Here is a 107,349-nt window from a genome sequence, read left to right on the forward strand (position 1 = left end):
GGGCCGACCTCGCTGCCTTCGCGCAGCAGCGCCTTGGGCACGATGATCGGTTCGGCGAGGAAGTCGTCGCGCCCGTCCTCGAGCGCGAGCATTTTCGTGAGATCGGCGGCCAGCGCGGCGTCGTCGCCAGCGATCTGGGTCAGCCGTGCATCGCGATCAGTCGGATCGAGCTCGAGCAGCTCGTCGAGATGTGGCGACAGGCGCAGCCAGCGTGCGGGGTCCATGGTTCAGCGACCGCGCACGCGAGGCTCAGGCCGCCTGCTCGTCGCCTTCCAGGCTCGCGAGCAGGAACAGGCGCGCCTTCTGCCAGTCGCGACGGATCGAACGCTCCGAACGATCCTGCAGCGCGGCGATCTCGAGCTCGGACAGGCCGCCGAAGTAGCGCAGCTCGACCACCTGCGCCAGGCGCGGATCGACCGCGGCGAGCTTGTCGAGCGCGCCGTCGAGCGCGAGCAGGTCTTCGTCGAGGCGGATCGCGCCTTCGCCGTCTTCGGGAATCGAGGTGACGCGCTCCATGTCGCCGCCGCGCTTCTGCGCGAGGCGCTGGCGCACGTGGTCGACCACGACGCTGCGCATCGCGGTGGCGGCGTAGGCGAAGAAATGCGCACGGTCGCCGAACTGCGCGCCGTGGCTGCCGATGAGCTTGAGGTAGGCCTCGTGGACCAGCGCGGTCGCGTCGAGCGTCTGCTCCTGCTGGCCGGCGAGCTGGCGGCGCGCCATGGCGTGCAGCTCGTCATAGAGGGTGCCGAGCACGCGGTCGAGCGCCTCGCGGTTGCCATCGCGCGCGGCGTCCAGCCAGTTCGTGATGTCCGCTGCGTCGGTCATCGGCGCGTCCTCCAAGCGGGACTATACGCCGGCCGACGGGTCCGGCTCTGGGCCGGAAGGCATGGGAGGCGCGTTACGGTGGATCGGCGGTCAGCGTTGGCAGGCCGGACACCAGACGCTTGCACGTTGTCCGATCGAGGCCTGCTTCAGGGCGCGACCGCAGGTCGGGCAGGCCTCGCCGCCGCGGCCGTACACCGCCAGCTCCTGCTCGAAGTAGCCCGGCGCGCCGTCCGGGCTGATGAAGTCGCGCAGCGTCGTGCCGCCCCGATCGATGGCGTACGTCAGGATCGCCTTCACCGCGTCGGCCAGCCGCGCGTAGCGCTCACGCGAGACCTTGCCGGCCTCGCGCATGGGCGAGATGCCGGCGCGGAACAGCGCCTCCGCGGCGTAGATGTTGCCGACGCCGACCACCACCGCCTGGTCCATCAGGAACGTCTTGACCGGCGCGCTGCGCCCGCGCGAACGCCGGAACAGGTAGTCCCCATCGAACAGGTCGGACAACGGCTCGGGGCCGAGGCTGGCGAGCAGCTCGTGCGTCTCGCCGACCGGTTGCCACAGCAGGCAACCGAAGCGACGCGGATCGTTGAAGCGCAGCACGCGACCGGAGTCGAGCGCCAGGTCGACGTGGTCATGCGTGCGCAGGGGCGTGTCGGCCGGCAGCACGCGCAGTGAGCCCGACATGCCGAGGTGCAACAGCGCACTGCCGACCGCGGTGTCGAGCAGCAGGTATTTGGCCCGCCGCCGCACGGCGTCTACGCGCTGACCGGGCAGCAGATTCGACACCTCGGGTGGAATCGGCCAGCGCAGGTCAGGCCGACGCAACGTCACGCCGGTAACGCGGCGACCTTCGACATGCGGCGCGAGCCCGCGACGCGTGGTCTCGACTTCGGGCAGTTCGGGCATGCAGGCGCGACCGTCGGTGAATGCCTTGCAACGTGGCGGCATCGCCCGCATTCCGCAAGGCCGCGGCCGCTTTCACGTGCGCGGACGTCGGCGTATGCGTGAACCGCCGACATCGACCCACTTTCATGTCGGCCGGCGCGCGCAGGGCGGTGGCATCATGCAGTGGTCGCCCGCGCGACACGGCCTTTGCGGCCGCTTCCCCCTGGAGTGTTCGATGTCCTCTTTCCTCAGCGATTTCCTGGTCGGCGGCGTGATGCAGTTCGGCTGGGGATCGATGCTGGTGTACCTGCTGGTCGCCACGCAGCTCACCATCCTTACGGTCACGCTCTACCTGCATCGTTCGCAGGCGCATCGCGCGGTGGATTTCCATCCGGTGCTCGCGCATATGTTCCGGTTCTGGTGCTGGCTCACCACGTCGATGATCACCAAGGAGTGGGCGGCGATCCATCGCAAGCACCACGCCAAGTGCGAGACCGAAGAGGATCCGCACAGCCCGCAGATCAAGGGCATCAAGACCGTGTTCTGGCGCGGCGTCGAGCTCTATCGCGACGCGCGGGCGAATCGCGAGGACATCGAGAAGTACGGCAAGGGCTGCCCGGACGACTGGATCGAGCGCAAGCTCTACACGCCGTTCGCGACGATGGGCCCGACGGTGCTTCTGTTCCTCAGCTTCTTCCTGTTCGGCTTCAAGGGCATCGCCGTGTGGGCGATCCAGATGGCGTGGATCCCGTTCTGGGCCGCGGGTGTCGTCAACGGCCTTGGCCACTGGTGGGGCTACCGCAACTTCGAGACCACCGACACCGCGACCAACCTCACCCCTTGGGGCGTGTGGATCGGCGGCGAGGAGCTGCACAACAACCACCACGCCTTCCCGTCGAGCGCGAAGTTCGCACTGCGCAAGTGGGAGTTCGATATCGGCTGGTTCACGCTGCGCGGCCTGCAGGCGGTCGGCCTGGCGAAGGTGTTGCGCGTCGCGCCGTCGCTCGATGTGCGGCCGAACGTCGCCATGCCCGACGGCGAGACGCTGAAGGCGCTGCTGGCGATCCGCTTCCAGGCGATGACCGACTACTACCGCGGCGTCACCCTTCCCGCGCTGCGCGAGGAGGCCGCTGCGGCGGGCGCGAAGATGCGCCGCGTGCTGCCGCGCAAGTTGCGCAAGGGCCTCGCCGACGGCGGCCGCTGGCTCGACGACGACAAGAAGGCGCGCCTCGCCGCGTTCATTGCCGACCGCCCGAAGCTGGCAACCGTCGCCGAATACCGCGCGCGCCTCGCCGCGGTGCTCGACGACCGCTCGCATGACGCCAAGGCCACGCTCGCGCGCCTGCAGGCCTGGTGCCAGGAAGCGGAGGCCAGCGGCATCGCGTCGCTGCAGCAGTTCTCGGCGCGCATGAAGGGTTATGCGCTCGCGTCCGCGCACTGACATGCGACATGGCATTCGCCACCTCGGGGCCGCGCTGATCTGCGCGGCCTCGTCGTTTGCAGGCATCGCGATCGCGGGCGGGCCGGTGTCGTCGAGCGGTGACTACCTCTCGCGCATGGACGCCGACGGCGATCGCCGCGTATCGCTCGCCGAATTCCAGTCGTGGATGGGCTATGCGTTCGAACGCATGGACGCCGACCACGACGGCATCGTGTCGCCGGCCGAATTGCCCGGCGGGCACGGCAAGGCGATCTCGCTGGTCGAACACCGCGCGGCGCTGGCAGCGACGTTCGCCAAGCAGGATCGCAATCACGACGGTGCGCTCGACGCGCGCGAACTCGCGGCGCCGCCGCAGCGCTGAATGAAGCCGAGCGTCCCGCCGCCGATCGACGGGGTCGGCGCGAGCCGCGTGCAGTTGCGGCCGCGCGATGGCGCGACGGTGCTCGATGCGCTCGTCACGCGTTTTCCCTCAGTCGATCGCGCAACCTGGGTGTCGCGGTTTGCGCGCGGGCGCGTGCTGGACACGCGTGGTTGCGTGCTCGATGCATCGACGCGGTTGTCGATCGGTGGCGACGTCTACTACTACCGCGAGGTGCTCGACGAGCAGATCTGTACCGGCGTCGAGGCGCTGGTGCATGTGGACGACGACATCGCGGTGGTCGACAAGCCGCACGGGCTGGCGGTAATGCCGGCGGGGCGGTTCGCCACCGATACGCTGCTCGCGCGGCTGGTTCGGCGGCTGGGTATTGCGGATGCCGTGCCGCTGCATCGCATCGATCGCGAGACGGCGGGTCTGGTGATGTTCTCGTTGCGACCTGAAACGCGCGATGCGTATGCGGCGTTGTTCCGGGAGCGCCGGATCCACAAGCGGTACGAGGCGATCGCGCCAGCGTTGCCGGCAATGATGTTTCCGGTGGAGCGGTCGAGTCGCATCGAACGGGGCGAGCCGTTCTACGCGATGCGCGAGGTCGAGGGTGCAGCGAACAGTCGCAGCCGGATCGATGTCATCGAGCGCATTGGCGAGAGCTGGCGGTATGCGCTGGAGCCGGTGACGGGGCGGAAGCATCAGTTGCGGCTGCATATGGCGGCGCTTGGGGCGCCGATCGCGGGGGATCGGATTTATGGTCCGTCGTCGGAGCGGGCCGGCGAAGACGTCGGCGCGCCACTGAAGCTGCTGGCCCGTGCCCTTGCGTTCGACGACCCGATGACCGGTCACAGGCATTCGTTCGAGAGCGCGTTTCGCTTGCAGATCGAGTGACGTCCTTTACCCGGCGCGAATGCTGATGGGCCACGAGCAAAGGCGTCTCACGCGCTGAAGCGCACGAAACGTTTTGCTACTGCCAAAGACCCACGTTCTGCTCGAGGACGTGGACGCCGATGTCGCCCCGCCGACCTCGCGGTCTACTTCCCCGGCGTCCCGAACAAAACCTTCCGCTCCTCATCCGTCATCGGCTTCGCATACGACGCAGCCGCATCGGCGTAAACCCGCTTCGTCGCCTCGCGCTCGCCCACACGCGCGAACCAGCGCTTCAGGTTCGGCGTGTCATCGAGGTTCTGCCTGTGCGCCTCGTGCGGAACGATCCACGGGTAGATCGCCATGTCGGCAATCGTGTACGCATCGCCCGCCACGAATTCACGATCGGCCAGCCGCTTGTCCAGCACGCCATACAGCCGCGCCGTTTCGCGCGTGTAGCGGTCGATCGCGTACGGCACCTTCTCCGGCGCGTAGACATTGAAGTGGCCGTTCTGCCCGGCCATCGGGCCCAGGCCGCCCATCTGCCAGAACAGCCATTGCAGTGTTTCGGTGCGGCCGCGCAGATCGGCGGGGATGAAGCGGCCGGTCTTCTCGGCGAGGTATAGGAGGATCGCGCCGGACTCGAACAGCGAAAGCGGGCCACCGCCGTCGGCCGGCGCGTGGTCGACGATCGCGGGGATGCGGTTGTTCGGTGCGATCGCCAGGAACTCGGGCTTGAACTGCTCGCCGGCGCGGATGTCGACCGGGATGATGCGGTGTTCGAGGCCTGTTTCCTCGAGGAAAAGGCGGACCTTGTAGCCGTTGGGCGTGCCCCAGTAATGCAGGTCGATCATGTCCGGCTCCGTGCGGGGGAAGCGGCGATGCTAGGCCCCGTGCGCGACGCAGGCGTCGCGGCCGCGCGCACGCAGCGTTGCACCGGTCGATTGACCCGGTGCGAACGGGCCGCGCGCTAGCGTCGGTACGTCCCACCGGAGCGACGGCGATGCATCGACAGACCGACCGCACCACGCTGGCACGCGCGCCACGGCCGCCGCGCACGCGCAGTCGCACGCCTGAAGCCGGCCTGCCGACGCGCCTGCGGGATGCGATCGAACCCTTGCCCGACATCGACGACCCCGCATTCGCCGAAGCCTTCGATCGCTATGCGGACTGTCGCGTCGTGCTGCTCGGCGAGGCCAGCCACGGCACGTCGGAGTTCTATCGCGCGCGCGCGGCGATCACGCGTCGGCTGGTCGAGCGACACGGCTTCCGCATCGTCGCCGTCGAAGCCGATTGGCCCGATGCCGCGGTCATCGATCGCCACGTGCGGCACCGCGCACCGAATGCCGATGCCGCGCCACCGTTCACGCGCTTCCCGACCTGGATGTGGCGCAACGCGGAAGTCGCCGCGCTGTTCCGCTGGATGCGCCACTTCAACGAGCCGCGCGCCGCGCGTGACCGCGCCGGTTTCTACGGCCTCGACCTCTACAGCCTCAACGCGTCGATGCGCGCGGTGATCGACTACCTCGACGAAGTCGACCCGGACACCGCGGCCGTCGCACGCGAGCGTTACGCCTGCCTCGCGCCGTGGGCGAAGGATCCGGCGCATTACGGCCTCGCCGCGCTGACCCAGGCGCACGCGAAGTGCGAGGACGCGGTGCTCGCCATGCTGCGGGACATGCTCGAGAAACGCCTGCAATTCGCCCGCCAGGACGGCGCCGACGCCTTCGAGGCCGAACAGAACGCGCGCCTGGTCGCGAATGCCGAGAACTACTACCGCGCGATGTACCGCGGCGCCGCCGAATCCTGGAACGTGCGTGATGCGCACATGGCGGAAACGCTGATGCAGGTGCTGCGTGCGCGGGGCGAAACGTCGCGCGCCGTCGTGTGGGCGCACAACTCGCACATCGGCGACGCACGCTTCACCGAGATGGGCCGCGAACGTGGCGAACTCAACCTTGGCCAGTTGTGTCGCGAACAGTTCGGCCACGACGCCGCGCTGATCGGTTTCGGAACGCACACCGGCACCGTCGCCGCGGCGAGCGACTGGGACGCGCCGATGCGCGTCGTGCAGGTCAGGCCGTCGCTGGACGGCAGCGTCGAAAAGCAGTTCGTCGACGCCGGCGAACCCTGCGGCGTGCTGCACCTGCGTGATGTCGACGACGCGTTGCGCCACGAACTCGACAGCGAACGGCTGGAGCGCTTCATCGGCGTGATCTACCGCCCCGATACCGAACGCTGGAGCCACTACGCCGAGGTATCGCTCGCGCGCCAGTTCGACGCCTACGTATGGTTCGAGCAGACGCAGGCGGTCGACGCACGCGACGGCCCGCACGCGGGCGGCGTGCCCGACACCTGGCCGTTCGGCGTATGACGTCGCGCGCTTTGGGCCGCGGCGCCGCATGACTGGCGATCCCACCGTCATCGGGCTCGTGCCCGCGTCGTGGTTGTGGACGCTGCTCGGCGCCGTCGTCTATCCGTTGTGGCTGCTGGCAGGCGTCGCCGACGTGCTCGTGCACTGGCGCGACCGCATCGAGCGCCACACCGGCACGCACGAAACGATGATGCATGTGGCGATGTGCGTGCAGATGGGCATTCCGGTGTTGCTGGTGCTGTTCCTCGACGTCACCGCGCCGGTTTTCCTCATTGCGACGGTGGCGGTCGTGGTGCACGGCTGGACCTCGTGGCGCGATGCGCGCTTCGCCGATCGCGTGCGCCACATCGGCCCGCTGGAGCAGAAAGTCCACGTCGTGCTCGATGCGGTGCCGTGGCTGGCGCTCGCTGTTCTCGCGCTGCTGCACGCGCCGGCGCTCGCGGGCCTGGTCGGTGTCGGCGAGGCCGATTGGCGCTGGCGATGGCGCGAGCCGGCGTTCGCGCCGTGGGTGCTCGGCAGCGTGGTCACGAGCGCGATCGTGTTCGGCCTGCTGCCATCGTTGCTGGAATTGCGTCGCGCCTGGCGCACCGTGCACACGCTGTAATGCGACACGTCGCTGCGGCACACTCTGCCGGTCTTCCGAGGAACCGCCCATGTCGTCCGAGACGCTCCCCGTACCGCCGGAATTCGCCGCGCGTGCCCGTATCGACGCCGACGCCGCGCAACGCATGCGCGACGAAGCCGGGCGCGATCCGGACGCCTACTGGGCGCATATGGCGCAGCGTCTCGACTGGATGCGCGCGCCCACCCGCGTCCGCGACGTCAGCTTCAACCACGACGACTTCCGCATCCGCTGGTACGACGATGGCGAGCTCAACGCGAGCGTCAATTGCCTCGACCGCCACCTCGCCACGCGCGGCGATCGCACGGCGCTGATCTTCGAGCCGGACGATCCGTCGCGATCGGCGCAGCACGTCAGCTACCGCGACCTGCACGCGCGCGTCTGTCGCCTAGGCAACGCGCTACGCAACCTCGGCGTGCGCAAGGGCGACGTCGTCACCATCTACATGCCGATGACGGTCGACGCCGTGGTCGCGATGCTGGCCTGCGCGCGCGTCGGCGCGATCCACTCGGTGGTGTTCGGTGGTTTCGCACCGCATTCGATCGCCAACCGCATCGCCGACTGCGCGAGCAAGCTGGTGATCACCGCCGACGAAGGTCTGCGTGGCGGTAAGCGCATTCCGCTGAAGGCGAACGTCGATGCGGCATTGAAGATGCCGGGCACGAATTCGGTGGAGACGGTGCTGGTGGTGCGTCACACCGGCGCCGGCATCGACATGCAGATGCCGCGCGACCGCTGGATGCACGCGGTGGTCGAAGGCCAGCCCGATGCGTGCGAGCCGGAGCGCATGAACGCCGAGGACCCGTTGTTCATCCTCTACACGTCGGGTTCGACGGGAAAACCCAAGGGTGTGCTGCACACCACGGGCGGTTATCTGGTGTGGGCGAGCTGGACGCACGAAGCGGTGTTCGACCTGCGCGACGACGACATCTACTGGTGCACCGCCGATGTCGGCTGGATCACGGGCCACAGCTACATCGTCTACGGCCCGCTCGCGAACGGCGCGACGTCGCTGGTGTTCGAAGGCGTGCCGAATTACCCGGACACCTCGCGTTTCTGGGACGTGATCGACCGCCACAAGGTCAACATCTTCTACACCGCGCCGACCGCGATCCGCGCGTTGATGCGCGAGGGCGATGCGCCGGTGAAGCGCACGTCGCGCGCATCGCTGCGCCTGCTTGGCAGCGTCGGGGAGCCGATCAATCCAGAAGCGTGGCGCTGGTATCACGACGTGGTCGGCGATGCGCGCTGCCCGGTGGTCGACACGTGGTGGCAGACCGAAACCGGCGGCATCCTGATCTCGCCACTGCCGGGCGCCACTGCGTTGAAACCCGGTTCGGCGACGCAGCCACTGCCCGGCATCAAGCCCGCGCTGGTCGACGCGAACGGTGTGCGGCTCGACGGCGAAGCCGAAGGCAATCTCGTGCTGCTCGATTCCTGGCCCGGCCAGATGCGCACGGTGTACGGCGACCACGCACGTTTCATCGAGACCTACTTCAAGGCCTATCCCGGCATGTACTTCACCGGCGACGGCTGTCGTCGTGACGCCGACGGCTACTACTGGATCACCGGCCGCGTCGACGACGTCATCAATGTCAGCGGCCATCGCATCGGCACCGCGGAAGTCGAGAGCGCGCTGGTTGCGCATCACGCGGTGGCCGAAGCCGCGGTCGTCGGTTATCCGCACGACCTCAAGGGCCAGGGCATCCATGCCTACGTGACGCTGAAGTCGGGCATCCAATCGACCGACGCACTGCGCGCTGAACTCGTACAGAGCGTGCGTTCCGACATCGGCCCGATCGCCACGCCCGACCGCATCCAGTGGGCGCCGGGCCTGCCGAAAACGCGCTCGGGCAAGATCATGCGGCGCATCCTCCGCAAGATCGCGGAAGGCGCGCCGGACCAGCTCGGTGATACGTCGACGCTGGCCGACCCGACCGTCGTGCAGCAACTTGTCGACGGCGCGAAACAGTTCGGCTGACGCAAGTCCGGCGTTGCGTTTGAACGCGCGACTTCAGGTTGCGAGGCATTCCGCGAAATAGGCGATCGCCGCGGTGACTTTCGGCGGCGGCGTGCGTGCGAACGGGTGCAGCGCATGCACGTCGATGCTCGAACGCACTTCGTCCGCCAGCACGCGAACGAGCGCACCGCTCTCCAGATGCGGCGCGGCGAGATAGTCGGCCAGCAGCGCGAGCCCGCCGCCCGCGAGTGCGACCTGCAATTGCCCCAGCGTGCTGTCGACCGCGATGCCGCGCCCGATCGGCAACTCCAATCCCGGCACCGACCACGTGCGCGCGTGTTCGTCGTAGCGCAGGCAGTCGTGGTCGACGAGGTCGGCGGGTGTTTGCGGTAGGCCGCGTCGCGCGAGGTAGTCGGGCGACGCGACCACCGAACCGCGGATCGCGCCGAGCCGCCGCGCGACCAGGCCCGAGTCCGGCAGCCGACCGATGCGGATCGCGACGTCGTAGCGATCGCCGACGAGGTCCGCGACGGTGTCGTCCAACCGGAGTGCGACCTGCAGCTCCGGATGCCGTTCGACAAGGCCCGCCAGCACCGGTGCGACTCGGGCGACGCCGAAGCTGATCGTCGCGGTGATGCGCAGCAGCCCGCGTGGCACGTCGCTGAGCCGGCCGAGGTGCTGCTCGGCGGCATCGGCCTGTTGCACCACGCTGCGGCAGTAGGCGAGCAGTGCGTCGCCGGCTTCCGTGGCTGCGACCCGTCGCGTCGTGCGGTTGAGCAGGCGCGTGCCGAGGTGGCGCTCCAGCCGGCCGACCGCCTTGCTCACCGCGCCCTTGGTCAGACCGAGCCGGCCGCCGGCCGCGGTGAAGCCGCCGGCGTCCAGCACCGCGGCGAACACCGCCATGTCGGCCAGGCGTTCGGTCAGCCGGAGGTCGTTATTGGCATGCATGTGGAAACAAAGAAGCCACGGTCAGGCGGATTATCAACCGGACGTGCCCGCGCGAGACTGGCCGCCCATCCGAGGAGGTGCCGCCATGAAGCGTTCCGTATTCCTCAAGACCCTCGCCGCCCTGCTCGCCGGCACGCATGCCGCGGGCCCGGTCTCGGGCGCGGGCTGGCCCGACGCCGAACGTCGCCGCGTCGTCCGCAAGGCCGCCGCCCGCGATCGCGACGCGCGCCCGGCGCTGCGCCCGGCCGCCTGCCCGTGAGCGTCCGCGTCCTGCGCGGCGCCGACGTCACCGCGTCCCGACCCTGGGGCGCGGTGCCCGCGGCCGACTTCGGCGACCTCGCCGCCCGCATCCACTGGACCGACGCCGCCTACCCCTGGCACGTCAACGACGGCGCCGAGCTGTTCGTCGTCCTCGACGGCGAAGTGCTGATGCAGTGGCGCGACCGCGATGGCGCCCCGGTCGAGGAAGTCCTGCTCGCCACCGGCGACGTCTGGTCGGGCCGCGACGGCGTGGTGCACCGCGCGGTTCCGCGAGGGGAAGCGCGGGTGCTGGTGGTGGAGCGGTGGGAGGGCGAAGTGCTGGTGGATTCGGCATGACGTGCGCGCTTTAGAAGCGCGACGGCAGGTCGCTGTTGCACTTGGCGGAGCATGCGACGCAATTCCCGCGCTTCATTCACGATAGAGTCGATCCAACGCGGGGACGACTAGCGACGATGGGAATACCGGGCTGTGACGCCTCTACAACGCCGGCGGTGTCGTCCATTCTCGTGACGCCGCTGTTGTGCATCCGCCCCTTATGCGAGCAGGACCTCGATGTATATCGAGATCTCTATTGCTCGGCCGAGGCGATGGAGCAGATCGGGCCGCCACTGGTGCCCGAGGTGGCGACGGCGGCCTTCGAGGCGGCGTGTCGCCACAACCTACGTGGCGTTCCCGGGCACCGATTTTGGGCAGTTCTGTCGCGCGCTAAGCAAGAGCCCGTGGGTGTTGCCGCGTTACGTCGCAGCGGGGAGTTGTGTGAATTCGGATTGATGCTTGTGCCGCAGGCTCGCGATCGCCGCCATGCGCCCGAAGCTGTTGCGGCGATCGTGGATCACGCGTTTTCTTCGCTCGGCGTTCGCCGCTTCCGTGTGGAGTGCCTGGACAACAGCATGGTCCGGTTGGTGCGTCGCTTGGTAGCACCTCACGGGTTCCATCGCGCCGAAGCGAGTGACGGCCTCGTAGCCTGGGAGCTTCACCGTGATCAATGGCAGGGCGTCGGTGTCGATGGATAGATCGGTGAATGCGACGATGGCGGCCAAGCCCGGGCGCCTAACCTGCGTGGGTGTCGGGATGATGCTTGGAGCGCATCTCACGCCACGCGCGCGACACGAGATCGAGTGTTCGGACGTGGTTTTCGCGGCGGTGTCGGATGCAGTGGTGGAACTTTGGCTTCAAGGACTCAGGCCCGACCTGAGAAGTCTTCAGCCGCTGTACGCCGCAGACAAATCGCGACTGCAAACCTATCGCGACATGGTTCAAGTAATGATGGGCGAGGTGCGTGTCGGCAAGTCGGTCTGCGGTGTCTTCTACGGGCATCCCGGCGTATTCGCGCATGCGCCGCACGATGCGATTCTGCGTGCGCGGAACGAAGGCTTCGAGGCTTCGATGGAGGCAGCCATCAGTGCGGAAGACTGCATGTATGCCGACATGGGAATCGATCCGGGTCGCGTTGGCTGCCAGCACTACGAGGCGACGCAGATCCTGCTGTACCGGCGCCGCCTCGATCCGTCCGCATACCTGGTGCTGTGGCAGGTGGGTGTAGTCGGCGATCGAAGCTACCGACGCTCCTCGACGACCGAAGGGCATCGAAAGCTGCTGGTCGAGCGTCTTCTCGAGGATTACCCCGCCACTCATCCGGTCACCGTCTATGAGGCAGCAACGCTTCCGATTGCCGCACCGCGGATCGAGACGATAGAGCTCAGCGCATTGGTGGACACCGAGCTGCGTGCGCATTCCACCCTGGTCATTCCGCCGGCTACGGAGCTCGTGGCGGACGAGGGGATGCGTCAGCGCCTCTCGGCCTTGGACAAGGACACAGGTATGGGCTTGCGCGGGTAACGTCGCCGTGCGAAACCGTGCATCATCGCGATGCCGGCGCCGGTGCGCCGGGTCGGGATCGGCCCAGCCGGTCGCGGACACGCTCACGACATGAGGGGGAGGTTGCATGCAAGAGGTGATCCGGTTCCTTGAAGAGCTTGCCGTGTCGGGATGGACGGATGACCTCGACGCGAAATTGTTGGGCTTCCACCCCGAGGCACGGGCCGCGATTCGCGCATGTGACATCCAAGGGCTTGGCGCTCATCTCGGAGGTCGTGCGGTGATGGCGTGCATGGTGTTCACGCCCGACCGCGAGGAAGAACCGGCGCCCGGCGAAGATCAGCCGGACAGCCCGCCGGAGCAGCCGGACGGCGAGTCCATCGCCGCCTGATCGTTATATCCTCGGGATCCGTCGCCCTTGGGCGACGGATCCCGGAGGCGGCCATGATGGGTGCAATGGTGCAGCGACTCGTGCTGGCAGCAGCGCTGCTGGCCCTGCCTGCGCTCGCGTGTGCATCGTCGTACGGCGCGCGGCTCAAGGAAGCCGAGACCGTCCGGACGTCAGATCCCCGTGCGTTCCTGCATCTCCTCGATGGGCTAGAAGCCGACAAGGCACAAGCAACTCCGTCGGAGCTGCGGCAGCTACGACTGCTGCACGACTATCAGAAGATCATTTTCGGTGAGTACCAAGCCGCCATCGGTGATGCTGCTGCGCTCTTCGATCAGGCGCCGGAAGTCGATGTAAAGTTTAGGGCCGGGCTGCTGGTTACCACGGCGTCCGCTCTCAATCGCGACTTCTCGTTGGGATTGCGTTATCTGGATCGCGCGCTGTCGCTGCAGTCGCGCGTAACGGACCCCGAGCTTCGCGCCACCGGCCACGGTGTCGCAGCGGTACTTTTCAACCAGTTGGGGCAGTACGACCTCGGTCTACGTCAGGCGAGCGCGCTTTTGGCGTCGAAGCCGACAGGACGCGCCGCATGCTATGGCAGGCAGATCTGGCTGGAGTCTGCCCAAGGCCTCGGTCGTCAGCTTGACGAGGCGACGGAGATCCAGCCGGCAATCAGCGAGTGTGCTGCCGCCAAGCAACCGATTGGCACTAATGGCGTACGCACCATTCTCGCCAAGCGCTGGGCATCCTCGGGACACCGTTCGCAGGCGATCGCGCTTCTTGAGGCCAGTCTTCCGGAAGCGGAAGGCACGGGCTATTCCAGGCTGATCGGTGAAATCAAGAGTCTGCTGGCGCAATACCGACTTGAGCAGGGCAATCTCGCGCAGGCAGAAACGTTTGCCTCAGCTGTGCAGGCGATGAAAGGGCAGGATCCGATGTGGCTGCCCGGCGTCACGGCACACCACGTGCTCTATGAGGTAGCGATCAAACGTGGTGACCTCGCGGCGGCACTAGAGCAATACCGTGCGTATGCGGAGGCCGACAAGGCACGACTCGATGAGATCAAGGCCCGCGAATACGCCTTCCAGTTGAGCCGCCACGAGCTCAACCAGAAGAACCAGTCCATCGCGCTGTTGAAGAGCCAGAACCAGCTTCTGCTCCTCCAGCAGAAGGCGACGCGCGCGTCGGCCTGGAACACGCGTCTGGCCATTGCCCTGCTTCTCGTGCTCGTCGCGTCCGTCGGCTACTGGGGCTGGCGCGCGCGTCGCACCCACGGATCGCTGCGCACGCTCGCGGAAACGGACGGACTCACCGGCCTCGCCAATCGCCGCCACTTCCGTCAACGTTCCGAAGCCGCGCTCGCACTCTGCGCGCAGCGCAAGCGTCCCGCCTGCGTGTTGTTGTTCGATCTCGACCACTTCAAGCAGATCAACGACCAGTGCGGTCACTCGTCGGGCGACTGGGTGTTGCGCGAGGTGGCGCGGGTCGGGCGGCTGCATTGCCGCGAGCAGGACCTGTTCGGGCGCATCGGGGGCGAGGAGTTCGCGATGACGCTGGTCGACTGCGACGGCGAGGCGGCGATGCGCACGGCGGAGGCCTGCCGACGTGCGATCGACGCAATCGATGCATCGATTGGCGGCTGCGGCCAGCCGGTCGCGGCCAGCATCGGGGTGGTCAGCACGGCGGTCTCGGGCTACGAGTACGAAACGCTGATCGCTCACGCGGACGCGGCCATGTACCGGTCTAAGGTCGCCGGCCGCAATCGCGTGACGCTGTACGAGCGGCCGCCGGTGCCGCAGCCGGGCGTCGCGCCCGCGATTGACCGCCGCAACGCCGAGGCGATGCTCAAGCAGTACTGAGGCGCGCGGTTCCGTACGGTTTTCGCGCGGCGTCGACACGGTCGCGACATCGCGGGCGTAGCGTGAGCCGTCCGCCGACCCGCGAACGCCCGCCATGGACGAGAACCGCCGAATTGCGGACTACCTGCGTTCGACCGCCGACCTGACCGAGTACTTCCGCACCTGCAAGCAGACCGGCGACATGACGCTTGTCGAAAGCGCGCTGCGCGACATGCCGGAGTGGGCGACCTTCCACGAGGTCAAGAGCGCACTCGGCGCAGCTGGCCTGCGGTTGAGCGTCGCGCCGATGCGACCGGCGGAAAAGGTGCTGCCGGAGTACGCCGAGCGGCGGAAGGGGCCGCGTAAGCACTAGGCAGATCCAAGCGAGGCCGACGACCCACATTGGTCCGGCGCGTCACGATGACCCGCGCACGACGCACGACGCACGACGCATAACGCACGACTTACGACTTACGACTTACGACTTACGACGCGTCGCGCCCAACAAAAAACCCGCCTTTCGGCGGGTTTTTCGTGAAGCCTCGATCCTGGAGCGGGTCGCCGTAGCGACCGTCGCATCACTTGATCTTGCCTTCCTTGTACGGCACGTGCTTGCGCACCACCGGGTCGAACTTCTTGATTTCCATCTTGCCGGGCGTGTTCTTCTTGTTCTTGTCGGTCGTGTAGAAGTGACCGGTGCCGGCGGAGGAGATCAGGCGGATCTTGTCGCGCTTGGAAGCCATCGTCGTCTACTCCTCAGATCTTTTCGCCGCGGGCGCGAAGATCGGCGAGCACGGCGTCGATGCCGTTCTTGTCGATGGTGCGCAGGGCATTAGCGGAAATACGCAGCTTGATCCAGCGATTCTCCGAAGCGACCCAGAAGCGGCGCTCGTGGAGGTTCGGCATGAAGCGGCGTTTGGTCTTGTTGTTGGCGTGGGAGACGTTGTTTCCCGACACCGTACGCTTGCCGGTTACCTGGCAGACTTTGGACATTGCGCACCTCGAAAGGCTGTTGTGCTTCCCTTGGCCAGGGAGGCGGCGGCCCCGACGCGCCGGAGATCCGGGCATCACGCGATTCGGGCAGGACCCGCTGGGCGGGCGGTCGCAGGTGCCGGAAAACGCGCTTTCCGGTGGACGTCCGGGTTCCGGCCAAGGCCGGCGGACGCAGCGAGCCGCGCATTATGGCGGCCAAGGCCTTTGCGGGCAAGCACTTACAGGCGGATCCGGAGGCCGTGGCGACGCCGGGACGGCGCGGTCGTGATGGCCTTCCCGAACTCCCCGGTCGACAGACCCGCCGACCCGCCACGCGGCCGGAGCCTCGACCAGGCGCTCCGCCCACCCGGTCGCCGCCCGGGCTAGGCTGGCCGTCAGCCCTCGAGAACCTCCCATGGACGCCGAAATCACCCGCCGCGCCAGCTGCAGCTGCGGCCAGCTCGTGCTCACGTGCCGCGGCGAGCCGCTGTCGCGCGTGTCGATCTGCCACTGCCACGCCTGCCAGCGCCGCACCGGTGCGCCGTTCGGCTGGCAGGTCAGGTTTCCGCACGACGCGATCACCGCAAGCGGCGAGGCCACGCGCTACAGGCACTTCGGCGACAGCGGTCGCTCGGCCGACTTCCGCTTCTGCCCGCGCTGCGGCAGCACCGTGTGGTGGACGATGGAGCGCGATCCCGACCTCGTCGTGGTGGCGGCTGGCGCGTTCGCCGATCCGACGCTGCCGCCGCCGATCGTCGAGGTCTACACCGAGCGCCAGCACGCGTGGACGGTGATGCCGGCGCTGGCGGACATCGAACATCACCGGTGATGCGGTAAGAATCCGCAACCGGAGGTCAATCGCGCCCCGTTCCACGAAAATCGGGTGCGCGCCCCTACGCGGCGACGCGACACAACGCCCGACGCCTAGTGCGTCGCGCGATCCCGATGCCAGCCGCGATGGCGGATGTCGAGCATCAGGCTGTAGACCGCGGTGAACGCCGGGAACAGGTTCTGGATGACGCCGACCGAGTCCTGCTTCTGCGAGAACAGGAAGTAGCTCAGCGTCATCAGGCTGCCGACCACGCTCATGTACCAGAACGCGCGCGGGATGACCGGCTTGCCGGCGCGCTTGCTGGCGACGAACTGCACCAGCCAGCGTCCGCCGAACATCGCCGCGCCCACCAGGCCGATCACCTTCCACGGCGAGGCGTGCAGGCCCGTCCACGCCAGCCACGGGATCGGGCTGTTCATCACGTCGCCGACCACGCTCAGACCTCCTCGACGCCGGTCACGCGCGAGCGCTTGATCAGCCACGACACGCCGCGCAGGTCGCTGATGCCGACCAGTGCGCGATTGAGGTTGTTGTACTTGGACACGCCGCTGGCGCGGTGGCGATGGTTCACCGGCACGCTCACCGTCTTCCAGCCGGCGCGCTGCATCAGCGCGGGCAGGTAGCGATGCATGTGGTCGAAGTAGGGCAGGTCGAGGAAGGCCTCGCGCTCGAACAGCTTGATGCCGCAGCCGGTGTCGGGCGTGTCATCGCGCAGCATCCGCGAGCGGATCGCGTTCGCCCATTTCGACGCCCAGCGCTTGCTGCCCGTGTCCTGGCGGTTGACGCGCCAGCCGGCGAACAGCTTCACGTTCGACGGCGAGGCGTCGCGCTTGGCGAGCAGCTTGGGGATGTCCGCCGGATCGTTCTGGCCGTCGCCATCCAGCGTGGCGATCCACGCACCGCGCGCGGCGCGGACGCCGTTGCGCGTCGCTGTGCTCTGCCCGCTGTTCTTGATGTGCCGCACCACGCGCAGCTCCGGCGCTTCCGCCTTGAGTGCCTGCAACGCGGCGACCGTGCCGTCCTTCGAACAGTCGTCGACATAGACGATCTCGAAGTCGGTGACGCCGCGCAGTGCGGCGGTGATCTCGCGCACCAGCGAGGCGACGTTGCCTTCCTCGTTGAAGACCGGCACGACGACGGACAGCGGCAGGGAAGCGGTCATGGAACTCTCGATGGAAGCGGGGCGGCCACGTCCGTGCGGCGGGGCCAGCCGGTTGGAGCGCAATTGTCGCCGATCGTTCCATGCGCGCCGGAAGCGCGGCGTCGCGGCGACGCACCGTGTAGCCGAACTCAGTCGTCGCGGCGGGCGCGCAGCCGTTCCAGCACACCCTCGAGCGATTCGAGGTCGCTGTAGTGGATGACCAGCCGCCCCTTGTTGCCGCGACCGTTGAGCACCGACACCTTGGTGCCCAGCGTCTCGGCGAGCTCGCGTTCGAGCGACACGATATCGGCAGCCGGCTTGGCCTTGGCCGCGCGCGGCTTGGCGTTGCCGCCGGCCGGCACCTGCCCGGCCATCAGCTGCTGCACGCGATGCTCGACCTCGCGCACCGACCAGCCCGCTTCGGCCGCCTGGCGTGCGAGCGCGACCGCGGCCTGCGGCGCGAGCGGAAGCAGCGCGCGCGCATGGCCCATCTCGATCGCGCGCGTTTCGACCAGCACGCGGATTTCCGGCGGCAACTCGAGCAGACGCAGCAGGTTCGACACCGCGGCGCGCGAACGGCCGACCGCTTCAGCAGCCTGCGCATGCGTGAGGTCGAATTCGTCGATCAGGCGCTGCAGCGCCTGCGCTTCTTCGAGCGGGTTGAGGTCTTCGCGCTGGATGTTCTCGATCAGCGCCATCGCGACGACGGTGCGGTCGTCGACCTCGCGCACGACCACCGGAATGTCGGCGAGGCCGGCGATCTTCGACGCGCGCCAGCGGCGTTCGCCGGCGATGATCTCGAACGTCTTGCCGCCGTGGTCGCGGATCTCGCGCACCACGATCGGCTGGATCACGCCCTGCGCGCGGATCGACTCGGCGAGTTCGTTGAGCTTCGCCTCGTCCCAGTGCCGGCGCGGCTGGTACTTGCCGGCGACCAGTGCGTCGACCGGCAACTGCCGTAGCGTGTCGCCGGGCTGTGCCTCGACGATCTGCGGCGCCTCGGCGGCGGCCTTGGGACCGAGCAGCGCTTCCAGTCCGCGACCGAGGCCGCGCTTCTTCGCCGAACTCATGCCGCGGCCTCCTTCAACGCCTTCTTCGCCGCAAGGTCGCGCTCGCGCGCACGGCGCACGACCTCACCCGCCAAGCCGAGATACGCCACGCCGCCGCGGCTCGCGCGGTCGTAGCCGACGATCGACTGGCCGTGGCTGGGCGCCTCGGCCAGGCGCACGTTGCGCGGCACGATGGTGCGGAACACCTTGTCGCCGAAATGGGTGATGAGCTCGGCCGACACCGCGTTCGCCAGGTTGTTGCGCACGTCGAACATGGTGCGCAGCACGCCTTCGATCTCGAGGTTCGGATTGAGCCGCTGGCGGATTGCATCGATCGTATCGACCAGCGCGCTGATGCCTTCGAGCGCGTAGTACTCGCACTGCATCGGCACGATCACCGAGTCGGCCGCGGTCAGTGCGTTGAGCGTGAGCAGGCTCAGCGCGGGCGGGCAGTCGACCAGGATGAAGTCGTAGTCGGCGCGCAGCGGTTCCAGCACGCGCTTGAGCTGCAGCTCGCGCTCGCTGCGATCCATCAGCTGGATTTCCGCCGCGGTCAGGTCGATGTTGCCCGGCAGCAGGTCGAAGTCTTCGGCGGTGCGCACGATCGCGCCCTTCGCATCGGATTCGCCCAGCAGCACTTCGGTGATCGACGCCTCGATCTCGCGCTTGTTGACGCCCGATCCCATCGTCGCGTTGCCCTGCGGGTCGAGGTCGACGAGCAGTACCTTTTGCGGTGCACGGGCGAGGCCGGCGGCCAGGTTGACGGCCGTCGTCGTCTTGCCGACGCCGCCCTTCTGGTTGGCGATCGCGATGATGCGGGCCATTCGGCTCGTTCCCCTGCTGGGCTGGAAAGACACGGAGTCGGCGGATCGACGCTGCTCGCGCAGTGTCGGTCGGGGTCCGGTCCGGACCGCATAGTATGCCCGTGAAGACGCATCATCACGGGGCCGGGGTCGCCGTCCTGCGCCGCCCGTCATACTGTTGCCATGCCACCCGATCTGCCCCCCGACCTTCGTCCAATGCTCGAGTCCGGGCTGGCCGAGCTGGGCCTCGACCCGGCCCATGCGCCGCGCCTGCTGGCCTATCTCGCCCTGTTGGTGCGCTGGAATGCCACCTACAACCTCACCGCCATCCGCGACCCGCGCGAGATGGTGACCAAGCACCTGCTCGACTCGCTGGCGATGCATCCGTTCGTCGATCCACTGGTCGCATCGAACGGCGCGCTGGCCGACCTCGGCACCGGCGCCGGCCTGCCGGGCATCCCGCTGGCCATCGTGAAGCCGGGGCTGCGGGTGACGCTGGTCGAGAGCGCGGGCAAGAAGGCGCGTTTCATGCGCCAGGCGATCCGCGAACTGGGCCTGGCCGACGTGCGTGTGGCCGAGTCGCGGATCGAAGCGGTGGACGAGCCCGGCGCCTATGCGGCGATCACCGCACGCGCGCTGGCGACGATCCCGCTGATCCTCGAGCTCGGCGGCGATCTGCTCGCACCCGACGGCGTGCTGCTGGCGATGAAGGGCGTGCACCCAGTCGACGAGCTGGCGCAGCTGCCGGCGGGCTGGGCGCTGCGTGCCAGTCATCCCCTGCGCGTGCCCGGCCTCGACGCCGAACGGCATCTGGTGGTCGTCGGCCGCGCCTGACCGGCGTCAGTCGTTCGCGTCTTCCGTGGTCGATGGCCGCCAGGCGACGGTGCCGACCAGCCCGTCGATCAGCAGCGGCTCGACCCGCCAGCGCGCGACCGCCCCCAGCTCTGAATCGGTCGCGACCAGTCGCGGTGCGGCATCCAGCCGGTCGAAACGCAGGCGGTGGAGGCCGAACGCCAACCCCCGACCCTGCGCCTTGAGCACGGCTTCTTTCGCGCACCACAGCCGCAGGAATGCGGCTTCGCGAGCGTCGGCGGGCAGCGCCCCCAGCGCAGCCGCCTCGTCGGCATGGAAATAGCGGCGCGCGAGTTCCAGTGCGCGCGGTCGCGGCTTCGGCGTCTCGATGTCGATACCGACCCGCACGCCCGCGCCCAGCGCGATCGCCAGCGTCGACCCGCTGTGGCTCCAGTTGCAGTCGAATCCGGGGTACCGCAGCGACGGCCGGCCGTGCGGGCCGCGGTCGAAGGCGGTGTCGTGGAGTGACACGCCGAGTTCGCCTGCGAGCCACTCGCGGGCCAGCGTTTCGGCCGGCACGCCGGCGGGATGCGGCAGGTCGACCACGCGGACGGGGCCGAGGCGGCGGACGTCGGGCAAGCGGGTTCTCGGCTGACCGGGCGGGCCCCGCAGCGTAAAGTACGGCGGGGGAAGCGTCAGGTCGTGCACATGTCGGCGGTCATCGGAACGGAAACGGAGCAGGCACGACGCCTGCTGGCCCTGGTCGTCGGCGCCGCCGCGCGCATCGTCGCCTACGACCGCGGCACGCCCGTGTCCCGCGAACGCTTCGAGCGCCACGTCCGCGCCGCCGCCGCCGCGCTTCCGGCCGCCGGCTACGCGGTGAACCTGTGCGAGGACCGCTACCGCTTCATCGTCGCCCTGTGCGCCGCCGCGCTGCGCGGGCAGGTCACGCTGCTGCCGCCCTCGCGCGCGCCGGCGGTGGTCGACAGCGTGCGCGCCGACCACCCGGATTCGATCTGCATCGGCGACGGCGCGCTCGACCCCGCGCCGCCCGGCTTCTGGCGCCTGCCGGACGAGCTGGGCGAGCTCGACGGCGCACCGCTGGAGATCGATGCCGACGCCACGCTGCTGATCGGGTTCACCTCCGGCAGCACGGGGCAACCGAAACCGAACCCCAAGACGCTCGCCAGTTTCGTCAGCAGCACCGCGCAGAACATCGCGGCGATGCGCGACCTGCTCGCCCACGGCCACGTCACGCCGCTGGTCGCCACCGTGCCGCCGCAGCACATGTACGGCATGGAGACCTCGGTGATGTTGCCGCTGCTCGGCGACATCGCGGTACATGCCGATCGCCCGTTCTTCCCGCAGGACGTCGCGCGTGCCGTCGCCGACTGTCCGCGCGCGCCGCTGCTGGTCACCACGCCCGTGCACCTGCGCGCGCTCGTGCAGGCGCGCGATGACGATGCGTCGTTCGCGATGCCACCGCTCGCCGCGATCGTGTCCGCCACCGCGCCGTTGCCGCGCGATCTCGCGCAGGCTGCGGAAGCCGCGTTCGGTTGCGAAGTGCGCGAGATGTTCGGTTCGACCGAGACCTGCATCCTCGCGCGACGTCGCACCGCGCAGGACGATGCCTGGACGCTGCTGCCCGGTGTCACGCTCGCGCCACAACCCGACGGCACGCTCGTCGACGCGCCGCACCTCCAGGCGCCGGTCGCGCTCGCCGACCTCGTCGAGTTGCTGCCCGACGGACGGTTCCGCCTGCGCGGTCGCAACGCCGATCTTCTCGAGATCGCCGGCAAGCGCGCATCGCTCGGCGACCTCACGCGCAAGCTGCTCGCCGTGCCCGGCGTCGTGGACGGCATCGTCGTGCAGCTCGATGCCGATGCGCACGGCGTGTGCCGCATCGCCGCGCTCGCCGTCGCGCCCACGCTGACGCCCGACGACATCCTGCGCGCACTGCGCCAGCAGATGGATCCGGTGTTCCTGCCGCGCCGCCTTCGTTGCATCGCGTCATTGCCGCGCAACGAAACCGGAAAGTTGCCGCGTTCGCTGGTGCTCGAACTGCTGCGCAGCTGAATATTGCGCGACCTTTCACGCGACGCCCACGCGAACCGCAAAAAACAGCGCATTCGTGCAGTAATTTCATACGCGGCCGTCACAGCCGCCTTCCCAGACTGGCGGCGCCCCCAATCGAAGGGGTGCCGAATTCACCCTCTGACTGGAAAGGAGAAAAACATGGGCTTCATCATCTGGCTGATCGTTGGCGGCATCATTGGTTGGGTCGCGAGCATGATCATGAAGACGGATGCCCAGCAGGGCGCGCTCCTGAACATCATCGTCGGTATCGTCGGTGCGTTCCTGGGCGGCTGGCTCGGCGGCATGCTGCTGGGCAACGCCGGCAGCATCAACAACGGCGACTTCTCGCTCTCCGGCCTGCTGATGTCGCTGCTGGGCGCGGTCGTCCTGCTCGCCATCGTCAACCTGTTCCGTCGTGGCCGCGTGCGCTAATCCGCACAACGCTTCGAAAAGAAAAAGGCCCGGGATTCCCGGGCCTTTTTCGTGGGCGTGGCGTTCCCGTCAGGTCTGCGATGCGAGTTCGACCCACGCGGGTGCGTGGTCGCTCGCGCGTTCCCAAGTGCGGGGCTCGCGATCGATGCCCGCTGCGACGCACTCGCCACGCAATGCCTCCGACACCAGCGTCAGGTCGATGCGCAGGCCGAGGTTGCGGCGGAACGCCGCCTGCCGATAGTCCCACCAGCTGAAGCTGCGATCGTCCGGGTTCAACGCGCGGAACGCGTCGTGCAGGCCGAGCGCATGCAGGCGATCGAGCGCATCGCGTTCCGCGCGCGAGGTCAGGATGTGGTCCTCGTTCCACTGCACGGGGTCGTACACGTCGCGTTCGTCAGGCGCGATGTTGAAGTCGCCGAGCAGCACCAGCCGCGGATGACGTTGCAGTTCGCCTTCGAGCCACGCGTGCAGCGCGTCGAGCCAGCGCAACTTGTACGCGTACTTGTCGCTGCCGACCGACTGCCCGTTGACCACGTAGACGTCGACGATGCGCACGCCGTTCACCGTCGCCGCGAGCACGCGCTTCTGTTCGTCCTCGAAGCCGGGGATGCCCATCTGCACGTCGCTGATGACGCCGCCGCCCGGCGCGTCCATGCGCGCCAGGATCGCCACGCCGTTGTAGGTCTTCTGCCCCGAGAACACGCTGCGATAGCCCAGCGCGGCGATGTCGGTGTCGGGGAAACGCGCGTCCTCGAGCTTGGTTTCCTGCAGCGCGACCACGTCGGGCCGTGCAGCGGCGAGCCACTGTTCGAGGTGCGGCAGGCGCACGTTGAGCGAGTTGACGTTCCAGCTGGCGATCTTCATGGCGGCAGTCTAGCCGCAGCCGCCACGCGGGCTGGCATGATCCGGTTTCGCCACGTCCAGCACGACCGCCATGACGCCCATCGACCTGCGCAGCGACACCGTTACCCGCCCCACGCCCGCGATGCGCGAGGCGATGTGGAACGCGCAGGTCGGCGACGACGTCTACGGCGAGGATCCAACCGTCAATGCGCTGCAGGCGCGCGTCGCCGACGAGCTCGGTTTCGAGGCCGCGCTGTTCACGCCCAGCGGCACGCAGGCCAATCTCGTCGCACTGATGGCGCACTGCGAGCGCGGCGACGAATACATCGTCGGCATGGACGCGCACACCTACAAGTTCGAAGGCGGTGGCGCGGCCGTGCTCGGTTCGATCCAGCCGCAGCCCATCCCGCACGCGGCCGACGGCACGCTGCCGCTCGATGCGGTGGAGCGCGCGATCAAGCCGGTGGACCCGCATTTCGCGCGCACGAAGCTGCTCGCCTTGGAGAACACCTGGCATGGGCGCGTCATGCCGCTTGGTTATCTCGCCGATGCGCGCGCGCTGTGCGATCGACGCGGGCTCACGCTGCATCTCGACGGCGCGCGCCTGTACAACGCGGCGGTGGCATCGAACGTGCCGGCACGCGAGATCGCGAAGCATTTCGACAGCGTGTCGGTCTGCCTGTCGAAGGGTCTCGGCGCGCCGGTCGGTTCCGTGCTGGCCGGCACGCGCGAGCTCATCGAACGTGCCAAGCGCTGGCGCAAGGTCTGTGGCGGTGGCATGCGCCAGGCCGGCATCCTCGCTGCCGGCGCGCTGCATGCGCTCGATCACCACGTGGCGCGCCTCGCCGATGATCATCGTCGCGCTGCGACGCTGGCGAGCGAACTCGCGACTCTGGGCCTGCCCGCGCACGCACACACCAACATGGTGTTCGTCGACATCCCGGTCGGGCGCCAGGCCGCGCTCAAGGCGCACCTCGGCGAGCGCGGCATCGTGATCTCGACCGGCTACCTGCCGACCATCCGCCTCGTCATGCATCTCGATGTCGACGACGACGGCGTGGCGCGCACGATCGACGCGTTCCGCGGTTTCGCCTGAGCCTCAGCGTGCGAGCCAGCGGATCACGCCGTCCAGCCGCGCGTAGGGTGGACGCAGCAGGTCGGTGACGGCGAAGCGTCGCTGCTCGAATACGGGCAACAGCTTGCTGAAAGTATCGAAGCCGGCGCGGCCGTGGATCGCGCCCATGCCACTCGGGCCGATGCCGCCGAACGGAAGGTCCTGCGCGCCGAAATGCAGCAACGTGTCGTTGACGGTGACGCCGCCCGCAAGCGTGCCTTCGACCAGGCGCTGCACCGTCTCGCGCGAACCGCTGAACGGATACATCGCCAGCGGTCGTTCCAGCGACGCGACGCGTGCGATCGCATCGTCGAGCGTGTCGTAGGAGACGACGGGCAGGATGGGGCCGAAGATTTCCTCCTGCATCACGCGCAGCGACGAGGGGGGATCGAGTACGAGCGTGGGCGGCAACAGGCGCGTCGACGCATCGCCCTCGCCGAACGGCGCGATGACGGTCGCACCCGCCGCGCGCGCTTCATCGACGTAGCCGCGAAGCCGTGCGAACTGCGCGTCGCTGATGATGCGTGTGTAATCGGCGGAGGCCGGGAGATCGCCGTAGCGCGCGTGCAGCTGCGCGACGACGGCGGCGACGAACGTGTCGCGACGCGTTCGATCGATCAACGCGTAGTCGACGCCGATGCAGGTCTGGCCGGCGTTGAACCATTTGCCGGTCGCGATGCGCGACGCGGCGAGGTCGACGTCGAAATCCGCCGCGACGATCGCCGGCGCCTTGCCGCCGAGCTCGAGCGTGACGGGCGTGAGGTTGGGCGCGGCGGCGGTCATCACCTTGCGTCCCACCGCGGTCGAGCCGGTGAACAGCAGGTGGTCGAACGGTAGCGACGCGAATGCGGCGCCGATCTCCGCACCGCCGAGCGCGGTGGCGACACGGTCGTCCGGAAACACCGCGGCGAGCAGGTCCCGCAACCACTCACTCGTGCGTGGCGTATGTTCCGACGGCTTGAGATGGACGTGGTTGCCCGCGGCGATCGCGCTTACCAGCGGCACCAGCGCGAGGTTCACCGGGTAATTCCAGGGCGCGATGATGCCGACCACGCCCACCGCCATCGGCCGCACCTTCGCGCGCGCCGGCCACAACCGCCAACCGACCGCCGCACGCCGCGGCCGCGTCCACCGCGAGAGGTGCGCGAGCGCGTGGTCGATCTCCGCGATCACGACCAGCGTTTCGGCGATCAGGTTCTCGTGCGTCGAGCGATGGCCGAAGTCGGCCTGGATCGCCGCGTCCATCGTCGACTGTCGCGCGCGGAATTCCGCACGGAGCCGACGCAGGTCGTCGCGCCGCTGTGCGACGCCCGGCTTGTTCGCACGCCATGCGGCGAGCAGGCGTGCATGCGTGGCCGCGAGTTCGGGATTCAGCGTGTTCATGCGCAGCGGGCCGGCATCGAAAGATCACAGCCTACAATCGCGGCATGGCGATCCGACCCTATCTCGACCATCTTCCGACCCTCGGCGCGCGCTGCTACGTCGACGAGGCGGCCACCGTCATCGGCGACGTCGTGCTCGGCGAGGACGTGTCCGTGTGGCCGGGTACGGTGATCCGCGGCGACGTCAACTTCATCCGCATCGGCGACCGCACCAACGTGCAGGACGGCACGGTGATCCACGTCAGCCACGACGGCCCGCACGCCAAGCTCGGCGGATTCGCCACGCGCATCGGCAGCGACGTCACCATCGGCCACAAGGCCATCGTGCATGCCTGCACCATCGAAGACGCGGTGCTGATCGGCATGGGCGCGATCGTGCTCGACGGCGCGGTGATCAAGAAACACGGCTTCGTCGGTGCCGGCGCGGTGGTGCCGCCCGGAAAGGTCGTCGGCGAGCGCGAGCTGTGGCTCGGCAATCCCGCGAAGATGGTGCGCGTGCTCAGCGACGCCGAAGTCGAGGCGTTGTACTACTCGGCGCAGCACTACGTGCGGCTCAAGGATCGCTATCTCGGCGCTGGCTGAGGCGCGGCGCGGACGGTAGAGTTTCCCTCGGGGATACAGGGGACATCGATGACGCAGGACAACGGGGGCGGCCGCGAATGGCGGCCGTACGAGATCGCCACGCCGATCGTGCGCGAGGGTGCCGCTGCGTCGCCGCCGCCGCTACCGCCGGGCCTGGAACGATCGCCTTACGCCGCGCCGCATGCCGCCGTCGTCGCGTACGCATCGGCGCGCGCGACGAACCACGCGGCGTTGGCCAGTCTCGGCAAGCGGCTTGGTGCGGCGCTGATCGACATCGGCCTGTGGGTGCTCCCGTTGCTGCTCGTCCTCAAGGCCGCGATGCATGTTTACCGGATGACCGAGCTGGGCCAGCCCGCGTCGTCCGCGGCGTCGATGTCGAGCTTCGCGTTCGCCGGGTTCCTGTGGCTCGGCCTCGCGATCTGGAACATCGTCTGGATGGCGCAGCACGCGCAGACGGTGGGCAAGCGCTTCGTCGGCATCCGCGTGGTGCGCAGCGACGGCTCGCCGGTCGGTTTCTGGCGCTTGCTGCTGTTGCGCGGCGTCGCGATGAACCTGCTGTGCAATCTTGCGGGTCGCGCGGTTCCCGCGGCATCGACCGTGCTGTGGCTGGTCGATGTGCTCTTCATCTTCGGTGAAGAACGTCGTTGTCTGCACGACCGCATCGCCGACACCATCGTCGTCGACGCCTGACCGCAGCACCGCCCACGCGCATGCTCCTCGACACCCACCACGACGTGGTGACGCCCGAAGGCGTCGCCTTGCATCTGCCCGTCGCCGGGCCGGTGCCGCGCGCGCTCGCGTGGGCGATCGACGTAGCGATCCGGATGGCCGTGCTGTTCGCGCTATCGATCGTGCTCGGCCTTCTTGGCGGCGCCGGCGCGGGTGCGATGGCGGTGGTCGCCTTCCTGCTGTACTGGTTCTATCCCGTGTTCTGCGAGGTGCTGTTGGACGGCCGTTCGCCCGGCAAGCGCGCGCTCGGCCTGCGCGTGATCGCGGCGGACGGCGCGCCGATCGGCTGGCGTGCGTCGTTCGCGCGCAACCTGCTGCGCGTGGTCGACATGCTGCCGTTCGGCTACGCGTTCGGGCTGGTCGCCTGCCTTGCAGATCCCGCCGCGCGACGCCTGGGCGACATGGTCGCCGGCACGCTCGTCGTGCACCTGTTGCCTGAAACCCACGGCGATGCCGCGCCGGTGATCGCGCCACATCCGCCGCGCGTGCCGTTGCAGCCGCTCGAGCAGGCGGCGATCGTCGACTTCGCGGAACGCGCGCCGTTGCTGACGGCCGCGCGCCGCGACGAACTCGCCGACATCGCCGCGCCGCTCGTCAATGCGCGCGGTAGTCGCGCCGCCGACGCGCTGTACGCGATCGCCGCGTGGCTGCTGGGGCGTCGCGCATGAAGCAGGACGCATTCGTCGACCGCCACCGCGCCGAATGGGACGCGCTCGAGCACTGGCTCGACACGCGCGGCGAAAGCGCGCGCCGCGCGCGCACCCGGCACGATGCCAACACCATTGCCGACAGTGAAATTCCGGCCCGCTACCGGCGCCTGACGCAGCAACTCGCACTCGCATCGCGTCGCGGCTACAGCGCGCAGGTCACCGCGCGCCTGCAGTCGCTGATGCAGCGCGGCCACGCGGTGCTCTATCGCACGCCGGCGCCGCGCTGGCACCGCGTCGCGGCGTTCTTCATCGGCGGATTTCCGCGGCTGGTGCGCGCCGAGTGGCGCTGCATGCTGGCCGCCGCGGTGATGCTGTACGTGCCGATGGCGCTGGTGTTCGCCGCGATCCAGCTTGATCCGGACCTGTCGTCGGCGCTGTTCTCGCCCGAGCAGCTCGCGCAGTGGGAGTCGATGTACGACCCCGCCGATGCCGCGCACAAACTGGGCCGCGACAGCGGTACGGACGTCGCGATGTTCGGCTTCTACATTTTCAACAACGTCTCGATCGCGTTCAAAACCTTCGCGAGTGGCGCGCTCGCGGCGGTCGGTTCGATCTTCGTGCTGCTGTCGAACGGCCTCGTCATCGGCGGCGTCGCCGGCCACCTGCAGGCGGTGGGTCGTGGCGATCCGTTCTGGCGCTTTGTCTGCGGCCACTCCGCGTTCGAGCTGACCGCCGTGGTGATCGCCGGCGGCGCGGGCTTGCAGATCGGGCTGCGCGTGCTCGCGCCGGGGCAACGTCGTCGCATCGACGCGCTGGTCGAGGCCGGAAAACGCGGCGCGCTACTCAGCGCGGGCGTGCTGGCGATGCTGGTGATCGCGGCGTTCCTCGAAGCGTTCTGGTCGTCGATCGGCTGGATCCCGGCGACGGTGAAGTATTCGGTGGCCGCGGTGCTGTGGTCGCTGGTCGGGCTATGGCTGTGGCGCGGCGGCCGACGCTACCTGCCCGGTGAAATCGACGGCCCGTCCGCATGAGGATCGACGATCTCACCGTCGCGCTGCGCCCGCGGTCGTCGTGGGAAGCGATCGAACTGGGCACCGCGCTGGTGCGCCGTCATGCGCGCGCGATCTGGCGCCCGTGGCTGGTGTGCGCCGTGCCCGCGTTCGGCATCGTCAACCTCGCGGCGTTCGCGATCGGCAAGCCGGTGCTCGCGATGGTCGTCATGTGGTGGCTCAAGCCGCTGTTCGATCGCGTGCCGCTGTTCGTGCTTTCCCGCGCGGTGTTCGGTGAGGTGCCCGGCACCCGCGCGACCTTGCGCGGCGCGTTCCGCGGCGGCGCACGCGCGATGTTCGGTTACCTCACGTGGCGACGCCTGAGCCCGGCGCGCGCACTGCTGATGCCGGTCGACGTGCTGGAAGGCGGGCCGGCGTCGCAGGCGGGCGCGCGTCGCCGCGTGCTGGCCGGTCCGGCCTACGGCGTCGCGTCGTTGTGCCTGCTGGTGTTCGTGAACTTCGAAGCGGCGCTGCTGGTCGGCTTCGCGATGCTGGCGTTTCTTTTCGTGCCGAACGACTACGTGCAGACGGTGCTGCAGCATCTGTGGGACCACCTGCGCGACGCGCCGGCGTGGCTGGTGCTGGTCGAGAACACACTGGCGTGGACGGCGACCTGCATCCTCGAACCGTTCTACGTCGGCAGCGGTTTCGGCCAGTACCTCAACCGGCGCACCGAGATCGAAGGCTGGGACATCGAGATCGCGTTCCGTCGCCTGCGCGCCCGCGTTCTCGCGGCGGGCAGCGTGTTGGTGCTCGTCGGCTGTGCGCTGCTCGCGCCGCGGCCGTCGTTCGCAGCCGAAGCGTCGATGGCGCAGTGCCCGTTGCCGGTGCACGACACCGGTGCATTGAAGCGGGTGTTCGGCGCGGACTATCGCGATGCCGCGCATTTCGAATCCGCGGTCGATCGCGCCTTCCAGGATCCGCGCCTGCATCCGCAGCGCAAGGTGTCGACGTGGAAGCTGAAGCATCCGACCAAACCCGACAACGTGCCGCGGGCGCTACCGGGTTGGCTGATCGCGATCGGCAAGGCCATCGCGGCGGCCGGCGAGGGGCTGATGTGGGCGCTCGCTGCCGCGCTGGTGCTGGTGCTCGCGTGGCTGCTGTATCGCTGGTGGCCCTCGCTGCGCGCGATCGCCACCGAGTCGCGCGGCTTGCCCGCGCCGGCGGTCGACAGCGCGGTCGTCGAAGCCGAGCCCCTGCCGCACGACATCGTCGCCAGCGTGCGTCGCCTGTGGCTGGCCGGGCACGCGCGCGATGCGCTGGCGTTGCTCTATCGCGCCGCGGTCGAGGCGATGCTCGCGGCCACCGCGCGCGTGCTGCCGCCGGGCGCCACCGAGGCGCAATGCCTGCGCGCATCGCAGGCGTTGCCGGAATCGCCGCGCCGCGCATTCGCACGCGTGGTGCGCCTGTGGCAGTACGCCGCATGGGCCGAGCGCCTGCCGTCGCAGGATGAATTCGATGCCGCGCTCGGCGACGCCGCGCAGCAGTTCGGGTGGCGCGCATGAAGCGCTTGCACCTGCTGTTGATCGTGCTGGGCGCGGGCGTGATCGCCGGCGTCGTCGCGTGGTGGCTGCATACGTATGAGCGCGTCGACCAGTGGGTCGACCTGCCGCGCACCGGCGAGGCGGCGAGCAATCCGCTGTTCGGCCTGCGCGTCGCGCTGGAGAAGGACGGCCGGCGCGTCACGTCGTCCCGCCAGCTCGCGCCCGCGGCGATGCATCTCACCGCGAACGACACGGTGCTGTATGACGGCGACCCGCGCAGCCTGTCTGCATCGACCCGCGCGTCGGTGCTCGACTGGGTGCGTCGCGGCGGCCATCTCATCGTCGCGTTGCCGGCGCCGGACGCCGCGTTCGACGCGTTCACCGGTGGCGTGCGCAACCGCGACAGCACCGCGCACATCGGCGTTCCCCTGCTCGACGACATCGGTGTCCGCGTGCGACGCGGTGCCGGCGGATGCGTGGATACCGCGGCCGGCGATGCGATCCCGTACGCGCTGTGCCGCACGCGCCGTTTCGATTCCCCCGCGGGCACGCTGCAGCGCCTAGGTGACGGTGACGGCGACGTGCTGGCGCGCGTGCGCGTCGGCGCCGGCAGCGTCGATGTCATCGGCTCGCTCGAATTCCTCACCACCGATCGCCTGCAGTCGCGCGCGAACGCAGCCTTCGCGCATCAGCTGATCGCCGGCGGCAATGCGCGCGGCGTGGTGCATCTCGTGCACAGCAGCGACATCCCGTCGTTGTGGATGACGCTGGTGCGCCGGGGCTGGCCGGTCTGGCTGCCGCTGACGCTGTTGCTGACCGGCTGGCTGTGGGCGCGGATGCGCCGTTTCGGGCCGCTCCTGCCATCGCCCGCGCTCGAGCGTCGTTCGCTGCTCGAGCACGTTGCTGCCAGTGGCGAACACGACTGGCGCTACGGGCAGGCGGACGTGCTGTACGCCGCGCTGCTCGACGCCTTCCAGGCCCGCCTGCGCCGCCGTGATCCGCAGGCCGCCGCGCTGCAGGGCCACGTGCAGGCGGTGCGCCTCGTCGAACGCACCGGCGTGCCCGAAGCGCAGATCGTCGACGCCCTCACACCTCCCGATCCGCGCGATGCGAAAGCACTCGTCGCGCGGATCGCCACCCTTGTCCGCATGAGAAACCGGCTATGACCGACACCGCTTCCACACCGCTCACCGGCGACGCGCTCGCCGAGGCCGCCACGCGCCTGCGCGATGCGGTGTCCGGCGCCTTCATCGGCCAACCCGAGGTGCTCGAACAGATCCTCGTCGCACTGCTCGCAGGCAGCCACGTGCTGATCGAAGGCGTGCCCGGCCTCGGCAAGACGCTGCTGGTGCGCGCGCTCGCGCAGGCGCTCGACTGCCAGCACGCGCGCGTGCAGTTCACGCCCGACCTGATGCCCAGCGACATCAGCGGCCACGCGGTGTGGGACCCGAAGACGGAAACGTTCTCGATCCGCCGCGGGCCGGTATTCACCAACCTGCTGCTGGCCGACGAGATCAATCGCGCACCGGCGAAGACGCAGGCCGCGCTGCTCGAAGCCATGGCCGAGCGCCAGGTCACGATCGAGGGCCAGAGCTTCGAACTGCCGCCGCCGTTCATGGCGTTGGCCACGCAGAACCCGCTGGAACACGAAGGCACGTATCCGCTGCCCGAAGCGCAACTCGACCGCTTCCTGCTCAAGGTGCTGATCGGTTACCCGTCGCGCGCGGACGAAGTGCGCATGGTCGCCGATGTCAGCCGCGGTGCGGCGAGCACCTTCGACCTGTCCAGCGTGCCGCGCGTGCTGGGTCCGGACGACATCGTCGCGATGCAGAACGCGACCGCGCAGCTGCACGTCGACGACGCGATCATCGACTACGCGGTGCGCATCGCGGCGAGCACGCGCGACTGGGCCGGCATCGCGCTGGGCGCAGGTCCGCGCGGCTCGATCGCGCTGGTGCGCTGTGCGCGTGCGCAGGCGGTGCTCGCCGGCCGCGACTTCGTGACCCCGGATGACGTGCGAGAGATCGCGTTGCCCGCGCTGCGCCATCGCATCGGCCTGTCGCCCGAACTGCAGCTGGAAGGCCAGTCGACCGACACCGTGCTCAAGGCGCTGCTCGCACGCGTGGAAGCGCCGCGCCAGTGAGCGAAGCGCGCGCCCGCTGGCCGCGTCCGGCCGCGCCGCTGCTCGTGCTGCTCGCGGGATGGGCGGTGGTCGGCGTCGCCTTTCTGCTGTCGCTGGTCGACCGCACGGCGTGGATGTGGACGGGCGTGGCGATCGGGCTGCTCGTCGCAGTCGACGCGCTGCGCCTGATGCTGCTGCGCGCGCCGAACGTGCGCCGGCAGATGCCGGAGACGTGGCCGGTCGGCAGCGAAACCCCGGTGACGCTGGTGTTCGACGAGGTCGCGTCGCGCCACCTGCGCGCCGATGTGTTCGACCTGCATCCGGGCGGCTGGGGCGTGCGCGACCTGCCGCGTCGCGTCGACGTCAAGCGGGGTGTCGAGACGCAGTTCGCCTACCGGCTGACGCCGAACGTCCGCGGCGACTTCGCGTTCGACGGCGTGCAACTCCGGCTCCATTCGCCGTGGCGGTTGCTGCGTCGCGACGTCATCGCCGGTGCCGCGCAGCACGTGCGCGTGTTCCCGAACTTCGCGCCGCTCGCGCGCTTCGCGATGTTCAGCGCCGACCAGGCGTCGCGGCTCGTCGGTGCGCATCTCAAGCGGCGTCGCGGCGAAGGCACCGACTTCCACCAGATGCGCGAATACCGCGTCGGCGATTCGATGCGGCAGATCGACTGGAAGGCCACCGCGCGCACGCGCCGGCTGATCTCGCGCGAATACCAGGACGAGCGCAACCAGCAGGTCGTGCTGATGCTCGATACCGGTCGCCGCCTGCTCGCGCGCGACGATGCGATGAGCCATTTCGACCACGTGCTCGATGCAGCGCTCGTGGTCGCATGGCTGGCGTTGCGGCAGGGCGACGCGGTCGGCCTGCTGGCCAGTGGCGGCGATGCCGCATGGGTGCCGCCACAACGCGGCGCGACCGCGATCGACCGCCTGCTGCGCGCGACCTATGCGCTGCAGCCGCGGCCGGTCGCCACCGATTTCCTCGCCGCCGCCACCGAGATCGCGCTGCGCCAGCGTCGACGCTCGCTAGTGATGATGGTCACCAACCTGCGCGACGAGGACATGGACGACGTGCTCGCCGCGGTGCAACTGCTGCGTCGTCGTCATCTCGTGTGTATCGCCAGCCTGCGCGAAGCCGCACTCGACCAGGCGCTGGCGGCCGAGGTGACCGACCTGCAGGGCGCGCTCACCGCAGGCGCCACCGCGCAGTACCTCGCGCGCCGCACCGAAGCGCACGACGCGCTGCGCAGCCACGGCGTGCTGGTGCTCGACGTCACCTGCGAGCAGTTGCCTGCGGCGCTGGTCGAGAAATATCTGGCGGTGAAGCGGGACGGGTTGTTGTAGCCGCGCAGCGCACGGGCGGTCGATGTCGAGGGTGTCTTGAACGCCGCTGCGCGCGGCCCGCATACGCGAAACGGAGCCGGTATCCGCGAGGCTCGCCGGGCATCGCTCGCACGTAAACGCGGATGCGCTGTACTTGCGTGCGCCAGGCAGTCAGGAACGTCACATCGCGCGCGGCCGTACCGCGCGTCGACCCCTTACGCGACGCGCGGTGCGTTCTCGGCGACGTCGTCGAACAGCGCGTTCTCGGTCTCGCGCACCAGGCCCTGCGCATAGATCGCCCAGGCGAGGTAGGCGCGGATGCGCTGGAAATAGCGGTGGCCGAACGGCTCGCGCGCGCGGACGCGGCGTTCGCAGCGGCGCTTCTGCTCTTCCAGGTATTCGCGGATGCGGATCAGCTTCTCTCGGGCGCGCGGGACCGACAGCCCGTCGAGCGCGAAGAACGGCAGCGTCTCGTAATGCGGATGGCGCGACAGCGGCGACTTGTTCCAGTTCACCGCGGCGATCGCCGCGAGCTGGCCGGGCGTGCCGCACTGGCCGCAACTGCAGGTCACCTGCCAGCGCTCGCCGTTGAACTCCAGCGATGGCGCCGCGTTGCATGCCGCGCAGGCGTTGATCCAGCGGGCCGCGTCCAACGGATCGTCCGTACCGAAATCGAGCCAGGTCGGATCGATGTCGATCACGCGGTCCTGGGGGTTTACGGCGCGGAGATGTTCGGGGCGGACGGACATGCATTTCCTCGGGGCGGCACGGTGGCGGCCGGTGGATCGGCCGGGGTCCCCTGTTGGCGCGCCGCCCACATGGAGCGACGGGCGCGCATTGTCGCCCCCGTCATGTGAACGGCACGCGCGGACAATGGCACGATGCGTCGCATGCCGGGCTCGTCCGGTGCTTCGAACCGTCATCGCGGAGATTACGATGCGCCGACCTGCGACCGTCGTCACGCTGCTGCTCGCGGGTGTCGCCGCGTGGCTCGTGGCGCGCGAACCCGCCTCACGCGATCCATCGACGCCGCCGCCTGCGCCCGATGCGGGCGTGGCGCCGCCGGGCGATGCATCGATCCTCGCCGCGGCGCGCGCGCATGCGTCCGTCGCGGAAGTCGAAGGCCGCGGCCGCGTGGTGCGCGTGCTGGCCGACGACCGTGAAGGCAGCCCGCACCAGCGTTTCGTGCTCGCCCTCGACGACGGCAGCACCGTGCTGGTCGCGCACAACATCGCGCTGTCCCCGCGCCTGGACGGCCTCGCGGCCGGCGACGACGTCGGTTTCCGCGGCGAGTACGTGTGGAACCCGAAAGGCGGCACCCTGCACTGGACGCACCATGACCCGCACGGCACGCACCCGGCCGGCTGGTTGCGCTGGCGCGGCCGCACCTACGACTGAGGCGACGTCACCGCTTCCAGTTGCGCCAGCATGCGCAGCGCGTCGTCACGGTCGGCACCGCACATGGACGGCGAAGGTCGCAGCGACGCACACACCGCCGGACGCCGCGGGTCGCCGAACAGCCGGCATCGCAACTGATCGTCCAGCTGCACGCACGGCACGCCGGCCGGCTTGCCGTGCGGCATGCCCGGAATCGGCGAGCTGATCGACGGCGCGATGCAGCAGGCCGCGCAACCGGCGCGACAGGCGAGCGCGCTCATCGCAGGTCGCGGCCGTCGCGCAAGGCGGCGTAGACGGGCGCGGTGTCGGGCATCACGCCATGCCAGAGGCGGAAGCTCTCGGCGGCCTGTTCGACCAGCATGCCGAGGCCGTCGATGCGCGCACCGGCACCGCGTTGCGCGGCCGCGTCGAGAAACGCGCGGGCGGCGTCGCCGTAACCGAGGTCGACTGCTGTCCAGTCGGCCGCCAGCACGCGCGGCAACGGCCACTCGATCGCCGCGTCGCTGCGGGCCGCGGATGTCGTGTTGATGACGATGTCGATGGCGTTCTCGTTGCCGACGTCGTCCCACGCACGCAGATTCACGCGCGGGTCGTCGAGTCGGCTGCCGAGTGCGGCGAGGCGATCGTCCGATCGATTGGTGATGACGAGTGCTGCGAGCCCCGCATCCAGCAACGCCGGCGCGACACCCCCCGCCGCACCGCCCGCGCCGATCAGCAGTGCCCGAGCGCCGTCGAGCATGACGCGGTGACGCTCGCGCAGGTCGCGCACCAAGCCGATGCCGTCGGTGTTGTCGCCGTGCCAGCGCGCGCCGCCGTCGACATCCTCGAGCCGCACCAGCGTGTTCACCGCGGCCGCGCGTTCGGCGCGTGCACTGCGCGTCGCGCACAACGTGGCGGCCGCGCCCTTGTGCGGCAATGTCACGTTTGCGCCGCGGCCACCGTCGACGGCGAAGCGATGCAAGGCCGCTCCGAAGTCATCCGGGCCCGCATCGATGCGCGCGTAGTCGAGCTCGATCCCGCACTGCGCCGCGAACGCCGCATGGATGTACGGCGAACGCGAATGCGCGACGGGGTGGCCGAACACGGCGAATCGGTTACGGTGCATCGGTCCTCGCTGCCGGATTCCACGCGTGCGCACCGTACACCACCGTTCCCGCGGCGTCGCCGCTGCCGTCGCCGCGCTTCTCGTCGCGATGCCCTGCACCGCGTTCGCGCCCTGGGGCATGGAAGGCGTCGGCGTGGTGTCCACGCGCGACAGCGAGGTCCGCGCGACGATCAGCCCCGACGGCACGATGATCGTCTGGGGCAGCCCCGACCGCGTCGGCGGGCCTGGCGGTTGGGATCTGTGGCGCGCAGCGCGCATCGACGGTCGCTGGCAGCAGCCGCGTCCGCTCGAGCTCGATACGCCGGCCAAAGAGTTCGACCCGATGTTCGGCGCCGATGGCCGCTGGCTGTACTTCTTCTCGAATCGCGACGGCGGCCAGGGCGGCGACGACATTTACCGCGCGCCGGTCGCTGCCGACGGTTCCATAGGGGCCGCGCAGAACCTCGGCCCCGGCGTGAACACCCGCGGCGACGAATGGGCGCCGACGCCGAATCGCGATGGCACGCGCCTTCTGTTCGCGAGCGACGGCGTTGCGGGCGCACGTCGCCACGACCTGTTCGTCGCAACGTGGAACGGCACCGCCTTCGTCGACGCGAAGCCGGTGCCCGGCATCAACAGCGATGCCGACGAGTTCGATGCGATGTGGATCGGCGACGGCGACGCGCTGCTGTTCGCGCGTTCGGACGACGTCACGTCGAAACCGATCCGCCTGTACACCGCGACCTGCCATGCGAAAACATACGGCGACATCGCGCCGCTCGCGCTCGCGTTCAATACCGAAGCGGCGTGGACGCTTGGCCCATCGATCGACTGGAACAAGCCGAACGAGATGCTGGTGAGCGGCGCGGCGCCGTCACCGAAGGCCGGCAAGCTCGACATCTACCGCATCCTGGTGCCGGCGCTGAAGGGCGACGGCACCTGCAGTGGTCAGGCGTCTTCGCGCAACCAGCGCGCCGCGTCCAGGGCGTAGTACGTCAGTACGCCGTCGGCGCCTGCGCGCTTGATCGAGGTCAGCGCTTCCAGCGCGACCTTGCGCTCGTCGAGCCAGCCGTTGAGCGACGCCGCCTTGAGCATCGCGTACTCGCCACTGACCTGGTAGACGAAGGTCGGCGCGCCGAATTCGTCCTTCACCCGGCGCACGATGTCGAGGTAGGGCAGGCCCGGCTTGATCATCACCATGTCGGCGCCTTCGGCGAGGTCGAGCGACACCTCGCGCAGCGCTTCGTCGGAATTGGCCGGGTCCATCTGGTAGGTGCACTTGTCGGCCTTGCCGAGCGCTGCCGCGCTGCCGACGGCATCGCGGAACGGGCCGTAGAACGCGCTGGCGTACTTCGCGCTGTAGGCGAGGATGCGCGTGTGGATGTGGTCGTCCATCTCCAGCGCGGCGCGGATCTCGCCGATGCGGCCGTCCATCATGTCGCTGGGCGCGACGATGTCGGCGCCGGCGCGCGCATGGCTCAGCGCCTGCTTGACCAGCGCGTCGACCGTTTCGTCGTTGAGCACGTAGCCGTTCTCGTCGATCAGCCCGTCCTGACCGTGCGAGGTGTACGGATCCAGTGCGACGTCGGTCACCACGCCGAGGTGCGGAAAGCGCGACTTCAGCGCGAACACCGCGCGCTGCACCAGCCCTTCGTCATCCCATGCGGCGGCGGCGTCGAGCGACTTCGCCTCCGGCGCGGTGACCGGAAACAACGCGATCGCCGGGACGCGCAGCTCCGCCGCCTGCTCGGCCACGCGCAGCAGTTCGTCGACCGACAGCCGCTCGATGCCGGGCATCGACGCGATCGGCGCGCGGCCGGCGAGTTCGTGGACGAAGACGGGGTAGATCAGGTCGCTGGCGGTCAGCACCGTCTCGCGCATCAACCGGCGCGAGAACTCGTCGCGGCGCATCCGCCGCGGTCGCACGTAGGGGTAGCTCATGGCGCGAAAGTTTACTCCCGCCGGCCGCTGGGTTCGGCACGGCACCGCCGTCGGGTCAGCCGCGGGTCGAGTCCGGCGTCAGTGCGGGAATGCGCGGTAGCGGCGTGGCCAGACGTGCACGGTGTCGCCGCGCGAGGGCGTGGCGTCGTCCCGGTCCGTGTCGACCTCGACGACGCCGCCACGCGCAAGCTCGACCTCGACCGTGGTGGTGCCGGCGAGTTGCCGCACGTCGGTGACACGGCCTGCGAAGCCGTCGTCCGCCAGCTCGGCGTCGTGCGGGCGGAAGTACAGCCGCGCGCGGCCGGATGCGGCGTCGGCCGGCAGCGCGATGCCGTCGCCGTCGACGAAGCGGCCGTCGCGCATGTCGCCATCGATCGACGACGCGCGCCCGATGAAGTCGAACGCGAAGGCCGACGCCGGCGATTCGTAGATCTCGGCCGGCGTGCCGATCTGCTCGATGCGGCCGTCGCGCAGCAGCACCACGCGGTCGGCGAGTTCGAGCGCTTCGTCCTGGTCGTGGGTGACGAACAGCGTGGTTTGCCCGGTCTGTTCGTGCAGCCGGCGCAACCAGCGGCGCAGTTCGACGCGCACTTTGGCGTCGAGCGCGCCGAACGGTTCGTCGAGCAGCAGCACGCGGGGCTCGATGGCGAGCGCACGCGCGAGCGCGATGCGCTGCTTCTGTCCACCCGAGAGTTGCTCGGGATAGCGGCCGCCGTGCTCCGGCAGCTGCACCAGCGCGAGCAGTTCCTGCACGCGGCGCGCGATTTCCGCTTTCGCCGGTCGACGCGAACGCGGGCGGCTGCGCAGGCCGAAGGCGATGTTCTCAGCGACCGTCATGTGCCGGAACAGCGCGTAGTGCTGGAACACGAAGCCGACGCCGCGTTCGCGCAGGCTCAGCTGCGTGGCGTCGCTGTCGTCGAACTGCACGCGGCCGGCGTCGGGCGCGAGCAGGCCGGCGATCACGCGCAGCAGCGTGGTCTTGCCGGAGCCCGATGGCCCGAGCAACGCGACGAGTTCACCCGCACCGACATCGAGATCGACCGCATCGAGCGCGGCGAGCCCTTCGTAGTGTTTGGTCAGGCCGCGCACGGTGAGGCGCGTTCCGGTGGCGCGGGCGGTGGTCACGACGGGCGCGAACTCAGTGGTGAATGGAAGGGCGAGCGAGGGCGTCGCCATGGCGGGACTCCAGCCAGAATTTCAGGATGAGCGTGACGAGCGCGAGGCCGGCGAGCAGCGAGGCGGCCGCGAAGGCCGCGGTGCTGTCGAACTCGTTGTAGAGGATCTCGATGTGCAGCGGCAGCGTGTTGGTGAGCCCGCGGATATGGCCGGACACCACCGACACCGCGCCGAACTCGCCCATCGCGCGCGCAGCGCACAGCAGCACGCCGTAGAGCAGGCCCCACTTGATGTTGGGCAGCGTCACGCGACGGAACATCGTCCACGCACCCGCGCCCAGCGAACGCGCGGCGAGTTCCTCGTCCGCACCCTGTTGCTGCATCAGCGGAATGAGTTCGCGCGCGACGAAGGGAAAAGTGATGAAGATCGTCGCCAGCACGATGCCGGGCCGCGCGAACAGGATCTTGAGGTCATGCGCTTCGAGGAATGACGCGAACCAGCCGTGCGAGCCGAACAGCAGCACGAGGCACAGGCCCGCGACCACCGGCGACACCGCGAACGGCAGGTCGATCAGCGCGAGCAGCAGGCGCTTGCCGCGGAAGTCGAAGCGCGTCACCGCCCATGCGAGCAAGAGGCCGAAGAACGCGTTGAGCGGCACCGCGATGCCGGCGGTGAACAGCGTGAGCTTGAGCGCGGCGATCGCGTCCTCGGTCGCCAGCGCGTCCCACCATGTGCGAAAGCCCTGGCCGAACGCGGCGCCCAGCACCATCGCCAGGGGCAGCACCACCAGCGCGGCCATCAGGACGAAGGCCAGCACGATCAGTGGCCAGCGCATCCAGGCGGGCGCGTCCAGCGGATGACGCTCAGCCACGGCGCCCACCCTTCGAATGCGCGAACAACGACGGGACCGCATTGATCGCCACCAGGCAGACGAACGACGCGACCAGCAGCAACGCGGCGATCGCGATCGCGCCGTTGTAGTCGTATTCCTCCAGGCGGATGGTGATCAACAGCGGCGCGATCTCCGTCTTGTACGGAAGATTTCCCGCGATGAAGATCACCGAGCCGTATTCGCCGAGCGCACGGGCGAACGCGAGCGAGAAACCGGTGAGCGCGGCGGGCAGTACTTCCGGAACCACCACGCGCCGCCACGTGGTGAAACGCGAGGCGCCGAGCGACGCGGCAGCTTCTTCCTGCTCGCGACCCAGCGATTCCAGCACCGGCTGCACGGTGCGCACCGCGAACGGCAGGCCGATGAACACCAAGGCGATCACGATGCCGATCGGCGTGTACGCGATCTTCAAGCCCAGCGATTCGGCGTACTGCCCGACCCAACCCTTCGGCGAATAGATCGCGGTGAGCGCGATACCGGCGACCGCGGTCGGCAGCGCGAATGGCAGGTCGACCAGCGCATCGAGCAGGCGTCGCGCGGGGAAGCGATAACGCACCAGCACCCAGGCGATCAGCACGCCGGCCAGGGATGCGATCACCGCCGCGACGAACGAGGCGCCGAAGCTCAGCGCCAATGCGTGCTGCACGCGTTCGTCGCGGATCGCGCGCAACCAGCCCTCCGCGCCGAGCCCCGCTGCGCGCACCGCGAGCGCGAGCAAGGGCAGCAGCACGACGGCGCCCATCCACGCCATGCCCAGCCCGAGGCTCAGGCCGAAGCCGGGCAACGGCGAGCGCCGCGCACGTCGGGGCGTGCGCGGCATCGGGCCTTCGATGGCGGTCGCCGCGGACGTCACGGGTGATAGATGCGGTCGAAGAAGCCGCCGTCGGCGAAGTGCTGCGCCTGCGCCTTCTTCCAGCCGCCGAACGCGCCGTCAATGGTGACGAGCTTCACCTTGGGAAAGCGTGCGAGATCCGCGGCCGGAACAGCGGCGTTATCGATGGGGCGGAAGAAGTGTTTCGCCGCGAGCTGCTGGCCTTCCGGCGAATACAGGAAGCGCAGGTAGGCCTCGGCCTGCTTGCGCGTGCCGTGTTTCGCGACGTTCTTGTCGACCCACGCCACCGGCGGTTCGGCGAGGATCGACACCGACGGCACCACGATCTCGTACTTGCCGGCATTGCCCGGCTGCGCGAGCGTGAGCAGCGCTTCGTTCTCCCACGCGATCAGCACGTCGCCGATGCCGCGTTCGACGAAGGTCGTCGTCGCGCCGCGCGCGCCGGAATCGAGCACCGGCACGTTCTTGAACAGCTTCGCCATCCAGTCGACCACCTTGTCGCCGTCGCGCAACTGCTGCGAGGCATACGTCCACGCGGCCAGGTAGTTCCAGCGCGCACCGCCCGAGGTCTTCGGGTTCGGCGTGATCACCGCGACGCCCGGCTTGACCAAGTCGCCCCAGTCCTTGATGCCCTTCGGGTTGCCCTTGCGCACCAGCAACACGATGGTCGACGTGTAGGGCGCACTGTTGTGCGGAAGGCGCGTCTGCCAGTTCGCCGGTAGCAGCTTGCCGTTCTGCGCGATCGCATCGATGTCGCCGGCGAGCGCCAGCGTCACCACGTCGGCTTCGAGCCCGTCGATCACCGAACGCGCCTGCTTGCCGGAACCGCCGTGCGATGCGCGGATGTCCAGCGTTTCGCCGGTCTTCTGCTTCCACTCGGCGGCGAAGCGCGTGTTGACGTCCGCATAGAACTCGCGCGTCGGGTCGTAGGAGACGTTGAGCAGTTGCAGGTCTTTCGCGTGTGCGGCGCCGGCGATCAGCGTCGCGGCGAGCACGGCGGTGCGGAGCAAGGTCTTCATGGGGGGAGGCCTCTGCGGTCAGAAGGAAACTTGGGCGCGGGTGAAGAAGGTCTTCTCGGTTTCGCGATCGGCGCCGGCGGCCGCACCGCCGTCGAAGTCGGCTTCCGAATAGTTGGCGACGAGCTTGAGGTTCTGCGTCAGGTACCAGTTGACGCCGACCGTCCACGCGCGCGCGCGGCGTGCCGATGCGGCGGGGTCGGCGAACAGCGGGAAGGCGTCGTCGTCGATCTCCAGGGCGCCGATGCGCGCCGCGAGTTCCACTGCACCGAAGCCCGCGCCACCGACGTTAAAAGGATGGTTAGGCCGCGTGACGCCGCGATAGGACGCGTCCTCGCCGGTCAGTACCCAGCTCGCGGCGAGCTGCCAGGCGCGGTTGTCCAGCGACGCCGAGGTCGCGCCGACGCGCACGTCCTGCTTGGACTCGATGTACTCGCCCAGCACGCCGAACGGGCCGACGTACCAGTACGCCTGCGGCGACCAGCGACGCCGCTCGCCGTCGGCCAGCACCGCGGCGCGGTAGCCGAAGAACTGCACCTGGCCCGGCGTGCGGTAGCGGGGCAGCGCGTTCGCGCCGCTGCCGGTGACGTCGCCGGTGCTCGCGGCCAGGCCGAAGCCGAGCCCGGACGCGGCGCTCGCATCGTCGCGGAACGGTTCCCAGAACACGCGCGCGGCGTATTCGAGGTGCGTGTCCGGGTTGCTCGACGTCGGCGCGTCGCGGCCGTCGGGTGCGCCGTTGAAGGCGCCGGCCGCATACGTCAGCCCGTTGCCGAACTCGCCCTGCAGCTGCACGCCGTAGTCGCGATTGGGCGCCAGCTCCGACGGCAGGCCGAGTTCCATGAACGTGGTCGCGCCGGACGACTGCAGGCGCTCCAGGCCGAGCGGCGTCTTGAACTTGCCGGCGCGCACCGTCGCGCGCGGGTCGAACTTCAGGTCGACGTAGGCATCGGCGATGGTCGCGCTGTCGCCGGCGAACTCCGGCATCACGCGGAAGCCCACCAGCTTGCCGAAGCTGCCTTCGAGGATGGGCTGCACGCGGCGCAGCAGGAAGCCGTCGTTCTGCGGCAGTGCGCGGTCGTCGATCCACGCGCGGCCGTCGCCCTGCACCAGCCCGCGCAGCTTCACCTCGACGCCGTCGCTCGCCGGCGACTTGAACGACACGCCCTTGGCCGCGCTCACGGTCAGCGTCGACGCGGTCGCCGCCTTGTTCGCGCTGTCCTCGGCCTGCAGCTCGAGCTGGCGTTCGATCACTTTCAGGCGCTGGTCGAGATCGGCGAGCGACGGGCCGGACGCATCGGCGTCGGCGGGTACACCGAGCTTCTGTTCGAGCACGCGCAGGCGTTCGGCGAGTTGCTCGACGGTGGGTTGCGGCGTGGCCTGCGCGTGCACGGCACCGGTGGCGACGAGCAGCGCGATCGCGAGCAGGGTGGGACGTGGCGACATCGGGATCTCCATGAAATGAGTGGTCGCGCGTCCGGTCGTCCGGTCGGCGCGTATCGGGTCAGCGTCCGTCCACCCGCAGCTTCTGGCTGCGCGTGATCTGGACGATGCGCGCACTGTGCACGACGACCTCGACCGAGCCGTACTGCAGCTCGCGCAGCGCGGCGAGCACGGCTTCCTCGGCTTCGGTGACCGGTATGGCCAGCCGCGGCGGCTCCCGCCGTTGCGGCGTCGTCGGAAAGGGCGTGGTGGTCATGCGGGCGTCTCCACGGCGAGTGCGTCACCGGCGGCGAGCGCGTCGACGCTGACGCCATCGAGCACCCGCGACAGCGCGTCGCGGGCCTCGCGCATCACCGCGCGCAGGCCGCAGGCCTCGGGGTCCGGACATTCGGGGCAGGGCTTGTAGGCGGTGACGCTGGCGCAACGTACCGGCGCGAGCGGGCCGTCGATCACCCGGATGACGTCGCCGAGCATGATTCGCGCGGCAGGTCTTGCCAGCGAATGCCCGCCGCTGGGCCCGCGTCGGCTGTCGACCAGGCCGGCGTCGCGCAGCTCCACGAGGATGGCCTCGAGAAACTTCTCCGGCGTGCCGCTGCGCTCGGCGAGCGCACGCGCCTGCAGCCGCGCGCCGTCCGCCTGCGCCAGCGCGCTCAGGGCACGCAGTGCGTACTTGGCCTTCATCGTCAGCATTTCCCAGTCACCATGTGGGAAATCTGCCGGGCGACCCGCCCGCGCGGAAACGGCGGGTGTTCATCAGGTCATGCCGGGCCGGCATGTGCGCGTCACGCCGGTACGATGATCGCATGCGTTCGCCGCTGCCGACCCTCGCCCGCACCAGCCTTGCCGTCCTCGCCGTGCTGGCGGTCGCCTGCACGGTCGGCCCGTGGCTGTTGCCGTTCGACGGGCAGTCGCCGGACTGGAACGCGTTGTCGGTTGCGCCGGGCGTCGCAGGGCACGGCTTCGGCACCGATGCCATCGGCCGCGACGTGCTCGCGCGCACGCTCGCGGGCGGACGGCTTTCGCTGGGCATCGGCGTGCTGTCGAGCGTGCTCGCGCTGTTCATCGGGTTGACGTATGGCGCGGTGGCCGGCCTTGCGGGCGGGCGCGTCGAACGCCTGTTGGTGCGCGCGCTCGACGTCATCAGCGCGATTCCGTTCCTGCTGGTCGTGATCCTGTTGCTCACGTTGTTCGACCGTTCGCTGACGTTGCTGCTGGCGGCGATCGGCGGTTACGTATGGATCGATTTCGCGCGCGTCATGCGCAGCGAGGCCGCGCGGCTTCGCAGCGCACCGTTCGTGCTCGCCTCCGAAGCGATGGGCGCGACGTTCGGGCAACGCCTGCGCCTGCATGTCGTGCCCAACCTGTTGCCGCTGGCGATGGTCTATCTCGGCCTGATCCTGCCGCAGGCGATCCTCGTCGAGAGTTTTCTCGGCTTCCTCGGCCTGTCGATCGACGAGCCGGGCGCCAGCTGGGGTTCGCTGCTGGGCGACGGCGTGCAGGAACTCGACAGCGCGCCGTGGACGCTGCTGTTTCCCGCCGCGTTCCTCGTCACCACGCTCGCCGCCTTCCAGATGCTGGGCGACGGCCTGCGCGACTGGCTCGACGTGCGCACGCGTCCGCAGGCGGCGGCATGAGCGCACTGCTCACGCTGCGCGATCTCGACGTGCGCGCGGGCGAGCGTCGCCTGCTCGCACTGCCGCAATTGGACCTGCACGCGGGCGAGTGCACCGCGCTGGTCGGCGAGAGCGGCAGCGGCAAGAGCCTGACCGTGCAGTCGTTGCTCGCCTTGTTGCCACACGGCCTGCAGGCGCGCGGCGTGTTGTCGTTTGATGGCCGCGACATCGCGCTCGATTCGCCCGCGCATCGCGCGCTTGCCGGTCACGGCCTCGCATGGGTGCCACAGGATCCTCTCGCGTCGCTGCATCCGCTCAAGCGCGTGGGCGTGCAACTGGTCGAGACGTTGCGTGTCGTGCGCGGCCTGGCATCGCGCGATGCGTCGATCCAAGCACGTGCACTGCTCGATCGCGTGCAGCTACCGGAACCGGACGCCGCGCTGCGTCGCTATCCGCACGAGTTCTCCGGCGGCCAGCGCCAACGCATTGCGATCGCATTGGCGCTCGCGACGCGGCCGCGCGTGCTGGTCGCGGACGAACCGACCTCCGCGCTCGATGCCCGCATCGCGCGCGACGTGCTGCGCCTGCTCGACTCACTGCGCCGCGATGACGGTCTCGCGGTGCTGCTGGTCAGCCACGACCTTCCGCTGGTTGCCGCGCATGCGCAGCACGTGCTGGTGCTGCAGCGGGGCGAGCTGGTCGAAAGCGGCGCGGCACGCGACGTCCTCGAACGGCCGGCGCATCCGTACACGCGCGAGCTGGTCGCGAGCGAAACCGTGGGCGACGTCGGCGCCGCCGCCGAAGCGCCGTCTTCCGACGTCGTGCTCGAAGCGCGCGACCTGCGCCTGCGCTACCCGCGTGCGCCGCGCGACGCGCTCGACGGCGTCGACCTGGTCCTGCATCGCGGCGAAGCGCTGGCGCTGGTCGGCGAAAGCGGCAGCGGCAAGAGTTCGCTCGGCCGCGCGCTGCTGCGGCTCGTGCGACACGCGCGCGGGGAAGTACGCCTGCACCACGATGGCGTCGCGCACGACCTGCTGCATCTCCCGCCGAGGATGCTCCGCGAAGTGCGACGCGCGATCGGCGTGGTGTTCCAGGATCCGTATGCGTCGCTCGACCCGCGAATGCGCGTCGTCGACCTGGTCACCGAGCCGTTGCGACTGTTCGGCGCGCGCGATGTCGCGGCCTTGCGCGAGCGTGCGGGGGAATTGCTGCGCGACGTCGGCCTCGACGCGGCGATGCTGGATCGCCATCCGCACCAGTTCTCCGGCGGCCAGCGCCAGCGCATCGCGATCGCGCGCGCGCTGGCGAACGATCCGGCGCTGCTGTTGTGCGACGAGGCGGTGTCCGCGCTCGACGCACATCACCGCATGGCCATCCTGAATCTTCTGGACCGGCTCAAGCGCGAGCGGCGCCTGTCGCTGCTGTTCATCACCCACGATCTCGCCGGCGCTGCGCGCGTGGCCGAACGCATCGCGGTGATGGAGCAGGGGCGGATCGTCGAGATCGGTGCGACGCGCGACGTGCTCGCGTCGCCGCGGCATGCGCATACGCGGGCGCTGCTCGACGCGCGCCCGGCGTAGTCCAGGAAATCAGAGCAGGCCGCCGCCGAGGTGCAGGCGGATCACCGCGACGATCATCACCGCGACGTTGATCAGGAGGCCGGCCTTCGCGCGGCCGCGGTGTCCGTCCCGGCTCAACGCCATGCCCAGCGCGGCGAGGATCGCGCCGAACGCGGCGAACGGAATCACCAGCCAGTTCATCGCGCCCAGCAGCGGAATCAGCGCGAGCAGCATCCACAGCAGCATGCCGATGCCCCAGAGCAGGCTGATCAAACCCATCGTGTCACCTCAACCGTGGCAGCCATCGATTTCCAGGCGCAGTTCGCGCCGGCACACACGCGCATGCAGCACCACGCGCGGCGCGGACGGTGCGGCGGCGGCGAGCGCGCCGTCCACCGCGTCGACCTCGCCGGCTTCGCGCACATACGCTTTCAACAGCGTCGACGCGCCGAGTTGCGGCGACAGGTCCGGGCGACGCGTGCGCGCCACGCCGATCAGCGCGCGGATGTTTTCCAGCGTCTCGTCGAGCTGCGCATTCGAGCAGTCGGCATGCAGGGATTCGTGACCGCGGATCGACGCGGTGCCCGACAGCAGCAACGGCATGGGCGCGGGCGGCAGCATCGCGCGGGCGAAGCTCGGCGGCTGCGGGCCGTACTGGCGCGGGTAGCGGTAGGCGCTGACCTGGCGCGGGTTTTCCAGCGGCACGCCCGGTGCGCGCGACGCCAGCCAGTACACCTGCAGACGACCGTTTCGGTGCACGCGACCGATCGCGGTGGCCGCCGGCAGCGACGCGGTCGACAGCGCCTCGCCCAGCCCTTCGGCGCGACCGACGCAGAAGTGCTTGTAGCGCTCCTCGTCGCCCTCGCCGACCGTGATGTCGTCGAGGTAGTTCCAGATGCGCAGCAGGTGCGGATAGCCGAGCGTCGCGGTGTGCGTGCGCAGCGCGGTGTAGGCATGGTGCGCGGCGGCGCGGATGTCGCCGTCGACCTCCAGCACGTCCATCGCGGCGACGAGTAGCGCGCCATCGTGCGCGTAGGCGAGGTCGTCGATGCGACCGGCGACCACGTGGCCGCCGCTGCGCCACACCTCGAACGGTGCGTCGCCACGCGGCTGCAGCGCGACGCGGATCAGTCGCGGATCATCGGAATGCGGTGCGGCGTCGCCGAACGCGACCACCGCGAGCACGTCGGGCGACGCGAGCAGGCTGTCGAGCGCCTCGTGCGAATACGCGACCGACAGCGCCGGCGCGCTGGTCGACAACGGCAGGGTCATGGCGTGTCCTGCAGCGTGTCGCCGTCGAAGCCGGCACGTGCATGGCGGCGACGCGCGCGCCAGTCGCGCAGCGCGGTCCGCCACATGCCCATCGCGTTCAACGCATAGATGACGCGGAAGATGCGCAGCCGCCACACCACCGGGCGCGCGTTGAACACGTCGCCGGCGAGCATCGACACCACCGCGCGCTCGACGCCCCAGACGTCGCGTGGATTCGCGAACAGGTGCTTCATCGTCGGCGAGGTGAAGCGGTAGATGAACCACTTGAACTCGTCGATACCGCCGTCGAACTGCTTCTGAAGCGCGCGGAAGATCGACGCTTCGCGCGCGGGCTCGCGCAGCACGGCGTCGACCGCCTTCGCGCCCTGTTCCGCGCTGTGCATCGCCAGATAGACGCCGGACGAGAACATCGGGTCGACGAACGCGTACGCATCGCCGACCAGCAGCCAGCCGGGGCCGTGCATGCGCGTGCATTCGTAGGCGTAGTTGCCGGTGGCGTGCACGGACGCCACGCGTGCCGCGCCGGCCATGCGCTCGGCCGCCTCGGGCACCGACATGATCGTGCGCATCAGGAACGCTTCGCTGTCGCCGCCGCGTTCCTTCAGGTACTCGGGCGAGCACACCGCGCCGATGCTCATGACGTCGCCGCGCAACGGGATGAACCACATCCAGCCGTGCGCGTGGCGGTAGACGGTGATGTTGCCGGCGTCCTCGCCGTCGCGACGGACCACGCCGCGGTAGTGGCTGAAGACGGCGGCGGACTGGTGCCTGTCGTTGCGCTTCTTGAGCTTGAGCGCGCCGCCGACCAGGGTGTCGCGACCGGTGGCGTCGACCAGCAGGCGGGGGCGCAGCGCATAGTCGCCGTCCGGGCCCGTCGCCAGCACGCGGGCGGGGCGGCCGTCGGCGTCGAACTCGACCTTGCTTGCCCTGGTGCGTTCGCGCGCATCGACACCCGCCTCGCGCGCGTGTTCGAACAGCAGCTGGTCGAACTCCTCGCGCTTCACCTGGAAGGCGAAATCGCTCGACCCGCGCAGCGCGTGGTCGAAGTGGAAGACGTTGTAGCGGCCGCCGTCGGTGGGGAAGTCGGCACCGCGCTTGAGCACGCCGATCTCGCGCACCTTCTCGAGTACGCCGAGGCGCTCCAGGATGGGCATGTTCATCGGCAGCAGGGATTCGCCGATGTGGAAACGCGGGTGTTCGGCCTTCTCCAGCATCACCACCGACCACCCGGACCGGGCCAGGAGCGTGGCCACCGTACTGCCTGCCGGGCCCCCGCCCACCACCAGCACATCACACGCCTCGGGGGCATCGATGGCAGAATTTCGACCTTCACTCATGCCACGGATGATACCGGGGGCGCCGGGCCGGACGGAGAATGAACCGTTCACGGCTTGCGGTCGCGCCACGGTCGTCGGATCGTGGCGCCCCAGGATTGCCGGAAGACCCGATGTCGAACCAGACCGCCGCCGAAACCGAACTGGCAGAACTGCTCGTTCAAAGCCTCAACCTCGAAGGCGTGAACGCCGCCGACATCGATCCTGCCGCGCCGCTGTTCGGTGACGGCCTGGGTCTGGACTCCATCGACGCACTCGAACTCGCGCTCGCCATCAGCAAGCGCTACGGCTTCCAGCTGCGCAGCGACAGCGACGAGAACCGTCGCATCTTCGGTTCGCTGCGTGCGCTCAGCGAGCACGTCCAGGCGCAGCGCACGGCCTGACATGAACATGGCGCTCGCGCGCCTGCTGCTCAGCGCGGCGTATCCGCTACTCGCGCACGCCGCGAGTGCGGCGCACGATCCGCGCCTCGCCGCACTCGCGCTCCTCGACATCGTCCTGATCGTTCTGGTCGTTCCGCTCGGCCAGCGCCGCGCGTGGGCGTGGGCGACGGTCGCGCTGTCGGCGCTCGCGCTGTGGTCCGCGCAGAAGACGGTGCCGTTGCCGGTCGCGCTGCTGCTGCCGCCGGTGGTGTTCCCGTGGCTGGTGGCGTGGTTCTTCGCGCGCACGCTTCGCGCCGGTCGCGTGCCGCTGATCAGCCGCATCGTTGCCGGCCTCGAAGGCTGCGCGGCCGCCGACCTCGCGCCACCGCTCAAGCGCTACACGCGCAACCTCACGCGGCTGTGGGCGATCGTGCTGCTGTGCATCGGGCTGGCCAACTGCGTGCTCGGAATCATCGCGGTGCCCGACGGCCTGCTGGTGCGCCTCGGCTACGCGCCGGTGGTGACCGTGCCGCAGATCGTGTGGTCGTGGTTCGCCAACCTGCTCGACTACGGCGTCGCCGGCCTGCTGATGGCGGTGGAATACGTCGTGCGCATGCGCCTGTTTCCCGATCGTCCGTACAAGTCCCTTTCCGAATTCATCCGCCGCCTGGGGGCGCTCGGTCCCGCCTTCTGGCGCGACGTGATGCGCTGAGCACGCCATGTCCGCCACGACCGAAACCATCACCCTGTCCGAACCGTTGCCGCGGCGCGCGGCCTGGCTCGTCTTCAATGCGTTGCAATTCGCATTCACCCTCGCGTGGACGGCGGCGTGCATCAGCGTCGCGCTGGTCGTCCGCGCGATCACCCGCGGTGCGCGCATTCCGCTGCGCATGGCGTCGTGGCTGTGGGCGCCGGGCCTGCTCGGCGGCGCAGGTGCGCGTGTGGACGTGCGCGGCGTCGAGAACGTCGACTGGTCGAAACCCTGTGTGCTGGTGGCGACGCACGAATCGGTGATCGACATCTGCGCGCTGTTCCGCGCGGTGCCGGTGCCGCTGCGCTTCATGCTCAAGCAGGAGATGACGCGCGTGCCGTTCGTGGGCTGGTACGCGAAGGCGATGGGGATGTGCTTCATCGAGCGCGACGGCAATCGCGCGTCGATGGTGAGGAGCCTGCGCGCGGCCGGCGAGATCGTGAAGGCCGGCCACGTACTGTGCATCTTCCCGGAAGGCACGCGCACCAAGAACGGTCGCGTCGGCGAGTTCAAGGCGGGCGCGTTCCAGGTCGCGCTGGGCGCCGGCGTGCCGGTGGTGCCGGTGGCGATGACCGGCAGCGGCGCGATCCTGCCGCCCAACGGTTTCCGCGTGCGCCCCGGCACGATCCGCCTGCGCATCGGCACGCCGATCCAGCCGGAGGGCCAAGGCGGCGAAGCGCGCGAGCGCCTGGCCGATACCGCCCGTCAGGCGATCCTCGCGCTGATGGCGCAGGATTGATCGATGGACTTCGTCGTCGACGCCACGCATCCGAGCCTGCCCGGGCATTTCCCCGGCAATCCGATCGTGCCTGGCGTCGTCTTGCTCGACCACGTCGTCGAGGCGATCGAGGCCGCGCACGGCCCGCTCGCGCGCCTGCGCCTGCCGCAGGTGAAGTTCCTCGAACCGTTGCGTCCCGGCGAACATGCGCGTGTCGAACTTGACGGCGTCGCGCCGCGCTGGCGCTTCCGTGTAATGCGCGATGCGACGCTGCTCGCCAGCGGCGACGTCGTCGACGGGGACGCGCCGTGAACACCGACTGGAAGGAACGGCCGGAAGGTGGCGGCTGGTTCGCGATCTGGCTGATCCGCAACATCGGTCGCTATGGCGGGCGCAGCATCGCGCGCTCGCTGCTGCATCCGATCACCCTGTACTTCCTGTTGCGGCGACCGTTCGAGCGCGAGGCGTCACGTCGCTTCCTCACTCGCGCGCTGGGTCGGCCGGCGACGCTGCACGACGTCGCCACGCACATCCATACGTTCGCATCGACGATCCTCGACCGCGTCTTCCTGCTCAGCGGCGAGCTCGATCGTTTCGACATCCGCACGACGGGCCTCGACGAACTGCACGAGCCGCTCGACCGCGGGCAGGGCGTGCTGCTGGTCGGCTCGCATCTCGGCAGCTTCGATGCGATGCGCGTGCTCGGCACGCGGCGTCCGCAGACCAAGATCCGGGTGGTGCTCGACAAGAAGCACAACGTGGCGATGCAGACGCTGCTCGACGCGCTGAATCCCGAGCTCGCCGCCAACATCATCGACGCCGGCATGGACGGCCCCTCGGTGCTGCTGGCGATCAAGGACGCGACCGACCAGGGCGCGCTGGTCGCGCTGCTGGTCGACCGCGCGCAGCCCGGTGCGCCGACGCTGGACGTGCCGTTCATGGGCGGCATCGCATCGCTGCCGACCGCCCCGTGGATGATCGCCGCCATGCTGCAGCTGCCGGTGTGCGCGGCGTTCGGCCTGTACCGCGGCGGCAACCGCTACGACCTCGATTTCGCCATGTTCAGCGACCGTCTGGTCGCCGACCGGCATAACCGCGCCGCGGTCATCGCCGACTGCGTGCGCCGCTACGCCGCCATCCTCGAGGATGCCGCGCGCAGGTCGCCGTACAACTGGTTCAACTTCTTCGACTTCTGGCGCGAGACCGACCATGCCGCGACGTCCACTGCTTCCGCTCCTGCTCCTGGTCCTGACGCCGGCGCTCCACGCCGCGTCGCCTGAGATCGACACCGGCTGGATCCTGTCGAAGCTGGCGCGCCCGGCACCGATGCGCACGCAGTTCCTCGAACTGCGCGGATCGCGACTCTTGAAGACGCCGTTGCGCATCGCGGGCGAATACGCGCGCCCGACCGACGACACGCTGGTGCGCGAAGTGCGCACGCCGTACGCGGAAACGTCGACCATCCGCGCCGGCAGCGTCACGATCAAGCGCGGCACGTCGTCGCATACGTATTCGCTCGATCGCGCGCCGCAACTCGCGGGCTTGCAGTCGAGCTTCGGTGCGCTGCTCAGCGGTGACCGCGCGCAGCTGGAGCGCGCGTTCAACATCGCCAGCAGCGGCACGCGCGAGCAGTGGACGCTGCACCTGTCGCCGAAGGACGCACGCATGGCGGCCTACGTGCGCGACATCGCGCTGTACGGCCGCGGCGCGGAACTGCGCTGCATCGAGACGCAGCCGAGCAAGGGCGACCTGCAGCGCACGCTGCTGGCCGGCGCCGCGCAGTCCGCATCGAGCGTGGCCGACGCCGCATCGCTGGCGATGCTGTGTCGCGGCACCGCGCTGCGATGAGCAGCGAACCGCGCACGCTCACACCCGCACTTCGCCTCGTCCTCGCCTTCGTCTGGCTCGCGCTGCTCGGCCTGCTGGGCTGGGCCGCGAGCCGCACGCTGGATCTCGGCGGCGACCTGCGCAAGTTCATGCCGGCGCCGCAGACGCCGGCGCAGCACCTGTTGATCGACGAACTCGGCGAAGGCCCGGGCTCGCGCCTGCTGCTGCTCGCGATCGACGGCGGCACGTCCGAACAGCGCAGCGCGCAGTCGCGCGAACTCGCGGCCACGTTGCGTGGGACCAAGGGCATCGCGCTGGTCGCGAACGGTGATGCCGACCTGTCGGCGATTCCCGAACGCCTGCGTCCGTACCGCTATCTGTTGTCGGACGCGCCGTCGAACGGCGGCCTCGGCGCGGCCGCACTCACCGACGAATTGCAGCAGCGCGTCGCCGACCTCGGCTCGCCGATGGCGTCGATGATCGAACCGATCATCGAGCGCGATCCGACGCTGGAAATGCTCAAGCTCGCCGAACGCTGGCAGCCGGCCGCGTCGCCGCAGAAGATCGATGGCGTGTGGATGAGTCGCGACGGCGGGCGCGCGTTGCTCGCCGTGCAGACGACCGCCGCGGGATTCGATCCGAAGGGACAGGAAGCCGCGGTGGGCGCGATCCGCGCCGCGTTCGACGCGGTGCGCGCGAAGTCGTCGACGCATCTCGTACTGACGGGCCCCGGTGCCTTCGCGGTGGAAGTCGCCGGGCGCACGCAGCGCGAAGCGAGCCTGATCGGCACCGTCGATTCGATCTGCTTCGTGCTGCTGTTGTGGATCGCGTATCGCTCGTGGAAGGCGCCGCTGCTGGGTGGGCTGCCACTCGCGACCGCCGGCCTGACGGGCCTCGCCGCGGTCGCGTTCTGCTTCGACGGCGTGCACGGCATCACCGTGGCGTTCGGCTTCACCCTGATCGGCGTCGCGCAGGACTATCCGATCCATCTGTTCAGTCACCAGCGTCCCGGGCTGTCGCCGTGGGCCAGCGCGAAGGCGCTGTGGCCGACGCTCGGCACCGGCGTCGCGTCGACCTGCATCGCGTACATGACGTTCCTCGTCTCCGGCGTCGACGGCCTGCGCCAGCTCGCGGTGTTCACGGTGGTGGGCCTCGGCAGCGCCGCGCTCGCTGCGCGCTTCCTGCTGCCGGGCCTGATCGATCCCGCGCCGCGCGATGTCGCCACGTCGCCGCGTCTGCGTTCATGGTGGGCGCGCATCGAACGCTGGCCGCGCCTCGGCGTAGTCGCCGGCCTCGTCGTCGCCGCGCTCGCGATCGCCGGCATGGCGTTCGCGCCCGGCCGATTCTGGGAAAACGACCTGTCGCGCCTCACGCCGGTGCCCGCGGCGTCGCTGCAGCAGGATTCGCAGCTGCGTAACGAACTGGGCGCGCCCGACGTGCGCTACCTGGTCACGCTGCAGGGCGGCGACGTCGAATCCGTGCTGCAGCAAAGCGAACGGCTGGTGCCGGTGCTCGATCGCCTGCGCGCGCAGCACGCGATCGCCGGCTACGACCTTGCCGCGCGCTACATGCCCAGCGCGGCGACCCAGCGCGCGCGCCAGCAGCGCCTGCCGGACGACGCGACGCTGCGTCGCGACCTCGACACCGCGCTCGCGTCCACGCCGTTCCTGCCCGATGCCTTCGACGGCTTCGTCGCCGATGTCGCCACCGCGCGCACAGCAAAACCACTCGCACCGCGCGACCTCGCCGGCACGCCGCTTGCGAGTGGCGTCGACGGCCTGCTGTTGCAGCGCCCCGACCGCACGACCGCGCTTGTCACGCTGACCGGCCTCACCGATCCGGCGACCGTCGCCACCGCGCTTCGCGGCAGCGGTGCGCAGCTGATGGATCTGAAGGACGCCTCGGAATCGCTGGTCGCCGCCTATCGCGGCCGCGTGCTGTGGGCGCTGGCGCTCGCCGGCGTGCTGCTCATCGCCACTGTGTTCATTGCGCTGCGTTCGCCGCGTCGCGTCCTGCGCGTGCTCGCGCCGATGGCGCTGACCACGCTGCTGATCCTCGCGGTGCTGCGCCTGGCCGGTGTCGAGCTCAACCTGTTCCACCTGGTCGCGCTGATCCTCGCCGCCGGCCTCGGCCTCGACTACGCGCTGTTCTTCGACCACGCCGGCGACGACTACGACGAACAGGTGCGCGCGCTGCACGCCATCATCGTGTGTTCGCTGACGACGCTGCTGGTGTTCCTGCTGCTCGGCCTGTCGACGATACCCGTCCTGCGTGCGATCGGCCTGCCGGTCGCGCTGGGCGTGGCGTCGAACTTCGTGCTCGCGCTGCTGATCGTGCGACACGACAGCGTGCCGAACGAGCGCGCCGCATGAGCGCGTTGCCGGCCAGTCGCGAAGAAATCGCGCGCCTCGTGCCGCACCAGGGCCGCATGTGCCTGTGGCAGCGCGTGCTCGACGCTGACGGGCAGCGCATCCGCCTGCAGGCGTTCGACCATGCCGACATCGACCATCCGCTCCGCCATCGCGACCGTCTGAGCGCGGTGCACCTGTGCGAATACGGTGCACAGGCGATGGCCGTGCATGGCGGGCTGCGCGTGCAGGCGTCGGGGGCGACGCCGCGCCCCGGCCTGCTGGTCGCGTTGCGCGGCGTCGTGTTGCATCGCGACCGCATCGACGATCTCGACGGCGCGATCGAGGGCGAAGCCGAAGTGCTGGTCGAAAGCGACACCGGTGCGCAGTACGCGTTCGTCATCCGCCATGCCGGCGAGGTGATCGCCGAAGGCCGCGCGGCGGTGATCCACCCGTCGATGTAACGCGGCGCGCCGCGCTGCGACGTCAGTGCCGCGCCTGCATCACCGGTTCGGCCATGGTGTCGCGCAGCTCCACGCGTTGGGTCTTGCGAAGGCTCAGTTCCTCGTCCGCACGCTGGAATACCTCGAGCGGGTTTTCACTCGACGAGGCGCTGGTTGCCGCCACCGCGATCGCATCGGTGCCGAGCATCGCCGCCGACGTGTTGCCGACGCGCTCGATCGCGCGCAGGCGTTCGGGCGTCACCTCGCCGTTGAGCGTGAGCACCAGCTCCGGCGCACCGCTAACGCGATTGAGCGCTTCGCCCGGTTCGAGCAGGCGCTCGAGCGCATGGCTGCATTGCTGCAGCGTCTGTTCGACCGCGCGATGCCCGCGTTGCGCGACCACGCTCGAATAACCCTGCAGCTCGACGATCGCGACCGAATAGGGCGTCGACGCCGCAGGCGCGGGCGCCTCGTGCGCGTCAGCGTTCGCCGGCACCTGCAGCGCCACTGCGCGCTGCGCTTCGAGCAGCTGCCGGCGCGACTCGAGCAGGTTCATGGTGATACGCGCGAGCGCGGCCAGCGCTTCGCGCTGCGACGCGTCGAGATGGCGCGGCTTGTGGTCGATCACGCACACCGTACCGACCGCGGTGCCGTTGGGCGTGACCAGCGGCATGCCGGCGTAGAAGCGGATGCCGAGGCCGCCGGTGACATCAGGGTTGTTCGCGAAGCGCGGATCGGCAGTGGCGTCCGGCACTTCCAGCAGCAGCTCCGGCTCGCGCACCGCGTGGTCGCAGAAGGCGACATCGCGCGAGGTCTCGGTCGATTCGATGCCGATGCGCGACTTGAACCACTGACGGTCGCGGTCGATCAGCGACATCGTCGCCACTGGCGCATCGCACAGGCGCGCGGCCAGCCGCACGATGTCGTCGTACGCGGCTTCCGGCAGCGAATCGACGATGCGGTAGGTATCGAGGTCACGCTGGCGTTGGCGTTCGGACATGCAGGGTCTCCACGACGCATACCCCATTGTCGAAAACCCGCGTGCAGGCGCAATGGGCGAAAACCCCCATTCGCTGCCCGCAATTCAGGAAACGCGACGGCCGCCACGCCCTGCGCCACAATGACGCCGGATTCACACGGGCTTAGCGGATGACTCTTCGACGCGCACTGGTCACTGGCGGCAGCGGCGATATCGGCGGCGCCATCGCCACGAGGCTTGCCGCACAGGGTGCGCACGTGATCGTGCACGCCAACCGCGGGATCGAGCGCGCGCAGGCGGTGGTCGACGCGGTGCGCGCGAACGGTGGTTCGGCCGAAGCGATCGCCTTCGACGTCGCCGACGCTGACGCCAGTGGCGACGCGATCGCGCGCATCCTCGACGCGGGCGCCGTGCAGATCGTCGTCAACAACGCCGGTATCCACGACGACGCGCCCATGGCCGGCATGTCGCGCGAGCAGTGGACGCGCGTGATCGATGTGTCGCTGCACGGCTTCTACAACGTGACGCAGCCGCTGCTGCTGCCGATGGCGCGCGGACGCTGGGGGCGCATCGTCAGCATCTCGTCGGTGGCCGCGGTGACCGGCAACCGCGGGCAGACCAACTACGCTGCCGCGAAGGCCGCATTGCATGGCGCGTCCAGGTCGCTCGCGCGCGAGATGGCCAGCCGCGGCATCACCGTGAACGTGGTCGCGCCGGGCGTGATCGAAGGCGCGATGGCGAAGGATGCGTTTCCGCTCGAGACGATCAAGCAGATCGTGCCCGCGGCGCGCGCGGGCCGGCCCGAGGAGGTTGCCGCGCTGGTGGGCTTCCTGTGCGGCGAAGACGCCGGCTACGTGACCGGCCAGGTGATCGGCGTCAACGGCGGCATGGCGTAAAAAGCGTCACGCACCGACGACGAAGCTGAGCGATCGCCGCGGGGGCGCGCGAGCGTCGACGCCGCCGTGTCGTTACGGCTGCTACATCGACGGTTCGGGCCGCATGTCGTCGGCCGGAGTTCGCCGATGCTTCCCCGTCTCGCCTCCACCGCGCTGCTCGCGCTCTGTCTCGCCGGCCCCGCCGTCGCCGGCGAGCCCACGATCGATCCGGCCGCGCGTAATCCGCCGCCGACCGTCGCGCTGTCGACCTTCGACCGCTTCGAAGTCCAGCCCGTGGCGCTGGCGCCGGGGCTGGAAGCGCATCGCGGCAACGTGATCGCGCAGCAGTACCTGCAGGTCGACCTCGGCGAGCGCGTGCCGAAACTGGTCGAGGCCCGTAACGCGACGCCTGCCGACGGCGACATGCGCACGCTGGTGATCCGCCCCGAAGTCACGGACATCCGCTTCATCACCGGTGGCAAGCGCGTGCTGTTCGGCGGGTTCGCCGGCAAGTCGTGGGCGCTGGTGACACTGCACCTGGTCGACAAGGCGACCGGCGAAGTCATCGCCGAGCCGCAGTTCCTGCAACACGCCAATTCCATCGCGGCGGGCTACAGCCTCGGCGCGGCCGACAAGCTGATGCTGGCGCGGCTGGCCGACATGGTGGCGTCCTACATCAAGACCAATTTCGATGCGCCGGTCGGCAGCGCGGTGGCGACCGCCGCGCCGGCGATGGACTGACCCGCACCCGGGTCGCCGATCCGGGGCAAGATGGAGCGAACCGACGGAGACCGTCATGACCCTGCGCCCACTGATCCCCGCCCTGCTCGCATTGACGCTGGCCGCCTGCGCGAGCGCATCGCACGTGATGATTTCCGATCCGCGTCCGCCGATCGCGGTCGAGCAGGTGCGTGTCTACCTGCAGGCGCCGTCGTCGCAGTACGTCGAGATCGCCCTGCTCGACGCCAGCAGCGGCGACTTCACCTACGGCGCGCAGAACCGGACCGACAGCCTGATGCTCAAGCTGCGCACCGAGGCGGCCAAGCTCGGCGCGAACGGCGTGCTGCTGCAGGATCGCGCGCAGGTGTCGTCCAACAGCGGCGTGGGCGTCGGTGTCGGTGGCGGCAACTACCACGGCGGTGGCGGCTTCTCGAGTGGCGGCGTGAGCTTCGGCATCAACCCGCCGAAGGAGCTCGCCCACGCGATCGCGATCTACGTACCGGACGCGCCGGGCGGCTGATCGCGTCGCTTCGCGGCTCAGGCGATCGCGTCGGCGGTCGCCACTTCCGCGTACCAGACCGGCGTAAGCAGCGGCTCCGCCGGTGCGCGGTGGCCGTCCAGCACGAGTTCCAAGCCGGCATCGCCGATGCCTGCATGTTCACGGCGCGCATGCACCAGCAACTCCGCGGCCAGGTCACGCATGCGCTCGACGTCGCTGCGCATGCGCATGACGAATGCGTCGGGCTCGAGCCGGTCGTTGAGCTGGCGATTGAGTTCGTGGAACCACGGGATCAGGTACTGGTCGAGCAGGCGACCATCCAGGGGCGCGGTGTCGCCGCGTGCCGCGTTGCGCTTGCCCCACGTGTGCAGCAACGACTGCACGCCGAGGTTCAGCGTGCGCGCCTCGCCGAACAGCGCGCGCAGCTGGCCCAGCACCTGCGGCGACGTCATGTAACCCGAGAAGAACAGCGGCGCGAGCAGCGACCAGTAGTACGTGTAGTCCCAGATCACCTTCAGCGGCATGACCTGCGCATCGCCGAACAACGCGTACTGGTCCTGGTAGAGCGTCAGCGTGTTCTCGTAGAACGAGAAGTAGAGCTGCTGGTACAGCTGCGCCATCGCGGCGATCGGCCGGCCGGCGCGATCGGCGGCGATCATCTCGGTGATGTACGTGTTCGAGATCGCGATGAAGTCGCTGCCCGGCGAATAGAACGGATCGAGGAATACGCCGGCCTCGCCGGTGAGCGCCCAGCGGTCGCCCGAGAACACCTGCTTCGCGCCGTGCGAGAAGTGGCGCATGAACATGAAGTCCTGCAGCTCGTGATCGCCCGATTCGAGCATCGCGGCGACGCGCGGCTGGTGGCGGCGCAGCCACGCCATCGCCTTCTCGTGCGTGTTGATCGTTTCGAGTGGATGCAGGTCGCCATCGCAGACGATGCCCAGCGAATGCTGGCCGGACGACAGCGGGATCAGCCAGAACCAGTAGCCCTCGCCGCACATGTGGTTGGTCGAGCGCCAGCGGTCCGGCGGCGTGCAGCGATCGAGCCAGTCGGCATCAGTCGACCAGTCGCGCGGGTCGAGCAGGCCCGATACGCGCCACCACGCCGAATGTGCGTTGTGTTCGTTGGTCTGTACGAGGTCGAGCTTGCGCTTGATCAGCGCGGCACGGCCCGACGCATCGACGACCCAGCGCGCGGTGACCTCGTGCGTCTCGCCATCGGCCTCGAAGCGCACGCGATGCATCGCGCCGTCGCTGCCAAGTTCGAGCGAACGCACCACGGCGCCGTCGCGCAGATCGACGTCGCGCGCGCGCACGTGCTCGGTGAGGAAGTTCTCGAAACGACCGCGATCGATCTGCCACGAGATCGTCGGCAGCAGGCGGCTGACGCCGAGTTCGGTGCAGCGATCGAGTTCGGTCTGGCCGTCGCTGAAGAAGAAGCGGAAGCCGAACTTGCGGATCTGCTCGCCGTCGAGGTGTTCGCGCAGGCCCAGCACCGTGCCGAAATAGTGGGCGCCGATCTCGACGGTCGACTCGCCGACCTTGAACGCGCCTTCGCGCACCGGGTGGCGCTGGCGTTCGAGCACGGTGATGCGTAGCGCGCAATCGCGCTGGCGCAATTGCAGCGCGAGGGTGAGGCCGGCGAGGCCGCCGCCCAGGATGACGACGTCGGTATCGGGCGCAGCGCTCGTCATGTGTCAGCCGCTGTGCGCGGGTGCGGCGACCGCGTTCGGTGCGAACTCGCCGCTCGGGTCGTGGATGATCACCGGGTTGCCGCGCGTGCGGCGGTATTCGGTGAGCACGTTGCCGTAGGCGACCACCTGCGCCACCACATGCGACGTGATGCGCCACAGGTCGCGCAGCGGACGGAAATGGCTGCGGCGGAATTTCGCCGGGTCGCTCGCCGCCTGGTAGCGCGATTCGATCGGCACCGACACGCAGCGAACGCCAAGCTTGCGCGACGCCGAAATCAGCAGTTGCGCTTCGTAGACGAAGTCTTCGCCGGGGATCTCGCCGAGCGAACACACCGAGGCCGGATAGAAACGCTGGCCGCTCTGCGTGTCGGCGATGCGGAAGCCGCAGCCGATCGCGATGCCCCAGTCGCCGAACTCGTTCGCCAGCCGGCGATACGTGGGCTGCCGCGAGCGCTTGCGCAGGCGCGCGCCGATGATGATGTGTTCCGGATACGCGTTCGCCGCGGCGAGCAGGCGCGGAATGTCCTCCGCCGCGTGCTGGCCATCGCCGTCCATGCTGATCACCGCGCGCAGGCCGCGACGCATCGCTTCGGCGAAGCCGTCGCGCAGGCCCGCGCCCTTGCCCATGCGGGTGGCATGGCGGATCACGGTGATCGGCAGGTCGGACACGCGCTCGACGGTGGCGTCGTCCGAGCCGTCGTCGATGAGGATCACGTTCGGGCAGTGCGCGAGCGCGCCCTCCACGACCTCGCGGATCCGCAGCTCCTCGTTGAGTGCGGGTATGACGATCGCGATGTCACGGGCGCTGATCGGCTCAGCCATGCAGGATCTCCACGTCGAGAACACGACCCGGGCCGGCCCGGAGCGTGCAGTGCGGCATTCCGGCCGCGAGGGCTTCGAACAACGGCAGCATCGGCCGCATCGCATTGTGCGGGGCCTGCCGCGCGAGCGCACCGTCGGGCTCGTCCACGGTGCCGTCGCGCAGCGTCAGGTTAATCCGCGGCCCGCCGTCGCCGCGTGAGAGCACCAGTGCGCCGCCGAGAAGCCCGTCGCTCCGCTGCACTTTGGCCAACGGACCGGCCGAGGCGGCGTCGAACGCGGCCAGCAGCACGGCCTCGGCGCCGGTGGCGAGCTGCACGCAGCTCTCGATCAGCGCCTGGGCGAAGGTGGCGTCGTACGCGCTGATCGAGGTCGCCGGCGCCATCGCGCCCGCGCCGATCGTCCAGTAGCCCGCGGCCGCGTTGTGCACCGAATTGTGGAAGCGGATCGGCGACACGGATTCAGGTTGCTCGACCAGCGCCGCGCACATGTAGTCGGTGATGGCCAGGTCGCCGTGCATCGAGGCGAACACCGACGGCAGCGTCTTCGGGTCGCGGCCGGCGGCGGTGCAGGCGGCGAGGGCGACGTCGAGCGCGACCGCCACGCTGTCCGGCGCGCGGCGGCGCTCGTTCGGCGGCAGCAATTGCGGCGACGGGCGCGACGGCGCGGTGTCGGCGAGCGTGCCGTCGCGCACCAGCGCGCGCGCGGCGTTCCAGTCGGGTACGCCGGGCGCCCAGAAACCGACGCCTTCGATCGTTGCGGTCAGCGTCATGCCGCGGCTCGCCCGAACAGCAGCGAGCAGTTGTTGCCGCCGAACCCGAACGAATTGTTCATTGCGTAGCGAATGTCGCGATGCGCGCTGTCGAAACGGATTTGCGGGCCGCAGATATCGTCGGGCGTCGACGCGCCCAGCGTGCCGGGCAGTTCGCCGCTTTCCAGCGCGAGCAAAGCGATCACCGATTCGACGATGCCCGCCGCGCCCAGCGTGTGGCCGGTATAGCCCTTGGTCGAGCTGGCATGCAGCGCGTCCGGGAACACCGCCTTGATCGCGAGTGATTCCGCGCGATCGTTGGCCGGCGTCGCGGTGCCGTGCAGGTTGAGATAGCCGACCTCCGCCGCGTCGACACCGCCGCGCGCCAACGCATCGCGCATCGCCAGCTGTGCGCCCAGGCCGTCCGGATGCGGCGCCGACATGTGGTGCGCGTCGGAGGATTCGCCGTAGCCGCGCAGCTGCAATCCGGTATCGCCCTCGGCCGCCCGTTCGACCAGCGCGAAACCGCCGGCCTCACCCAGCGACAGACCGTCGCGCGTCGCGTCGAACGGTTTGCACGGATTCTTCGACACGAGCTGCAGCGAGTTGAAACCGAAGATCACGCTGCCGCACAGCGTGTCGACGCCGCCGACGATCGCGGCGTCGGCAACGCCGGCTTCGATCAGTCGCGCCGCCTGCGCGAACACCTTGGCGCTCGACGAACACGCCGTGGCGACGGTGACCGCCGGCCCGCGCGCACCGGTCGCGTGCTGCACGAAGTCGCCCGGCGAATGCACGGTGTGGATGATCGGGCGGCGCAGGTCCTCGGGGAAATTCGGCGTGCCGTCCGCATCCGGCGTCAGGCGTGTGTATGCCTCTTCGGTCGCGCCGATGCTGGAGGTCGATGTGCCGATCACCACGGCGACGCGTTCGGCGCCATGGCGCGCGATCGCATCGCGCGTCGCGTCGAGCACGCCGTCCTGCTGCAGCGCGATCCACGCCAGCCGGTTGTTGCGGCATTCCCACTGCGCCCATTCGGCCGGCAGCGGCGCGTCTTCGACGCCGTCGACGCGGCCGATCCAGCAGTCGAGGCGGTGTTCGCCGAAGTCGTTGCGACGCAACCCACTGCGGCCTTCACGCAGCGCGCGGCGATGTGCGTCCAGACCGCGGCCGAGTGCGCTGGTGGCGGTAAAGGCACGGATCGCCAGGGGCGGTATCGGGGTCGGAGCGGTGGGCGGCACGGCGGCGTCCATGAATGAGCTCGCGAAGTATGCCAGCCGTCATCCTTCACGCCGCCCTCATGCCGTATTCTCGCGGGGCGAATTCCTTGGCAGAACAGCCGCTTAGATGTCGACTCGCGCCTCCCACCAGTTCACGCTCTTCCGCGATCGCGACGTCCTGCAGACGGGCGTGGTCGCGCTGGCGGCGTGCCTGTTGTCCGCGGGGCTCGTGTACCTGGCCTACCTGGCTTACGTCGTCCGCACCGCCCGCCGCGCGCCGTGCGCGCCCCAGCAGGGCGCGCATCTGCTCCTGTTCGGCAAGCACGCACCGCGCGGTCGCGTCGATGGCGATTTCGCCGCGCGCCTGGACCGCGCCGCGCTGCTGTGGCGCGAACATCCGATGCGGCGCTTCGTGCTGCTCGGCGGTGGCGCGCAGGGTGAGCTGACCGAAGCCGAGATCGCGCGCCGCGAACTGTTCGCGCGCGGCCTCGCGCCGGATGCGCCGCTGCAACTCGAATCCAGTTCGCGCGACACCCTGCAGAACCTGCGCAATGCGCGGCACATGCTCGGCGGTGGAGTGCGCGATCGGGTGACGCTGCTGTCCAACCGTTACCACCTCGCGCGCTGCGCACTGTTCGCGCGGCAGCTCGGTTTCGACGTCGAACTCTGCGCCGCCGAAGCGCGCCTTCGCCTCGGGCCGCGCATGCTGGTGCGCCTCGCGGGCGAAGCGGCATACGTGTGCTGGGCGGACATCGGCACGCGCTGGGCACGTTTCATCCGGAACGAACGGATGCTGGCACGGGTGACGTAACGCTGCGTCGCGCGCTTTCGAACATGCAATGAAAAACGCCCGCATCGCTGCGGGCGTTTTCGTTTCTGCGCCTGCGATGCGCTCAGCCCTTCGGCTTCGCCTTCTGCTGCGGCACGAACTGCTCGCGCACCGCCTTGGCCAGAAGCTTCGGCGGCAGCAGGCCCTGGTCGAGCAGGAAGTCGTTGAAGGCCTTGCGGTCGAACCTGTCGCCCAGCGCGATCTCGGTTTCCGTGCGCAGCTGCATGAGCTGCGAGTAGCCGTAGAAGTAGCTGCCGGCCTGGCCGGGCGAGTTCACCGAATAGCGATCGATTTCCTGGCGCGCCATCGCCTTCGACAGGCCGACCTTGTTCACCAGCCAGGCGAACGCGGTGTCGCGATCGGTCAGGCCGAGGTTGATCATCGGGTCGAGGATCGCGCGGCTCGCGCGCAGAAGGCGCAGCTGCTGGGCGATGAGCTGGCCGTCCAGCGGTTCGTACGGAACCATCTCGGCTTCCGCGTACAGCGCCCAGCCTTCGACGTTGACCGAGTTGAACGCGTACAGCGTGCGCGCCAGCGAGATGCCGCGCTCGACCATCGCGGTGAACTGCAGCTCGTGGCCGGGGCGACCTTCGTGCGCGCTCAGCGTCCACGCACCGGCCGGGTAATTGAAGTCGTCGTACGGGCCATCGGCGCCGGCGTTCGGGTTGGACAGCGGCAGCACGAACACGCCCTGCTGGCCGGTGTTGCCCACCAGCGGCGCGGGCAGGAAGTGCGGTGCGGGCTGCGACGCGTTCTCCGCCGGCGTGCCGACGCGCATCTGCATCGGCCGGTTCGGCAGGGTTACGACGCGGTTGGCCGCGATCAGGCGATCAAGTTCCGGCATCACCACCGTGCGGTAATGCCCTTCGATCTTGTCGTCGGCGATCGGCGTCTTCTTCAGCTGGCGGATCACGTCGACGTAGTCGGTCTGCGTCCAGCCGTGCTCCTTCGCCACCAGCGGCGCGATCTGCTGCATCGCGTTGCGCGTCTCGGCGAATTCCATTTCGGCGCGTTCGATCAGCGTGTGCGGATCGATGTCGATGCCGACGCCCTTGAGCGACAGCGCGTACAGCTCCGGCGGCAGCGAGTAGGTGGTGCGCGCGGTCGGCAGCACAGTGGACTTGGTCCATGCCGCGTAATCGGTGAGCTGCTTGTCGAACTCGGCGAGCGCCGGGCCGGCGTCGAGCTTGTACTTGTCGAAGAGCTGCTTGATGCCGCTGCGGTAGGTCTCGAGGTTGTCGAGCGACTGCTGCACTTCGACCTGCGTCGGCTGCACCAGCCCGGCCTGCGCGCGTTCCTCGTAGCGCTGGCGCGCGAGCGTGGTCAGCGGCGTGCTGCCCGGCGTCATGCCGGCGTAGGCCTGCAGGCGCTTGACCGCCATCGCGCGGCGCGCGGCCGGCGTCTGGTCCGACAGCAGGCCCTGCAGCCCGCCGAACACGGTCTGGCCGACGTCGAGCCACGGCCGCGTCATCTTCTCGCCGATGGCACTGGCTTCGATCGCGTCGTCCGCCGCCTGCACCAGGATCTCGAGGTCCTGGCGCACGTTCGGGTCCTTCTCGGCTGCGAGCTTGGCCTTCAGCTCGTCACGGGCCTTGGCGATCGCGTCGCGATAGCGGGCCGGATAGTTCGGGCCGTAGTCGAAGACCTTGTCGTCGAACCCCGGCACGCCGAAGAACGACAGCTGCTCGGGCTGGAACGGGCCCTGCGCCTTCAGCAGGATCTGCGCGTATTCGTTGCTGCGCGCGACCCACGCCGGCGCGGGCTTGGGTGCGGCCTTCGCGGCGGGCGCGGCTGCGGCGGGCGCGGCGAGCGCGAGGCCCGGCGCCGACAGCGCGAGGGTGAGGGCGAGGACGAGCGGCTTGTGCATGACGGATCTCCGGAGGACGGCCGAGCATGAGGTCCGCGCCGATGTCCGGCCATGCGCCGAAGGTCATGTCGTGCTATCAGTCGCCGAAGTCGCGCCGGAGGTCATCGATGAAGTTTCCGCGTATCCAGAATCCCTGTCCCCTCACGGCCGACCAGCGGCGCGCGATCGACGGGCATTGCGGACACTGCGACAAGCACGTGCATCGCCTGGATGCGATGAGCGAAACCGCGCGCCGCGCGCTGCTCGCCGCCGCCCGTGAACCAATCTGTGTCGCCTACGCGCAACCGGTGCGAGTGGGTGCGCGCTTGGGCGCCGCGATGGCGGCAAGCCTCGTTTCTGCTGCCGCGATGGCGGCACCGCAGACGCAGGCGCCGCCGACGACGCAGCAGTCCGCCGTCGAACAGCCGAGCGATCTCGCCGCAGCGGCGTCCTCGTTGCAATACGTGGTGGTCGGAGGCATCGACCGTCCGCAGGCAGCCGAGTGGACCGGGGGTGACGCTGTCGAACTCGCTCGGGTGGAAGTCGTCGGCGGAGGCATCGACGACCCCGCGGCGGCGAAATGGGTCGATACCTCCGACCTGCCCGAACTTCCCGTCGAATACGCCGACGGTACGCCAGTCAGCGCGCGGGCTCCGCGATAACCGACGCCGCGTCGACGACCTGCATCCCGCGGATCAACGCCATCATGGCGCCCGCATCAGTGGGGCGTCCGTCGCCGATCGCCAAGGCAACGTGTCCGGCATCGAACTCGCCGACGCCGGCGTCATAACTGACCCAGCGCACGCCGTCCCACGCCTGCACCCACATATGCGGGCTGAACGAGTGCGACACGCCCGTAAAGCGGCTCGAATAGACCAACCCGTACATGACGCGCGTCGGAATCCCGGCGGCACGGGCGGCCGCCGCAAGCAGCACCGCTGCCTCCGTGCAGTCGCCGCCGCGATCGCGTAACGCCTGGGTCGCGCTGCGATAGGCATCGAAAGCTATGGGTCCGTCCATGTGATGGCGGATCGCTTCGACAAGGCGCTGCATTCGGCGCGCGACCGGTCCACCGCCGGCAGCATCCCGCGCAAAGCGGCGCAACGCGATCGCGTCGCTATCGACCCAGTCATTGGCGAGGAGATAGCGCGCGATGTCACCCGTCCCGGGTGCCGCGCCATCGCAGCCGGGTGCGCAGACGCGCAGGTCGACCGTGCCATTGTCGTTGGCGACGACCACCTGTTCACCCGTCTCGGGCACGCGCCATCGTTCGTCCGGCAGGCGCAGCCGATAGCGGATCGTGCCGCGCAATGCGGTCTCCGACATCTTGTATGGCGACGCGACGTGCGGAATGCGCGTCGCCGCGTACACCGGTGTCACGGCGGCGATCAAGGCAGTCAGGACGGCGTTCCGAAGCATCACGGCTTCAGGCAACGCCCCAGGAACTCTTCGGTGATCTTCAGCCGATGCAGCAGGTCCTTGCCCTTGAGGCCGTGCTTTGCGCCCGGATAGGTCATCAGTTCGAACGGCTGGCCGCGCTGCTGCAATGCGCTCATCAGCGACGTCGAGTTGGTGAACAGCACGTTGTCGTCGGCCATGCCGTGGATCAGCAGCAGCTTGGGCGCGTTCGGGCCGACCAGGCCGTCGACGTGCTCGAGCACGCGCGCGGCCTTGTAGCCGGCCGGGTTGTTCTTCGGCAGGTCCATGTACTGCTCGGTGTAGTGCGTGTCGTACAGGCCCCAGTCGGTGACGGGCGCACCGGCGACGCCGCAGGCGTAGTCGCCTTCGCCGCGCGCCATCAGCATCAGCGTCATGTAGCCGCCATTGCTCCAGCCGTATACGCCGACGCGCTTGGCGTCGACCCACGGCTGCGACGCGAGCCAGCGCAGCGCGCTGCGCTGGTCGTCGACTTCCACCGTGCCCTGCTTCCCGTACAACGCGCCGCCGAACGCCGCGCCGCGACGCGGGGTGCCCCGGTTGTCGACCGAGAACACCACGTAGCCGTGCTGCGCGAGGTACTGGTTGAGATCCGGCTGCCACGTTTCCCTGACCGTCTGCGAGGCCGGGCCGCCGTAGACGTTGACCACCACCGGATACTTCTTCGACGCATCGAACCCGTCGGGCTTAATGACGAAGTAGTGCAGCGGCGTGCGGCCGTCGGCGGCCTTGAGCGTGCCGAACTCCATCGGCCGGTGGGCGACGCGGTACGGCGCGTAGGGATGCTTGGCGTCGGCGAGGTCGTTGTCGACCAGCGTGGCGACGTCGCTGCCGTCCGCACGATGCAGCACCAGCTGCGGCGGCGTGGTCGGGTTCGACCAGTTGTCGACGTAGACGCTCGCGTTCGCGGCGAACGTCGCGCTGTGCCAGCCGGCTTCCTTCGACAGCTTCTGGATCGCGCCGCCCTTGAGCGGCACGCGATAGACCTGCAGTTGCGTCGGCGATTCGCGGCCGGCGCTGAAGTACACCCAGCCGTTGGTCTGGTCGACCGCGAGCACGTCGTCGACCGGCCACTCGCCCGAGGTCAGCGCACGCGCCTTGCCGGCGGCGTCGACCACGTACAGGTGTTCGAAGCCGGTGCGTTCGCTGCTCCACAGGAAGCTGCCGTCCTGCAGGAAACGCAGCGCGTCGTGCAGCGGCACCCAGGTCTTCGAATGCTCGGTGGCGAGCGTGCGCTGCCTGTTCGACGCGAGATCGGCCTCGACCAGCTCCAGCGTCTTCTGGTCGCGCGACTGGCGCTGGAAGGTGAGGTGCTGCGGATCGCGCCAGTTCACGCGGGCGAGGTAGATGTCCGGGTTCTTGCCGAGGTCGACCCAGCGCACGTCCTTGCTCGCGCCCGACGGATCGATCACGCCGAGCTTGATCGCCACGTTGGTGTCGCCCGCCGCCGGATAGCGCTGCTCGACGACTTCCGTGCGGTCCGGATACACCTCGTAGCGCTTCTGCACCGGCACGTTGGTTTCGTCGATGCGCGCGAACGCGATGGACGAGTCGTCCGGCGCCCACCAGTAGCCGGTGTGGCGGTTCATTTCCTCATCGGCGACGAATTCGGCTTCGCCGTTGGCGATCGCGCCGCCGCCGTCGAAGGTGAGCTGGCGCTGCGTGCCGCTGGCCAGGTCGATCACCCACAGGTTGCGCGCGCGGATGAAGCTCACGTACCCCCCGGCGGGCGAGATCTTGGGGTCGGTCGCGAAACCTTCCTTGTTGGTCAGCTTGCGCACCGCGTCCTTGCCGGACTTCGACAGGTCGTACAGGTACAGATCGCCGCCGAGCGGGAACAGCAGCGAATGGCCGTCGGGCGACCACTGGTAGTCGACGATGCCGGAGAGCGCGGCGATGCGCTGGCGTTCGCGCCGCGCCTTCTCTTCGTCACTCAGCACTTCGGTGCCGGGCAGCACGTCGTCGGCGTCGACCAGCCGCTTCGTCGTGCCGCTGGCGATCTCGTACGCCCAGAGGTCGAGACGGTTGCGGTTGCCGTCCTTGCCGCGCAGGAACGTCACGCGCGTGCCGTCGGGCGAGATCTTCGGCTTGACCAGGCTCGGGCCGGACAGAGGCGCATCGCCGGCGAGCGCTTCCAGCGTGAGTTTGGACGGCGGGGCCGGGGTCTCGGCGGAAGCGGTGGGCAGGCTCAAGGCGACGGTCACGAGGAGGGCGGGAAGGACAGCACGAAGCCGGAGTCGGTTCATGGCGGGCGCGTTTGGAGAGTCGGGCGAGTGTAGGACGAGCCACGGCCGCTTCGGCAGGAAACGTTCACGCCGCGCTGATAACGTTGACCCATGCCCCTATCCGACTCCCTGCGCTGGCGCCTACGCGACGCCACCGCTGCCGCGCATGCACGCGTCGACGCCCGCGTCGGCGATGCCTTCGACGACATCGCCGGCTACGCCACCTTCCTGCGCGCCATGCACCGTTTCGTCGCCAGCGCGCGCCGCGTGCTCGGCGATGCCGACGATCTGGTCGCCTGCGAGGCGGCGCTGGTCGACGACCTCGCCGTGCTCGGCGCGACCCCCGTGACCGGCGAACCCGATGCCGCGACGACCCGCGACGACGCACGCATCGGCTGGCGTTACGTGATCGCGGGCTCGTCGCTGGGCGCGCGCGTATTGCTGCGCCGCGTCGAGGCGCTGGGCCTGGATGCGACGCACGGTGCGTCGTATCTCGCGTTGCATTCCCGCGGCGACGCGTGGCGCACGCTGCTGTCCACGCTCGAAGCGCTGCGACTGACGCCCGACGACGAACGCGCCGCCTGCGCGGCCGCGAACGAGGCGTTCGCCTGCGTCGAGCGCTGCCTCGACGACGCACGTTATGGAGTCGCTGCATGGCCCGCCTGATCGCGATCGACCCGGACGGGTGTGCCAAGGAGCCGATCCACTTCTCCGGCGCGATCCAGGCGCACGGCTACCTGGTCAGTTGCGCGATGCCCGAGTGGACGGTGCGCCATGCGTCCGCGAACATCGATGCGCTGCTCGGCGTGCGCGCCGATGCGCTGATCGGCACCAGCCTGCGCGACCACGCCAGCGAAGACGTGCTGCAGGCGATCCTCGACACGTTGTCGCTCGTCGGCCCGGCCGTGACCGCGCAGCGCGCGGGCCAGGCCAACCTCGGCCCGCTCGGCACCGCGTGCGATCTCGTCGTGCACGTCGCCGACGACCTCGTGCACATCGAGATCGAACCGCGCCACGAGCGCGGCATGTCGCCGCAGCCGACGTCGCTCGCGCAGTCGATGATCTCGGCGGTGGCGCACGAGCCGCCGCAGAACTTCCACGACTACGTCGCCGCACAGGTGCGTGAACTCACCGGCTACGACCGGGTGATGGTCTACCGCTTCCTGCACGACGGCACCGGCGAAGTCATCGCCGAAGCGCGCAGCGAGGGCATGGAGCCCTACCTCGGGCTGCGTTACCCCGCATCCGACATTCCGCCGCAGGCACGCGCGCTGTACCTGCGCAACCGCCTGCGCGTGATTCCCGATGTCGACTACGAACCGGTGCCGATCGTGCCGGGCAGCGTGAACGGGCGTCCGCTCGACCTGTCGCAGCACGCGCTGCGCAGCGTGTCGCCGGTGCATCTCGAATACCTGCGCAACATGGGCGTGTCGGCCTCCATGTCGATCTCGATCATCGCCGGTGGCCGCCTGTGGGGCTTGATCGCTTGCCACCACAGCCTGCCGCGGCTGGTGCCGCCGGCGATCCGTGCTGCGGCCGACCTGTTCGGCCTGTTCGTGTCGATGCGCGTGGCGTCGGCCGACCAGCAGAAGACGCTCGCGCATTTCGAACACGCCCAGCAGGTGCGCGACGCACTGGTGCAGCGCCTGGCCAAGGCGCGCGATTTCGACGCCGCGCTGGTCGAGGAACTTCCGCTGCTGCGCACCAGCCTCGGTGCGGACGGCGCCGCGCTGTGGTCGCGGTCGCGCTGGCACGCGAGCGGGCATGCCCCCGACCCGCGCCGCGTCGCCGCGCTGGTCGACTGGCTGCAACAGCAGGGGGCGGTAAGCCTGGCGGCGAGCGACGTCGCCGCCGATTGGGCCGCGCCGATCGAGGGCGACACCACCGCTGGCGTGCTCGGCCTGCGCCTGGGCGCGGACGACTGGTTGCTGCTGTTCCGCGACGAACAGGTCGAGACCGTGCGCTGGGCCGGCGAGCCGACCAAGGCGCTGGTGCCCACCGACGACGGCCTGCGCATCGCGCCGCGGCGGTCGTTCGCCGTGTGGCGCGAGAGCGTGCGCGGCCGCAGTGCGCCGTGGAGCGACGCCGACCGCCGTGGCGCCGCGCGCCTGCACCAGGTGCTGACCGAGCAGCGTCGCCGCATCCAGACCCGCACCGACGTGCCGATGCTCGACCTGCAGCGCCAGCAGGTGGCGATGGACGAGCGCCGGCAGCGCCTCGACCAGCTTGCGCAGATGCTCGAAGGCCTGACCCACCTCGAAGCCGGCGAAAGCGCCCGACTCGACGCGCGCATCGCCGAGCTCGAACGCGAGCTGCAGCGGCTCGCGGAGGTCATGCCGATGCCGATGCCGGCGACCGAAGCGGTGTCGGTGACCCACTGACCCCGCGTGCGCAGGCCGTGCGACGCGCGGCCCGTAAACTGTCGGCATGGATGTCTCCCACCTTCTCGACGCGCTGAATCCGGCGCAGCGCGAGGCCGTCTGCGCGCCACTCGGCCACTACCTCGTCCTCGCCGGCGCCGGCTCCGGCAAGACGCGCGTGCTCACCCACCGCATCGCCTGGCTCAACGAGATCGAGCGCGTGCCGGTGCACGGCATCCTTGCCGTCACCTTCACCAACAAGGCCGCGGCGGAAATGCGCCATCGCGTCGACATGCAGCTCGCGGGCGGCGTGCGCGGCATGTGGCTGGGCACGTTCCACGGTCTCGCGCATCGGCTGCTGCGCCTGCACTTCCAGCAGGCGAACCTGCCTGAAGGCTTCCAGGTCCTGGATTCGGACGACCAGCTGCGCCTAGTCAAGCGCGTCATGCAGGGCATGGAGCTCGACGAGACGCGCTACCCGCCGCGCCAGGCCGCGTGGTGGATCAACGCGCGCAAGGACGAGGGCCGCCGCGCGCAGAACATCCAGGGCGGCGAGGACGAATGGACTGACACCATGCGTCGCATCTACGCGGGCTACCAGGAGCGCTGCGACCGCGCCGGCCTGGTCGACTTCGCGGAGTTGCTGCTGCGCGCGCACGAGCTGCTGCGCGACGCGCCGCAACTGCTGTCGCACTACCGCAGCCGCTTCGGCCAGATCCTCGTCGACGAATTCCAGGACACCAACGATATCCAGTACGCGTTCGTGCGCGTGCTGGCCGGCGACACCGGGCAGGTGTTCGTGGTCGGCGACGACGACCAGGCGATCTACGGCTGGCGCGGCGCGAAGGTCGAGAACGTGCAGAAGTTCCTGCGCGACTTCGACGGCGCCAAGACGATCCGGCTCGAACAGAACTACCGCTCGACCTCGACCATCCTCGACGCCGCCAACGCGGTCATCGCGCACAACCCCGATCGCCTCGGCAAGAAGCTGTGGACCGACGTTGCGGGCGGCGATCCCATCGATCTTTACGCGGCCTACAACGAGATCGACGAAGCGCGCTTCGTCGTGGAACGCGCCAAGCAGTGGGTGCAGTCGGGCGGTAGTTATCGCGACGTCGCCGTGCTCTATCGCAGCAATGCCCAGTCACGCGCGTTCGAAGAAGTACTGATCGGCGAACAGGTGCCGTACCGCGTCTACGGCGGCCTGCGCTTCTTCGAGCGCGCCGAAATCAAGGACGCGCTGGCCTACCTGCGCCTGATCGCCAATCGCGCCGACGACGCCGCCTTCGAACGCGCGGTCAACACCCCTACGCGGGGCATCGGCGAACGCACGCTGGATGAGGTGCGTCGCCTCGCGCGCGCCGAAGGCTTCCCGCTGGCGGTCGCGGCGGTGAAGCTCGCGTCCGGCACCGCGCTGGCCGCCCGCGCGCGCAACGCGCTCGCCACCTTCCTCAAGCTCATCGACGACCTGCAGGTCGAGTGCGCCGAGCGCACGCTGCCCGAGAAGATCGACCACGTGCTGCTACGCTCCGGGCTGCGCGAGTTCTACGCGCGCGAGCAGAAGGGCCAGCTCGACTCGCGCGTCGACAACCTCGACGAACTCGTGTCGGTGGCGTCGCGCTTCAACTATCGCGAAGACGACGACGAAGAACCCGACCTGCCGGAACTGGTCGCGTTCCTGTCGTATGCGTCGCTGGAAGCCGGCGAAGGGCAGGCGCGTGCCGACCAGGACGGCGTGCAGCTGATGACGTTGCACAGCGCGAAAGGCCTGGAGTTTCCGCTGGTATTCCTGGTCGGGCTCGAGGAAGGCCTGTTCCCGAACAATCGCTCGGCCGAAGAAGCCGGGCGCATGGAAGAAGAGCGGCGCCTTGCGTATGTCGGCATCACGCGCGCGCGCGAAAAGCTCGTGCTCAGCTACGCCGAGGCGCGCCGCATCCACGGTATGGACATGTACGGCATGCCGTCACGCTTCCTGCGCGAGATCCCGTCGTCGCTGGTCAGCGAAGTGCGGCCCAAGGTGCAGGTCTCGCGGCCGGTGTACGGCGCCGGCAGTCGCCGCACCGACAACAGCCTCGTGGAGACACCGGCGATCCCGCTCGGTGCAACGGTGCGGCACCCGACATTCGGCACCGGCACCGTCATCGACGTCGAGGGCAGCGGAGCGAACGCGCGCGTGCAGATCAATTTCGACGACGTCGGCAGCAAGTGGCTGGTGGCGGCGTTCGCCAACCTGCAGAAGATCTAGCGCCGCGTCACCACTTGAAGATCGTGTACTGCACCGGGTTGAGCGGGCCGTCGCCGCGGCGGTGGTCGAGCCGGCCGTCGTTGTCGTCGTCGGTCAGGTAATAGGTCACGCCGCCCTTGGGCACGATCTTCACCACGCGCAGCAGGCCGGCGACGCGGTATTCCGACACGGTGTCGCCGTTGTCCATCGTGCGCGTGGTGACATCGGCGTCGTGCAGCGCGAGCGTCGGGTCGTCGGCGGGCGCCGACATCGATGCGCAGCCGGCGAGCAGGGAAACGCCGAGAACGAGCGGGACGAGACGGCGCATGGCGGACCTCCGGACGGGCGTCCAGCATACGGCCGCCTGCCCGTGAACGCGCGGCTCAGGAGGCGCGACGGGCGCGGCCTACAATCGCCGCATGAAAAAGCTCGTCCTGATCGACGGTTCCAGTTACCTCTACCGCGCATTCCACGCGCTGCCGCCGCTCACCAACGAGCACGGTGAACCCACCGGCGCGCTGTTCGGCGTGGTCAACATGCTGAGGGCGGTGCTGGCCGAGAAGCCGGATTTCGTCGCCTACGTGGTCGATGCCTCGGGGCCGACCTTCCGCGAGGCGCTCGACCCGCAGTACAAGGCCAACCGCCCGCCGATGCCCGACGACCTGCGCGCGCAGGTGCAGCCGCTGTGCGACATTGTCACCGCGCTCGGCATCACCATCCTGCGCGAGCCCGGCGTCGAAGCGGACGACGTGATCGGCACGCTCGCGCTGCGCGGCTTCGACGAAGGCCTCGACGTTACCGTGTCGACGTCGGACAAGGATTTCGCGCAGCTGGTGCGCGATCCGGTCGACGGACGCGGCGTCGCGCTCGTCAACACCATGAGCGGCAGCCGGCTGGATTCGACGCAGCGCGTGATCGAGAAGTTCGGCGTGCGTCCGGACCAGATCGTCGATTTCCTCGCGCTGATGGGCGACAGCGTCGACAACATCCCGGGCGTCGAAAAGTGCGGGCCGAAAACCGCGGCGAAGTGGTTGGCCGAATACGGCACGCTCGACGGCGTCGTGGCGAATGCATCGGCGATCAAGGGCAAGATCGGCGAGAACCTCGCGCGCGTGCTCGACCGCCTGCCGCTCAATCGCACGCTCACCACCATCAAGACCGACTGCGAGGTGCCGCTCGGCCCGCAGGAACTCGCCCTGCGCGAACGTGACCACGAGAAGCTGCGCGAACTGTTCGAGCGCTACGGCATGCGGCAGGCGTTGCGCGAGCTGGAAGGCGGCGCTGCGGTCGCGCCTGCGGCAGCGGGAAGCCGCGGTGTCGCTGCGCAGGTCGCGCCGGTTGAAGCGCTCGATCCCGCACTCGCGGCGAAGGGCGAATACGAAGCGGTGATGACGCAGCAGCAACTCGATGCGTGGGTGCAGCGCCTGCGCGACGCCGACGAGTTCGCGTTCGACACCGAAACCGATTCGCTCGACGCGCTGTGCGCCAACCTGGTCGGCCTGAGCCTGTCGGTCGAGCCCGGCAAGGCCTGCTACATCCCCGTCGGCCACGACTATCCCGGCGCGCCGCCGCAGCTGTCGCAGGCGACGGTGCTGGCCGCGCTCGGGCCGATCCTGTCGGATGCGTCGAAGAAGAAGCTCGGCCAGCACGGCAAGTACGACATCCATGTGCTGCGCTGCCACGGCGTCGACGTGCGCGGCTATCACGACGACACCATGCTCGAGAGTTTCGTACTCAATGCCACTGCGACGCGCCACGACATGGATTCGCTGGCGAAGAAATACCTCGGCTACGACACGGTGAAATACGCCGACGTCGCGGGCAAGGGCGCCAAGCAGATCCCGTTCTCGCAGGTCGCGCTTGACGACGCCACGCGTTACGCCGCGGAAGACGCCGACGTGACCCTGCGCCTGCATCGCGTGCTGTCGCCGAAGCTCAGCGCGGAGGCGACGCTCGATCGCGTGTATCGCGACATCGAAATCCCGCTGATCCCCGTGCTTGAACGCATCGAGGCCAACGGCGTGATGATCGATCCTGACGAATTGCGCCGGCAGTCAGCGGACATGGGGCGTCGCATGCTGGAGCTGCAGCAGCGCGCGACGGAAGTCGCCGGCCGCACGTTCAACATGGATTCGCCCAAGCAGATCGGTGCGTTGCTGTTCGACGAACTTGGCCTTCCTGCGACCGCGCGCACGCCCACCGGTGCGCCCTCGGTGAACGAGGAAGCGCTCGAAGCGATCGCCGACCAGCACGAGCTGCCGCGCCTGATCCTCGACTACCGTGGTCTCGCCAAACTGCGCGGCACATACACCGACAAGCTGCCGGAGATGATCAATCCGCGCACGCGTCGCCTGCACACGAGTTACCACCAGGCCGGCGCGGCCACGGGGCGCCTCGCATCGAGCGATCCCAACCTGCAGAACATCCCGATCCGCACCGAGGACGGGCGCCGCATCCGCACCGCGTTCATCGCGCCGGAAGGCCGACGCATCGTCGCCTGCGACTACTCGCAGATCGAGCTGCGGATCATGGCGCACCTCTCCGAAGACCCGGCGCTGCTGCGCGCGTTCACGTCCGGCGTCGACGTGCACACGGCGACCGCCGCGGAAGTGTTCGGCAAGACGGTGGACACGGTGGAGCCCGGCGAGCGCCGCGCCGCAAAGGCGATCAACTTCGGCCTGATGTACGGCATGAGTGCGTTCGGCCTGGCCACGCGCCTGGGCATCTCGCGCGGCGAAGCGCAGGACTACATCGCGCTGTACTTCGCGCGCTATCCCGGCGTGCGCGAGTACATGGACCGCACCCGCCAGCAGGCACGCGAGCAGGGCTATGTGGAAACCGTGTTCGGCCGCCGGCTGTACCTGGAGAACATCCACGCGCGCAACCAGGGCCTGCGTGCGGGCGCCGAGCGCGCCGCGATCAATGCGCCCATGCAGGGCACCGCCGCCGACATCATCAAGCGCGCGATGATCGACATCCACGGCTGGTTGGAAGGCCACGCCGAGCAGGCGCTGATGGTGCTGCAGGTGCACGATGAACTGGTGTTCGAGGTCGACGACGGTTTCGTGCCGACGCTGGTCGAGGAGGTGAAGCGGCGGATGTCGTCGGCCGCCGAGCTCAAGGTGCCGTTGGATGTCGATGCCGGCATCGGGCTCAACTGGGACCAGGCCCACTAGGGCCACTGTTCACGCTGCGACACATCCGTGATGCACCAATCTGGCGCATCGCGGGCAACGTCAAAGCGACGCTGCAGCGGTCGGTTGCGGACGGCGTAACGCGCGTTCTTCGGCGACTGTCACGCTTTACCGACGAACGGCGCCGAAGCGATGAATCCGTCCTGAACTTTTACGGGCCGCTAACGGAAGTCTTCACTTTCCGTGCATGTTCCCGGTGATTTTATACACGGGCGGCGGATGCAACGTCCGACGCTGATCCTCCCCTCCCCTGGAGCGATCCCGGAACGTAAGGTCCCTCCCCAGACCCCGTTCCCCAGCCCCGCCGGCCCCCCCTGCCTGCGGGGCTTTTTATTGCCCGCGATCCGGCGGCGCGCGATGCCCAAGCGGCCGGTACGATGCCGGACCGTTCGCAGTTTCGGCCGCATGTCCCGACTCCTCCTCACGCGCGCAGTCCTGCTGCTCATCACGTTCGCGGCTGTCGTGGTCCTCGCGATGCATGGCCCGATCCCGCAGGACCCCGGCTACCACCACTTCGCCGACACCCGCACGATCGCTGGCGTTCCCAACGCCTGGAACGTGCTGTCGAACCTGCCGTTCCTGATCGTCGGCGTGCATGGGCTCCTGCGCGCGCCGCAGCTCGCGGTGGCGCGCACGCGGGCCGGCTATGTCGCGTTGTGCATCGGCATCGCCGCCGTCGCATTCGGCTCCGGCGCGTATCACTGGGCGCCGTCGAACACCACGCTGGTCGGCGACCGCCTGCCAATGACGATCGCCTTCATGGCGTTCTTCGCGTTGTTGCTCGACGAGCGCGTGGTCGACGACATCCGCCATCGCGGACTCGCCGCGCTGCTCGTACTCGGCGTCGCATCCGTCGCGTACTGGAACGTCACCGAACGCTTCGGCGCGGGCGACCTGCGGCCGTACGTGCTCGTGCAGTTCCTGCCGATGCTGCTCGTGCCGCTCATCCTCGTGCTTCGACCATCGCGGTGGCTGGACACGCGCTGGCTCGTCGCGGCGCTGGTGGGCTACGCGCTGGCGAAAGCGCTCGAGCAGTTCGACGCGCCGGTGTACGCGGCGCTCGGTGTCGTCAGCGGGCATGCGCTCAAGCACGTCGTCGCCGCGCTCGCGGCTGCATGCATCGTTCGTGCGGTGCCGACGCGTCAGGCGAGTTCGGACAGCCAGTCGCGCGGGCGCAGGTAGTCGGACAGGCGCGCTTCCGGAGAACCCGCCTCGGGTGCGTAGCCGTACTCCCAACGCACCAGCGGCGGCAGGCTCATCAGGATCGATTCGGTGCGCCCGCCGGACTGCAGGCCGAAGTGCGTGCCGCGGTCGAACACCAGGTTGAACTCGACGTAGCGACCGCGCCGGTACAGCTGGAAATCGCGCTCGCGTTCGCCGTACGGCATGTCGCGACGCTGCTGCACGATCGGCAAGTAGGCATCGAGGAAACCGTCGCCGACCGCGCGCATGTAGCCGAAGTCGGCATCGAAATCGCCGTGCAGGTCGTCGAAGAACAGGCCGCCGATGCCGCGGGTTTCGTCGCGATGCTTGAGGAAGAAGTACTCGTCGCACCAGCGCTTGTGCGCGTCGTAGCGGGCGTCGCCGCCGAAGGGTTGGCACAGATCACGTGCGACGCGATGCCAGTGCAACACGTCCCCGTCGACGGGATAGAACGGCGTGAGGTCGAAGCCACCGCCGAACCACCACGCGACCGTCTCGCCATCGCGCTCGGCGCGGAAATGGCGGACGTTCGCGTGCGTGGTCGGCACGTGCGGATTGCGCGGATGGAAGACCAGCGACACGCCGACCGCACGCCACGACGCGCCCGCGAGTTCCGGCCGGTTCGCGGTGGCCGACGGCGGCAACGCGGTGCCGGACACGTCGGAAAACCCGATGCCCGCCTGCTCGAAGACCGCGCCGTCGCGCAGGATGCGCGTGCGGCCACCGCCCTGGATCGGCGACGCGCCGGGATCCTTCGTCCACGCATCCTCGACGAAGCGCGCGGCGCCGTCGGCCTGTTCGATCGCGGCGCAGATGCGGTCCTGAAGGCCCGTGAGGTAGGCGCGGACGGTATCGAGGGCGGGCAGGGGCGTGGTCATGTCGACGATTCTATCGGCGCGCGTGTCCGCCTTCGTTGTCCTGCGGCATACCGGGCGCGGCGAGGACCGGTGAATGAATCGCATCCGACAACGGCTGGCGATGCCGCGCCAGCGCGTCGCGGTCGCGGTAGTTCTTGATCCCATACATCGCGATGTCCGCATGCCGGCGACAAAGCAATGAAGTCCGGTCGCGTTCGCCGCCAGCGATCGCCGCGCCTTCGATCCGGTTGCCTGAAATGCAGGAACCGGAGCGGGTCAGGCGCGCGTCATGGATCGAGTGCGAGGGCCATGACGCGGTCGTCGTAATCGCGGCCGCCGACATTGAAGCGGCGATCGGCGACGTGCACGAAACCGGCGCGCCGGTAGAACGCGATCGCCGCGTCGTTGCCGGCATAGACGCCCAGCAGCAGGCGTGCCGCGCCGAACGCGCGCGCGTGGTGTACGGCGTGCTGCAGCAGCGAGCGCCCGATCCCGCCGCCGTGATAGCGCCCGAGCAGGTAGATGCGCTTGAGTTCGAGGTCGCGCGCGGGATCGGCGCCGGGCAGGTCGGCCCTGGCGACGACGGCGTAGCCCACGGGCGCATCGCCGGGCACGACTTCCGCCAGCCAGATCGACGTGTCGTTGCTGTCGAGCCAGTCGCGATACTGCGTCGGCGAATGCGCGCGTGCGCAGTGTTCGACGATCGCAGCGCCATCGAGCACGCCTGCGAACGTTTCAAGGAACGTCGCCTGGCCGACGAGCGCGAGCGCCTGTTCGTCGCCTGCACGCGCCGGTCGAATCGATAGTCCCGTCGTCATCAACGTCCCCCATGGACACGCGGTCATCGGACATCGTCGCGACCGTCGCGCAACGCAGCAGTGCCACAGTCGTGCATCCGCAAGTGGCATTCAAGGCCGCATTCGTCATGTCGACAGATCGCGACGCCATCTTTCGGCGCGCGATGACGTTCGGCGGCCGCGTCGGTGACGCTGGCGACGCATCGGCCGCCGAATCGTGCGGTCCTGGGCGCGCCGCCTGCGACAATGCGCACCCGCCGCGGATCCGCCATGACCGAACTCGCCCTGCCCGTGCTGTACCGCGACGATCGGCTCGCGGTCGTCGACAAGCCCGCGGGCCTGATGGTCCATGACAGCGCGCTCGCGCGCGGCGAAACCGACTTCGCCGCCGATCGCCTGCGCGAGCAGTTCGGTCGGCAGGTCTTCCTCGTGCATCGGCTCGACCGCGCGACGTCCGGTTGCCTGCTGCTCGCCTTCGATCGCGATACCGCCGGCGCGCTGGGCCGCACGCTGATGTCGCAGGAATTCGAGAAGGTCTACTGGCTGGTCTGCCGCGGCTGGCCAGAGGCGGAGTTCGTCATCGATTACCCGCTCGACGGTGGGCCCGGCAAGCCGGAGAAGAAGCCGGCGGTCACCGCGTTCCGCACGCTCGCGACCGCGGAGCTCGACGTGCCGTCGGCCAACCATCCCACCTCGCGCTACGCGTGGCTGGAAGCGCGGCCGCTCACCGGACGGTTCCGGCAGATCCGGCGTCACCTCAAGCACGTGTCGCATCACATGATCGGCGACACCAGCCACGGCGACGGCCGCCACAACCGCGCGTTCCGCATGATGGGCATCCACCGCATGTTGCTGCACGCACACGCGCTGGCGTTTCCGCATCCGGCCACGGGCGAGGTGTTGCGCGTGGAAGCGCCGGTCAGCGGCGAGTTCGCGAAGGCGCTCGCGTTGTTCGGCGAGCGCTGACGGGTCGGGCCGCTTACTGCTTCGGCGCGGGCTTGCCGAATTCCTTCTGCACGTCCGCCATGACGCGTTGCATGGTGGCCTGCATGGTCGGCTGCAACGCCTCCATCGAGCGGCCCGTCGCCTGCGGCATCTTCTGCAGGATGCTGTGGCCTTCGGGGCTCGCATAGAACCGCGTCATCGCGGTGACTTCGTCCGCACTGAACACCTCGGTGTAGATGGAGCGGTAGATCGGCTCCAGCTTCGCCCAGGTCATGTCCTGCCGCACAACGACCTGTTCGCGCGCCATGAAATCGCGCAAGCGCGCGCGGTCGGCATCGCTGACGTCCGCCGGCAGCGACGACAGCGCGACCTGCTGCATCGAAGCCTCCATCTGGGTCATGAGCCCGTCGATCATGTGCGGCATGTCCATCGCGGTCAGCAGGGCATCGACCTGCTGTGGCGTCGGTGGCGCCGCGTGCGCGATCGGGGTGAGGACAGCGAGAGTCAGGGCGAGAGCGATGCGCTTCATGCGGGCAGTCAGGGTGAAAGGTGCGCGCATGCTCCGTGCCCGGGCGCACGCCGTCAACGCGCTCCGCTGCCTAGAATGGCCGCATGACGCCGAGCATCGACATCCCCGAGAACGAGCTGGTCGAACGCTTCGTGCGGTCGGCCGGGCCGGGCGGGCAGAACGTCAACAAGGTGGCGACGGCGGTCGAGCTGCGCTTCGACATCGCGAATTCGCCGTCGTTGCCGGACGAGCTGCGCGCGCGGTTGCTGGCGAAACGCGACCGTCGCGTCACCCTCGAAGGCGTGCTGGTGATCAGTGCGCAACGCTTCCGCACGCAGGATCGCAATCGCCAGGACGCACGCGAACGCCTGCAGGCGTTCGTCGACGCGGGGCTGCACGTGCCGAAGAAGCGCGTGGCGACACGGCCGACGCGGGCGTCGAAGGAACGTCGCCTCGACGCCAAGCGCGGCCGCAGTACGATCAAGAAGGGCCGCACCGCGCGTGACTGGGATTGAGATGACGAACGACTATCCCGCACATGTCGGCGCGCCGGGCCGCGTGCCGGTGCTGCCGCCGAACGCGCCGCGCGTGAAGGGTGGCGCGTTCGGACGATGGGTCGGTCGCACCGTGCTGCGTCTCGGCGGCTGGCGCGTCGTCGGCGAGTTTCCCGACGTGCGCAAGCTGGTGCTGATCGGCGCGCCGCATTCGTCGAACTGGGACGGCGTGTGGGGCTTTGCCGCGAAGCTCGCGCTGGGCCTCGACATCCGCATCCTCGGCAAGGACACGCTGTTCAAGGTGCCCGGCGTCGGTGCGTTGCTGCGACGCCTGGGCGTGATTCCGGTCGACCGCAGCGCCGCGCACGGCGTGGTCGAACAGGCTGCGGCGGTGATCCGCGCCGGCGAGAAGGTCTGGTACGGACTCGCGCCGGAAGGCACGCGCAAGCGCGTCGAGAAGTGGAAGACGGGCTTCTGGAAGATCGCGCGCGCCGCCGACGTGCCGGTACTGCCCGTGTATTTCCACTATCCGGACAAGGTGATCGGCGTCGGCCCGCTGTGGACGCTCGGCGATGATTTCGCCACCGACATGGCGCGTATCCGCGCCTGGTACGCCCCGTGGCAGGGCAAGAACCACGGCGTCTGACTGCGCCTCAGCCCGCCTGCTTGACCAGTTCGATGAAGGCCCGTGCCTGCGCGCTGAGCGACCGCCCGCGCCGCGTCACCACGCCGTAGCTGCGCGACGGGAAGAACGCCGACAGCGAGCGCGATGCCAGTCGCGTTGAATCGGCCTCGGTCAGGCAGATCGACGTCACGATGCTGATGCCAAGCCCCATCGCGACGTACTGCTTGATCACTTCCCAGCCGCCGACTTCCAGCGCGACGGTGTACGGCACATGGGCGCGCTGGAAGACCATGTCGACCATGCGATACGTCGTCTGCCGCTGCGGCGGCAGGATCAGGCCGTAGGGCGACAGGTCGGCGAGCGCGATCTCCGCCTTTGTCGCGAGCGCGTGGTCCGGCGGCGTGATCAGCATCGGCTCGTACGACACGACGGGCTGGTAGGCCAGGTCGCCCGGGACGTCGAGCATCGAGCCGACCGCCAGGTCCGCGCCGTCGTCGCGCAGCAGGTTCAGCCCGCGCGCACCGGTGACGTTGTGCAGGATCAGGCGGATATCCGGGTACTGCGCGCGGAAGGCTTCGACGATCTTCGGCAGCAGGTAGACGATGGTCGAGCTGCCGGCGGCGACGTGCAGCTCGCCGGCGTCCAGCCCGCGGATGCGGTCGCGGAACATGGCGTCGAGGTTGTCGAGGCCTTCCACCAGCGGGCGCGCCAGGTCGTACAGCGCCTCGCCTTCGCGGGTGAGCGCCAGTCGCCGACCATTGCGCTCGAGCAGCGCGACGCCGAGGTCGCGCTCGAGCGCCTGGAGCTGCAGGGTCACCGCCGGCTGGCTGAGGAACAGGGCCTCCGCCGCGCGGGACACCGAGCCGAGCCGGGCGGTCTGGCAGAAGGCGCGCAGCGGCTTGAGCCGGTCGGCCTTGTAGGTGAAGCGGGCCGCGGGCGATCGGGGCATGACGGCGCCATGTATTCGATTTCCTAATACATCGCATTGCCAAAACTTGTTTGTCAAATACCAGACGCCGGCGCATGGTCGTCCGCCACGGGACAGACCACGAGGTGAGGCGATGTCGGCAGTGCTGATCGAGTCGGGCGAAGGCGTGGGTGGCGTCGAGTTGCTGCGCCACGCCGAGGGCCAGGACGCCCTGCTCACGCCGGCCGCCCTGGCGTTGCTCGCCGGCCTGCACCGTCGCTTCGAACCCGAGCGCCAGCGTCGCCTCGTCGCCCGTCGCGTCCGCCAGGCCGCGTACGACGCGGGCGGCGTCCCCGATTTCCGCGCCGACACCGCCGCGATCCGCGCCGCCGACTGGCGCGTCGCCCCGCTGCCGGCCGCGCTGCAGGACCGTCGGGTCGAGATCACCGGGCCGGTCGACCCGAAGATGGTGATCAACGCGCTCAACTCAGGCGCGAAGGTCTACATGGCCGACTTCGAGGACAGCACGTCGCCGACCTGGGCCAACCTCATCGCCGGCCAGAACGCGTTGCGCGCGGCCGTGGCCGGCACGCTCGAGTTCACCGCGCCGGGCGGCAAGCACTACGCGCTCAAGCCGTTCGAGCAGCAGGCGGTGCTGATGGTCCGCCCGCGCGGCTGGCACCTGGACGAGAAGCACCTGCGCGTCGACGGCCAGCCGATCTCCGGCGGTCTGTTCGACGCCGCGCTGTTCGCGTTCCACAACGCCCACGCTTTGGCTGCGAAGGACCGCGGCCCCTTCCTCTACCTGCCCAAGCTCGAATCCATGGAGGAGGCGCAGCTGTGGAGCGACGTGCTCGGCCACATCGAGCACGAGCTCAAGCTGCCGCACGGACAGATCCGCGTCACCGTGCTGATCGAAACGCTCCCCGCCGCGTTCGAGATGGACGAGATCCTCTACGCGCTGCGCGACCGCATCGCCGGCCTCAACTGCGGTCGCTGGGACTACGTCTTCTCCTACATCAAGACCTTCCGCCGCCATCGCGACAAGGTGCTGCCCGAGCGCGGCCAGGTGACGATGACGCAGCCGTTCCTGCGCGCCTATTCCGAACTGCTGATCCAGACCTGCCACCGCCGCGGCGCGCACGCGATGGGCGGCATGGCCGCGCAGATTCCGATTTCGAACGACACCGACGCCAACGACGCCGCGCTCGCGAAAGTCCGCGCCGACAAGCTGCGCGAAGTCACCGCCGGCCACGACGGCACCTGGGTCGCGCATCCCGCGCTGATCCCGCTCGCGCAGGCCGTGTTCGACGAACGCATGCCCGGCGCGCACCAGAAGCACGTGCTGCGCGACGACGTACTGGTCACGCGCGACGATCTGATCACGCCGCCGCGCGGCTCGATCACGCGCGCCGGCTTCGAAGGCAACGTCGAAGTCTGCGTGCGCTACCTCGCCGCGTGGCTCGACGGCAACGGCTGCGTGCCGATCCACTGGTTGATGGAAGACGCGGCGACGGCCGAGATCGCGCGCACCCAGCTGTGGCAGTGGCTGCACGCGGGCGACCTGCATCTCGACGACGGCACGCCGCTCGACGAAACGCTGTTCGAACGTGCACTGATGAAACTGCCGCGCCTTGCCGCGACCGACATCCCCGGTGCCAGCCGCGTCAACGAGGCGATCGGCATGCTCGATCGCCTGACCCACGCCGATGAACTCGAGGACTTCCTGACGCTGCCCGCGTACCGACGCCTCGACTGAGTTTCCCGAACAACCCGCGATGTCCCGAACCGCCTGCGTCGCAGTCGGAACGGCCCTGCTTTGCCCGACGACAACGACGACACGACAGGAGATCCGCCATGACCACGCTTCCGACCGCCGACCAGCTCCGCCAGCAATGGGCCACCGACGCGCGCTGGACGGGCGTCACCCGCCCGTATTCCGCCGAAGACGTCGTGCGACTGCGCGGTCGCATTCCGGTCGAGCACTCCATCGCCAGGCTCGGCGCCGAGAAGCTGTGGAATTCGCTGCAGACCGAGGACTTCGTCAACGCGCTCGGCGCGATGACCGGCAACCAGGCGATGCAGCAGGTCAAGGCGGGCCTGAAGGCGATCTACCTTTCCGGTTGGCAGGTCGCGGCGGACGCGAACATCGCAGGCGAGATGTATCCGGACCAATCGCTGTATCCGGCGAACTCGGTGCCGCAGGTCGTCAAGCGCATCAACAACACGCTGCTGCGCGCGGACCAGATCCAGTGCGCGGAAGGCGTGGGTGACATCGACTTCCTGCAGCCGATCGTGGCGGATGCGGAAGCCGGTTTCGGCGGCGTGCTCAACGCGTTCGAACTGATGAAGGCGATGATCGAAGCGGGCGCCGCTGGCGTGCATTTCGAGGACCAGCTCGCCAGCGTCAAGAAGTGCGGCCACATGGGCGGCAAGGTGCTGGTGCCGACGCGCGAGGCGGTCGAGAAGCTCGTCGCCGCACGCCTGGCGGCCGATGTCATGGGCGTGCCGACGCTGATCGTCGCGCGCACCGATGCAGAAGCTGCGGATCTCGTCACGTCGGATGTCGACGACAACGACAAGCCGTTCTGCACCGGCGAGCGCACGGTCGAAGGTTTCTACAAGACGAACAAGGGCCTGGACCAGGCGATCTCGCGTGGTCTTGCGTATGCGCCGTACGCCGACCTCGTCTGGTGCGAAACCGGCAAGCCCGATCTCGAATTCGCCCGCAAGTTCGCCGAAGCGATCCACGCCAAGTACCCGGGCAAGCTGCTCGCCTACAACTGCTCGCCGAGCTTCAACTGGAAGAAGAACCTCGACGACGCCACCATCGCGAAGTTCCAGAAGGAACTCGCGACCTACGGCTACAAGTTCCAGTTCATCACGCTGGCCGGCTTCCACGCGCTCAACTACGGCATGTTCGACCTCGCCCACGGCTATGCGCGCCGCCAGATGAGCGCATTCGTCGAACTGCAGGAGCGCGAGTTCGCCGCCGCCGACCGCGGCTTCACCGCGGTCAAGCACCAGCGCGAAGTCGGCACCGGCTACTTCGACGCGGTGACGCAGACGATCCAGGGCGCGCAGTCCTCCACCGTCGCGCTCAAGGGGTCGACCGAAGAAGAGCAGTTCCATGGCGATGCGTCGCCCGAGGTGCGGGTCGCCGCGTAACCGAATCGACGTGACGGATGGGCGGACGGACGGCATTGACGCCGTTCGTCCGGCGGGCGGAGGATCGGGCCACACTGTCGGAGGCCGCCATGCACAAGCTGCTCGCCCTCGTCGTCCTGTCGTTTGCGGCGTTTACCGCCGGTGCGCAGGAAGCCCCCAAGCTCGACCAGATCCTTGCGCAGCAGACGCAGCTGCGCGCCGACCTCGATGCAGGCAAGGTCGCATTGACGCCGCGAACCGCGATGCAGGTCCGCAAGGACCAGGACACCGTGTTCGAGCTCATCAAGCGCAAGCCGACGCTCGAAGCGATGAACATCCAGGAACGCGTGACGCTCGACAACGCGTTGGAGCGCATCAACTCGAACGTGCAGGGCACGCGCGTGGCGGACGAGAAGAAGGACGTCTGCCACTACCAGCGCGTGACCGGTTCGAAGGAGCAGCGCTTGGTCTGCGGAACGCAGGACGACCGCGACCACGCGCGGGAGAACGCGCGCAACTACCTGGAAAAGCCGCGCATCTGCGCGTCCTGCAGCGGCGGTTGATCAGGCGGCGACCGCAGGCTCGCGCTGTCGATCGAGCGTGCGGTAACCGATCGCTTCGGCGAGGTGCGGCGTGCCGATGTCGGCCTCGCCGGCCAGATCGGCGATCGTGCGCGCGGTGCGCAGGATGCGCACCATCGAACGCGCGGATAGCTGCAGGCGTTCGACCGCGTGCTCCAGCAACGCCTGGTCGCGTGATTGCAGTCGGCACAACGCCAGCGTCTCGCCAGGCGTCATGCGCGCATTCGGCTTTTCGCAACGGGCGAGTTGCACGGCGCGTGCGCGTTGGACGCGTTCGCGCACGTCCGCGCTCGACTCACCGGGCGTGCGGGTAGCGCTCAGCTCGCTCGCGGGCAGGCGCGTCAGCCCGACATGCAGGTCGATGCGATCAAGCAGCGGGCCGGAAACCTTGGATCGATAGCGTTGCACCATGTCACCGCTGCAGCGACAGCGACCGCTCGGGTCGCCGGCCCAGCCGCAGGGGCACGGATTCATCGCTGCGACCAGTTGAAAGCGCGCCGGAAATTCCGAGCTGCGCGCGGCGCGTGAGACGGTGACGACGCCGGACTCCAGCGGTTCGCGCAATACCTCGAGCGCACGACGTTCCCATTCCGGGAATTCGTCTAGGAATAGCACGCCGTTGTGCGCGAGCGAGACTTCGCCGGGCCGTGGCTGCGCACCGCCGCCGATCAGCGCGACCGCACTCGCGGTGTGGTGCGGTGAGCGGAACGGACGTTCCAGCCATCGCGACGGATCGAGCCCGCGCCCGCTGATCGATGCGATCGCCGCCGATTCCAGCGCTTCGGCTTCAGTGGCTTCCGGCAGCAAGCCGGGCAGTCGCGAGGCGAGCAGCGTCTTGCCGCAACCGGGCGGTCCGATCAGCAGCAGATGGTGACCACCGGCCGCGGCGATCTCCAGCGCGCGGCGTGCATGCGCCTGGCCGCGCACGTCGGTGAGATCCGGCCCCGGCGTGCGCACGACCGGTGCGGCGACCGCGGCGGGCAACGATTCGCGTCCCGCCAGCATCGCGCACACCTGCAGCAACGTGCGTGCGGTGCCCGCTTCCACGCGCGTCGCGAGCGCGGCCTCCGCGCCGTTCGCTTCGGGCACGACGAGGCGTCGTCGCGCATCTCCGGCTGCGAGCGCCGCCGGCAACACACCGTCCACTGCGCGCAGCTCGCCGGTGAGCGCGAGTTCGCCGAGGAATTCGACATCGCGCAATGCGTCCAGCGGAATCTGTCCGCTGGCGGCGAGAATGCCGAGCGCGATGGGCAGGTCGAAACGGCCGCCATCCTTCGGCAGGTCCGCCGGCGCGAGGTTCACGGTGATGCGTCGCTGCGGGAATTCGAACTGCGCGCAGGCGATCGCCGCGCGCACCCGGTCCTTCGCCTCGCGCACCGCAGCTTCGGGCAGGCCGACGATGTTCATCGCCGGCAGGCCACCGCCCAGATGCACTTCGACGCGGACTTCGGGCGCACGGATGCCCGTTCGCGCACGGCTGTGCACGATCGCAAGATTCATGGCGGCGACTCAGTGGCGCGGCGACGCGGTCGCGGTGGACTGCGCTTCGATTCCGGCGACGGCGCGCTCGAGATGCTCGAGCTTTTCGCGCGTACGCAGCAGCACCGCGCGCTGCACGTCGAACTCCTCGCGGGTGACGAGGTCGAGGCGACCCAGGCCGGCCTGCAGCACGGCGCGGAAGTTCTGTTGCAGCTCCGTGCGCAACTCGCTCGCCGATTCGCCACGGAGTCCGGGCGGCACGAGGGCGCTGAGGCGGCGGGCGAGTTCGTCGAGCTGGTCGAGGTCGATCATGGTCGGGTCTCCGGCGTTGCGCGCACTGTGCCGACTGCGGCCGGTCGGCGCCGTCGGAGCGCCTCGCTGCGGCGTGTCGGGGAAATCCGACGCGCGCACTTTACCGCCGGCGGCGCGCGTCGTCAGTGGCGCTTGAAGTACTGGACCTCGCGTTCGTGCTTCTCGGCGGCGGCGCGGCTGCTGAAGGTGCCGAGGTTGCGACGCTTGTGCGTTTTCGGGTCGACCTTGCGCGAGTACAGCCGGTACTCGCCGGACTTGAGCTTGCGGATCATGCGGACGCCTCCAGCCGGGACGACCAGCCTGCACCGGCGCGCGCGAACGCGGCGTCGGCGCTTGCCGCTATGCTGCGCGGGCACAGGAGGATGCCGATGAAGATGGTCATGGCCGTGGTCAAGCCGTTCAAGCTCGACGACGTTCGCGAAGCGTTGTCCGAAGTCGGGGTGGCCGGCATCACCGCCACCGAAGTGAAGGGTTTCGGTCGGCAGAAGGGCCATACGGAGCTCTATCGCGGCGCCGAGTACGTCGTCGACTTCCTGCCCAAGATCAAGCTCGAGGTCGCGGTGGCCGACGACCAGCTCGACGCGGTGGTCGAGGCGATCATGAAGGCGGCGGGCACCGGCAAGATCGGCGACGGCAAGATCTTCGTGTGGGACCTCGAACGCGTGGTGCGCATCCGCACCGGTGAACTCGACGCCGACGCGCTCTAGCGCGTCATCGCGCACGGCTCAGGTCGTGCGCACGCAGTTCCGGCCGGCGGCCTTGGCCTGGTAGAGCGCCTGGTCGGCGCGCGCGATCAGGTCCGCCAGCCCCGCATCGCGCGGCGCGAGCGGGGTGACGCCGACGCTGATCGTCACCCGCAGGTCCGCCGCGGCGTCGCGGAAATCCAGCGCTTCGACATTCGCGCGCAGGCGCTCGGCGACCTGGCTCGCGGCGTCGATGGTGGTGTCCGGCAACAGCACCACGAATTCCTCGCCGCCCATGCGGCCGATCTCGTCGAACTGGCGCAGCGTGTGCTGGCACGTTTCGGCGACGCGCGCGATCACCTGGTCGCCGACCAGATGTCCGTGCGCATCGTTGATCGCCTTGAAGCCATCGATGTCGAAGGCGATCACGCATAGCGGACGTTCGTCGGCGCGTGACTGCGCGACGGCATCCGCACCGATCAGCTCGATGCGACGCCGGTTGGCGACGCCGGTGAGTTCATCGGTGGACGCGAGCAGGCGCAGCTTGCGCGTGCGCACGATCTGCCGGCCGACGAGGACTCCGAGCACGGTGATCAGCGCGATGCCGAGGCCGATCGCGATGCGCTGCCAGCGGCGCGCCTTGAGCAACGCCTGCACGTCCTGCTCGCGCATCGATTTCTCGGTGCGCAGGCGCTGGTTCTCGAAGTCGCGCTGCGCGGCGTCGGTCTGCTGGCGCAGCATCAGCGTGCGCTGTTCGCTGCGTGCGGCGAGGCGTTTTTCGCGCAGCGCGAGATAGCGCTTGTAGTCGGCGAGCGCGGCCGCGGCGTTGCCGGTGCGCTCGTACAGCGCCGCGCGGTGCGGATACATCATCTCGAGATAGCGGTCGTTCTGGTCCGCCTGCAGGATCTTCTCGGCGCCGGCGTACAGTGCGAGCGCCTGGTCGTTCTGGCCGAGGCCCGCACGCGCGCGCGCTTCGATCACCGCGAGCATGCCGGCGTCACCGACGTCGCCGACGCTGGCGAAACCCGCCTTGGACGTCTGCACCGTCGCCAACGCCTGCGCATAGCGGCCGAGTTCCACCTGCGACGACGCGAGCGCGAGCTGCGTGCCGGCGACCAGCGAGGTGTCCAGGCGCTGGCGCGCGATGCGCACGCCCTCCTCGAACTGCGGCAGCGCGAGGTCGGGACGGCCGATGTCCTGGTACAGGAAGCCCATCTGCACCGCGACGACCGCGAGGCTCGGCCAGTCGTCGTGGCGCTTGGCGATCTCGCGGCTGCGTTCGAGGTATTCGCGCGCCTTCTCGGTTTCGCCCATGCGCCGGTACGCCACCGCGATGTTCTGCAGGTTGCCTTCCGAGCGTTCGGCCTGGCGCGAGCTGTCGTACAGATGCTGCGCGGTGGTGAAGTCGATCAGCGCCTCGGCGTGGCGGCCGAGGTAGGAATACAGGTTGCCGCGCAGCACCATGCCGTCGCCGACCAGCGCCGGGTGCTCGGAGCGGCGCGCGAGTTCGATGCCGCGCGTGTACTGCTGCAGCGAGGTCTGCACCTCGCCGAGCATTTCCTGCACCGACGCTTCGCAGAGCTGGAAGCGCGATTCGACTTCGGCGTCGTCCAGCGCCTTCGCCGCGGCCACGCCCTGCTGCGCGTAGGCGAGCGAGGCGCGCACGTCTTCCGGCGGCTGGAAGCATTCGGTGGATTCGTAGAGCAGTTCGCGGCGACGATCGCCGGGTGGCACCAGCGCACGCAGGCGCGCGATCTCCGCCTTCGCCGCTTCCGGCGTCGCCGGGTTCAGGCGTTCGCTGTCGAGCTGGTCGAACAGCTTGTCGAACGCGGCGGCGCGGTCCGATTGCGCGTGCGCGTTCGTCGCCGTAAGGACGGCGAGCGTCAGGGCCAGCAGCGACGCGCGGGTTCGTGGCATCGGGATTCGTCGGCGCGCCCGCATCGTCGGAGGACGAGCGGGCGGGCGGGCTCAGTCGTCCAGAGCTTCGGCGACGAACGGCGGAGTCGCCAATGCCCCGCGATGGATATCGGCCGTGTAGTAGCGGGTCTTGAGACCCGCGTCACGCGCGTCCTTCTCGCGGAAGTCGAAGCCGCCGCCCTTGCGCGCCAGCGTGCAGCTCCACCAGCCCGTCGGGTAGCACGGCTGCGGGAACGGCAGGGTCTTGAACGTCGAGAAGCCGGCCTTGCGCATTTCGGCGCGCATCGAGCGGATCAGGTCGAGCAGTGCGAGCGGCGATTCGGACTGCTGGACGAGGATGCCGTCGTCCTTCAGCGCGCGGAAGCAGGATTCGTAGAAGGCCTTGTTGAACAGGCCCTCGGCGGGGCCCACCGGATCGGTGGAGTCGACGATGACGATGTCGACGCTGCCCGGCGCGCAGTTCTTCATGTACGCGACGCCGTCGTCGAACAGCAGTTCGGCGCGTGCGTCGTTGTTCGAATCACACAGCTCCGGGAACCACTTCTCGGCCATGCGCGTCACCTGCTCGTCGATGTCGCACTGCGTGGCGGATTCGACGCCCGGGTGCTTGAGCACTTCGCGCAGCGTGCCGCAGTCGCCACCGCCGATGATGACGACGCGCTTCGGATTCGGATGCGTGAACAGCGCGGGGTGCGACATCATCTCGTGGTAGAGGAAGTTGTCGCGCGTGGTGAGCATCACCGCGCCGTCGATCAGCATGAGGTTGCCCCAGTCCGTCGTCTCGAAGATCTCGATCTTCTGGAACGGCGACTGCACTTCGTCGAGCTTGCGACGGACGCGGTAACCGATGGCCGAGCCGGTGTGCTCGAAGTTCTCGTACTGCCAGGTGGGTTCGCTCATGGCGCTCTGCATCTCGGGCCGGAATCCGGCAAACACCCGAGTGTAGCGGACCGGGCCTCGATGCTCAGTCGGCGGTCACCACGCGGTCGCGGCCCGTCGACTTGGCGCGATACAGCGCGGCGTCGGCGCGGCCGAGCAGGTCGTCGAAGCGGTCGTCGGCCGGTCGGGAGGTGGCGACGCCGGCGCTGGTGCTGACCGCGAGCCCCGGCACCACGCGCCCGACATCGAGCGCGGCGACCGCGACGCGCAGCCGCTCGGCGATGACTTCGGCGTCCTCGCGGCGGGTGCCGGGCAGGATCACCACGAACTCCTCGCCGCCGGTGCGGCCGATCCGGTCCTGCGGGCGAAGCGCGTCGGCCAGCGCACGGGTGGCCTCCACCAGCACCACGTCGCCGGTCGCATGGCCGTGCTGGTCGTTGACGCGCTTGAAGTGGTCCAGGTCGAGCAGCACCACGCTGACCGGCCGGCCGTCGGCCTGTGCGCTGGCGAACGCGTCCTCGGCGAGGCGACGCAGGCCGCGGCGGTTGGCGAGGCCGGTGAGCGGGTCGGTGAGCGCGAGCAGGCGCAGGCGGCGGGATTCGCGGGACTGCAGCAGCGCAAGCGCGGCCAGCGCGGCGATCAGCGCCGCGCCGAGGCCGAGCGCGGTCCATCGCCACGGGCGCTGGCGTTCCAGCGCGCGGATCTCCCGTTCGCGACGGCGGCGTTCGAGATCGAGGCGGGCGTGCTCGAGCGCGCGACGGCCGGCGTCGAACTGCATGCGCGCGAGCGTCACCCGCTGGTCGTCGGCCGAGGCCTGCAGGCGCTGGCTGACGAGGCTGTAAGCGCGCAGGTCGGCCAATGCCGCCAGCGGGTCGCCGAGCGCTTCCTCGCTGCGGGCGCGGGCCTGGTGCAGCAGCGCGAGGTAGCGGGTGCTCTGTTGGGCGCGCATCAACGGTTCGGCGCGATCGAAGGCGGCGACCGCGGCGTCGTGGCGGCCGAGCGCGGCCTGGGCGACGCCTTCGGCCTGGTCGAGCATCGGCTCGTCGCCGGCGATGCCTTCGCGGGTGAGTTCGCGGCGCGCGTCGGCCACCGCCTCGAGCGCACGGGTCGGCTTGCCGGCCGCGAGCCAGGCGTGGGCGAGCCCCAGCTGGGCGTAGCCGCGATCGATCCCGTCGGAGCGCTGGGCGACGTCCAGCGCCGCGCGGAAACGTTCCACCGCGGCGTCGCCCCGGCCCTGTTCCTCGAACGCATAGCCCTGCTGCATCAGCGCGGCATAGAGGTCAGGCACGCTGTCGATGCGGCGCGCGTAGGCCTCGGTGTCGCGCAGGTAGCCCATCGCCTCGGCGTACAGGCCCATGCGGCGGTAGGCCATGCCGATGTTCAGCAGGTTGGTTTCGGAGCGACGCGCGAGCCGCGCGCGGTCGAAGACGGCCTGCGCCGCAAGGAAATCCTGCAGCGCGCGTGCGTGGTCGCCCTGCAGCGAGGCGATGCCACCGCGGAAGGTGTAGCCGTCGCCGATCAGGCGCGCATCCTCGGCACGGCGCGACAGCTGCAGCCCGCGGGCGTAGGCGCGCCAGGCGCCGGCGGGGTCGGCGGACTCCAGCGCGAAGCCCTCGCAGTAGGTGAAGTGCGCTTGCGCGGCGACGTCGCCTGCGGCGCGGGCGTCGTCGAGCTCGCGGCGTGCAAACGCCAGCCCGGCGCGGTTGTCCTTGATGAAGGTGAGGTCGCAGACCATCGCGCGGTACAGCCGGGCGCGGTGGGCGTCGCCCGCCGGCAGCGCCGCGTGCAGGCGGACCAGCGCCTCGGCGGATTGGCGCTCGTCGTCCACTGCGATCTCGCCGTCGTCGATCTGCAGGAACAGGCGATCGAACGCCGTGGCCGACGGCGCGGCATGGGCCGGCGCGACGGTGAGCGTCGCGGCGGCGGCGAGGATGACGAGGAGGCGTCGGAGCACGGGCAGGTCGCGAGCGTAACGGACGGCGGGGCCGCACGGCCGCTGGGGATCCACCGGGATCGGCCGGCCTTCAGGCTTCTTGAACCGGCGTATCGCAGCCGCCGGACCGGCGTCCCGCCGCAATCGGCGATCGGTCACGCCGCTGGCCCTAGAATGCGCGCCTTCCTCGCTGGGGTGCGCCCGATGTCCGACTGGTCGACCGACCTGGCCCGCAAGACCTATTCGATCCCGTACTGGTCGGAAGGCTATTTCGACGTCGACGCTGCCGGCCGCGTCAGCGTGCATCCGCAGGGCGTGGGCGGGCCGACCATCGCGCTCGCCGAAGCGGTGGATCGCGCGCTCGAAGGCGGCGCGCAATTGCCGGTGCTGGTGCGCTTCCCGCAGATCCTGTCCGACCGCCTGCACAAGTTGCAGGACGCGTTCGCCTGGGCGATCAATGAAACCGAGTACGGCGGCGGCTACACCGCGGTCTATCCGATCAAGGTCAACCAGCACCAGTCGGTGGCCGGCACGCTGGCGTCGAACATGGGCGAAGGCTTCGGCCTCGAGGCCGGCAGCAAGCCCGAGCTGATGGCGGTGATGGCGCTGTCGCGCCCCGGCGGCCTGATCGTCTGCAACGGCTACAAGGATCGCGAGTACATCCGCCTGGCGCTGATCGGCCGCAAGCTCGGGCTGGAGACGTACATCGTCGTCGAGAAGCCTTCCGAGCTGCAGCTCGTCATCGAGGAAGCCGAAGCGCTCGGCGTGAAGCCGGGCCTGGGCGTGCGCATGCGCCTCGCGAACCTCGGCGCCGGCAAGTGGCAGAACAGCGGCGGCGACAAGGCGAAGTTCGGGCTGTCGCCGCGGCAGGTGCTCGACCTCTGGAAGCGCCTGCGCGACGCCGGCATGGGCGACTGCCTCGGCCTGCTGCATTTCCACATGGGCTCGCAGATCAGCAACGTGCGCGACATCGCCAACGGCATGCGCGAAGCGGTGCGTTACTTCATCGAGCTCTCGCGCCTGGGCGCGAAGGTGCAGTACATGGATGTCGGCGGCGGCCTCGGCATCGACTACGAAGGCACGCGCTCGCGCAGCTACTACTCGATCAACTACGGCGTGCGGCAGTACGCGCTCAACATCGTGCAGCCGCTCGCCGATGCCTGCGAGGAACACGGCCTCACGCCGCCGCGCATCGTCACCGAATGCGGCCGCGCGATGACCGCGCATCACGCGGTGCTGGTCACGAATGTCAGTGAAGTCGAACGCGCGCCGGAAGGCCGCGTGCCCGACGCGCACGACGACGAACCGCTGGTGATCCGCCACCTGCGCAGCGTGCATGCGGAACTGCAGACGCGCCCGGCGGTGGAACTGTTCCACGAAGCCACGCACTACCACGCCGAAGGCCTGGACGCTTACGTCACCGGCCAGATCGACCTCGTGCATCGCGCGCGCATCGACGATCTCTACTACGCGATCCTCAACGGCGTGCGCGAACGGTTGTCGCCCGCCGAAAAGACGCAGCGCGAAGTGCTCGACGAGCTCGACGAACGCCTGGTCGACAAGTACTTCGTCAACTTCAGCGTGTTCGAATCGATGCCGGATGTCTGGGCGATCCAGCAGGTGTTCCCGATCGTGCCGATCGAGCGCCTCGACGAAGCGCCGACGCGTCGCGGCGTGATCGCCGACCTCACCTGCGACTCCGATGGCCGCATCGACACCTACGTCGAGAACGAAACGCTGTCGACGTCGATGCCGGTGCATCCGCCGCGGTCGGGCGAGGTGTATCGCCTCGGCTTTTTCCTGGTCGGCGCGTACCAGGAAATCCTCGGCGACATCCACAACCTGTTCGGCGACACCGACGCCGTGGCTGTTCAGGTAAGCGACGCGGGCTTCGAGTTCGTCCAGCAGCGCCGCGGCGACACCATCGACGTGATGCTCGACTACGTCGGGTACGATATCGCCCAGCTCCGGCAGGCCTATCGCGACAAGGTCGCGGCCGCCGGGCTCGCCGCCGACGAAACGCTGCGGCTCAACGAGGCACTCGAAGCAGGCCTCACCGGCTACACCTATCTGGACGACGCGCCGTTCGATTGACGGCGCGCGGGGAACGAACAATGAAAACCGGATTCATCGGCCTCGGCGCAATGGGCGCGCCGATGGCGCGGCATGTGCATTCGCGCGGACTGCTGACCGCGGTCGGCACGCGCACGCAGGACAAGGCCGACGCGCTCGCCGCGGAACTCGGCGTGCGCGCCGCGCGTTCGGCGCAGAACTTCGCCGACTGCGACGTCGTCGCGCTGTGCGTGCCGCTCGATGCCGACGTGCTAGAGAACGTGGCGGGGCTCGCCGACGTGCTGCGTCCGGGTTCCGTGGTCATCGATCATTCGACAGTCTCCGTCGACACCGCGAAACGTGCGGCCGCGATGTGCGCCGAGCACGGCATCGGCTTCATCGACGCACCGGTGTCGGGCGGCGTCGAAGGCGCGCGCAACGGCAAGCTGTCGGTGATGGCGGGCGGCGACGCGGACGTGCTCGAGAAGGCGCGCCCGGTGCTCGAGTGCTATGCCGCGCGCATCTCGCACATGGGCGACACCGGATCGGGCCAGGCGACCAAGGCGATCAACCAGGTGCTGGTCGCCGGCATCAATGAAGCGGTGTGCGAAGGTCTCGCACTCGCCGAGAAGCTCGGCCTCGAACCCGAGCGCCTGATTCCGACGCTGATGGCCGGCGCGGCATCGAACTGGTTTCTCGACAAGCGCGGCGCGACCATGCTGCGCGACGAGTTCACGCCCGGCTTCAAGAACGCGCACATGCTCAAGGACCTGCGCATCGTGCAGGGCATGGCGCAGGCCACCGGCATCCGCACCACCGTGATCGACCAGGCGCTGGCGGACTACGCGGAGCTGGTCACCGAGCGCGGCCTCGGCGACGCCGATACCTCCGCGCTGATCGCGCTCAAGCGCTCACGCTGAGCGCGCGCGGCGCGTCGCGGCGAAGCGTTCGCCGCCGACCGCCGCACCCCAGGCAACGAACGCCGAGAGCACGAGCTGCAGCGCGGTATTGCGCAGCAGCCAGTGCAACGCGCCGCCGTGGACGGCGGGCGCCCCGCCGTAGGCCGCCATCGAGCTGGTGATGCCGATCAGCAGCACCAGTCCGACCGCCGCCGGGGCAAAGCCCTGGCGCGCGACTGCGCCGCCGATGCCCATCGCGATCGCCACGGCCAGCAGGTCGAGGATTTCGATCGAGCCCAGCGGCGTTGCCCAACCGCCATCGGAGCGATGCAGCAGGAACAGCGCGCCGGTCAACACGACCAGCACCACCAAGGCGACGGCGCAGGCAACGAGTCGGCGGGGCGGCGGGATCGGCGGCATCGGCACGTGTCCGGAAGAAAGGGCGAGCCGAGTCTAGGCGTTCTCCGCGGCGCTGCGCGGCGGCGGACATCACCGTTTGCGTCTGCGCCGATCGTCGCGCCAGTTGCGGCGATGGGCGGCGCGCAAGGCGTGCCGTCGACTCGTCGACGTCAGCGCGGTCGCGTCGTGTTCGGTCCGGACGACGCGCGAGTGCCGCCATGCCGTCGGCCGATTGATGCTGCGTGGAGGGCACTGTTCGACAACACGTGCGATGCACTGATGGCGCGCGCGCGGGCGACGCCGGCGGATGTGCGCGTGAGCGCGGCCGACGCCCGCGCGCCACCCGAAACGAACGAGGCCGCACACGTGCGGCCTCGCGATGAATCCCATGTCGCAAACAACATTGGCCACGCGCGCGACACACGGCGCGCGTGCGATCAGTTCGTCCTGACCGCCATCGCCGACAGCCCGCCGCTGGCGAGCTTGCGCTTGGCGTCGGCGAGTTCGCCGGCGGTGCCGTACGGGCCCATGCGCACGCGATACACCGTCTTGCCGCTGATCTGTGCCGATTCGACGCGCGCGCCGAGGCCGAGCAGGGCGATCTTCGCCTTCAACTCTTCGGCCTGGCCGGACGCCTGGAACGCGCCCGCCTGCAGGATGTAGTGGGTGTCGGCGGGCGACGTTGCGGCCGCGGCCGTCGTCGACGTGGTGGTCGATGCCGCAGGCGTCGCATGCGTATCGGTCGACGCCGGCTTCGGCGCGGATTCGTCGACCGGCGCGGGCAGCGGCTTCGCGTCGGTCGTCGTTGCGACGGTGGTGTTCGCCGTGGCCTGCGCCGCTGCATTCGCCTGCGCTGCCTGTCGCGTTTTCTCCGCCGCCTCGCTCGCTGCGAGTTCCGCGTCGGTCATCGGCACTTCCTTGCCCGGCAGCAGCGTGTAGAAGTCGAAATCCTGCTTCTTCTTCGAGTCGTCGTTGCCGGCAGTCGTCGGCTTCGGCAGCGCCTTGTCGTCGGCGACTTCGTCGTCGACCACCGCCTCGTCGCTGGCGGCCTTCGGCTGCGCGTCGGGGTTCGGTGTCGGGCGGAAGAAGCCGTCGTTGTCGCGATGCATCAGCTTGGGCGCGACGAGCACGACCAGCAGCGTGATGCCCACGCCGATCACTAGCCACGCCCAACCGGGGATTGCGCCGCTACCGCCACCACCACCCCCGGCGCGGCGCGCCTGGGTCTTGCTGCGCTTCTGCGCCATCACATCACCTCGGGGGCGGACACGCCCAGCAGCGCAAGTCCATTGGAAATCACCTGACGCGTCGCTGAAGCGAGCGCGAGGCGCGCATCGCGCACGTTCGCGTCGTCGACCAGGATCTGGTGTTCGTTGTAGTACGACTGGAACGCTTGCGCGAGTTCGAGCAGGTACGCGGCGATCTGGTGCGGCTCGAGGTCGCGACCGGCGGTCTCCACCACTTCCGCGTAGCGCGACAGCGTCGCGACGAGTTCGTGCGTGGTCGCGTCGTCGAGGTCGAGCGGTTGCGCGACGCCGTTGTCGAGGTCGAACGACAGGCCGCGCTCCTTCAGCTGCCGCATCAGTCCGCACATCCGCGCATGGCTGACCTGCACGTAGTAGACCGGGTTGTCGAGTGACTGGCTGCGCGCGAGGTCGATGTCGAACGTGAGCTGCGAATCGGGCTTGCGCGCGATCAGGAACCAGCGCACGGCGTCCGCGCCGACTTCGTCGATCAGGTCGCGCAGCGTGAGGTAACTGCCGGCGCGCTTGGAGAGCTTCACTTCCTCGCCGCCGCGCATCACCGTGACCATCTGGTGCAGCACGTATTCGGGCCAGTTCTGCGGAATGCCGGTGTCGAGCGCCTGCAGTCCGGCTTTGACGCGCGCCAGCGAGCCGTGGTGGTCGGCGCCGAGTTCGGTGATCGCGCGCAGGTAGCCACGCTGCCACTTCGACAGGTGGTAGGCGACGTCGGGCACGAAGTAGGTGTACGTGCCGTCGGACTTGCGCATCACGCGGTCCTTGTCGTCGCCGAAGTCCGTCGTGCGCAGCCACAGCGCACCGCCTTCCTCGTACGTGTGACCGTGGGCGATCAGCTCGCGCACGGTTTCCTCGACCTTGCCGTCGGTGTACAGCGAGGACTCGAGGAAATACACGTCGAACGACACGCCGTACGCGGCGAGGTCGAGGTTCTGTTCGCGGCGCAGGTAGGCGACGGCGAATGCGCGGATCGCGTCGAGATCGTCCGGATCCTTGGCGCCGACCACCGTATGGCCTTCGACTTCGACCGAATCGCCGCGCAGGTAGGCGTCGGCCACGTCCTTGATGTAGTCGCCGCGATAACCGTCCTCCGGCCAGCCCGCGTCGTCCGGGCCCTTGCCCTGCGCGCGCGCCTGCGTGGAGATCGCGAGGTTCTGGATCTGCACGCCGGCGTCGTTGTAGTAGAACTCGCGCGCCACGTCCCAGCCGTTGGCTTCGAGCACGCGCGCGATGCAGTCGCCGATCACCGCCGCGCGGCCGTGGCCGACATGCAGCGGGCCGGTCGGGTTGGCCGACACGTATTCGACGCCGGCGCGGCGGCCTTCGCCGCTGGCGTTGCGGCCGAACGCGTCGCCCTGCGACGCGACGTCGCGCAGCGTCGAACGCCACGCGCCTTCGGCGATGCGGAAGTTGATGAAGCCGGGGCCGGCGATCTCGACCGACGCGATCTGCTCGTTGGCCGGCAGTGCGTCGACCAGCGCCTGCGCGATCGCGCGCGGGTTCGACTTCGCCGGCTTGGCCAGCAGCATCGCGGCGTTGGTCGAGAAGTCGCCCTGCGCGCGGTTCTTCGGCCGCTCGATCACGAAGTCGGGCGAGGCGGCGTCGGCGGGGAGCGTGCCGGCGGCGCGCAGGGCGTCGATGGCCTGCTCGACGAGGGCGCGGAGGGTCGATTTCACGGACGATCCGGGACTGCTGGACGGGGCGGCATTGTACGGTCGGGCCGCGCTCGACGTCGGCGCGCCGCCGCCCACAACGCGCGACGGCGGGCCCGTCGCGCCCTCACACCCAGCCGCGCGCCGCCATCGACACGGGCGGCCCGTCGCCGACCACGAAATGGTCGAGCAGCCGCACGTCGACCAGCGCCAGCGCCTGCTTCAGCCGGGCGGTGACGGCGCGATCGGCGGCGCTGGGCTCCGGATTCCCGCTGGGGTGGTTGTGCCCGACGATCAGTGCCGCGGCGTTGTGGGCCAGCGCGCGGCGGGCGACGTCGCGCGGATGGATCTCGGCGCCGTCGAGGGTGCCGTGGAACATCTCTTCGAACGCGAGCATGCGGTGTCGGGTGTCGAGGAACATCACCGCGAATACCTCGTGGTCCATGGGCCGCAGCCGCTTCGCGAACAGGCGGCCGGCGGAGGGCGGGTCGGTCAGTGCGTCGCCGCGCTCCAGTTCGGATGCCAGCACGCGCTGGCCGATCTCCAGTGCGGCAGCCAGCGTGCAGGCGCGGGCCGGGCCGACGCCGCGCAGCTTGGCGAGGTCGACCGGCGGCCGCTCGAGCACGCGTCGCAACGGGCCGTGATCGGCGAGCAGGGCGCGCGCGGTGGTCACCGCGTCCTGCCCGCGCAGGCCCGACCCGAGGAACAGCGCGATCAGTTCGGCGTCCGACAGCGCACCCGCCCCGCGCGCTAGCAGCTTCTCGCGCGGCCGCTCGGCGGCCGGCCAGTCGTGGATGCGCATGCGTCCCTCCATGGACGTCTTCGTCGGCGGTCATTGCAACGTGACGCACGGCACGTCGCGAATCGGGCGATTCCGGGCGTTCGGGTAAGCTGTCGGCCGCTTTCTCCGTCGGACTTTTCCGCCCTGTGACCGCGCTTTCCGGCCATCGCATCCTGCTCTGCGTGACCGGCGGCATCGCCGCCTACAAGTCCGCCGACCTGGTGCGTCGCCTGCGCGACGCCGGCGCCGAGGTGCGCGTGGCGATGACCGAGAACGCGCTGCATTTCGTCGGCGTCGCGACCTTCCAGGCGTTGTCGGGCCAGCCGGTGCGTACGTCGTTGTGGGACGAACACGCCGAAGCCGCGATGGGTCACATCGAACTCGCGCGCTGGGCGAGCGTGGTCGTCATTGCACCGGCCACCGCCAACACGATCGCGAAGATCGCGCACGGCTTCGCCGACGACCTGGTCAGCACGTTGTGCCTGGCGACCGAAGCGCCGATCGCGATCGCGCCGGCGATGAACCGCGTGATGTGGGCGAATGCGGCGACGCAGGCGAACGTGGCGACGCTGCGCGATCGCGGCGTGCTGGTGATCGGCCCCGGCGCGGGCGACCAGGCCTGCGGCGAGATCGGCGAAGGCCGCATGGCCGAGCCGATGGCGATCGTGCGCGCGCTGTCGGGCGAGGCCGCATGAGCGCGTTGTCCGGGCGTCGTGTCGTGGTCAGTGCCGGGCCGACGTTCGAGGATCTGGATCCCGTGCGTTTCCTCGGCAATCGCAGTAGCGGGAAGATGGGGTTCGCGGTCGCCGCCAGCGCCGCCGCGCGCGGTGCGGACGTGCTGCTGATCGCCGGACCCGTGACGTTGCCGACGCCACCCGACATCAAGCGCATCGATGTGCGCAGCGCGGCGCAGATGCATGCCGCGGTGATGGCCGCGCTGCCGTGCGACGTCTACATCGGAGCCGCCGCCGTCGCCGACTACACGCCGGTGTCGATCTCGCCGGACAAGCTCAAGAAGCTGCCGGGGCAGGATGGCCTCACGCTGCAGCTGGTTCGCACGCGCGACATCCTTGCCGAGGTCGCGTCGCATCCGAATCGTCCGCAGCTCGTCGTCGGCTTCGCCGCGGAGACGCACGACGTCGAAACCTATGCGCGCGGCAAGCTCGTCGCGAAGAAGCTCGACCTGATCGCGGCCAATCGCGTCGGCGTGGAAGGCAGCGGTTTCGAGAGCGACGTGAACACGCTGGTGGTGTACGACGCCAATGGCGCCACCACGCTCGGCCCCGGCGCGAAATCCGGCATCGCGGACCGCCTGCTCGACCTGATCGAGGCGCGCCTCGCATGACCGAACGCACCATCGAAGTCCGCCTGCTCGACGCGCGCTACGGCGCGGCGTGGCCACTGCCCGAATACGCGACCGCCGCGAGCGCCGGCGTCGACCTGCGTGCGGGGCTCGATGCACCGCTGACCATCGCGCCGCGCGAAACGCAGCTGGTGCCGACCGGGCTGTCGATCCACATCGCCGACCCCACGCTGTGCGCGGTGATCCTGCCGCGCTCGGGGCTCGGCCATAAGCACGGCATCGTGCTCGGCAACGGCACCGGCCTGATCGACGCCGATTACCAGGGCCCGCTGATGGTGAGCATCTGGAACCGCGGCGACGCGGCTTTTACGATCGAGCCGGGGGATCGCATCGCCCAGCTGGTCGTGCTGCCGATCGTGCGTGCGAAGTTCCAGGTGGTCGACGAATTCGAAACGAGTGCGCGCGGCGAAGGTGGCTTCGGCCACACCGGCGTGCGTTGAACAACATGCAGTGAGTTGCAGGGAGTAATCGCGATGTCCAATGCCCAGGTCGACCGTCTGAAGCCGCTGATCCCGCTGCTGGCGGGGTTCGCGTTGCTGCTCGCCGGCTGGTTCGGATGGAATGCCTGGGCGCAATGGCGCGACGAGGCGCGTCGCAGCGACGTCGCGGCCGCGCGCGATGCGGTCGTCGACGCGGCGCAGTCGATGCTGGTCACCGCGCAGAAGCGCTTCGCCGACCAGCTCGCCAGCCCCGGCGTGCAGGACGCGCTCAAGAACGGGTTGATGGACCGCGCCGCCGAGCAACTCACGGCCGGCTGGAAGGGCGCGAGCGGCGGCGAAGTGCGCCCGGCCGCGCTCGACGGCCTCTACGACACGCTCGGCGCGCCGGGCAACAAAGGCCCGGGCTACGGCCACGTCGCCGCGCTGGAAGCCGCGGTCGCGGCCGGCAAGCCGATCGCCTGGGCGATGCGCGACGGCGCCAACAGCTTCATCGCGATCGCCGCGCCGGTCGACGCCGGCAAGACCCCGGCGGTCGCGCTGGTGCGCCTGCCGATCGCCCCGCTGGCCGAGGCAGTGGGCAACGCCGACATCGGCGACGACAACTACATCGCGCTGCGCCAGGGCAACGCCAACCTCGCCGAGAAGGGCAATCCCGCGCTCGCCGACAGCGCCGAAGCGCTGGCCGGGAAGGTGCCGGGCAGCGAGCTGCGCGTCGCCGTCGCCGTGCCGGACGTCGCCGGCGGCCCGTTCGGCCTGGGCTGGGTCGGCTGCGCGATCGCCACGCTGGTGTTCGTGCTGCTGGCGATGCTGGTGCTGTCGCTGCCGAAGCTGCTCGCGCGTCGCGGCAAGGCGACGGTGGCCGAAGTCGACGACGCGCCGACGCTCGCCGACGTGGTGCGTCCCACCGCGCAGCCGCCGATGCCCGTCGGCGAGACGCCCGAGGCGGTCAAGCAGACGCTCGCGCTCGATCGCGGCATCTTCCGCGCCTACGACATCCGCGGCGTGGTCGGCCAGAGCCTCGACGCCGGCATCGCCGAGCTGATCGGCCAGGCCATCGGCACCGTGATGCAGGAGCAGGGCCTGCGCGACATCGTGGTCGGCCGCGACGGTCGCCTGTCGGGCCCGGCGATGGTCGAAGGCCTGATCACCGGCCTGCGCCGCGCCGGCCGCAACGTGCTCGACATCGGCATGGCGCCGACGCCGGTCGTGTACTTCGGCGCCTACCACCTGCGCGCCGGTTCCTGCGTGTCGGTCACCGGCAGCCACAACCCGCCGGACTACAACGGTTTCAAGATCGTGGTCGGCGGCGAGACGCTATCGGGCGACGCCGTCATGGACCTGTACTCGCGCATCGCCGACGACCGCCTGCACACCGCACCGACCCCGGGCAACGTGGAAGAGCGCGACATCGCCGAGGACTACGTCCAGCGCATCGCCGCCGACATCCAGATCGACCGTCCGCTCAAGGTGGTGATCGACGCGGGCAACGGCGTGGCCGGCGACATCGGCCCGCGCGTGCTCGAGGCGATCGGCGCGGAAGTGATCCCGCTGCATTGCGACATCGACGGCACGTTCCCGAACCACCATCCCGACCCGAGCGAGCCGCACAACCTGGTCGACCTGATCCAGATGGTCGAGCGCCTCGATGCCGATCTCGGCATCGCCTTCGACGGCGACGGTGATCGCCTCGGCGTGGTCACGCGCGACGGCCAGAACATCTTCCCGGATCGCCTGCTGATGCTGTTCGCTGCCGACGTGCTCGAGCGCAATCCGGGCGCAGTGATCCTGTTCGACGTGAAGTGCACCGGGCGCCTGCCGGGCCACATCCTGCGCCACGGCGGCAGCCCGCTGATGTGGAAGACGGGCCATTCGCTGATCAAGGCGAAGATGCGCGAAACCGACGCGGAACTGGCCGGCGAGATGAGCGGCCACTTCTTCTTCAAGGAGCGCTGGTACGGCTTCGACGACGGCATCTACGCCGCCGCGCGCCTGATGGAGATCCTCGCCACGCAGCCGCGCACGCCGACCGAAACGCTCAACGCGCTGCCCAACGGTGTGTCGACGCCGGAGATCAAGGTGGACGCGCCGAACGGCAATCCGCATGCGTTCGTCGACCGCTTCCGCGAGGAGGCCAAGTTCGAGGGCGCGCGCCTGTCGACCATCGACGGCCTGCGCGTCGACTACGCCGACGGCTGGGGCCTGGTGCGCGCGTCCAACACCACGCCGGTGCTCGTGATGCGCTTCGATGCGGATTCGTCGGAAGCGCTGCTGCGCATCCAGGCGGCGTTCCGCGAGCAGCTGCATGCGCTGCAGCCGGACCTCGTGCTGCCGTTCTGACGCGCGATGGCCTGGCTCGCGGTGAAATACCTGGTCACCGCGGCGATCGTCGTCGCGGTGTCGGAGGCCGCCAAGCGCAGTGACCGGCTCGGCGGTTTCATTGCGGCGGTGCCGTTGGTGACGGTGCTCGCGCTGGTCTGGCTGCACGTCGAGAAACAGCCGCAGGCCAAGCTCGCCAACCACGCGTACTACACGTTCTGGTACGTGCTGCCGACGCTGCCGATGTTCCTGCTGTTCCCGATGCTGCTCGCGCGCATCGGGTTCTGGCCGACGCTCGCGGCATCGGCGGCAATCACCATCGCCTGCTTCGCACTCACCGCGTGGGCGGTCCGTCCGTTCGGGATCGAGCTGCTGCCCTGACGCGGGCCGCGCTGACTCAGCCTGCCGGCGTGGCCGTCGGCGTCGCGCCCGGCTGCGGCTTCAATTCGCGATAACGCGCGACCGCGTCGTCGAGCTGCGACTGCAGCGTCGTCGCCTGCGACTGCAGCGACGCCAGCGCCGCCTGCTGCGCGATCAGCTGGCCGTGCTGCGCGCGGATCTCCGCCTGCAGGTTCTTCGGCACCGGCTTCTTATTGAGCTCCATTTCCCCGGCACGCTGCAGGCGCGACACCAGGCTCTGGCGCAGGCCGTCGATGCCCATGCGCGCCGTCTTCATCGCATCCGCATTGAGCGAGACGCGCTCGCCGAACGCCTTGCGCAGGTCGGCCTCGGTCGCAAAGGTTTCGATCATCGCCATCAGCCGGCGGTGCTCGGCCTCGGTGGCGGCGGCCGCATCGGCCTGCGCCTTGGCCTGCGCCGCTGCGGCGGCCTGCTCGTCCGGCGTCAGCGCGCGGCCGAGCTGCGAGGTCGCCATGCCGCTCTTGGCGTTGAACTCGGTGCGCGCGGCGTCGACCGCGCTCGACGGCAGCGCGTCACCGCAGACCTTGCGGCCCCCTTCGTTCCAGCAATAGAGCTTCTTGGCCGGCGCCGACTGCGCGTGCGCGGTCGAGGCAAGGCCGAGCAGGACGAGGGCGAGCAGCGGGGAGCGGGTCATGGCGGGCCGTTGGGCGGTCGTGTCGACACGAACCAAGCAACTTTCGCGCCAGCGGGCCTTACTCGCAACCGTAGGCGGCGCGATACGCCAACAGCCGCTCGCGACGGGCGTGGTCGGCATCGCTGGCGGTGAACTCGAGCAGGTCGGCGAGACGGGCGACGGCGATCACGGGCAGGCCCTGCTCGTCCGCGACGGTTTGTGCCGCGGAGCGTCGGGACACCGCAGGGTCGACGGCCTCCTGGCGATCGAGCGCGATCACGATGCCGGCCGGCACGCCCCCG

At 69.4% G+C, this 107,349-nt stretch carries 114 protein-coding genes and 1 pseudogene (2 of these 115 only partly in view); 61 read left to right on the forward strand and 54 right to left on the reverse strand.

The window, feature by feature from the left end:
- The 3 genes from ACKTTN_RS03940 to mutM form a co-directional block, all read right to left on the reverse strand.
- Positions 1-224 carry the beginning of a serine/threonine-protein kinase gene (locus ACKTTN_RS03940; RefSeq protein WP_407908569.1) on the reverse strand. 2,626 nt of this gene lie to the left of the window's left edge, so 224 of the gene's 2,850 nt are visible here — the first part of the coding sequence; it begins with the start codon at positions 222-224; its stop codon lies beyond the left edge, outside the window.
- 25 nt (positions 225-249) lie between these two features.
- On the reverse strand, positions 250-825 hold the full coding sequence (locus tag ACKTTN_RS03945; protein ID WP_407908570.1) for an ECF-type sigma factor: 576 nt from the start codon (positions 823-825) through the stop codon (positions 250-252).
- A gap of 90 nt (positions 826-915) precedes the next feature.
- Complete coding sequence (gene mutM / locus ACKTTN_RS03950; RefSeq protein ID WP_407908571.1) at positions 916-1,728, reverse strand: bifunctional DNA-formamidopyrimidine glycosylase/DNA-(apurinic or apyrimidinic site) lyase; 813 nt, start codon at positions 1,726-1,728, stop codon at positions 916-918.
- Between the two features lie 214 nt (positions 1,729-1,942).
- Between mutM and ACKTTN_RS03955 the strand changes: the two genes are divergently transcribed.
- From ACKTTN_RS03955 to ACKTTN_RS03965, 3 genes are read left to right on the forward strand one after another with little or no spacing between them, the layout of a single operon-like run.
- Positions 1,943-3,148 (forward strand): DesA family fatty acid desaturase, encoded by a 1,206-nt coding sequence (locus ACKTTN_RS03955; protein ID WP_407908572.1) that lies wholly within the window; start codon positions 1,943-1,945, stop codon positions 3,146-3,148.
- 1 nt (position 3,149) lies between these two features.
- Positions 3,150-3,509, forward strand: a complete 360-nt coding sequence (locus tag ACKTTN_RS03960; protein ID WP_407908573.1) for an EF-hand domain-containing protein — start codon at positions 3,150-3,152, stop codon at positions 3,507-3,509.
- Entirely contained in the window at positions 3,510-4,406 is an 897-nt protein-coding gene (locus ACKTTN_RS03965) for a pseudouridine synthase (protein ID WP_407908574.1), read from the forward strand. It abuts the gene before it with no gap.
- A 143-nt stretch (positions 4,407-4,549) separates the two neighbouring features.
- On the opposite strand, the gene ACKTTN_RS03970 is transcribed toward ACKTTN_RS03965, so the two are convergent.
- The gene (locus tag ACKTTN_RS03970) at positions 4,550-5,236 is read right to left on the reverse strand and encodes a glutathione binding-like protein (RefSeq protein WP_407908575.1); all 687 of its coding nucleotides are present in this window, start codon (positions 5,234-5,236) and stop codon (positions 4,550-4,552) included.
- A gap of 149 nt (positions 5,237-5,385) precedes the next feature.
- Here ACKTTN_RS03970 and ACKTTN_RS03975 point away from each other — a divergent pair, with 149 nt between their 5' ends.
- Genes ACKTTN_RS03975 through acs form a run of 3 tightly spaced genes read left to right on the forward strand, consistent with a single transcriptional unit; the run spans position 5,386 to position 9,359 of the window.
- Entirely contained in the window at positions 5,386-6,756 is a 1,371-nt protein-coding gene (locus ACKTTN_RS03975; protein ID WP_407908576.1) for an erythromycin esterase family protein, read from the forward strand.
- A 28-nt stretch (positions 6,757-6,784) separates the two neighbouring features.
- Positions 6,785-7,360 carry a hypothetical protein gene (locus tag ACKTTN_RS03980; protein WP_407908577.1) on the forward strand — a complete coding sequence of 192 codons (576 nt, stop codon included), beginning with the start codon at positions 6,785-6,787 and terminating at the stop codon, positions 7,358-7,360.
- Between the two features lie 49 nt (positions 7,361-7,409).
- Positions 7,410-9,359: an acetate--CoA ligase gene (gene acs / locus ACKTTN_RS03985; RefSeq protein WP_407908578.1), complete on the forward strand. Its 1,950-nt coding sequence runs from the start codon at positions 7,410-7,412 to the stop codon at positions 9,357-9,359.
- Positions 9,360-9,392: 33 nt separating this feature from the next.
- On the opposite strand, the gene ACKTTN_RS03990 is transcribed toward acs, so the two are convergent.
- The gene (locus ACKTTN_RS03990) at positions 9,393-10,286 is read right to left on the reverse strand and encodes a LysR family transcriptional regulator (protein WP_407908579.1); all 894 of its coding nucleotides are present in this window, start codon (positions 10,284-10,286) and stop codon (positions 9,393-9,395) included.
- 85 nt (positions 10,287-10,371) lie between these two features.
- Between ACKTTN_RS03990 and ACKTTN_RS03995 the strand changes: the two genes are divergently transcribed.
- The 7 genes from ACKTTN_RS03995 (at position 10,372) to ACKTTN_RS04025 (ending at position 14,964) form a co-directional block, all read left to right on the forward strand.
- A complete protein-coding gene (locus ACKTTN_RS03995) occupies positions 10,372-10,545 on the forward strand; it encodes a hypothetical protein (protein ID WP_407908580.1) in 174 nt (57 codons plus the stop codon).
- On the forward strand, positions 10,542-10,883 hold the full coding sequence (locus tag ACKTTN_RS04000; protein ID WP_407908581.1) for a cupin domain-containing protein: 342 nt from the start codon (positions 10,542-10,544) through the stop codon (positions 10,881-10,883). The genes ACKTTN_RS03995 and ACKTTN_RS04000 overlap by 4 nt, the downstream gene beginning before the upstream one ends.
- Before the next feature lie 116 nt (positions 10,884-10,999).
- Positions 11,000-11,560: a GNAT family N-acetyltransferase gene (locus ACKTTN_RS04005; RefSeq protein ID WP_407908582.1), complete on the forward strand. Its 561-nt coding sequence runs from the start codon at positions 11,000-11,002 to the stop codon at positions 11,558-11,560.
- Positions 11,561-11,576: 16 nt separating this feature from the next.
- Positions 11,577-12,386, forward strand: a complete 810-nt coding sequence (locus ACKTTN_RS04010) for an SAM-dependent methyltransferase (protein ID WP_407908707.1) — start codon at positions 11,577-11,579, stop codon at positions 12,384-12,386.
- A gap of 106 nt (positions 12,387-12,492) precedes the next feature.
- On the forward strand, positions 12,493-12,756 hold the full coding sequence (locus ACKTTN_RS04015; protein ID WP_407908583.1) for a hypothetical protein: 264 nt from the start codon (positions 12,493-12,495) through the stop codon (positions 12,754-12,756).
- Positions 12,757-12,812: 56 nt separating this feature from the next.
- Positions 12,813-14,612: a GGDEF domain-containing protein gene (locus ACKTTN_RS04020; protein ID WP_407908584.1), complete on the forward strand. Its 1,800-nt coding sequence runs from the start codon at positions 12,813-12,815 to the stop codon at positions 14,610-14,612.
- Positions 14,613-14,706: 94 nt separating this feature from the next.
- Positions 14,707-14,964 carry a hypothetical protein gene (locus ACKTTN_RS04025; RefSeq protein WP_407908585.1) on the forward strand — a complete coding sequence of 86 codons (258 nt, stop codon included), beginning with the start codon at positions 14,707-14,709 and terminating at the stop codon, positions 14,962-14,964.
- 205 nt (positions 14,965-15,169) lie between these two features.
- On the opposite strand, the gene rpmG is transcribed toward ACKTTN_RS04025, so the two are convergent.
- Positions 15,170-15,334, reverse strand: a complete 165-nt coding sequence (rpmG, locus tag ACKTTN_RS04030) for a 50S ribosomal protein L33 (protein ID WP_027082328.1) — start codon at positions 15,332-15,334, stop codon at positions 15,170-15,172.
- A gap of 13 nt (positions 15,335-15,347) precedes the next feature.
- Positions 15,348-15,584: a 50S ribosomal protein L28 gene (rpmB, locus tag ACKTTN_RS04035; RefSeq protein ID WP_027082327.1), complete on the reverse strand. Its 237-nt coding sequence runs from the start codon at positions 15,582-15,584 to the stop codon at positions 15,348-15,350.
- Between the two features lie 394 nt (positions 15,585-15,978).
- On the opposite strand from rpmB, the gene ACKTTN_RS04040 reads away from it, so the two are divergent.
- Positions 15,979-16,392, forward strand: a complete 414-nt coding sequence (locus ACKTTN_RS04040; protein ID WP_407908586.1) for a GFA family protein — start codon at positions 15,979-15,981, stop codon at positions 16,390-16,392.
- A gap of 95 nt (positions 16,393-16,487) precedes the next feature.
- Here the strand turns inward: ACKTTN_RS04040 and ACKTTN_RS04045 are convergent, their stop codons facing one another.
- From ACKTTN_RS04045 to ACKTTN_RS04060, 4 genes are all read right to left on the reverse strand, one after another.
- The gene (locus ACKTTN_RS04045) at positions 16,488-16,814 is read right to left on the reverse strand and encodes a lipid-A-disaccharide synthase N-terminal domain-containing protein (RefSeq protein ID WP_407908587.1); all 327 of its coding nucleotides are present in this window, start codon (positions 16,812-16,814) and stop codon (positions 16,488-16,490) included.
- A 17-nt stretch (positions 16,815-16,831) separates the two neighbouring features.
- Positions 16,832-17,557, reverse strand: coding sequence for a glycosyltransferase family 2 protein (locus ACKTTN_RS04050; protein ID WP_407908588.1), 726 nt, complete (start codon positions 17,555-17,557; stop codon positions 16,832-16,834).
- 128 nt (positions 17,558-17,685) lie between these two features.
- Complete coding sequence (locus ACKTTN_RS04055) at positions 17,686-18,606, reverse strand: ParB/RepB/Spo0J family partition protein (RefSeq protein WP_407908589.1); 921 nt, start codon at positions 18,604-18,606, stop codon at positions 17,686-17,688.
- A complete protein-coding gene (locus tag ACKTTN_RS04060) occupies positions 18,603-19,409 on the reverse strand; it encodes a ParA family protein (protein WP_407908590.1) in 807 nt (268 codons plus the stop codon). The genes ACKTTN_RS04055 and ACKTTN_RS04060 overlap by 4 nt, the downstream gene beginning before the upstream one ends.
- Before the next feature lie 162 nt (positions 19,410-19,571).
- On the opposite strand from ACKTTN_RS04060, the gene rsmG reads away from it, so the two are divergent.
- A complete protein-coding gene (rsmG, locus tag ACKTTN_RS04065) occupies positions 19,572-20,222 on the forward strand; it encodes a 16S rRNA (guanine(527)-N(7))-methyltransferase RsmG (protein ID WP_407908591.1) in 651 nt (216 codons plus the stop codon).
- A gap of 6 nt (positions 20,223-20,228) precedes the next feature.
- Here rsmG and ACKTTN_RS04070 read toward each other — a convergent pair whose 3' ends face one another.
- Positions 20,229-20,819 carry a 4'-phosphopantetheinyl transferase family protein gene (locus tag ACKTTN_RS04070; RefSeq protein WP_407908592.1) on the reverse strand — a complete coding sequence of 197 codons (591 nt, stop codon included), beginning with the start codon at positions 20,817-20,819 and terminating at the stop codon, positions 20,229-20,231.
- A 69-nt stretch (positions 20,820-20,888) separates the two neighbouring features.
- On the opposite strand from ACKTTN_RS04070, the gene ACKTTN_RS04075 reads away from it, so the two are divergent.
- On the forward strand, positions 20,889-22,256 hold the full coding sequence (locus ACKTTN_RS04075) for an AMP-binding protein (protein ID WP_407908593.1): 1,368 nt from the start codon (positions 20,889-20,891) through the stop codon (positions 22,254-22,256).
- Positions 22,257-22,415: 159 nt separating this feature from the next.
- The gene (locus tag ACKTTN_RS04080) at positions 22,416-22,688 is read left to right on the forward strand and encodes a GlsB/YeaQ/YmgE family stress response membrane protein (protein WP_027082319.1); all 273 of its coding nucleotides are present in this window, start codon (positions 22,416-22,418) and stop codon (positions 22,686-22,688) included.
- A 69-nt stretch (positions 22,689-22,757) separates the two neighbouring features.
- On the opposite strand, the gene xth is transcribed toward ACKTTN_RS04080, so the two are convergent.
- Positions 22,758-23,552, reverse strand: coding sequence for an exodeoxyribonuclease III (gene xth, locus ACKTTN_RS04085; protein ID WP_407908594.1), 795 nt, complete (start codon positions 23,550-23,552; stop codon positions 22,758-22,760).
- Between the two features lie 70 nt (positions 23,553-23,622).
- Here xth and ltaE point away from each other — a divergent pair, with 70 nt between their 5' ends.
- Positions 23,623-24,627, forward strand: coding sequence for a low-specificity L-threonine aldolase (gene ltaE / locus ACKTTN_RS04090; RefSeq protein ID WP_407908595.1), 1,005 nt, complete (start codon positions 23,623-23,625; stop codon positions 24,625-24,627).
- A gap of 3 nt (positions 24,628-24,630) precedes the next feature.
- Here the strand turns inward: ltaE and ACKTTN_RS04095 are convergent, their stop codons facing one another.
- A complete protein-coding gene (locus tag ACKTTN_RS04095) occupies positions 24,631-26,028 on the reverse strand; it encodes a coniferyl aldehyde dehydrogenase (protein WP_407908596.1) in 1,398 nt (465 codons plus the stop codon).
- Positions 26,029-26,072: 44 nt separating this feature from the next.
- Between ACKTTN_RS04095 and ACKTTN_RS04100 the strand changes: the two genes are divergently transcribed.
- The 8 genes from ACKTTN_RS04100 to ACKTTN_RS04135 are packed head-to-tail and all read left to right on the forward strand — an operon-like array spanning position 26,073 to position 33,989.
- Positions 26,073-26,609, forward strand: a complete 537-nt coding sequence (locus tag ACKTTN_RS04100; RefSeq protein ID WP_407908597.1) for a gamma carbonic anhydrase family protein — start codon at positions 26,073-26,075, stop codon at positions 26,607-26,609.
- Positions 26,610-26,657: 48 nt separating this feature from the next.
- Positions 26,658-27,299, forward strand: coding sequence for an RDD family protein (locus ACKTTN_RS04105; protein WP_407908598.1), 642 nt, complete (start codon positions 26,658-26,660; stop codon positions 27,297-27,299).
- Between the two features lie 20 nt (positions 27,300-27,319).
- Complete coding sequence (locus tag ACKTTN_RS04110) at positions 27,320-28,006, forward strand: RDD family protein (protein ID WP_407908599.1); 687 nt, start codon at positions 27,320-27,322, stop codon at positions 28,004-28,006.
- Positions 28,003-29,019: a stage II sporulation protein M gene (locus tag ACKTTN_RS04115; protein WP_407908600.1), complete on the forward strand. Its 1,017-nt coding sequence runs from the start codon at positions 28,003-28,005 to the stop codon at positions 29,017-29,019. Before ACKTTN_RS04110 ends, ACKTTN_RS04115 begins: the two co-directional genes overlap by 4 nt.
- Positions 29,016-30,542 carry a DUF4129 domain-containing protein gene (locus tag ACKTTN_RS04120; RefSeq protein ID WP_407908601.1) on the forward strand — a complete coding sequence of 509 codons (1,527 nt, stop codon included), beginning with the start codon at positions 29,016-29,018 and terminating at the stop codon, positions 30,540-30,542. The genes ACKTTN_RS04115 and ACKTTN_RS04120 overlap by 4 nt, the downstream gene beginning before the upstream one ends.
- Positions 30,539-31,687: a DUF4350 domain-containing protein gene (locus ACKTTN_RS04125; protein WP_407908602.1), complete on the forward strand. Its 1,149-nt coding sequence runs from the start codon at positions 30,539-30,541 to the stop codon at positions 31,685-31,687. Before ACKTTN_RS04120 ends, ACKTTN_RS04125 begins: the two co-directional genes overlap by 4 nt.
- Positions 31,684-32,664 carry an AAA family ATPase gene (locus tag ACKTTN_RS04130; RefSeq protein ID WP_407908603.1) on the forward strand — a complete coding sequence of 327 codons (981 nt, stop codon included), beginning with the start codon at positions 31,684-31,686 and terminating at the stop codon, positions 32,662-32,664. The genes ACKTTN_RS04125 and ACKTTN_RS04130 overlap by 4 nt, the downstream gene beginning before the upstream one ends.
- Positions 32,661-33,989, forward strand: a complete 1,329-nt coding sequence (locus ACKTTN_RS04135; protein ID WP_407908604.1) for a DUF58 domain-containing protein — start codon at positions 32,661-32,663, stop codon at positions 33,987-33,989. The genes ACKTTN_RS04130 and ACKTTN_RS04135 overlap by 4 nt, the downstream gene beginning before the upstream one ends.
- Before the next feature lie 194 nt (positions 33,990-34,183).
- Here the strand turns inward: ACKTTN_RS04135 and ACKTTN_RS04140 are convergent, their stop codons facing one another.
- On the reverse strand, positions 34,184-34,717 hold the full coding sequence (locus tag ACKTTN_RS04140; RefSeq protein WP_407908605.1) for a hypothetical protein: 534 nt from the start codon (positions 34,715-34,717) through the stop codon (positions 34,184-34,186).
- A 187-nt stretch (positions 34,718-34,904) separates the two neighbouring features.
- Here ACKTTN_RS04140 and ACKTTN_RS04145 point away from each other — a divergent pair, with 187 nt between their 5' ends.
- Complete coding sequence (locus tag ACKTTN_RS04145; protein ID WP_407908606.1) at positions 34,905-35,366, forward strand: DUF3465 domain-containing protein; 462 nt, start codon at positions 34,905-34,907, stop codon at positions 35,364-35,366.
- Here ACKTTN_RS04145 and ACKTTN_RS04150 read toward each other — a convergent pair.
- Entirely contained in the window at positions 35,357-35,626 is a 270-nt protein-coding gene (locus ACKTTN_RS04150; RefSeq protein WP_407908607.1) for a YkgJ family cysteine cluster protein, read from the reverse strand. The genes ACKTTN_RS04145 and ACKTTN_RS04150 overlap by 10 nt on opposite strands.
- Positions 35,623-36,471, reverse strand: coding sequence for a shikimate dehydrogenase (gene aroE / locus ACKTTN_RS04155; protein ID WP_407908608.1), 849 nt, complete (start codon positions 36,469-36,471; stop codon positions 35,623-35,625). The genes ACKTTN_RS04150 and aroE overlap by 4 nt, the downstream gene beginning before the upstream one ends.
- Positions 36,472-36,559: 88 nt before the next feature.
- Here aroE and ACKTTN_RS04160 point away from each other — a divergent pair, with 88 nt between their 5' ends.
- Positions 36,560-37,441 (forward strand): TolB family protein, encoded by an 882-nt coding sequence (locus tag ACKTTN_RS04160; protein ID WP_407908708.1) that lies wholly within the window; start codon positions 36,560-36,562, stop codon positions 37,439-37,441.
- On the opposite strand, the gene hemB is transcribed toward ACKTTN_RS04160, so the two are convergent.
- From hemB to ACKTTN_RS04200, 8 genes are all read right to left on the reverse strand, one after another.
- Positions 37,399-38,391: a porphobilinogen synthase gene (hemB, locus tag ACKTTN_RS04165; RefSeq protein ID WP_407908609.1), complete on the reverse strand. Its 993-nt coding sequence runs from the start codon at positions 38,389-38,391 to the stop codon at positions 37,399-37,401. The genes ACKTTN_RS04160 and hemB overlap by 43 nt on opposite strands.
- A 78-nt stretch (positions 38,392-38,469) precedes the next feature.
- A complete protein-coding gene (locus ACKTTN_RS04170; RefSeq protein ID WP_407908610.1) occupies positions 38,470-39,567 on the reverse strand; it encodes a sulfate/molybdate ABC transporter ATP-binding protein in 1,098 nt (365 codons plus the stop codon).
- On the reverse strand, positions 39,530-40,342 hold the full coding sequence (cysW, locus tag ACKTTN_RS04175) for a sulfate ABC transporter permease subunit CysW (RefSeq protein WP_407908709.1): 813 nt from the start codon (positions 40,340-40,342) through the stop codon (positions 39,530-39,532). The genes ACKTTN_RS04170 and cysW overlap by 38 nt, the downstream gene beginning before the upstream one ends.
- 28 nt (positions 40,343-40,370) lie before the next feature.
- Positions 40,371-41,219, reverse strand: coding sequence for a sulfate ABC transporter permease subunit CysT (cysT, locus tag ACKTTN_RS04180; RefSeq protein WP_407908710.1), 849 nt, complete (start codon positions 41,217-41,219; stop codon positions 40,371-40,373).
- 29 nt (positions 41,220-41,248) lie between these two features.
- Complete coding sequence (locus ACKTTN_RS04185; RefSeq protein WP_407908611.1) at positions 41,249-42,250, reverse strand: sulfate ABC transporter substrate-binding protein; 1,002 nt, start codon at positions 42,248-42,250, stop codon at positions 41,249-41,251.
- A gap of 18 nt (positions 42,251-42,268) precedes the next feature.
- Positions 42,269-43,690: an OprO/OprP family phosphate-selective porin gene (locus ACKTTN_RS04190; protein ID WP_407908612.1), complete on the reverse strand. Its 1,422-nt coding sequence runs from the start codon at positions 43,688-43,690 to the stop codon at positions 42,269-42,271.
- Positions 43,691-43,748: 58 nt separating this feature from the next.
- Positions 43,749-43,943, reverse strand: a complete 195-nt coding sequence (locus ACKTTN_RS04195; protein WP_407908613.1) for a DUF2292 domain-containing protein — start codon at positions 43,941-43,943, stop codon at positions 43,749-43,751.
- On the reverse strand, positions 43,940-44,368 hold the full coding sequence (locus ACKTTN_RS04200; protein ID WP_407908614.1) for an RrF2 family transcriptional regulator: 429 nt from the start codon (positions 44,366-44,368) through the stop codon (positions 43,940-43,942). The genes ACKTTN_RS04195 and ACKTTN_RS04200 overlap by 4 nt, the downstream gene beginning before the upstream one ends.
- 122 nt (positions 44,369-44,490) lie before the next feature.
- On the opposite strand from ACKTTN_RS04200, the gene ACKTTN_RS04205 reads away from it, so the two are divergent.
- Both ACKTTN_RS04205 and ACKTTN_RS04210 read left to right on the forward strand, forming a co-directional pair.
- Complete coding sequence (locus tag ACKTTN_RS04205; protein ID WP_407908615.1) at positions 44,491-45,321, forward strand: ABC transporter permease; 831 nt, start codon at positions 44,491-44,493, stop codon at positions 45,319-45,321.
- Positions 45,318-46,880, forward strand: a complete 1,563-nt coding sequence (locus ACKTTN_RS04210) for an ATP-binding cassette domain-containing protein (RefSeq protein ID WP_407908616.1) — start codon at positions 45,318-45,320, stop codon at positions 46,878-46,880. Before ACKTTN_RS04205 ends, ACKTTN_RS04210 begins: the two co-directional genes overlap by 4 nt.
- A 9-nt stretch (positions 46,881-46,889) precedes the next feature.
- On the opposite strand, the gene ACKTTN_RS04215 is transcribed toward ACKTTN_RS04210, so the two are convergent.
- From ACKTTN_RS04215 to ACKTTN_RS04225, 3 genes are read right to left on the reverse strand one after another with little or no spacing between them, the layout of a single operon-like run.
- A complete protein-coding gene (locus tag ACKTTN_RS04215; protein ID WP_407908617.1) occupies positions 46,890-47,138 on the reverse strand; it encodes a hypothetical protein in 249 nt (82 codons plus the stop codon).
- Between the two features lie 9 nt (positions 47,139-47,147).
- The gene (locus ACKTTN_RS04220; protein WP_407908618.1) at positions 47,148-48,131 is read right to left on the reverse strand and encodes a chorismate transformation enzyme, FkbO/Hyg5 family; all 984 of its coding nucleotides are present in this window, start codon (positions 48,129-48,131) and stop codon (positions 47,148-47,150) included.
- A complete protein-coding gene (locus ACKTTN_RS04225; protein WP_407908619.1) occupies positions 48,128-49,468 on the reverse strand; it encodes an NAD(P)/FAD-dependent oxidoreductase in 1,341 nt (446 codons plus the stop codon). Before ACKTTN_RS04225 ends, ACKTTN_RS04220 begins: the two co-directional genes overlap by 4 nt.
- 110 nt (positions 49,469-49,578) lie before the next feature.
- Here ACKTTN_RS04225 and ACKTTN_RS04230 point away from each other — a divergent pair, with 110 nt between their 5' ends.
- From ACKTTN_RS04230 to ACKTTN_RS04265, 8 genes are read left to right on the forward strand one after another with little or no spacing between them, the layout of a single operon-like run.
- Entirely contained in the window at positions 49,579-49,848 is a 270-nt protein-coding gene (locus tag ACKTTN_RS04230; protein ID WP_407908620.1) for a phosphopantetheine-binding protein, read from the forward strand.
- Between the two features lies 1 nt (position 49,849).
- Positions 49,850-50,539, forward strand: coding sequence for a ketosynthase (locus tag ACKTTN_RS04235; RefSeq protein ID WP_407908621.1), 690 nt, complete (start codon positions 49,850-49,852; stop codon positions 50,537-50,539).
- 7 nt (positions 50,540-50,546) lie between these two features.
- Complete coding sequence (locus tag ACKTTN_RS04240; RefSeq protein WP_407908622.1) at positions 50,547-51,317, forward strand: lysophospholipid acyltransferase family protein; 771 nt, start codon at positions 50,547-50,549, stop codon at positions 51,315-51,317.
- 3 nt (positions 51,318-51,320) lie between these two features.
- Positions 51,321-51,608 carry a hypothetical protein gene (locus ACKTTN_RS04245; RefSeq protein ID WP_407908623.1) on the forward strand — a complete coding sequence of 96 codons (288 nt, stop codon included), beginning with the start codon at positions 51,321-51,323 and terminating at the stop codon, positions 51,606-51,608.
- The gene (locus ACKTTN_RS04250; protein ID WP_407908624.1) at positions 51,605-52,576 is read left to right on the forward strand and encodes an LpxL/LpxP family acyltransferase; all 972 of its coding nucleotides are present in this window, start codon (positions 51,605-51,607) and stop codon (positions 52,574-52,576) included. Before ACKTTN_RS04245 ends, ACKTTN_RS04250 begins: the two co-directional genes overlap by 4 nt.
- Positions 52,506-53,144 carry a LolA-related protein gene (locus ACKTTN_RS04255; protein WP_407908625.1) on the forward strand — a complete coding sequence of 213 codons (639 nt, stop codon included), beginning with the start codon at positions 52,506-52,508 and terminating at the stop codon, positions 53,142-53,144. The genes ACKTTN_RS04250 and ACKTTN_RS04255 overlap by 71 nt, the downstream gene beginning before the upstream one ends.
- Positions 53,141-55,495, forward strand: a complete 2,355-nt coding sequence (locus ACKTTN_RS04260; protein WP_407908626.1) for an MMPL family transporter — start codon at positions 53,141-53,143, stop codon at positions 55,493-55,495. Before ACKTTN_RS04255 ends, ACKTTN_RS04260 begins: the two co-directional genes overlap by 4 nt.
- On the forward strand, positions 55,492-55,935 hold the full coding sequence (locus ACKTTN_RS04265; protein WP_407908627.1) for a phosphotransferase: 444 nt from the start codon (positions 55,492-55,494) through the stop codon (positions 55,933-55,935). Before ACKTTN_RS04260 ends, ACKTTN_RS04265 begins: the two co-directional genes overlap by 4 nt.
- 22 nt (positions 55,936-55,957) lie before the next feature.
- Here the strand turns inward: ACKTTN_RS04265 and ACKTTN_RS04270 are convergent, their stop codons facing one another.
- Positions 55,958-56,914, reverse strand: a complete 957-nt coding sequence (locus tag ACKTTN_RS04270) for a GAF domain-containing protein (RefSeq protein ID WP_407908628.1) — start codon at positions 56,912-56,914, stop codon at positions 55,958-55,960.
- A 149-nt stretch (positions 56,915-57,063) separates the two neighbouring features.
- On the opposite strand from ACKTTN_RS04270, the gene fabG reads away from it, so the two are divergent.
- From fabG to ACKTTN_RS04285, 3 genes are all read left to right on the forward strand, one after another.
- Complete coding sequence (fabG, locus tag ACKTTN_RS04275; RefSeq protein WP_407908629.1) at positions 57,064-57,789, forward strand: 3-oxoacyl-ACP reductase FabG; 726 nt, start codon at positions 57,064-57,066, stop codon at positions 57,787-57,789.
- Positions 57,790-57,915: 126 nt separating this feature from the next.
- Positions 57,916-58,509 carry a hypothetical protein gene (locus tag ACKTTN_RS04280; RefSeq protein WP_407908630.1) on the forward strand — a complete coding sequence of 198 codons (594 nt, stop codon included), beginning with the start codon at positions 57,916-57,918 and terminating at the stop codon, positions 58,507-58,509.
- 55 nt (positions 58,510-58,564) lie between these two features.
- Positions 58,565-59,008, forward strand: a complete 444-nt coding sequence (locus tag ACKTTN_RS04285) for a hypothetical protein (RefSeq protein WP_407908631.1) — start codon at positions 58,565-58,567, stop codon at positions 59,006-59,008.
- 17 nt (positions 59,009-59,025) lie between these two features.
- On the opposite strand, the gene ACKTTN_RS04290 is transcribed toward ACKTTN_RS04285, so the two are convergent.
- The 4 genes from ACKTTN_RS04290 to ACKTTN_RS04305 are packed head-to-tail and all read right to left on the reverse strand — an operon-like array spanning position 59,026 to position 63,468.
- Entirely contained in the window at positions 59,026-60,681 is a 1,656-nt protein-coding gene (locus ACKTTN_RS04290; RefSeq protein WP_407908632.1) for an NAD(P)/FAD-dependent oxidoreductase, read from the reverse strand.
- Positions 60,682-60,684: 3 nt separating this feature from the next.
- Positions 60,685-61,503 (reverse strand): glycosyltransferase family 2 protein, encoded by an 819-nt coding sequence (locus ACKTTN_RS04295; protein ID WP_407908633.1) that lies wholly within the window; start codon positions 61,501-61,503, stop codon positions 60,685-60,687.
- Positions 61,496-62,272 (reverse strand): beta-ketoacyl synthase chain length factor, encoded by a 777-nt coding sequence (locus tag ACKTTN_RS04300; RefSeq protein ID WP_407908634.1) that lies wholly within the window; start codon positions 62,270-62,272, stop codon positions 61,496-61,498. The genes ACKTTN_RS04295 and ACKTTN_RS04300 overlap by 8 nt, the downstream gene beginning before the upstream one ends.
- Positions 62,269-63,468 carry a beta-ketoacyl-[acyl-carrier-protein] synthase family protein gene (locus ACKTTN_RS04305; protein WP_407908711.1) on the reverse strand — a complete coding sequence of 400 codons (1,200 nt, stop codon included), beginning with the start codon at positions 63,466-63,468 and terminating at the stop codon, positions 62,269-62,271. The genes ACKTTN_RS04300 and ACKTTN_RS04305 overlap by 4 nt, the downstream gene beginning before the upstream one ends.
- 130 nt (positions 63,469-63,598) lie before the next feature.
- Here ACKTTN_RS04305 and ACKTTN_RS04310 point away from each other — a divergent pair, with 130 nt between their 5' ends.
- A complete protein-coding gene (locus tag ACKTTN_RS04310; RefSeq protein ID WP_407908635.1) occupies positions 63,599-64,282 on the forward strand; it encodes a YdcF family protein in 684 nt (227 codons plus the stop codon).
- A gap of 82 nt (positions 64,283-64,364) precedes the next feature.
- On the opposite strand, the gene ACKTTN_RS04315 is transcribed toward ACKTTN_RS04310, so the two are convergent.
- Positions 64,365-66,167 (reverse strand): DUF885 domain-containing protein, encoded by a 1,803-nt coding sequence (locus ACKTTN_RS04315; RefSeq protein WP_407908636.1) that lies wholly within the window; start codon positions 66,165-66,167, stop codon positions 64,365-64,367.
- 107 nt (positions 66,168-66,274) lie between these two features.
- Between ACKTTN_RS04315 and ACKTTN_RS04320 the strand changes: the two genes are divergently transcribed.
- Positions 66,275-66,808, forward strand: a complete 534-nt coding sequence (locus ACKTTN_RS04320) for a hypothetical protein (protein WP_407908637.1) — start codon at positions 66,275-66,277, stop codon at positions 66,806-66,808.
- Here ACKTTN_RS04320 and ACKTTN_RS04325 read toward each other — a convergent pair.
- Together ACKTTN_RS04325 and ACKTTN_RS04330 are read right to left on the reverse strand one after the other, a co-directional pair.
- Positions 66,786-67,538 (reverse strand): transglutaminase domain-containing protein, encoded by a 753-nt coding sequence (locus ACKTTN_RS04325; protein ID WP_407908638.1) that lies wholly within the window; start codon positions 67,536-67,538, stop codon positions 66,786-66,788. The genes ACKTTN_RS04320 and ACKTTN_RS04325 overlap by 23 nt on opposite strands.
- Positions 67,539-67,564: 26 nt before the next feature.
- The gene (locus ACKTTN_RS04330; RefSeq protein ID WP_407908639.1) at positions 67,565-69,829 is read right to left on the reverse strand and encodes a S9 family peptidase; all 2,265 of its coding nucleotides are present in this window, start codon (positions 69,827-69,829) and stop codon (positions 67,565-67,567) included.
- 90 nt (positions 69,830-69,919) lie between these two features.
- Between ACKTTN_RS04330 and ACKTTN_RS04335 the strand changes: the two genes are divergently transcribed.
- The 3 genes from ACKTTN_RS04335 to uvrD are packed head-to-tail and all read left to right on the forward strand — an operon-like array spanning position 69,920 to position 74,413.
- Positions 69,920-70,474: a biliverdin-producing heme oxygenase gene (locus ACKTTN_RS04335; RefSeq protein ID WP_407908640.1), complete on the forward strand. Its 555-nt coding sequence runs from the start codon at positions 69,920-69,922 to the stop codon at positions 70,472-70,474.
- Positions 70,462-72,189: a GAF domain-containing protein gene (locus tag ACKTTN_RS04340; protein WP_407908641.1), complete on the forward strand. Its 1,728-nt coding sequence runs from the start codon at positions 70,462-70,464 to the stop codon at positions 72,187-72,189. The genes ACKTTN_RS04335 and ACKTTN_RS04340 overlap by 13 nt, the downstream gene beginning before the upstream one ends.
- A 46-nt stretch (positions 72,190-72,235) precedes the next feature.
- Complete coding sequence (gene uvrD, locus ACKTTN_RS04345; protein WP_407908642.1) at positions 72,236-74,413, forward strand: DNA helicase II; 2,178 nt, start codon at positions 72,236-72,238, stop codon at positions 74,411-74,413.
- 7 nt (positions 74,414-74,420) lie between these two features.
- Here uvrD and ACKTTN_RS04350 read toward each other — a convergent pair whose 3' ends face one another.
- Positions 74,421-74,720 (reverse strand): DUF2782 domain-containing protein, encoded by a 300-nt coding sequence (locus ACKTTN_RS04350; RefSeq protein WP_407908643.1) that lies wholly within the window; start codon positions 74,718-74,720, stop codon positions 74,421-74,423.
- Positions 74,721-74,811: 91 nt separating this feature from the next.
- On the opposite strand from ACKTTN_RS04350, the gene polA reads away from it, so the two are divergent.
- Both polA and ACKTTN_RS04360 read left to right on the forward strand, forming a co-directional pair.
- The gene (gene polA / locus ACKTTN_RS04355; protein ID WP_407908644.1) at positions 74,812-77,568 is read left to right on the forward strand and encodes a DNA polymerase I; all 2,757 of its coding nucleotides are present in this window, start codon (positions 74,812-74,814) and stop codon (positions 77,566-77,568) included.
- A gap of 423 nt (positions 77,569-77,991) precedes the next feature.
- The gene (locus ACKTTN_RS04360) at positions 77,992-78,768 is read left to right on the forward strand and encodes a ceramidase domain-containing protein (protein WP_407908645.1); all 777 of its coding nucleotides are present in this window, start codon (positions 77,992-77,994) and stop codon (positions 78,766-78,768) included.
- On the opposite strand, the gene hemF is transcribed toward ACKTTN_RS04360, so the two are convergent.
- From hemF to ACKTTN_RS04375, 3 genes are read right to left on the reverse strand one after another with little or no spacing between them, the layout of a single operon-like run.
- Complete coding sequence (hemF, locus tag ACKTTN_RS04365) at positions 78,729-79,667, reverse strand: oxygen-dependent coproporphyrinogen oxidase (RefSeq protein ID WP_407908646.1); 939 nt, start codon at positions 79,665-79,667, stop codon at positions 78,729-78,731. The two genes, ACKTTN_RS04360 and hemF, sit on opposite strands and share 40 nt — an antisense overlap.
- 10 nt (positions 79,668-79,677) lie before the next feature.
- Positions 79,678-79,989: a hypothetical protein gene (locus tag ACKTTN_RS04370; protein ID WP_407908647.1), complete on the reverse strand. Its 312-nt coding sequence runs from the start codon at positions 79,987-79,989 to the stop codon at positions 79,678-79,680.
- Positions 79,934-80,464 (reverse strand): GNAT family N-acetyltransferase, encoded by a 531-nt coding sequence (locus ACKTTN_RS04375; protein WP_407908648.1) that lies wholly within the window; start codon positions 80,462-80,464, stop codon positions 79,934-79,936. Before ACKTTN_RS04375 ends, ACKTTN_RS04370 begins: the two co-directional genes overlap by 56 nt.
- A 249-nt stretch (positions 80,465-80,713) precedes the next feature.
- Between ACKTTN_RS04375 and ACKTTN_RS04380 the strand changes: the two genes are divergently transcribed.
- Entirely contained in the window at positions 80,714-81,409 is a 696-nt protein-coding gene (locus ACKTTN_RS04380; protein WP_407908649.1) for a pseudouridine synthase, read from the forward strand.
- Positions 81,410-81,422: 13 nt separating this feature from the next.
- Here the strand turns inward: ACKTTN_RS04380 and ACKTTN_RS04385 are convergent, their stop codons facing one another.
- Positions 81,423-81,917 carry a DUF2059 domain-containing protein gene (locus ACKTTN_RS04385; RefSeq protein WP_407908650.1) on the reverse strand — a complete coding sequence of 165 codons (495 nt, stop codon included), beginning with the start codon at positions 81,915-81,917 and terminating at the stop codon, positions 81,423-81,425.
- Positions 81,918-82,000: 83 nt separating this feature from the next.
- On the opposite strand from ACKTTN_RS04385, the gene arfB reads away from it, so the two are divergent.
- Together arfB and ACKTTN_RS04395 are read left to right on the forward strand one after the other, a co-directional pair.
- Positions 82,001-82,411 carry an alternative ribosome rescue aminoacyl-tRNA hydrolase ArfB gene (gene arfB / locus ACKTTN_RS04390; RefSeq protein ID WP_407908651.1) on the forward strand — a complete coding sequence of 137 codons (411 nt, stop codon included), beginning with the start codon at positions 82,001-82,003 and terminating at the stop codon, positions 82,409-82,411.
- Position 82,412: 1 nt separating this feature from the next.
- Positions 82,413-83,036 carry a lysophospholipid acyltransferase family protein gene (locus tag ACKTTN_RS04395; RefSeq protein ID WP_407908652.1) on the forward strand — a complete coding sequence of 208 codons (624 nt, stop codon included), beginning with the start codon at positions 82,413-82,415 and terminating at the stop codon, positions 83,034-83,036.
- A gap of 7 nt (positions 83,037-83,043) precedes the next feature.
- On the opposite strand, the gene ACKTTN_RS04400 is transcribed toward ACKTTN_RS04395, so the two are convergent.
- A complete protein-coding gene (locus ACKTTN_RS04400) occupies positions 83,044-83,964 on the reverse strand; it encodes a LysR family transcriptional regulator (protein WP_407908653.1) in 921 nt (306 codons plus the stop codon).
- Positions 83,965-84,076: 112 nt separating this feature from the next.
- Here ACKTTN_RS04400 and aceB point away from each other — a divergent pair, with 112 nt between their 5' ends.
- The 3 genes from aceB to ACKTTN_RS04415 all read left to right on the forward strand — a co-directional run bounded on the left by aceB (position 84,077) and on the right by ACKTTN_RS04415 (position 87,632).
- Positions 84,077-85,681, forward strand: coding sequence for a malate synthase A (gene aceB / locus ACKTTN_RS04405; protein ID WP_407908654.1), 1,605 nt, complete (start codon positions 84,077-84,079; stop codon positions 85,679-85,681).
- Positions 85,682-85,779: 98 nt separating this feature from the next.
- Entirely contained in the window at positions 85,780-87,090 is a 1,311-nt protein-coding gene (aceA, locus tag ACKTTN_RS04410; protein ID WP_407908655.1) for an isocitrate lyase, read from the forward strand.
- An 89-nt stretch (positions 87,091-87,179) separates the two neighbouring features.
- Entirely contained in the window at positions 87,180-87,632 is a 453-nt protein-coding gene (locus ACKTTN_RS04415; RefSeq protein WP_407908656.1) for a hypothetical protein, read from the forward strand.
- Here ACKTTN_RS04415 and ACKTTN_RS04420 read toward each other — a convergent pair whose 3' ends face one another.
- The 3 genes from ACKTTN_RS04420 to ACKTTN_RS04430 all read right to left on the reverse strand — a co-directional run bounded on the left by ACKTTN_RS04420 (position 87,633) and on the right by ACKTTN_RS04430 (position 89,713).
- Complete coding sequence (locus tag ACKTTN_RS04420) at positions 87,633-89,150, reverse strand: YifB family Mg chelatase-like AAA ATPase (RefSeq protein ID WP_407908657.1); 1,518 nt, start codon at positions 89,148-89,150, stop codon at positions 87,633-87,635.
- Between the two features lie 9 nt (positions 89,151-89,159).
- Entirely contained in the window at positions 89,160-89,441 is a 282-nt protein-coding gene (gene ubiK, locus ACKTTN_RS04425) for a ubiquinone biosynthesis accessory factor UbiK (RefSeq protein ID WP_407908658.1), read from the reverse strand.
- A 122-nt stretch (positions 89,442-89,563) separates the two neighbouring features.
- Positions 89,564-89,713 carry a hypothetical protein gene (locus ACKTTN_RS04430; protein ID WP_115647505.1) on the reverse strand — a complete coding sequence of 50 codons (150 nt, stop codon included), beginning with the start codon at positions 89,711-89,713 and terminating at the stop codon, positions 89,564-89,566.
- Between the two features lie 96 nt (positions 89,714-89,809).
- Between ACKTTN_RS04430 and glnK the strand changes: the two genes are divergently transcribed.
- Entirely contained in the window at positions 89,810-90,148 is a 339-nt protein-coding gene (gene glnK / locus ACKTTN_RS04435; protein ID WP_407908659.1) for a P-II family nitrogen regulator, read from the forward strand.
- A gap of 18 nt (positions 90,149-90,166) precedes the next feature.
- Here glnK and ACKTTN_RS04440 read toward each other — a convergent pair whose 3' ends face one another.
- The 3 genes from ACKTTN_RS04440 to ACKTTN_RS04450 all read right to left on the reverse strand — a co-directional run bounded on the left by ACKTTN_RS04440 (position 90,167) and on the right by ACKTTN_RS04450 (position 94,874).
- The gene (locus tag ACKTTN_RS04440; RefSeq protein WP_407908660.1) at positions 90,167-92,041 is read right to left on the reverse strand and encodes a diguanylate cyclase; all 1,875 of its coding nucleotides are present in this window, start codon (positions 92,039-92,041) and stop codon (positions 90,167-90,169) included.
- Between the two features lie 51 nt (positions 92,042-92,092).
- Positions 92,093-92,941, reverse strand: coding sequence for a polyamine aminopropyltransferase (speE, locus tag ACKTTN_RS04445; RefSeq protein ID WP_407908661.1), 849 nt, complete (start codon positions 92,939-92,941; stop codon positions 92,093-92,095).
- A 64-nt stretch (positions 92,942-93,005) separates the two neighbouring features.
- Positions 93,006-94,874, reverse strand: coding sequence for a diguanylate cyclase (locus tag ACKTTN_RS04450; RefSeq protein WP_407908662.1), 1,869 nt, complete (start codon positions 94,872-94,874; stop codon positions 93,006-93,008).
- A 183-nt stretch (positions 94,875-95,057) separates the two neighbouring features.
- On the opposite strand from ACKTTN_RS04450, the gene speA reads away from it, so the two are divergent.
- Together speA and ACKTTN_RS04460 are read left to right on the forward strand one after the other, a co-directional pair.
- Positions 95,058-96,947, forward strand: coding sequence for an arginine decarboxylase (gene speA / locus ACKTTN_RS04455; RefSeq protein ID WP_407908663.1), 1,890 nt, complete (start codon positions 95,058-95,060; stop codon positions 96,945-96,947).
- A 20-nt stretch (positions 96,948-96,967) separates the two neighbouring features.
- Positions 96,968-97,825 carry an NAD(P)-dependent oxidoreductase gene (locus tag ACKTTN_RS04460; RefSeq protein WP_407908664.1) on the forward strand — a complete coding sequence of 286 codons (858 nt, stop codon included), beginning with the start codon at positions 96,968-96,970 and terminating at the stop codon, positions 97,823-97,825.
- Here ACKTTN_RS04460 and ACKTTN_RS04465 read toward each other — a convergent pair.
- The 4 genes from ACKTTN_RS04465 to radC form a co-directional block, all read right to left on the reverse strand.
- Positions 97,817-98,224 carry a hypothetical protein gene (locus ACKTTN_RS04465; protein ID WP_407908665.1) on the reverse strand — a complete coding sequence of 136 codons (408 nt, stop codon included), beginning with the start codon at positions 98,222-98,224 and terminating at the stop codon, positions 97,817-97,819. The two genes, ACKTTN_RS04460 and ACKTTN_RS04465, sit on opposite strands and share 9 nt — an antisense overlap.
- Positions 98,225-98,640: 416 nt before the next feature.
- Complete coding sequence (locus ACKTTN_RS04470) at positions 98,641-99,450, reverse strand: SPOR domain-containing protein (protein WP_407908666.1); 810 nt, start codon at positions 99,448-99,450, stop codon at positions 98,641-98,643.
- Positions 99,450-101,138, reverse strand: a complete 1,689-nt coding sequence (gene argS / locus ACKTTN_RS04475) for an arginine--tRNA ligase (protein WP_407908667.1) — start codon at positions 101,136-101,138, stop codon at positions 99,450-99,452. Before argS ends, ACKTTN_RS04470 begins: the two co-directional genes overlap by 1 nt.
- Positions 101,139-101,241: 103 nt before the next feature.
- Positions 101,242-101,916 (reverse strand): RadC family protein, encoded by a 675-nt coding sequence (gene radC, locus ACKTTN_RS04480; RefSeq protein WP_407908668.1) that lies wholly within the window; start codon positions 101,914-101,916, stop codon positions 101,242-101,244.
- 125 nt (positions 101,917-102,041) lie between these two features.
- Between radC and coaBC the strand changes: the two are divergent.
- The 4 genes and pseudogenes from coaBC to ACKTTN_RS04500 all read left to right on the forward strand — a co-directional run bounded on the left by coaBC (position 102,042) and on the right by ACKTTN_RS04500 (position 106,395).
- A pseudogene (coaBC, locus tag ACKTTN_RS04485) lies at positions 102,042-103,240 on the forward strand (bifunctional phosphopantothenoylcysteine decarboxylase/phosphopantothenate--cysteine ligase CoaBC).
- A complete protein-coding gene (dut, locus tag ACKTTN_RS04490; RefSeq protein ID WP_407908669.1) occupies positions 103,237-103,698 on the forward strand; it encodes a dUTP diphosphatase in 462 nt (153 codons plus the stop codon). Before coaBC ends, dut begins: the two are co-directional and overlap by 4 nt.
- Positions 103,699-103,731: 33 nt before the next feature.
- Positions 103,732-106,035 carry a phosphomannomutase/phosphoglucomutase gene (locus ACKTTN_RS04495; protein ID WP_407908670.1) on the forward strand — a complete coding sequence of 768 codons (2,304 nt, stop codon included), beginning with the start codon at positions 103,732-103,734 and terminating at the stop codon, positions 106,033-106,035.
- Positions 106,036-106,041: 6 nt separating this feature from the next.
- Entirely contained in the window at positions 106,042-106,395 is a 354-nt protein-coding gene (locus ACKTTN_RS04500; RefSeq protein ID WP_407908671.1) for a DUF3147 family protein, read from the forward strand.
- 16 nt (positions 106,396-106,411) lie between these two features.
- Here the strand turns inward: ACKTTN_RS04500 and ACKTTN_RS04505 are convergent, their stop codons facing one another.
- The gene (locus ACKTTN_RS04505) at positions 106,412-107,068 is read right to left on the reverse strand and encodes a hypothetical protein (RefSeq protein WP_407908672.1); all 657 of its coding nucleotides are present in this window, start codon (positions 107,066-107,068) and stop codon (positions 106,412-106,414) included.
- Between the two features lie 58 nt (positions 107,069-107,126).
- Positions 107,127-107,349, reverse strand: the end of a protein-coding gene (pyrE, locus tag ACKTTN_RS04510; RefSeq protein WP_407908673.1) for an orotate phosphoribosyltransferase. It continues 428 nt past the right edge of the window; only the last 223 of its 651 coding nucleotides appear in the window; its start codon lies off the right edge, out of view; its stop codon occupies positions 107,127-107,129.

Source organism: Lysobacter claricitrinus, assembly GCF_045866565.1.
GTDB classification, from domain to species: Bacteria; Pseudomonadota; Gammaproteobacteria; order Xanthomonadales; family Xanthomonadaceae; genus Cognatilysobacter; species Cognatilysobacter claricitrinus.

What these genes read in the sequence shown, in the direction of transcription:
- ACKTTN_RS03945 (WP_407908570.1), bottom strand. Translation starts at nt 825, where the DNA reads ATGACCGACGCAGCGGACATCACGAACTGGCTGGACGCCGCGCGCGAT.
- mutM (WP_407908571.1), bottom strand. Translation starts at nt 1,728, where the DNA reads ATGCCCGAACTGCCCGAAGTCGAGACCACGCGTCGCGGGCTCGCGCCG.
- ACKTTN_RS03955 (WP_407908572.1), top strand. Translation starts at nt 1,943, where the DNA reads ATGTCCTCTTTCCTCAGCGATTTCCTGGTCGGCGGCGTGATGCAGTTC.
- ACKTTN_RS03960 (WP_407908573.1), top strand. Translation starts at nt 3,150, where the DNA reads ATGCGACATGGCATTCGCCACCTCGGGGCCGCGCTGATCTGCGCGGCC.
- ACKTTN_RS03965 (WP_407908574.1), top strand. Translation starts at nt 3,510, where the DNA reads ATGAAGCCGAGCGTCCCGCCGCCGATCGACGGGGTCGGCGCGAGCCGC.
- ACKTTN_RS03970 (WP_407908575.1), bottom strand. Translation starts at nt 5,236, where the DNA reads ATGATCGACCTGCATTACTGGGGCACGCCCAACGGCTACAAGGTCCGC.
- ACKTTN_RS03975 (WP_407908576.1), top strand. Translation starts at nt 5,386, where the DNA reads ATGCATCGACAGACCGACCGCACCACGCTGGCACGCGCGCCACGGCCG.
- ACKTTN_RS03980 (WP_407908577.1), top strand. Translation starts at nt 6,785, where the DNA reads ATGACTGGCGATCCCACCGTCATCGGGCTCGTGCCCGCGTCGTGGTTG.
- acs (WP_407908578.1), top strand. Translation starts at nt 7,410, where the DNA reads ATGTCGTCCGAGACGCTCCCCGTACCGCCGGAATTCGCCGCGCGTGCC.
- ACKTTN_RS03990 (WP_407908579.1), bottom strand. Translation starts at nt 10,286, where the DNA reads ATGCATGCCAATAACGACCTCCGGCTGACCGAACGCCTGGCCGACATG.
- ACKTTN_RS03995 (WP_407908580.1), top strand. Translation starts at nt 10,372, where the DNA reads ATGAAGCGTTCCGTATTCCTCAAGACCCTCGCCGCCCTGCTCGCCGGC.
- ACKTTN_RS04005 (WP_407908582.1), top strand. Translation starts at nt 11,000, where the DNA reads ATGGGAATACCGGGCTGTGACGCCTCTACAACGCCGGCGGTGTCGTCC.
- ACKTTN_RS04010 (WP_407908707.1), top strand. Translation starts at nt 11,577, where the DNA reads ATGGCGGCCAAGCCCGGGCGCCTAACCTGCGTGGGTGTCGGGATGATG.
- ACKTTN_RS04015 (WP_407908583.1), top strand. Translation starts at nt 12,493, where the DNA reads ATGCAAGAGGTGATCCGGTTCCTTGAAGAGCTTGCCGTGTCGGGATGG.
- ACKTTN_RS04020 (WP_407908584.1), top strand. Translation starts at nt 12,813, where the DNA reads ATGGGTGCAATGGTGCAGCGACTCGTGCTGGCAGCAGCGCTGCTGGCC.
- ACKTTN_RS04025 (WP_407908585.1), top strand. Translation starts at nt 14,707, where the DNA reads ATGGACGAGAACCGCCGAATTGCGGACTACCTGCGTTCGACCGCCGAC.
- rpmG (WP_027082328.1), bottom strand. Translation starts at nt 15,334, where the DNA reads ATGGCTTCCAAGCGCGACAAGATCCGCCTGATCTCCTCCGCCGGCACC.
- rpmB (WP_027082327.1), bottom strand. Translation starts at nt 15,584, where the DNA reads ATGTCCAAAGTCTGCCAGGTAACCGGCAAGCGTACGGTGTCGGGAAAC.
- ACKTTN_RS04040 (WP_407908586.1), top strand. Translation starts at nt 15,979, where the DNA reads ATGGACGCCGAAATCACCCGCCGCGCCAGCTGCAGCTGCGGCCAGCTC.
- ACKTTN_RS04045 (WP_407908587.1), bottom strand. Translation starts at nt 16,814, where the DNA reads ATGAACAGCCCGATCCCGTGGCTGGCGTGGACGGGCCTGCACGCCTCG.
- ACKTTN_RS04050 (WP_407908588.1), bottom strand. Translation starts at nt 17,557, where the DNA reads ATGACCGCTTCCCTGCCGCTGTCCGTCGTCGTGCCGGTCTTCAACGAG.
- ACKTTN_RS04055 (WP_407908589.1), bottom strand. Translation starts at nt 18,606, where the DNA reads ATGAGTTCGGCGAAGAAGCGCGGCCTCGGTCGCGGACTGGAAGCGCTG.
- ACKTTN_RS04060 (WP_407908590.1), bottom strand. Translation starts at nt 19,409, where the DNA reads ATGGCCCGCATCATCGCGATCGCCAACCAGAAGGGCGGCGTCGGCAAG.
- rsmG (WP_407908591.1), top strand. Translation starts at nt 19,572, where the DNA reads ATGCCACCCGATCTGCCCCCCGACCTTCGTCCAATGCTCGAGTCCGGG.
- ACKTTN_RS04075 (WP_407908593.1), top strand. Translation starts at nt 20,889, where the DNA reads ATGTCGGCGGTCATCGGAACGGAAACGGAGCAGGCACGACGCCTGCTG.
- ACKTTN_RS04080 (WP_027082319.1), top strand. Translation starts at nt 22,416, where the DNA reads ATGGGCTTCATCATCTGGCTGATCGTTGGCGGCATCATTGGTTGGGTC.
- xth (WP_407908594.1), bottom strand. Translation starts at nt 23,552, where the DNA reads ATGAAGATCGCCAGCTGGAACGTCAACTCGCTCAACGTGCGCCTGCCG.
- ltaE (WP_407908595.1), top strand. Translation starts at nt 23,623, where the DNA reads ATGACGCCCATCGACCTGCGCAGCGACACCGTTACCCGCCCCACGCCC.
- ACKTTN_RS04095 (WP_407908596.1), bottom strand. Translation starts at nt 26,028, where the DNA reads ATGAACACGCTGAATCCCGAACTCGCGGCCACGCATGCACGCCTGCTC.
- ACKTTN_RS04100 (WP_407908597.1), top strand. Translation starts at nt 26,073, where the DNA reads ATGGCGATCCGACCCTATCTCGACCATCTTCCGACCCTCGGCGCGCGC.
- ACKTTN_RS04105 (WP_407908598.1), top strand. Translation starts at nt 26,658, where the DNA reads ATGACGCAGGACAACGGGGGCGGCCGCGAATGGCGGCCGTACGAGATC.
- ACKTTN_RS04110 (WP_407908599.1), top strand. Translation starts at nt 27,320, where the DNA reads ATGCTCCTCGACACCCACCACGACGTGGTGACGCCCGAAGGCGTCGCC.
- ACKTTN_RS04115 (WP_407908600.1), top strand. Translation starts at nt 28,003, where the DNA reads ATGAAGCAGGACGCATTCGTCGACCGCCACCGCGCCGAATGGGACGCG.
- ACKTTN_RS04120 (WP_407908601.1), top strand. Translation starts at nt 29,016, where the DNA reads ATGAGGATCGACGATCTCACCGTCGCGCTGCGCCCGCGGTCGTCGTGG.
- ACKTTN_RS04125 (WP_407908602.1), top strand. Translation starts at nt 30,539, where the DNA reads ATGAAGCGCTTGCACCTGCTGTTGATCGTGCTGGGCGCGGGCGTGATC.
- ACKTTN_RS04130 (WP_407908603.1), top strand. Translation starts at nt 31,684, where the DNA reads ATGACCGACACCGCTTCCACACCGCTCACCGGCGACGCGCTCGCCGAG.
- ACKTTN_RS04140 (WP_407908605.1), bottom strand. Translation starts at nt 34,717, where the DNA reads ATGTCCGTCCGCCCCGAACATCTCCGCGCCGTAAACCCCCAGGACCGC.
- ACKTTN_RS04145 (WP_407908606.1), top strand. Translation starts at nt 34,905, where the DNA reads ATGCGCCGACCTGCGACCGTCGTCACGCTGCTGCTCGCGGGTGTCGCC.
- ACKTTN_RS04150 (WP_407908607.1), bottom strand. Translation starts at nt 35,626, where the DNA reads ATGAGCGCGCTCGCCTGTCGCGCCGGTTGCGCGGCCTGCTGCATCGCG.
- aroE (WP_407908608.1), bottom strand. Translation starts at nt 36,471, where the DNA reads ATGCACCGTAACCGATTCGCCGTGTTCGGCCACCCCGTCGCGCATTCG.
- ACKTTN_RS04160 (WP_407908708.1), top strand. Translation starts at nt 36,560, where the DNA reads ATGCCCTGCACCGCGTTCGCGCCCTGGGGCATGGAAGGCGTCGGCGTG.
- hemB (WP_407908609.1), bottom strand. Translation starts at nt 38,391, where the DNA reads ATGAGCTACCCCTACGTGCGACCGCGGCGGATGCGCCGCGACGAGTTC.
- ACKTTN_RS04170 (WP_407908610.1), bottom strand. Translation starts at nt 39,567, where the DNA reads ATGGCGACGCCCTCGCTCGCCCTTCCATTCACCACTGAGTTCGCGCCC.
- cysW (WP_407908709.1), bottom strand. Translation starts at nt 40,342, where the DNA reads ATGCGCTGGCCACTGATCGTGCTGGCCTTCGTCCTGATGGCCGCGCTG.
- cysT (WP_407908710.1), bottom strand. Translation starts at nt 41,219, where the DNA reads ATGCCGCGCACGCCCCGACGTGCGCGGCGCTCGCCGTTGCCCGGCTTC.
- ACKTTN_RS04185 (WP_407908611.1), bottom strand. Translation starts at nt 42,250, where the DNA reads ATGAAGACCTTGCTCCGCACCGCCGTGCTCGCCGCGACGCTGATCGCC.
- ACKTTN_RS04190 (WP_407908612.1), bottom strand. Translation starts at nt 43,690, where the DNA reads ATGTCGCCACGTCCCACCCTGCTCGCGATCGCGCTGCTCGTCGCCACC.
- ACKTTN_RS04195 (WP_407908613.1), bottom strand. Translation starts at nt 43,943, where the DNA reads ATGACCACCACGCCCTTTCCGACGACGCCGCAACGGCGGGAGCCGCCG.
- ACKTTN_RS04200 (WP_407908614.1), bottom strand. Translation starts at nt 44,368, where the DNA reads ATGAAGGCCAAGTACGCACTGCGTGCCCTGAGCGCGCTGGCGCAGGCG.
- ACKTTN_RS04205 (WP_407908615.1), top strand. Translation starts at nt 44,491, where the DNA reads ATGCGTTCGCCGCTGCCGACCCTCGCCCGCACCAGCCTTGCCGTCCTC.
- ACKTTN_RS04210 (WP_407908616.1), top strand. Translation starts at nt 45,318, where the DNA reads ATGAGCGCACTGCTCACGCTGCGCGATCTCGACGTGCGCGCGGGCGAG.
- ACKTTN_RS04215 (WP_407908617.1), bottom strand. Translation starts at nt 47,138, where the DNA reads ATGGGTTTGATCAGCCTGCTCTGGGGCATCGGCATGCTGCTGTGGATG.
- ACKTTN_RS04220 (WP_407908618.1), bottom strand. Translation starts at nt 48,131, where the DNA reads ATGACCCTGCCGTTGTCGACCAGCGCGCCGGCGCTGTCGGTCGCGTAT.
- ACKTTN_RS04225 (WP_407908619.1), bottom strand. Translation starts at nt 49,468, where the DNA reads ATGAGTGAAGGTCGAAATTCTGCCATCGATGCCCCCGAGGCGTGTGAT.
- ACKTTN_RS04230 (WP_407908620.1), top strand. Translation starts at nt 49,579, where the DNA reads ATGTCGAACCAGACCGCCGCCGAAACCGAACTGGCAGAACTGCTCGTT.
- ACKTTN_RS04235 (WP_407908621.1), top strand. Translation starts at nt 49,850, where the DNA reads ATGAACATGGCGCTCGCGCGCCTGCTGCTCAGCGCGGCGTATCCGCTA.
- ACKTTN_RS04240 (WP_407908622.1), top strand. Translation starts at nt 50,547, where the DNA reads ATGTCCGCCACGACCGAAACCATCACCCTGTCCGAACCGTTGCCGCGG.
- ACKTTN_RS04245 (WP_407908623.1), top strand. Translation starts at nt 51,321, where the DNA reads ATGGACTTCGTCGTCGACGCCACGCATCCGAGCCTGCCCGGGCATTTC.
- ACKTTN_RS04255 (WP_407908625.1), top strand. Translation starts at nt 52,506, where the DNA reads ATGCCGCGACGTCCACTGCTTCCGCTCCTGCTCCTGGTCCTGACGCCG.
- ACKTTN_RS04260 (WP_407908626.1), top strand. Translation starts at nt 53,141, where the DNA reads ATGAGCAGCGAACCGCGCACGCTCACACCCGCACTTCGCCTCGTCCTC.
- ACKTTN_RS04265 (WP_407908627.1), top strand. Translation starts at nt 55,492, where the DNA reads ATGAGCGCGTTGCCGGCCAGTCGCGAAGAAATCGCGCGCCTCGTGCCG.
- ACKTTN_RS04270 (WP_407908628.1), bottom strand. Translation starts at nt 56,914, where the DNA reads ATGTCCGAACGCCAACGCCAGCGTGACCTCGATACCTACCGCATCGTC.
- fabG (WP_407908629.1), top strand. Translation starts at nt 57,064, where the DNA reads ATGACTCTTCGACGCGCACTGGTCACTGGCGGCAGCGGCGATATCGGC.
- ACKTTN_RS04280 (WP_407908630.1), top strand. Translation starts at nt 57,916, where the DNA reads ATGCTTCCCCGTCTCGCCTCCACCGCGCTGCTCGCGCTCTGTCTCGCC.
- ACKTTN_RS04285 (WP_407908631.1), top strand. Translation starts at nt 58,565, where the DNA reads ATGACCCTGCGCCCACTGATCCCCGCCCTGCTCGCATTGACGCTGGCC.
- ACKTTN_RS04290 (WP_407908632.1), bottom strand. Translation starts at nt 60,681, where the DNA reads ATGACGAGCGCTGCGCCCGATACCGACGTCGTCATCCTGGGCGGCGGC.
- ACKTTN_RS04295 (WP_407908633.1), bottom strand. Translation starts at nt 61,503, where the DNA reads ATGGCTGAGCCGATCAGCGCCCGTGACATCGCGATCGTCATACCCGCA.
- ACKTTN_RS04300 (WP_407908634.1), bottom strand. Translation starts at nt 62,272, where the DNA reads ATGACGCTGACCGCAACGATCGAAGGCGTCGGTTTCTGGGCGCCCGGC.
- ACKTTN_RS04310 (WP_407908635.1), top strand. Translation starts at nt 63,599, where the DNA reads ATGTCGACTCGCGCCTCCCACCAGTTCACGCTCTTCCGCGATCGCGAC.
- ACKTTN_RS04315 (WP_407908636.1), bottom strand. Translation starts at nt 66,167, where the DNA reads ATGCACAAGCCGCTCGTCCTCGCCCTCACCCTCGCGCTGTCGGCGCCG.
- ACKTTN_RS04320 (WP_407908637.1), top strand. Translation starts at nt 66,275, where the DNA reads ATGAAGTTTCCGCGTATCCAGAATCCCTGTCCCCTCACGGCCGACCAG.
- ACKTTN_RS04330 (WP_407908639.1), bottom strand. Translation starts at nt 69,829, where the DNA reads ATGAACCGACTCCGGCTTCGTGCTGTCCTTCCCGCCCTCCTCGTGACC.
- ACKTTN_RS04335 (WP_407908640.1), top strand. Translation starts at nt 69,920, where the DNA reads ATGCCCCTATCCGACTCCCTGCGCTGGCGCCTACGCGACGCCACCGCT.
- ACKTTN_RS04340 (WP_407908641.1), top strand. Translation starts at nt 70,462, where the DNA reads ATGGCCCGCCTGATCGCGATCGACCCGGACGGGTGTGCCAAGGAGCCG.
- uvrD (WP_407908642.1), top strand. Translation starts at nt 72,236, where the DNA reads ATGGATGTCTCCCACCTTCTCGACGCGCTGAATCCGGCGCAGCGCGAG.
- ACKTTN_RS04350 (WP_407908643.1), bottom strand. Translation starts at nt 74,720, where the DNA reads ATGCGCCGTCTCGTCCCGCTCGTTCTCGGCGTTTCCCTGCTCGCCGGC.
- polA (WP_407908644.1), top strand. Translation starts at nt 74,812, where the DNA reads ATGAAAAAGCTCGTCCTGATCGACGGTTCCAGTTACCTCTACCGCGCA.
- ACKTTN_RS04360 (WP_407908645.1), top strand. Translation starts at nt 77,992, where the DNA reads ATGTCCCGACTCCTCCTCACGCGCGCAGTCCTGCTGCTCATCACGTTC.
- hemF (WP_407908646.1), bottom strand. Translation starts at nt 79,667, where the DNA reads ATGACCACGCCCCTGCCCGCCCTCGATACCGTCCGCGCCTACCTCACG.
- ACKTTN_RS04370 (WP_407908647.1), bottom strand. Translation starts at nt 79,989, where the DNA reads ATGTCGGCGGCCGCGATTACGACGACCGCGTCATGGCCCTCGCACTCG.
- ACKTTN_RS04375 (WP_407908648.1), bottom strand. Translation starts at nt 80,464, where the DNA reads ATGACGACGGGACTATCGATTCGACCGGCGCGTGCAGGCGACGAACAG.
- ACKTTN_RS04380 (WP_407908649.1), top strand. Translation starts at nt 80,714, where the DNA reads ATGACCGAACTCGCCCTGCCCGTGCTGTACCGCGACGATCGGCTCGCG.
- ACKTTN_RS04385 (WP_407908650.1), bottom strand. Translation starts at nt 81,917, where the DNA reads ATGAAGCGCATCGCTCTCGCCCTGACTCTCGCTGTCCTCACCCCGATC.
- arfB (WP_407908651.1), top strand. Translation starts at nt 82,001, where the DNA reads ATGACGCCGAGCATCGACATCCCCGAGAACGAGCTGGTCGAACGCTTC.
- ACKTTN_RS04395 (WP_407908652.1), top strand. Translation starts at nt 82,413, where the DNA reads ATGACGAACGACTATCCCGCACATGTCGGCGCGCCGGGCCGCGTGCCG.
- ACKTTN_RS04400 (WP_407908653.1), bottom strand. Translation starts at nt 83,964, where the DNA reads ATGCCCCGATCGCCCGCGGCCCGCTTCACCTACAAGGCCGACCGGCTC.
- aceB (WP_407908654.1), top strand. Translation starts at nt 84,077, where the DNA reads ATGTCGGCAGTGCTGATCGAGTCGGGCGAAGGCGTGGGTGGCGTCGAG.
- aceA (WP_407908655.1), top strand. Translation starts at nt 85,780, where the DNA reads ATGACCACGCTTCCGACCGCCGACCAGCTCCGCCAGCAATGGGCCACC.
- ACKTTN_RS04415 (WP_407908656.1), top strand. Translation starts at nt 87,180, where the DNA reads ATGCACAAGCTGCTCGCCCTCGTCGTCCTGTCGTTTGCGGCGTTTACC.
- ACKTTN_RS04420 (WP_407908657.1), bottom strand. Translation starts at nt 89,150, where the DNA reads ATGAATCTTGCGATCGTGCACAGCCGTGCGCGAACGGGCATCCGTGCG.
- ubiK (WP_407908658.1), bottom strand. Translation starts at nt 89,441, where the DNA reads ATGATCGACCTCGACCAGCTCGACGAACTCGCCCGCCGCCTCAGCGCC.
- ACKTTN_RS04430 (WP_115647505.1), bottom strand. Translation starts at nt 89,713, where the DNA reads ATGATCCGCAAGCTCAAGTCCGGCGAGTACCGGCTGTACTCGCGCAAG.
- glnK (WP_407908659.1), top strand. Translation starts at nt 89,810, where the DNA reads ATGAAGATGGTCATGGCCGTGGTCAAGCCGTTCAAGCTCGACGACGTT.
- ACKTTN_RS04440 (WP_407908660.1), bottom strand. Translation starts at nt 92,041, where the DNA reads ATGCCACGAACCCGCGCGTCGCTGCTGGCCCTGACGCTCGCCGTCCTT.
- speE (WP_407908661.1), bottom strand. Translation starts at nt 92,941, where the DNA reads ATGAGCGAACCCACCTGGCAGTACGAGAACTTCGAGCACACCGGCTCG.
- speA (WP_407908663.1), top strand. Translation starts at nt 95,058, where the DNA reads ATGTCCGACTGGTCGACCGACCTGGCCCGCAAGACCTATTCGATCCCG.
- ACKTTN_RS04460 (WP_407908664.1), top strand. Translation starts at nt 96,968, where the DNA reads ATGAAAACCGGATTCATCGGCCTCGGCGCAATGGGCGCGCCGATGGCG.
- ACKTTN_RS04465 (WP_407908665.1), bottom strand. Translation starts at nt 98,224, where the DNA reads ATGCCGCCGATCCCGCCGCCCCGCCGACTCGTTGCCTGCGCCGTCGCC.
- ACKTTN_RS04470 (WP_407908666.1), bottom strand. Translation starts at nt 99,450, where the DNA reads ATGGCGCAGAAGCGCAGCAAGACCCAGGCGCGCCGCGCCGGGGGTGGT.
- radC (WP_407908668.1), bottom strand. Translation starts at nt 101,916, where the DNA reads ATGCGCATCCACGACTGGCCGGCCGCCGAGCGGCCGCGCGAGAAGCTG.
- dut (WP_407908669.1), top strand. Translation starts at nt 103,237, where the DNA reads ATGACCGAACGCACCATCGAAGTCCGCCTGCTCGACGCGCGCTACGGC.
- ACKTTN_RS04495 (WP_407908670.1), top strand. Translation starts at nt 103,732, where the DNA reads ATGTCCAATGCCCAGGTCGACCGTCTGAAGCCGCTGATCCCGCTGCTG.
- ACKTTN_RS04500 (WP_407908671.1), top strand. Translation starts at nt 106,042, where the DNA reads ATGGCCTGGCTCGCGGTGAAATACCTGGTCACCGCGGCGATCGTCGTC.
- ACKTTN_RS04505 (WP_407908672.1), bottom strand. Translation starts at nt 107,068, where the DNA reads ATGACCCGCTCCCCGCTGCTCGCCCTCGTCCTGCTCGGCCTTGCCTCG.